Source organism: Paenibacillus gyeongsangnamensis (genome assembly GCF_027533625.1).
Taxonomy (GTDB): domain Bacteria; phylum Bacillota; class Bacilli; order Paenibacillales; family NBRC-103111; genus Paenibacillus_G; species Paenibacillus_G gyeongsangnamensis.
This window is the reverse complement of the sequence record NZ_JAQAGZ010000008.1, coordinates 1-115,343: the sequence shown is the minus strand read 5'-3', so window position 1 is coordinate 115,343 and position 115,343 is coordinate 1. Positions and strand designations below refer to the sequence as shown.

Below are 115,343 nucleotides of genomic sequence, written 5' to 3'. Positions count from 1 at the left end.
AAGTGTTTGGTGTTGAGACTGCAGGATAAAGTCATTCTCATTACCGGCTCCGGTTCCGGAATCGGCAAAGCCACTGCGCTGCTGTTCGCCCGTGAAGGCGCGACGGTGATCGTCAACGATCTGGCGGCGGACAAAGGCCTGGAGACGGTAAACGAAATTGCGAATGCGGGCGGCAAGGCCGCTTTCATACAAGCGGACGTGACGAATCCGGAATCGGTGAAGAGCATGGTGGACGAAATCATCGCCGCCCACGGCAGGATCGACGTCCTGTTCAACAACGCAGGGGTCAGCGGCGTCGGAGCGATCCACGAGGTGGAGCCGGATGCATGGGACCGCGTCATTAATATCAACATTCGCGGCGTCTTTTTGCCCTGCAAGTACGTGATTCCGCACATGATGGACCGCAAAGACGGCTCCGTCATCAACATGTCCTCCTGCATCGCCGAGATCGGGCTGGCGCGCAGAGCTTCCTATTCCGCGACGAAAGGCGCCGTCCTGGCGCTGACGAAATCGATGCAGGTCGATTACGCTCCGTCCGGCATTCGCGTCAACGCGCTGCTTCCGGGAACCGTACTCACGCCGTTCGTCGAGGATTACCTGCGCAATTCGTACGACGATATCGAGCAGGGCTACGAGTCTCTGAAGAAACGCCAGCTAAGCGGCGATCTGCTTCGTCCGGACGACGTAGCCAAGGCGGCGCTGTTCCTCGCGTCCGACGATTCGAAGTTTATGATGGGCTCCCCGCTGTACATCGACGGCGGCGTCGTATTCGGCAAAAGCGTTTAAACGGTTAATTCAAATATATTGGAGGGTATCCGAACTTATGAAGATCGTAACTTTTATAGAAAACGGCACGCAGCAGCTCGGCGTCAAAACGGAGCAGGGCATCGTACATATCGCCAAAGCGCTTGAGGCGGTGTCCTCGCAGCAGCAGCCAATTCCCCACAGCGTCCATGAGGTCATCGAAGGCGGAACGGCGGCGGTGGCTGCCCTGCAGTCTTTCGTCGACCGAGCGCTGGCTTCCGGCGGAAGAGACGCGTTCCTTTTGGACGAGGCGAAAGTGACCTATGCGCCTTGCGTAACCCATCCGAACAAAATCATTTGCGTCGGCCTCAATTACCGCAAGCATGCGGAAGAAACGAACGCGCCGATTCCGCAGTACCCGATTCTGTTCAACAAGTTCAACAACACGCTGACGGGCCACGGCCATGACGTTCCGCTGCCTGTGAAGGTTTCGAGCAAAGTCGATTATGAAGCCGAGCTTGTCATCGTCATCGGCAAGGAAGCGAAATATGTGTCCAAGGAGAATGCGCTGGACTATGTTTTCGGCTACTGCAACGTCAACGACCTGTCGGCGCGCGACCTGCAAATGAGGACGCAGCAATGGCTGCTCGGCAAATCCTGCGACGGCTTCAGCCCGCTGGGACCGTATCTCGTAACGGCCGACGAAGTAGGCAACCCGAACGATCTCGGCATTAAATGCATCGTGAACGGCGAAGTTCGCCAGAACTCGAACACGTCGGACATGATTTTCCATTGCGATGAAATCGTCAGCTACATTTCGCAGCATATGACGCTCGTTCCGGGGGACATCATTCTGACGGGTACGCCGGAAGGGGTTGTACTGGGCTATCCGGAGGATAAGCAGATGTATCTTAAGGACGGCGACGTTGTTACGATCGAGATCGAGAAGCTCGGCGCGCTGACGAACTGCATGGTGAACGAACAGGCTTAAACATATAGGGCATAAAGGGGAGGCTTACCAGCCATGGCAGGAACCATCGAAGCCGGCGCCAGCGCGCTCGTCATGGATGCGCGCGATCACGTCGCCACGGCGATCAAGGATTTGAAAGCGGGAGACACCATCTCCTACCGCAAGCAGGATCAAGTATTTGAGCTGACGCTCCTTGATCCGATCCCTTTCGGGCACAAGGTTGCGATCGAAGATATTCCTGCCGGAACGGATATCCGCAAGTACGGCGAGGTTATCGGTCGCACGACGGCAGCCGTTCAGGCGGGACAGCATGTACACGTTCACAACGTCGAAGGCATCCGCGGACGCGGCGACCAGGCGAAAGCCTAAGAGGAGGGCATACGAGCATGACACATATGATGGGATATAGAAGGCCGAACGGCGATGTGGGCATCCGCAATCATCTGCTTATCATTCCTACGGTCATTTGCGCAAATCAGGTATGTACCCGGATCAACCAAATGGTGCCGGATACGGTGGCCATTCCGCATCAGCACGGCTGCAGCCAGATCGGCGCGGACAAGGACCGCACCTTCGAGGTGCTGGCCGGTACGGGCCGCAATCCGAACGTCGGCGGCGTTATCATTATCAGCCTCGGCTGCGAGGTCGTAGACCCGCATGCGCTGGCGGAAGCGATTCGTCCGACCGGCAAGCCGGTCGAAGTATTCGATATTCAATCCGTCGGCGGATCGGTAAAGGCGATTCAGCACGGAGTGGAGCTGGCGAGAGCGATGCGCGCCAAGCTGGACGCCATGCAGCCTGAGCCTGTGCCTCTGAACGAGCTGATCATCGGGGTAAAATGCGGCGGCTCCGACGCGACATCCGGGCTCGCCTCGAATCCGGCGCTGGGTGCGGCAGCCGACTCGCTCATTCAACAAGGCGGCGGCGTCGTTATCGGCGAGACGACCGAGATCATCGGCGCCGAGCACGTGCTGGCCTCCCGTTGCGCGACGACCGAGACGGCGAATCAGTTGTACCATATCGTGGATCGCTTTGAGAAGGAAGTCGAGCGGATGGGCGCCGACATGCGCGGCGGCAATCCGAGCCCGGGCAATATTGCGGGGGGCTTGACGACGATCGAGGAGAAGTCGCTCGGCTGCATCAGCAAGTGCGGTACGGCTCCGATCCAGGGCGTGATCGAATATTCCGAGGCGATTCCGAAGCACGGGCTGTATTTCATGGATTCCCCGGGCAACGATATCGAATGCGTCTCGGGCATGGCTGCGGGCGGAGCGCATCTGGTTTGCTTCACAACCGGACGGGGTACCCCTACGGGCTCTGCGGTCGTGCCCGTTATCAAGATTACGGGCAATACCCGGATGTTCGAACGGATGTCCGACAACATGGACGTGAACGTAGGCGATATGCTCGAGGGCACGCTCAGTCTGGAGGAAGCGGGCAACCTCATCTGGCAGGAAATCCAGGAGGTCGCGAACGGCAAATTGACGAAAGCGGAAATTCTCGGACATACGGAATTCAGCATCAACCGGATCGGACCGAGCCTGTAAGCGGCTTTGGGATACGGGCTCCTAAACGAAAATGAAATTCTGAACTATTGAACTTGGAGGCTGCATTTCATGGGAAGATTGGCAAACCGGGTTGCGCTGGTTACCGGCGCAAGCCGCGGCATCGGCGAAGCGATCGCGCTTCGGCTGGCGGAGGAAGGCGCCCATGTGGCGATTAACTTCACTTCGGAGCGTTCGCGCCCGCTCGCGGAGAAGGTGAAGGAACAGTGCGAGGCCCACGGGGTGAAAGCGATCGTGGTGCAGGCGGACGTAGGCAGCAAGCCTCAGGTGGAAGCGATGTTCAAGCGGGTGGAGGAGCAGCTGGGCGACGTCGAGATCCTCGTGAACAACGCGGGCGTCGCCCCGTTCGAGCCGTTCATGAAAGTAACGGAGGAAACATGGGATCGCACGTACAACACGAACGTGAAATCGATCTTCATGGCTTCGCAGCTGGCGGCCAAATCGATGATCGAGAAGCGCTACGGCAAAATCGTCAACGTGCTCTCCACCGCCAGCCTCGTGGTCACGAGTCCGGTCATTCCACACTATCAATCGTCCAAAGCGGCGGCCAACATGCTGACCAAAGGCATGGCGATCGAGCTCGGACCTTACAACATTAACGTCAACGCCGTCGGACCGAGCACAGTCGATACCGATATGTGCACGGACTTCCTGACGGCCCCGGGCATGCGCGAGAAGGAAATCAATGCGAACCCGATGAAGCGTCTCGGCACCGCCCGCCAGATCGGCGATGCCGTCGTCTTCCTTGCTTCCGATGAAGCGATGCAGGTCAACGGCCATCTGCTGATGGTCGACGGCGGCCTCACCGTTAAGGCTGCCCAGCCTGAAGACCATATGGAACATTAATCATTCAAGGCCCTTTCCCGCGTCATCGGGAAAGGGCCTTTTCACTCTATATACGCGTTTTGGACGAAGGGGTCCGATAACGACAAGGGAGCGGGCCGGAGAACAAGGGTGCGGCCGTAGCGCAAAGCGGACCGCATTTGAGAACGAGGTACCGATTCTTGGGTAAGATGAGGATGGGAGATTCGTTTTCAAAAGCGTCTTGGAGCGGCTGGTTTATCCAGGAAATTTCGACACTTATCGACATCTTCTTCACACTTCGGCCACAAATTTCTACAATCTAATAATCTCCTAATATTTTACTGAAACTTTTTGAAAGTTTCATAGTTATATTATAAATATAACATGGGAGGTGAGTTAGCATGAAGGATATCCAAATGCTGCACAAAGGAAAAATAGTCAGGGGGCAAATTACGTACGATCAAACCGATTTGTTGGAGGTTAAGCTCGATAAGACGGATACGTTCCGTAACGGCGAGGAAGTAACAGTGTTGGGCTTCGAGCGTAAGCATCAAATGCGCGTGCTCCGGGTGACGCCGTTCAAGGTACTGTTCGCGCCGGCCGATTCCGAGGTGTTTCAGATCGATATTTCAAAGGACGAAGCCTATGAGGATTTGGTTTACGATGACAGCAAGAAATTTACAAGCTTCAGGCTGAATACCTATGCAACCATCAGCGAGGATTTCAGAACGTTCGCCGTTCGTGTCACCGATGTAAGCCGGCTCGGCTTCGGGTTCGAGATCAACGATTTCTCCGTAAAAATGAATCATGTGTACGATTCCATGATCATCTGCGACGAGGTAACGATTCATCCGAAGCTTGTCGTCCGATACGCCCACATTTTGGAAAAAACGATCCGCTATGGAGCGGAGATTCATCATATAACGCCGGGAGATTTAAGCCGCTTACGGTATTATATCGTGACGCGCCAGTTTGTTACCGTATAAGGCTGGCTGGATTGCCGCAAAAAAATAGGAGCAGGGAACACCGCGAGGCAAGCGGTTGTCCCTGCTCCTGATTCATTTTAGAGGCCTAGCTGCGGCTCGCGGCCGCGGATCCACACCCGTTCGAGCTCAAGCGCCGGCGTAAGCTGCAGCAGATCCGCCTGCTTGCCGGCTTCAATGCTGCCGGTCGTTTGTGCAAGGCCCAGCAGCTTCGCGGGATTCCAGCTCGCCATACGGCTTGCGGCAGCGAGGTCGATGCCGACCTTCTCCACCATGAAGCGCAGCGCGCCGAGCATCGTCAGCGTGCTCCCGGCCAGGTTGTCGCCGTCCCTCAGCCGGGCTACGCCATCCTTTACCATAACGTCGAGGCCGCCGAGCGAATATTCGCCGTCGCCGAGCCCCGCGGCCGAGATCGCGTCCGTGATCAGCAGCAGATTATCCTGCCGCTTCACGCGCGTCAGCAGCCGGATGGCGGCGGGATGCACATGATGGCCGTCGGCAATGATTTCCGCGCTGACGTCATCGTGGTCGAGCACGGCCCCGACGACGCCGGGCTTGCGGTGATGAAGCCCAGTCATGGCGTTGAACGTATGGACGGCATGACGCAGGCCGTGCTTCCGGGCAGCCGTGAGTTGCTCGTAGCTGGCGTCCGTATGCCCGCAGGAGGCGACGATGCCGCTGCGGGTCAGCCATTCGATCAGCTCCGGCGCTCCATCCCTTTCCGGAGCCAGCGTCAGCATCCGGATTAAGCCGGGATACTGCGTATGCCAAGCTTCAAGCCAATCTTTCCGGGGAGGCTCGATGAAGTTGGGGTTCTGGGCCCCGGGCCATTGCGGACTGATGAACGGACCCTCCAGATGCACCCCGGCAAGCGTAGCGAAAGGCATCACTTGCTGCCTGTAGGCGCTGACCCGGCTCAGTACGCCGGAAATCGCCGCCTGCGAAGCCGTGACGGTCGTCGCCAGCATGGTCGTGGTGCCGTGGGCGGCGTGGAAACGGGTGATGGCATCGAGCTCCGCGGCCCCCGCATCCATGAAGTCATGTCCGAAGCCGCCGTGCACGTGCACGTCAATGAAGCCCGGAAGAAGCCAGCCGCCGCAGGCATCGACGGATCGCTCCACGGACGGAAGGGAGCCCTGGCCTTCCATCGTGCCGACCGATGCCAGTCGGCCTTGTTCGTTGATAAGGGCATAGCCTTGGGGAATGATGCCGTCCGGCGTGACGACGGCGGCGTTACGGATCAGGGTTGGGTAAATCTCGCTTGCTCCGCTCATGCTAACCGGCCTCCCGCTTCCGAGTCCAGCAGGACGACCACGTGCGGATGGGTTTGCAGCAGCGAGGCCGGACACTCCGTCGTAATCGGCCCTTGCAGCGCCCTCGCCACAATCTCCGCCTTGTCACTTCCTCGAACGACAAGCAGAATCATTTTCGCCTTCAGAATCGTCCCCACACCCATCGTGATCGCATGCGTCGGCACCTGCTCCGGCTTGTCGAAAAAGCGCGCGTTCGCCTCCCGGGTCTGCTCCTGAAGCTTCACGACATGCGTGCCGCTTCGCAGTGCATGGTCCGGTTCGTTGAACCCGATATGACCGTTGTGACCGAGACCGAGCAGCTGCAGGTCGATTTGGCCGGCCTGCTCCAGCAGAGCGTCGTACCTGCGGCATTCCTCCTCCAGAGAGGAGGCCATGCCGTCAGGAATATGACAGCGCTCCGGTGCGGCGTTGACGTAACCGAACAGGTGCTCCTGCATAAAGCTGTAATAGCTGGCCGGATGGTTCCGGTCGAGGCCGACATATTCATCGAGATTGAACGTCGTCGCTTTGGCGAAGCTGACTAGCTGCTGGCGGTGAGCTTCCACCAGCTCCTCGTAAATGTCTACCGGCGTTCCCCCGGTAGCAAGCCCCAATACCGCTCGGGGATTCGTCTGCACGAGTCCCGTAATAATGCCGGCCCCGGCCTTGTTCAATTCTTCTTGCGAACGGAATGTTAGAATGTTCATCGCATTATCTCCCTTTATCCTTACGGTATTTGCGGACGGACTGGTATGTTTCCTCAAGCCGGGGCACGTACGTGTCAAAATCCTCGCTCACCAGAGCAGTGAACAAAATATCGACGACATGCAGCTGCGCAATCCTGGAGGCCATATCCCCGCGGCGCATGCCTTCTTCGAGCGAGGAAGCGTATAGCCGGATATCCGCCTCTTGGGAGACGGGACTCGCCCCGAATTTGGTGAGCGAGATCGTAACGGCCCCCCGTTCCTTAGCGCACAGCAGCGCATCGCGCGTTTCCGGCGTTTCGCCGGAATAGGAAACCGCGAAGGCGGCGTCCGCCGGCCCCAGAGAGGAGGCGGCGGTAATTTGCATGTGCGGGTCGGGCCAATACTGCGCGTGCTTGCCGATGCGGACCAGCTTCTGTTGAAAATCGAGCGCCACGATCCCCGATGTCGCCACGCCGAACAAATCGATGCGGAGAGCGGCTCTTAACGCATCGACCGCCCTCCGGACCTCCGTTAAATCGAGCTGACGCGTCGTGTCGGTGATGGAACGAAGATGATTGCTCTCGATCGCCTGCACGATGCTCTGAAGCGGATTACCCGCTAGGATGTCCTGATAGGAGGTCTGGGCGGGCATCTGGGCAAGCTCGGCCGCCAGCTTCATGCGGAAGTCGGCATAGCCCTTGAAGAGGAAGGCCCGGCAGAAGCGGGACACCGTCGCCGTGCTGGTACCCGAACGCGCCGCCAGCTCCGTAATGCCGAGATGCACCGCCTCTTGAGCATGATCCAGGATGAACTCGGCCAAAATCTGCTCCTTGCGGTGCAGGGAAGGGGCTTCACTACGGATCGCTTGCAAAATGTCGGACATGAAGCACCGCCTTATTTTGAAAATAATTTACTTGATATTAATATATTCACGAAAATAATTACCATCAATCACATCATACCTCAAATCGGCGTCAGGTACAATAAGGGCTGCAGGCAAATATTAAATTTTCTTAGGATATGAAATAGAATGAGATTCCCTTCCAATTATTTGATAGAATAGACATAACTATGTATGACTAAATAACCAGAAACTTGGGAGGGGAAATGAATGAAATTCGCTTTGACCGGCGGACTGTCTAAGGCGCCGGTCCCAATGCGTCGAATGATGGCGTTTTTTGTATTGGCCGCGGCGATCATGATGCTTTTGATGATGCCTGGGAGGACGCATGCAAACAGCGGGGTTACGATAACGAATATTCAGCTGACCCCGGCGGGGGGGCCGATTAAGCCGGGAGGCACGAACGGTTGGGAAATCAATTTTACTACGCCAAGCACCCTGGACCCCACGGATACCATCACCATCGATTTTGGCCCGCGGTTCAAATTGAACATTACGAATATGAACCTGGTTAGCGGTACCTTTGAGACTAGGGCCGTTTGGGTTAACGGCAGCTATTCGCCGAGTAACGTCTCCTCAGATGGCGGAAAGATCACTTTTCCCGTTACGACTTCGATCCGAGCAGGCGGCAATGTGAAAGTAACGCTTGAAACGGGTGCGATTACCAACGATTTTGAGGGCGGCGGCAAGGATATTCAGGTGTCTACGAGTATTGATCCGAATCCGTCGACCTATTCGATATCAATCGATAACAACGTCGTTCAGGTTACGTTGGATAATACGACTCAAGGAGCGGCGCGGGTGAAATATTCCGTACATTATGCTGCAGATCATCTCGTTTCCGGAGGGAACAACCTGGCTCTGCTCCCTAGCAGGGATATTACGTTTAGCCTGAACAAAAACGATTACAGCGTAAACGGCTTCACACCCGATTTTGTAGGCTACGACGGTTATTTATACATAAGTCTTCCGAATACACTCCAAGCGACGAATACGATCGATTTGGAGATGATCGTCGCCAGAAATCCGATGGAGCCGGGTGATTATCCTTTTGCCGTCAGCTCCAGCGGTTATGAGTCTCAGATGAATTTCGCGCCGGTAACGATCACGGGGGATACAACCCCTCCTATAGGCTCCATCGCGCTTGAATCGGGAGAGTCGTTCACGTACAGCAAGCTGGTTCGGCTGCGCCTGAACGCTTCCGATGGGAGCGGCTCCGGCGTATCGAGCTATGCGCTGTCGACAACCGGTGATTTCAGCGGCAATCCGCCCAAGAAACCGTTTGGCAGCGTCGTGCCGTTCCTAATCGCTGACAATACGAAAAACCAGCGGGTCTATGTCCAATATTATGACGGAGCAGGGAATGCCAGCGAGATTAGCTGGGTGGATTTCGAGTACAGAGGCGACGCGCTCAATCTCCTGAGCTTAACAACAAGCTCTGGCGCCGCGGAATTCCCTGTCAGTCCGAATATTGACGGCGATGAGCCGAGCTATCAAGTGAAAATTTCGAAAGAGACGACGACGGTTACGTTAACTCCGGTCTTGAAATATCCGTCCGGGAAGTCGGTCAGCGCAGCGCAAGGTACTTTAGCGCTCCCTGTGGTATCCGGCCAAATCACCGTTTCGGGATTAAAGCCGGGAGCGAATCCGGTTCGGCTTACCGTTACGCCGGATGATCATTCGGGGTACAAAACCTACAACCTGGTCCTATTCCGCGAAGCCCCGGCGCTGGACGCCGAACCGGGTCAAATTTTTTCTTTAGGCGGCGGCACCGAGTGGATGGTTGCGGATAAGGATCAGAGAACCTTGGTAAGCGTAGATGCCATCACGGCATGCCCATGGATGGAAGGCAGCAATTTCTTTGGGTGCAGCTGGGAAAAGAATCGAACAACCTGGAACGAGAACGAGCTGGGGTATCGTTTTCAAACGGATTTACCGGGAACCGTTCCTTATTATTTGAATCACGATTACACTGATTCTCTGGGTACGGAGAAGAGCCAGATTTCAGATTATCCTTACGATAATACCGTCTACGAGAATACCGTCGATGCACCGCAAAATTACGCTCCTTCCGTCACCCGGTCCGTCATGGCCAAGGTGGGGCTGCTGAGCCGGAAGGAATATACGGACCTGCAGAGTAACATCAATCTTCAAATCAGAGAACGTTACAACAACGCATGGCTAATCAATCCGCAGCATGATGTAACGGGATCCGGGCCTTCCTATCGTGTGCTTGCCACAGATTTCAGCGGCAGCCCGGTAGACGATTTCAATTCGAATTACGGCGAATATAAGCTAGTGCCGGTGATCCACTTGTTCGCGGGGGCGAAGGTGAAATCCGGATCGGGAACGTTCGGGGACCCTTATCTTTTGGATGTGAGCGATTCTACGATCGTGAATCTGACCTATGGCAACCAAACCTATACGCCGAATACGGAACGTACGTTTAATATTAATGTGGCCGCCGGCGTGGACCAAATCGCACTTCAGGCGAATTCTGCGCTATCCGGAACAACGATTTCCAGCGTTACCGGCGGCGCGCAGCTGATCGGAGAGGATACGATTCAATTTCCTCATTTGGAGCCGGGCAACAATACTGCGGTATTCCAGTCCCAGTCTCCGGACGGGACGCAAACCAGTACTTATACGATTATCGTCAATAAGAAATCGGTCCCAACGGTTTCAAGTGTTGTATACGGCAATAACAGCTATATGCCCGATGAGAATAAACGAATCAGCATCGGCGTAAACAGTGTTACGAGCAATGTCTACTTATACGTCAATACAACCGATAGCGGAGCACGAATTATGATCACGAACAGCACGGTATCCGGAGCCGTCTACGGCCTCGGTTCGGATGGGGTAAGCTGGATTAACCTCCCCGGACTTTCATTCGGTGACAACCAGATTCAATTCCAGTTGGTTTCATCGGACGGTTTGCAGGGTCAAAGCTACACGATTGTTGTGAACCGCGCGCCGGTCGGCAGCTCGGCCATTCAAAGCGTTATCGTCGGCGAACGGGCTTACGTGCCTGACGGCGGTCCGATACGGATCAATCTGGACGGCGGAGTAAGCTTGGTGCAGTTAAGCGTGATCACTTCCGACCCCAAAGCCACGATGACCGTTACAGGCAGCACGGTCACGGGATATACGTATTCGAGCCTGCCGGGCGGGGTTAACCTTATTAATCTTCCGAATCTTGTGTTGGGAGAAAACAGGGTTCAGGTCCAGGTGGCTTCGTACGACCAAACACAGACCTCGAATTATGAGATCGTCCTGATTCGGGGCGTCGCGGTGAGCAGTGTGGAAGCGGCGCTGAACAACATCAGGAACCGGGTCGATGCCAACGGAGACGGGAAATTTTACCGCGCCGACGTGGTGGAGTGGTTAAAACGGATTCCGCCTCGCAAAGTCACTCCGATCGGTACGATGCAGGCACTAATCGGATAACGACCGGCAATAGGCTGTTCAATTCAAAAAAAAGGAACCTCCAACTCCGCTTTTAAAGCGGTTTTGGAGGTTCCTTTTTTGGTTGACAAGAATTTATAAGTTTTCGTAGCTTATAGCTTCGCATCAACCTTGGTAAACGAGCTGGTCCTTGTAAGACAAGGACGGCGCAGCCGTTTATCCTGGTTAAGTCCCGGGAGCGGTTCGAAGTGTTGTATTTCTTTCGCATCCGCCCCCGTGTTGTACGATATGGCTCAGTTTTGGAACAGCTTCTTCAAGTTGGCTTCGTAAGGCGCGCGGATGATGCCTTTTTCCGTGATGATGGCCGTGACATATTCGCTTGGCGTTACGTCAAAGGCCGGGTTATATACCTTAACGCCCTGCGGCGCGGTCCGCTTGCCGAAGCCTTGTGTGATTTCATCCTCGTGACGTTCTTCGATCGGGATGTCCGCTCCGGTCGGCGTATTCAGATCGATCGTGGACAACGGGCAGGCTACATAGAAAGGAATGCCGTGCGCTTTGGCGAGAACAGCTACGCTGTAGGTGCCGATCTTGTTGGCTACGTCGCCGTTCGCGGCTACGCGGTCGGTTCCGACGATGACGGCTTGAATCCAGCCCTTCTGCATGACGGCCCCGGCCATGTTATCGCAGATGAGGGTCACGTCGACGCCCGCCTGTTGCAGCTCGAAGGCGGTCAGGCGCGCGCCCTGCAGCACCGGGCGCGTCTCGTCGGCATACACCTTCAGGCGTATGCCCTGCTCCTGCGCCAGGTACATCGGCGCAAGGGCCGTGCCGTAGCGGGCGGTGGCGAGACCGCCCGCATTGCAGTGCGTGAGGATGCCCATGCCGTCCTCGAACAAACCGAGCGCGTGCTCGCCGATGGCGCGGCACGTCGCTTCATCCTCGGCCTGGATTGCGCAGGCCTCGTCCAGCAGCGCCCGCTGGGCCGCCTCCACGGACGGAACGTCCGTGGCCCCTTCGCCCAGCAGCGCCTCAGCCCGCGCCCGCATCCGGTCGAGCGCCCAAAATAAATTGACCGCCGTCGGACGCGACGTCGCGAGATATTCGCACTGGCGGATCACTTCCGCCAGGAGCTCCTCACGGCTGGCGAAGGCGCCGCGCACGCCGAGGTACACCCCGAACGCCGCGGCGATTCCGATCGCCGGCGCCCCCCGGACCGCCAGCTGCTTGATGGCGTCCCAAACCTGCTCGGAGGTCGTCAGCTCCAGGTAGACGATCTCATCGGGCAGCAGCCGCTGGTCCAGCAGGTCCAGTTGATCCTTGAGCGAATTCCACCGGACGGATTGCAGCCAATCCGAGGCTGCCGCTTGTTCTGTATTGGTCATCATTGATGTCCTCCTTTATCTAATGTACGGGTTTATGTAGAGTCCGCTCGCACATTCACATGAATGAACCCAGGTTCGCTTGTAAGGAACCTGGGTTCACTAAATCTGCAATAGGCATCCCACAAATGCACGTAGTGAACTTACGTATACTTCTCGTGAATGCAGGTCCGTTAGCATCGAACTTACGTTCACTACAGCCATGATTTGCATAGATAACAGCTGAATAGTGATATAGATTCACTGCCAGTATACCAAAGTTCGCTAACTCGCAAAAGTATACCGAATTACGACCGTAAGTCCGGCAGAGTTTCTGACCGAAACTCTGTCCACAAGTCTGGCCGCAAGTCACCGGAAATCATGCCGGCACTTGCTTCTCAGCTCACGAGCAGGAACGGGCAAGGAGAGACCGGGAATGTGCGAGCTTACTTCATGGCCTTCCCGGCAATCTCCAGCAGCTGATCGATCGACTCCGCGCGGCGGTTGAACTTGATGAGCGACGTGCCGATGCCCAGGGCGATCCGCTGGGCGCGTTCCTTGGCCGCCTCGTCCTGCAGCTGGTTGATATCGGCAACCTGCGCCAGGCCGTGCACGCGGCGCACCATCTTGCAGCCGGAGTATCCGAACGTATCCTGCAGCAAGCGTTTCATGAACAAGTCCTGGTAGCCAGGGGTTTTGAAGACGCGGTCCACGCCGTATTGGTTCCACAGCGAGCGGAATTCCGCTTCAAACCGCTGCCATATGTCGCGAATGGTGCCCAGCAAGTAACCCCGGTAGTCCGCGCGCGAGGCTTCGTCCTTGCTCCAGCCTTCCTGGCCTGCATAATTGAGCAGCAGATTCGCAAAGACGGCGCCGATGTCAAAGCCCATCGGACCGTAATAGGCGAACTCCGGATCGATCACCTTGGTGGAATCGGGCTTGATGAAGATGCTGCCCGTATGCAGGTCGCCGTGCAGCAGCGCCTGCGCCCGCGTCATGAAGCCCTCCCGCAGCATCGCTACCTCGAGATGAAGCTCGCGATCGTTCCAGATCGCCTCCACGGCGTCGCGAATCGCCGGAGGCACATTGTTGTTCGGCGAATCCGTGTACGGGTCGTCGAAGATCAGGTCCTCAGTAATTTTGCACAAATCCGGGTTAATAAACTGCTTGACCCGATTCTTTTTTTCCTGCTGGTTCATGCCGAGGTCCGACGTATAGAAAAGGGTATGGGCCAAGAACCGGGCGATATGCTCGGCGAACAAGGGATAACGGCTACCCTCAATCAGCCCTTTGCGCATGATCACGTGGTCGCTCAAGTCCTGCATTACGGTCAAGGCGAGCTCCGGCTCGGCGGCATGCACGACCGGCACGAGGTCCGGGCACAGCTCCCCCTGAATGATCAGCGCCTCCGCCTCAATGCGGGCGCGGTCCAGCGACAGCGGCCAGGATTCCCCGACTACCTTGGCGTATGGCAGCGCTTGCTTCAGGATGATGCTTTTTCCGGTAGAAGGCTCCACGATGTGAAATACGAGATTCAAGTTGCCGTCGCCGATTTCCTGGCTGGTCAGCTCGCTGTCCGGCTGGAATAAATTCGGAAGTTTCCGGGCGTAAGCAACCGCCTCGGCTTCCGATAACGCTTGATATGTCGACATAACGGGGGAATGCCTCCTTTTTCCATATGAAAAATGCTATTCCTTAAGTATAAAACAAACCGTCCCGGTTGGGAATAGAGCGGTCTTGAGTTTGTCGGGCGCCAGCCTCCGGCGACCGATTTACAAAACCTTCACACTGCGATAATACAAGAATCACATTCATTCTTACAATTAGGAGTATAACCGTTCACTTGGAGGTTTTCCTTATGGATAAATTGCTGATGAGAGTTGCTTTTGTTCTGACGGCCGGAGCGGTGCTGCTTGTTCTGGGCGCGAACTCCGCGGAGCAGACGGCTTCCGTTTCCCCGAATCCGATGAAAGCAAACCCCGAACAGTATGCCCGGATTCAGAATCAGAGCATGTTAGTGCAAGTGCCTTAAGCATATCCATAGGATCATATAGGAAAAAGGGAAGGCTGGACACCAGCCTTCCCTTTTTCAGCTTGAGCGTGCCCAGAGGCACGCATCTTCTTGCCGGTGAAAGTCCGGCCACGGGAGGGTCAAGCCCCCGTGTAGCCGGGATACCTGCGTACGGGTTATGCCGGCCGCGAATTGCTTTAAACTGGCTGAAATCCTATAATACAAAGGGATGACTTGAATCGGGAGAAAGGAGCTAATGATGACAGTACATAACGATCAAGGGCAGGTTCCGGCTCTGAAGGAATGGGCGTCCGCGGTGGAGGCGCTCCGGCTCGGAAAGCAAATCCTGATCATGCGAAAAGGCGGGATCCGGGAGGAGACGAAGGATTTTCAGGTGGAAAGCGACAGCTTCTATTTGTACCCGACCTATGAGCACCAGCGGAAGGAGCTTGTCAAGCCCGAATTCGCGGATCAGGTGGAAGCGTCGGTTGCCGCATGGCGTGCGGATGCGGAAGAGGTCTCCGTCAGCGTATATGCAGAGCTTACCGAAGACATTCTTCTATCGTCTCAGGAGGAGTTGGACAAGCTAAGGGAACTGCATATGTGGACGGACCGGTTCGCCGAGGAACGGTTGAAATGGAAAAAGACGAAGCCGCTGCACGTCATGCTGCTTCGCGTCTATGAACTGGAGACTCCGGTTTCCTTACCTATCCTGGCGGAGTATAACGGATGTAAATCGTGGATCGGCTTGCCGGCGGACAAGCTGGACGGAATTCCGCGAAAGCCCGTACTTTCGGATGAAGCTTTCGGGGCGGCAGCAAACAAGGTAAAAGCTGCGCTTGTGTGAAAAATATTGAAAATGGACGGTATCCCCGGTTTATTCATTTCATTTAATGCGATATAATGATATATTAGCATTGAGAATCACTGAGAATCAGTTTAGAATGATTATTAGGAAAGAATAACTTAAAGCGGAGGCATGAGATCACATGGCAAACTCACCACATTTTATCATAGACGGTTTGAAAGCGACTGTCGAAGGAAAAGAAATTTTGAAGGGCCTCAGCTTGTCGATAAAAGGCGGCGAGGTTCATGCGATCATGGGACCGAACGGTACCGGTAAAAGTACGCTCGCTTCCACGCTCATGGGTCATCCGAAGTATGAAGTGACGGAAGGCTCCGTATCTTTGGACGGAGAAGACGTGCTGGAGATGGCTACGGACGAAAGAGCGCGCGCCGGCCTGTTCCTCGCGATGCAATATCCGAGCGAAATTACGGGCGTAACGAACGCGGACTTCCTGCGGAGCGCCCTGAATGCCCGCCGCGAAGAAGGCAACGAAATTTCCTTGATCAAATTCATCCGCCAAATGGAAAGCAAAATGAAAGAGCTCGAGATGAATCCTGAGTTCATGCACCGTTACTTGAACGAAGGCTTCTCCGGCGGCGAGAAGAAGCGGAACGAAATTTTGCAAATGCTGATGCTCGACCCGCGTATCGTCATTCTTGACGAAATCGACTCCGGTCTCGACATCGACGCCCTCCGTATCGTGGCAACCGGCGTGAACGCCATGCGTTCCGAAGACCGCGGCTTCCTGATCATTACGCACTATCAGCGTCTTCTCAACTACATCAAGCCGGACTTCGTCCACGTCATGATGCAGGGACGCATCGTGAAATCCGGCGGTCCCGAGCTGGCCGAGCGTCTGGAGAACGAAGGCTACGACTGGGTGAAGGAAGAGCTTGGCATCGTCGACGAAACGGTTGGCGGAGAAGAAGAATTCAAAATGCCAATGAACACCACGGCTCCGAAATATTAAGATCGAACTGGCCTAGCGAAGCGCCGTTGCTTCGTAAGGAATTATGAGGAGGAATACAGAAATGAGTACACAAACGGTTCTTCCCATCGATCACGCGGGTCTGGTGGAGCTGTCCAAAGCAAGACGCGAGCCGGAATGGATGACCGCACTCCGGGCCGAAGGCCTGCAGCTGGCGGGATCGTTGGAACTGCCTAAATTAGAGAAAACAAGAATCGACCGTTGGAACTTGCAATCCTTCGGACAATATAAAACAGCGGAAGCACTCAGCTCTCTGGAGCAGCTTCCGGAAGCTGCCAAGCTTCTCGTGACGGGCGAAGGCGAAGGCCACCCGTCCAACCTGCTCGTACAGCGCAACTCCGGCGTGGTTTACCACAGCATCTCGGAGGAGCTCAGCAAGCAAGGCGTCATCTTTACAAGCCTCGAGGACGCGCTGATTCATCATGAAGATCTGGTGCGTCAGCATTTCCTGAACGTGGTAAGCAAGGATGAGAACCGCTTGACCGCGCTGCACAGCGCGATCTGGAGCGGCGGCGTATTCCTGTATGTGCCGAAGAACGTCGAAGTGGCGGTTCCCGTGCAGGCGCTGTTCCTGTCGGATGACGCGGATGCCAGCTTCTCGCCGCACGTCCTGATCGTGGCCGAGCAGCATTCCAAAGTCACTTATGTCGACAATTATTTATCGGAAGGCGGAGCCGGGGAGCTGATTCAGAACGGCGTCGTGGAAGTCGTCGTAAAAGCCGGCGCGAAAGTAACCTTCGCTTCGGTTCACAATCTCGGCAGCTCCGTAACTGACTTGACTTACCGCCGGGCGCTGGTCGAGAACGACGGCGGCATCGAGTGGATCATCGGCGAAATGAACTACGGCAATGCGATGTCGGAGACGACCTCGATCTTGAAAGGCAACGGCTCGACCTCCGACGCCAAAGTCATCTGCATCGGCACGAACGATCAGAAGCTGAACGTGACGACGCGCGCCGTTCACTTCGGGAAGAGCTCGGACAGCCAAATGATTACCCGCGCCGTCATGCGCGATGAGGCTACGGCTATCATCAACGGCATTACGAAGATCGAGAAGGGCGCGACCAAAGCGAACGGCGAGCAAACGGAGAAGGTGCTCATGCTAAGCCCCAAATCGCGCGGCGACGCCAACCCGATTCTTCTGATCGACGAAGACGACGTTACGGCTGGACACGCAGCGAGCGTCGGACAGGTAAATCCGGAGCAGGTGTACTATCTGATGTCCCGCGGCATTTCCCGTGAGGAAGCGCAGCGGCTCATCATTTACGGCTTTCTGGCGCCGGTCGTATCCGAGATCCCGCTCGAAGCGATCCAATCGCAGCTGGGTCTCCTGGTAGAAAGGAAGCTGGGACAATGAATACGTCTGAAATACGTAAACAGTTTCCCATCCTGCACCAGGAAGTCAACGGCCATCCGTTAGTCTATCTCGATTCCGCGGCTACGTCGCAGAAGCCGGTATCGGTCATCGAGGCCGTCAAGCACTATTACGAATGGGATAATGCCAACGTGCACCGCGGCGTGCATACGCTTGGTTCCAGAGCCACGGACGCCTATGAAGGCGCGAGAGAGAAGGTTCGCGCGTTTATTAACGCGAAGTCTACGGAAGAAATTATTTTCACCCGCGGCACGACAACGGCTCTGAACCTCGTGGCAACAGGGTATGCGCGTGCCGTCTGCAAGGAAGGCGACGAGATCGTCATCACACCGATGGAGCATCACAGCAATCTCATTCCATGGCAGCAGGTAGCGAAAGCTACCGGCGCTGTCCTTAAATATATCCAGCTTCAGCCTGACGGCTCCATTAACCTGGAATCGGTAGAGAAGGCCGTTACGGAGCGGACAAAAATCGTTTCCGTCACGTATGTATCGAACGTTCTTGGCATCGTTAATCCGGTCAAGGAAATCGCCGAGATCGCCCACCGCAACGGCGCGAAGATAGTCGTGGACGGCGCGCAGAGCACCCCCCATCTCAAGGTTGACGTGCAGGCGCTGGATTGCGATTTCTACGCCTTATCCGGACACAAGATGTGCGGGCCTACGGGCATCGGCTCGCTGTACGGCAAGAAAGAGTTGCTGCAGGAGATGGAGCCCATCGAATTCGGCGGCGAAATGATCGACCATGTAGGATTGTACGATTCCACATGGAAGGACCTCCCGTGGAAGTTTGAAGGCGGAACGCCGATCATTGCGGGCGCGGTCGGACTCGGCGCGGCGATCGATTTTCTTGAAAGCATTGGTCTGGACCAAATCGAGCGTCACGAGCACGAGCTCACCGCATACGCTATCGAACGGATGCAAGAAATCGACGGCTTGTCGATCTACGGACCGCTGAAGAATCGTGCCGGACTCGTAACGTTCAATTTGGACGATGTTCATCCTCACGACGTGGCTACCGTGCTGGATGCGGAAGGCGTCGCCGTACGTGCGGGCCATCACTGCTGCCAGCCGCTGATGCGCTGGCTGAATGTGACCGCTACGGCGCGGGCCAGCTTTTATCTCTATAATACCGAAGAAGACGTTGACCGCCTGGTGGCTTCACTACGTAAAGCAAAGGAGTACTTCGGTTATGCAATTGGATGATTTGTACCGCAGGGTCATAATGGATCACTACAAGAATCCCCGCAACCGCGGCACCTTCGATAACCAGAACGTGACCATCGACCTGAACAACCCGACCTGCGGAGACAAGATTCAGCTCCAGATGCAGGTCGAGGACGGGAAGGTTCAAGCGGCGAAATTTACCGGGGAAGGCTGCTCTATCAGCATGTCCTCCGCTTCAATGATGACGGATGCCGTGAAGGGCAAGACGCTGGAGGAAGCGCTCGAGATGGCGGAGAAGTTCTCGGGGCTCATGAAGGGCGAGCCGGTGGAATTCGAGTACGAGGATATCGAAGCATTGTCCGGCGTGAACAAATTTCCCGCCCGAATCAAATGTGCAACGCTGGCCTGGAACGCCCTTCGCAAGGGAATCGACCAAGCTAAGCAGTCGGAATAAAACTAAGAATTAAAGGAGGATGAAGGCAAATGGCTAAGAAGATGCCCGAAATGGAAGATTATAAGTATGGGTTTCGCGACGAGCACAAAGCCGTGTTCCAATCCGGTAAAGGATTGACCCGCGAGATCGTAACCGAAATCTCCCGAATGAAGAACGAGCCGGAATGGATGCTGGAATTTCGTCTGAAATCGCTGGAGCAGTTTTTCAAAATGGATATGCCGCGTTGGGGCGGGGATCTGGACGATCTCGATTTCAACGACATTCAGTACTACGTGAAGCCTTCAGAGAAGCAAGGGAAGACGTGGGAAGAAGTACCGACGGAGATCAAGGAGACGTTCGACAAGCTGGGCATTCCGGAAGCAGAGCAAAAGTTCCTGGCGGGCGTATCCGCCCAGTACGAGTCCGAGGTCGTTTATCATAGCATGCAGAAGGATCTTGAAGAGCAAGGCGTGCTGTTCATGGATACCGATTCGGCGCTCCGCGAGCATCCGGAAATTTTCAAGAAATACTTCGGTACCGTTATTCCTCCAAGCGACAACAAATTCGCGGCACTGAACAGCGCGGTTTGGTCGGGCGGCAGCTTCATCTACGTACCGAAGGGCGTTAAAGTGGAAATTCCGCTTCAAGCATACTTCCGGATTAACTCCGAGAACATGGGTCAATTCGAGCGCACGCTGATCATCGCCGACGAAGGCAGCTTCGTCCACTACGTGGAAGGCTGTACGGCGCCGATCTACAGCACGAACTCCCTGCACAGCGCCGTGGTTGAGATTTTGTGCCTGAAGGATTCGCGCGTTCGCTACACGACGATCCAGAACTGGGCGCCGAACATTTACAACCTCGTTACGAAGCGTGCGGTTGCGGAAGAAAATGCGACGATGGAATGGGTGGACGGCAACATCGGCTCCAAGCTGACGATGAAGTACCCTGCAGTCGTACTGAAGGGCCGCGGCGCGAAAGGGATGGTTCTCTCCATCGCCGTAGCGGGCAAAGGCCAGCATCAGGACGCAGGCGCGAAAATGACGCACCTGGCGCCGGACACGACGTCTACGATCGTTTCCAAGTCCATCAGCAAGCACGGCGGCAAAGTGACGTATCGCGGTCTGGCTTCCTTCGGACGAAATTCCCAAGGCTCCAAAGCGAACATCAAATGCGATACGCTGATCATGGATAACCAGTCCACTTCGGACACGATTCCATACAACGAAATCATGAACGACAACATTACGCTGGAGCACGAAGCGACGGTTTCCAAAGTATCCGAGGACCAGCTCTTCTATCTGATGAGCCGCGGCCTGACCGAAGCGGAAGCGACGCAAATGATCGTCATGGGCTTCATCGAGCCGTTCACCAAAGAACTGCCGATGGAATATGCAGTGGAAATGAACCGTCTCATCAAATTCGAGATGGAAGGCAGTATCGGTTAACCCTTTATGAAATACGGGTTTCCGGGATAACATATAAAACCGTGTCCAAAGTGACCTTCACGCTTGTGTGTCCAGGTTGCTCGGACGCGGTTTTTCTTTTAGTTAGATAGGAACATATGTTTGGTTTACTGATATAAAAAAAGACCTTACGGCGTATTACTCTGTCAAAAAAAAGCTATGCATTTCATCCGGAATACCATTCCGTTTGCAGAGGTCGTACCATGATTCGCCTTCTTCCAGTTGATCCTTCCCGATTAACAGCCATACGGCAAATTGATTCGCTTGCCGTTCATATTTCCCCGCATGAAAGAAGGAATGCTCGTCCAGCCAGAAGCGGCTGAATCCCGGATGAAGCCGGTCATGCCCCAATTCATGGGCGCAAACAAATCGCTGCCAAGGCTCGTCCAGCTTGTCATGAATGAAAATACATCGGCGGCGCAGTTTATGAAAGTAGATGCCTCGGGTATCTTTCCCCAAATCCTCAAATCGAATATGGATGTTTAGACCCCGCGCAATAATAAAAGGATCGTTCGTGCCGAAACGGCGGATCAGCTTTTGAATGATTTTCTGCACGAAACCACCCCTATTTCTCGTTGTCCTCTGAGGAGTAATTCCTGCTGCTTTTCTTGCGTCCGTAGGTTTTTTTGTTCATTTCCTTGGATTCCCACAGAAAACCCGTTAGCAGATCCGTGATCCGTTGACGGTCTTCATCGCTTACGGGCTTGCCGTCGAACATGACCGGGAGGTCTTCCTCCAATATTTTCTTAATATCCCGTTGATCTTTCGATGTGGCCCAGGAGGGCGTAGAATGATCCCTGGTTTTGTTTAATCCCCGGAGCTCCTCGTTCCCTTCCACGTGAGAAGCGGCATGCGGTTGTTCAACATAACCTGCAGCCACCATCATGTCGTCATAAGAAGCTTTAAGGGCATTTGCGAGTTTACGAATGGTATCCGGCTTGGGAACCCCTCGAGTGCCGGTTTCAATTCTGGAAATTTGCGGAGCGCTTACCCCCGAATAAAAAGCCAACTGATTAATCGAAATATGTCTTTCTTCACGCAAATCTCTGAGATACTTGCCGAATCCATGCTCGCTCATTAGGCTCACCCTTCTCCTTATTTCCTGTTGGTAATAACTATACAATGGAAATACCAAAAGGTAAAGGTATCGAGAGAAAAAAGGTTTCCTTGTAAGAAATACGCTGGAAATCGCTTGAATTCAGACGAATACCAAGAGGCTCCAACCTTTACCAATTGGAAATAGTATAATACTATTAGTGCCATAAGGAAACGATCATATAAAAAGCGAAGGAGCGATCCATATGGAGCAAATCATATTTCCGTCTGAAATAAACAAAGCAGAAACCCGGAGAGCGGTGGAGGAGAGGCTGGAGTCGGCGCGCATCTACAAACAAATCGGATTCATCCGCCGTGAGACGAGGACGACTGCCTTTTACGAAGCCCGTGAGCACGGCACAACGAATATGCTGTCCAATCCGACCGAGAATATTGCTCTATGGAATGTAAAGAAAGAAGAGCGTTTGCGGGAAGAGCAGGAGCAGGTTGAGATGGCGATTTCCATGCTTGGGGAGGTGGAGAGGCAGATTATTGAGAAACGATACATGGTGGATGACGAGGTGTTTGACTACAATGTCATTATGGAAATGCATTTAAGCGAACGAAAATACTATCGGCTGAAATTGCGTGCGATCTTAAAGCTGGCCTTCGCCCTCAGACTGGAGGTGTATCTGGATCAGCATAAACCTCTCGGTAAATCTTTATTCAAGCAAATGGCAGAAAAATGAATGAGCATTGACAGGATTGCGGCATGATATCGGCAGAGCATTTTCTTTAATCCATGATATATTTGTAGCATAGACAAATGGAATAAAGGGACATCAAAGGAGCGCAGGTTATGCGTTCCTTTTTGTGTTCGCCCAAGGAGGGAAGCGGGGGAGTTAGGATGTCTGAACGCTGCAGGGCGGGTGGCGGCGCCAGGGGAAGGGAGGGAGATGGATGATGGACGAAATGAATAAAATTCCAGAGCAGCTGACGAACGTAAGGCTTGATCTGCGCGAGCTCTCTACAAAGATGGCCGCTCTTAAGGACGTCACCGAGAAGCTCGATCATGCGGAAGCAGTGGCTAATAAAGCGATGGATAGTGTGAAAGCCGCTCACCATCGGCTGAACAAGATCGACAAATTGATTTTTTGGCTGGCTACCACAGTGTTCGGAGCGATTATTTTTGCCGGAATAGGCTACACCCTTCGGGGCGGCTTGAACAAATAAAAGGAGATGATGCTTATGGACTGGACTACGGTAATGAACCTGATTGAACCTAAGCTTATGACGGTCGCAGCCGCCTGCTGGGTGCTCGGATCGATGTTGAAACAGACACCGATGGCACCGGATTGGTCGATCGTTTATATCGTATCGGCGTTCGCTTTGACTTGCTCCGTGTGGACGGCAGGCTTAACGCCGGAATCCTTGCTTCAGGGTATGCTGTGCGCCGCTGCGGCCGTTTATGGCAACCGGCTGCTGAAGCAGGGAAAGAAGGTCAACGGGGAATCGGGAGGCAGGCACGATGGCAAAGGGCTTTGATTGCGCCACGCCGTTGACGGCGGACAAGGTATCTATTTTTGCCGCACAGGGCTTTACCTTTGCCGTAAGGTATTTGGCGGACGTGAACTCCTGGAAGCGATTGTCATCATACGAAGCGCAGCGGATTACGGATGCCGGCCTATCCATCGTTTCGATCTTCGAGCGATACCCGGACCGCTGCCGCGAGGGAGATTGGGCGGGGGAGTTCGACGGCAAGCTGGCGCTACAGTACGCCCGCGGTGCCGCACAGCCTGTAGGCTCGGCGATCTATTTTGCCGTAGATTACAACGCACGGGAGAACGACTTCAATCGCATTGAGGCCTACATGCGATCGGCTGACCGAGCAATAGAAGGGTACGAGCTCGGCGTGTACGGCTCTTATGCCGTAGTAAAGGCTATGGCAGAACGCGGCGTAACAGCCAAACTGATGCAAACCAGGGCATGGAGCAAACAGCTTGTATTTGAAGGAAACAGCCTTTATCAACATGATCTCGGACAGGACGGGCTTGGGCTTATAACGAACGGGATCCGGATCAATTTATGTGAATCCGATGGGGACGCCGGAGGGTGGAGAGCGGTTGGTGAATGTTCAGCGAGCAGCAGCCGGGCTGCTAGAAGAATGAAAAAGCCGTGACCTTTCGTTTCCATTGCCAAGAATCACCTTGCATATCCCTTCCATCCGCATCTCATCCTATGATCAGAACTCGATCTCGATCGTTTCAGGGAAGGGGTAGAAAGACAAGTGAGAAGAGCACGCATAAGCCTCGCGGCCATGCTTGCCGTAGTCTGCATGTTGACGGCCTGCGGCCCGCAAATGTCGAAAGAACAGCAGGAGAGCGGTCAAGTAGGGAAAATCCCTAGTACGAACGGAAAGTCGGCCGACCGACAGATGAGCGAGCTGGAGAACGGCAAGCGCGATCCGGGGATGCTTCCGCAGGATCGGCAAACGAATCCAAGCAGCGGATGGGTGCAGCCTCAGTCCGCGGTAGTGCGCGAGCAGCTGACGATACCGCTTCTGACGCTGAACGGAAAGGACTACGTGATAGGCACCGAATTTGCTAACGCTTCAGGCTACCAGTATAGCTGGGACGCTGCTCGCAGCGTCTTCCAAATGGGAGAAAACGATCCGTCCTACGAGCTTACCATTGGCCAGAAGACGGCGCTGAAGGACGCCGACCGGATTAAGCTGGCGGACCCGCCGATCCTGAATAACTCGCAGCTGATGATTCCGGCTGCGGCTCTGCCGCTCTTATTTAACGACGACTTGTCCTATGAGGTGAAAGGGAAGTCGATCATCTTTCGCTTATTGGATCAAGCGGTCATTCAGCAGGCGGAAAGTCCGGATGAAGCGGAATCGGGAACCCATCTGGACTTTGCGGACGATCCGGCGGACCCAGCCAAGAGCAAGATGACGTCGGCAGCTTGGCCTGACCAGCCTGCCATAACGTCGTGGATGGAAGAGCCCGCCTTACCGGCGGCCAGAGGCAAAAGCTTGGATACCCAGGCTTTGACGGACCGGGCTCAAAGATACTTGGGCGTTCCATATGAGTTCGGTGCCGCCTCCTTCGCCAAATCAGGGAAATTCGATTGTTCTTCTTTTACTAAATATGTGTTCGATCGATATGGATGGAAGCTGGAACGAACGGCAAGGGCTCAAGCGGCTCAAGGAACAGCGGTGGACCGAAAATCGCTGCGCAAAGGCGACTTGATGTTTTTCTACGTTCCGGGTAAGTACCGTTCCAATCAAATTGTCGGCCATGTGGCGATTTATATGGGAGACCAGAAGATCATTCACGCGGCTCCTTCGCCGCAGAATGGTGTGCAGATAACAGAGATCAACACGGCATATTGGAAAAGAACATTCCTCAGAGCGGTAAGGCTGAGTTAAGTCCATGCACAAAGAAGACCGTCCAGCAAAGGATGGTCTTTATTCGTTTCATATTTACATGAACACCTGATCGATCTCCAGTTCGGGGTGCTCGGATAAGTCGGTGTCATTACATGCCGATATATCGGCTGTATAAGCTTTTGGCCGCTATCGGATCGTCAGTCCCTTGAACCATCATTCGTCCGTCGGGAAAGAGCACCAAGGTGATGTCGTCAGGCAAATGAAGCTTAAGCAGGAACGGATTCTGCTCCACTCTTCCGAGAGGACGGAGCTTCTCGGCCCACTCCTGCAAGGAGAGGGACGACGGACGAACCGGGGAAATTTGTACGGAGTTGCGTCCGCAGAGCGTCTGGATCGTTTCTTCCTCAAGAGCGGAATCCAAATATTCGAATTGCCGTTTCCCGCAGCAGGGGCAATCCGTTTTCCTGGATTTGCTGACATCTACGGCGGCGTACTGGTTGTACCAAAGATCCCAATGCACCATCTTACGGTTCAGCTGCGTATCCGCGCCAACGAGGAGCTTGAACGCTTCCGCCGCTTGATGCGAGGCTACGGTATGGATGATCGGTCCGATGACGCCGGCCGTATCGCATGTTTCGGTCGTGCCCCGCTCCGGAGGCTGTCCGAACAAACAGCGGAGACAAGGCGTCACGCCGGGAATCACGGTCAACGAGACGCCGCGGGAGCTGACGGCGCCGCCATAAATCCATGGAATGCCGTGCTTTTGACTGACATCGTTGATAAGAAAGCGTACGGTAAAGTTGTCGGTCCCGTCCAGGATCAAATCCGTATCCGCGAGCAGCTCCTCCGCGTTCGTCGTATTCAGATCGGCAATGACCGGCTCGATGACGACGCCGCCGTTTGCAGCGCGCAGCCTTGCGGCTGCCGCTTCCGCTTTCGGCGCCGATTGCCCAGCATCCGCCTCGTCGAAGAGCATTTGCCGCTGCAAATTGCTCTTCTCCACGAAGTCTCTGTCGATGACCCGGACGTAGCCGACCCCCGCGCGGACCATATGGTTTGCCAGCACGGTGCCGAGAGCGCCCATCCCCACTATGGCAACGCGCGAGGACAGCAGCTTGGCCTGCCCTTCGGGGCCGATGGGGGCGAACAGCATTTGCCGCGAATAACGCTCGGGGTCCGGAACGGACCGTTCTCCCTGATTCCCGTTGTTAGGCATCTCCGTCATCTTATTCATGGTTGTCTCCTCCCGGGTTGTTCGAAATGATTGAAGAACCGATCTTCTCGGGGGGCGCAACCGGATTCCAAGGGCCCAGCTGATGCCCTTTCCATTCGGAGCCGTCCTCCCATATCTCCTTCTTCCATATCGGAACGATGTGCTTAAGCCGTTCAATGGCATAGCGGCTCGCTTCATACGCCGAGTCCCTATGCGGCGAGGATACGGCAATCACGACGCTGATTTCGCCGATGGCCACCGGTCCGATCCGGTGCGTAATGGCGCTTAATGTACCCGGCCAGCGCTCGTCGATTTCACTGCAGATTTGCCGCATGGTCTTCAGCGCCATCGGCTCGTAAGCGTCGTATTCCAGCAGCGTCGTTCGTTGGCCGTGCGTGAATTCCCTTGTCGTTCCTATAAAAGTCAGCGCAGCCCCATGGTTCGGGTGAAGCACCTTGGCGGTTACTTCTTCGACCCGTACGGGTCCGCGGGTGATCTCGACGAGCGGAGCTTCGCCGCCCGATACGGGAGGGATCAAGGCTACTTCATCTCCCTCGCGGATCACCCCTTCCTCCTCCGCATATTCTTGATTCACCGCAACGAAACTTAAGGCGATAACGGAAGCCGCCTGTGGATGGATGTCGGTTAAGTAAGCCTTCAATTGTCCGGCTGTGATCGATTCTTCCGGCAGCGACACGTCGAGGACGGGGCCTCCGAACCGTTCGGCCAAGCCGGCGAACATGAGCAGCTTGAGCTGCATGAGGGTTCACTCCTTTCCCTGATCTGCCGGGGCGGCGGATCATCTGTTTTCCAATCAGCATACCATATTTTGACCGCTTAATGATATAATGTTTAGTATTGATTGGGATGGGGGAATGGGGATGGAAATTCATGTTTACGATGAAATGAACGGATCAGGGAAGTTCAGCGTGGAAGAGCTGTCGGCGCTGGCGCCGGTCCACTTGTCCGCTGGCGAGCGGGTGGAGGGAGTCGCAGGAAGAGCCTTCGACTGGCTGTCCTGGTACGGGGCATGGCGTCAGCAGCGCAAGGGTTCGGATGGCCCGGTGCCTACGCATTTGAGAGTGGTGGCGGCCGACGAGTTCCAAGCGACAATCCCTTGGACCGAGTTGGATCAGGCCCTCTTTCTGTATGCCCAGGAGGACGGTACGCCGCTCAAGAAGGGTTATCCGATCCGTCTGTATGTACCGGACGGGAACAGCGCATGCTTGAATGTGAAAAGCGTGGTGGCCATTCATCTGCTGTATAACGAGGAAGCCTCCGAATCGGAGTTCGGCTTCAAGAATAAGGTTTCGCCGGACGAGCTTCGGGAATTCCGGGGCCGCTTCTAAGCGAGCCTGCATGCATAGAGAAGGAAGGTGCCGTTCATGACACGGAATTGCTCCAGCTTGCGCATCCTCCATTCAAACGATATCCACAGCCATTTCGAGCGGATGCCTCGGATCGCATCGCTATTCAATAGACTGAGGGACGAAGCGGGAGCGGAACGGACGTTGACGCTGGATATCGGCGACCATATGGACCGAATGCGTCCGGAAACGGAAGGCACGCAGGGCGCCGCCAATATCGACGTGCTGGAGGCCACGGGATACGATGCGATCACGCTGGGCAACAATGAAGGCTTGACGTTTACGGCGGACGTGCTGCAGGAACGCTACGGCGAGGAGCATGGCTTCCGGGTCGTCCTCGCCAACATGTACGAAGCCGCTGCCGGCCGGCTGCCGGAGTGGGCTTCGCCGTCGTGCATCCTCACGCGGCAGGGTGTCCGCATCGGCTTGATCGGGGTAACGGCCGATTTTTCGGATTTCTACAGCTTGCTCGGCTGGCATATGCTGGATCCGATGGAGCAGGTGGAACGTTGGGTGAAGGAGCTGCGTCCCGAGGTGGACGTATTGATCGTGATGTCCCATCTCGGGCTTCGGAAGGACGAATGGATGGCGTCGCATATCGACGGGATTGACGTCATTCTGGGCGGCCATACGCACCATTTGTTGGAGGAGCCGCTTCGCATTGGCGGCGCGCTGGTGTGCGCAGCCGGTAAATTCGGCCAATACGTCGGGGTTGTCGATCTGGAGGTGGAGCCGGGCCGCGGCGTCGTTCACGCGGAAGGCCGCGTGCTGCCGGTCGACGGAGAATCGCCTGATCCGGGAATCGCGGACATCATTGAGCGCCGTGCGGCGGAGGCGAGCCGGGTGCTGGAGCGGGAAGTGGCGAAGCTGGCGAGTCCGCTGCCCTCCGAATGGGACAGGGAGTCGCCGCTCGGCAATGTGCTGGCTGCCGGACTCAGGCGCTGGGTCGGAGCCGATATCGGACTTGTCAATGCCGGTCAGCTGCTGGAAGGGCTTCCTGCGGGGACGGTAACCGCATCGGATCTGCTGCGTCTATGTCCCTCGCCGATTAATCCTTGCCGGATGCGACTGACCGGCGGTCAGCTGCTGCAGGCGCTGGAGGAGTCGCTCCTGCCCGAGTACACGGGCAAACCGATCTACGGCTTCGGGTTTCGAGGCAAGGTACTTGGAACGCTCTGCGTGGACGGGCTGACGGTTGAATATGATCCGGCCGGGCCGGAGCTGGGGAAAATACGCAGCGTGCTAGTAGGAGACCGGCCGCTCGAGCTTGAAGCAAGCTACAAGATCGGTACGATCGATATGTTTACATTCGGGATCGGGTACATGTCCATCAGCCAGGGAACCGAAGTGGAATATTATCTTCCGGAGTTTTTGAGGGATGTGCTGCTCCGGGAGCTGAATGACGCTCAAGGACTGAAGGACAGCACGAGAATGCGCTGGAAAAAGGTTAAGATTTGAAAAGGTTTTGTAAACTTTCCGTCTCACTCCGTGTTTAGGCATGTACAAAGTAAGCGGCACAGGCTAGAATAAAGAAGGCCCTGTGCCAATCCATGCACAGGGGCTGACGAAAATACATATTTTACCGTAACAATGTGGGAGGAACTTATGTACGATTTATGGGTAGCAGTAATTATCGGCATCGTGGAAGGTTTGACGGAGTTTCTGCCGGTCTCCTCGACGGGCCACATGATTCTGGCCGGATCGCTTCTCGGCATTCCGGATTCGGATGAAATGATGAAGACGTTCGAGATCGTCATTCAGCTCGGTGCGATTCTCGCGGTCGTCGTCGTGTATTGGAAACGCATCTTAAGGCTCTTCGGACTCAGCAAGGAAAAGCCGAGAAGAGGCCGCGGTCTCAATCTGATCCATATTCTGATTGCCATTATTCCGACAATGGCGGTTGCTTATTTATCAAGCCATTTCATTAAAGAAAAGCTGTTCTCGCCAACAACCGTTGTCATTGGACTTGTGCTGGGCGGCATTCTGCTGATCATCGGCGAGAAATTCCAGCCCCGCATTACGGCGAACGATGTGGACGAGCTGACATACAAGCAGGCTTTCTTCATCGGTTTGTGGCAAATCATTGCCCTGTGGCCAGGCTTCTCCCGTTCCGGATCGACCATCGCCGGCGGAATGCTGGCAGGTGCCAGCCGCGCTGCAGCCGCAGACTTCACGTTCATCATCGCCATTCCCGTCATGGTGGCGGCGACTGGATACGAAATGCTGAAGAGCATGCACGGCTTCTCTTCCGCAGACATCACTTTCTTTGCCACAGGCTTTATCGTGTCATTTGTCGTCGCGCTGCTGGCGGTAGTCACCTTTATCCGTTTTGTGCAGAACATGTCGCTGTCGTATTTTGCGTACTATCGGTTTATTATCGCCATACTCTTCTTCTTCTTTTTACTCCGGTAACATGCATTCGAAAAGGCCGCGGCGGACTTTGGGTTCACCGGCGGCCTTTTTTTGTGCTTTCAAAGAACTTCGGCTTATGAGTCGAATTTGGCGAATTATGTAAAAAAAATTAAAAAATTTGTTGCTCTTTTCGATATAATCTTATACGCTTAAATTAAACTAGGACTTTTCTAAATTTTTCTTTAGAAAGAAGACGTGGTCGCTTTTATGCGCTTGATGCCCCTCAGCATGGTGAAGCCCGGAATGAAACTGGGGAAAAGAATATATAACGAAGAAGGCATAACGCTGCTTGGCGAGAGGATGGAGCTCACAAGCCATCTGATCAAGCGTCTGGGCGATCACGGCATCGATTTCGTATACATCGACGATCCGAGAACCCGGGATTTGGTCATCCGGGAGAGCGTCACGGACGAGACGCGCGCCCGTGCCCTGTCGGAAATCCGTCAAACGTTTCGCGTGGTAATGGATGATCAAGTGAAGAAGAAGCTCGCGAACGGACGTCAGATGGGGAAGGTATTCCGGGGCATTATGGATTTGCTTCTGGATGATCTTAGCAGCAATAAAGACGCCATGATCATGCTGACCAACATCGGCGTCATGGACCAATATTTATATCAACATTCCTTGAACGTCTGTATCTATGCGACGATGCTGGGGATGTCTTACGGATACTCGCGCGACGAGCTTATGATCTTGGGGCTGGGGGCGCTGCTGCACGATATTGGCAAAACGCAAATCCCGCTCGAGCTGCTCCGCAAGAAGGAGAAGCTGACCGACGGCGAATTCGAGCGGATCAAGAAGCATACGACGTTCGGCTTTCAATTCCTTAAGGACGAGCCCAATATTCCCCTCCTGGCGGCTCATTGCGCGTTCCAGCATCATGAGCGCCTGGACGGAAGCGGTTATCCCCGAGGCCTGAAGGGCGATGAAATCCACGAATACGCCAGATGGATCGGCCTCGTTGATTCGTATGACGCCATGACGACGCATCGGGTTTACCGGAACGCCATGCTGCCGCATCAAGCGATGGAAATCCTGTTCACAGGTACGGGGACACTGTACGAGAAGCAGATGATCGAGCTGTTTCGCGACAAGATTGCGATTTATCCGATCGGGGTTTCGGTCACGCTGAACACGGGAGAAACCGGCGTTGTAGTCAACTTGAACTCGATCGTTCCCCAACGGCCGATCGTACGCATTTTGCTCGATTCGGAGGGGCAGGAGCTTGCCGCGCCGCATGAAGTCGATTTATCCGAGAAGCTGACGCTGATGATTACTGGCGTCCATGACGGCTCCGAATACAACGATGCGATGAAGGTTTAAATGCTATGGGAAGGCCCGGTTTCCGTCAGCTTGCGGATGACCGGGCTTTTCCCTTCGGTTTTCTTTTCAATCGAATTACGATACAATGGGTAATAATATGAAATAGACCTTTATTTTGAATAGTCAGGTGTGGAAAAACCAACATGAATCAAGCAAACATTTTATCATCAAGCCCTGTGGGGCTCTTGCCGATTACACCGGAGAACGATCCATGGGATCCGATCCGCTCCCTTCGCCGTTACGGCGAACACCGGTTGACCAGCGTCGAGCTGACGGTAACCCAGCTGTGCAACATGCGCTGCGAGCATTGCGCGGTAGGAGAAACGCTGGCGCTCACCGAAGGGCCCCGCATTCCGCTCGCCGCCATTCTTAGGCGGCTTGACGAGGTGGAAGGCCTGGAGACGATCAGCATCACGGGCGGGGAGCCGAGCTACCGCGAAGATACCGTTCGCGACTATATCGTGCCGATTCTGCGGTATGCCCGGGAACGCGGCGTACGTTCGCAGATCAACTCGAACGTCACGCTGGATCTTTCCCGCTACGAGAGCATGGCTCCTTATCTGGATGTCATGCACATTTCCTTCAACTATATGAACGCCGATGATTTCCATCAGGTGGGCTTCGTCCGCACCGACAGGAGCGTATCCCGGGATACCGCGGCGAAGCTTTACGAGCGGATGGTGGACAATACCAAGTCGCTCGCCAGGGGCGGCATGTTCGTCTCTGCGGAATCCATGATCAACTTCCGAACGCATAAGAAGCTGCCTGGCATCCATCGGCTGATCGATGAAATGGGCTGCCGCCGACACGAGGTGCACCCGATGTATCCAAGCGCCTTCGCCTCCAATCTGCCTGTGCTTTCCTTGGAGGAGACGAGGGAGGCGATGCACGGCCTGCTCGATCAGCGCAATCCGGACCTCTGGATGCTGTTCGGAACGCTCCCGTTCTATGCGTGCAGCGGGAACAAGGAGGATCAGGAGCTGGTTCTCCGGCTTCGTGACGAGCCCAATTTGACCGTGCGCAACGATCCGGACGGCCGCAACCGGCTGAATGTGAATTTGTTTACGGGAGACGTATATGTAACGGATTTTTCTGATGTTCCTTCATTGGGTAATATACATCATGACACCTTAGAGCAGGTATTCGCCCGTTGGAAGCAGCATCCGCTGAACGGCACCGTTCAGTGCCACTGTCCGGCGGCAGGCTGCTGCGGCCCGAACTTGCTCGTCGCGGATACTTATTATAAAGGCGTCGACTTCCTGAAACGCGCCGCAGTGGTGTAAGCATCCAAGCAACAATATACAAGCAAAGGAGTTTGACGTTCTTGCCTACGGATCATGGTACCGGCTTTGAATGGGGTTCCATCGCACTCAATCTTGTCCTGATTATATTCCTGGTTTGCCTGAACGGATTTTTCGTAGCGGCCGAGTTCGCGCTGGTGAAGGTACGGCAAACAAGGCTGCAGCAATTGGCAGCCGAGGGCAGCGGCAAGGCCAAATATGCGCTTGCGGTTACGCATAAGCTCGATACTTACCTGTCCTCCACGCAGTTGGGGATTACGCTGGCTTCCCTGGGGCTTGGGTGGGTAGGGGAGCCGGCGATCTCTCACCTCATCGTCGATCCGTTCTTTGCCTTGATTGGTATGGAGCACGCCTGGTACGCAGATGCGCTGTCCGTGTTTATCGGCTTCTGCATCATTACCTTCCTGCATATCGTATTAGGGGAGCTCGCGCCGAAGTCGATAGCGATTCAAAAATCTGAAGGCGCCTCCTTATGGCTGTCCGCTCCGCTCATGCTATTCTACAAAATTTTTAAACCGGCGATCTGGCTGCTCAACGGCGCCGCGAATCGCGTGATCAGGCTGCTCGGGGTTCAACCGGCAACCGAGCATGAGGCGGCCCATACGGAAGAAGAAATCCGCATCCTGATGAATCAGAGCGCCCGCAGCGGAATCATCGACAAGGACGAGCTGCTGCTGTTCGATAACATCTTCGAGTTCTCCGATCGGGTGGCCAGAGAAATCATGCTCCCCCGGACCGATATGGACTGTTTGTTCACCGAGATATCGTTTGCCGATAATTTAAAGATCGTTTATGAGTCGAAGCATACGCGTTACCCGGTGGCGACCAGCGACAAGGATGAAATTATCGGTTTTATACATATTACAGATATCTTGACGGCGGATCCGGACACCGAGCACAGCCTTCGAGAATTTTTGCGTCCGGTGCTCATGGTCCCGGAATCGATGGAAATCAGCCATGTGCTCAAGCTGATGCAGAAGAAGCGTTCCCAGCTGGCCGTCGTTATCGACGAATATGGGGGAACCGCGGGACTGATTACATCGGAAGACATCCTGGAAGAAATCGTCGGCGAGCTGCACGATGAGTTCGACGTGAGCGAGCGGCCCGAAATTGAAAAGATCGGCGAAATATATTCCGTGGACGGCCGGGTGCTCCTCGAAGATCTCGATGACCTGCTCGGACTCGGGATTACGGACGAGGAGGTGGACTCCATCGGCGGCTGGCTGTTCAAGCAGCTGGAGGGCGTTGTAGCGAAGGGCAAGAAGCTGGAGTATGAGGGCTTCTCCTACGAGATTACGGAGCTGGAACGTTTGCGCGTGCTGAGGGTTTCCATCCGGCGCTTGCCGAAGGAAGTAAAGGAAGATACGCTGGTTCACCAGCATAACGAATAGGGAGGCTGGCCGGCATGTCGCTCCGGACGATCGTTTTTTGCGCCCTCGGCTTGGTGCTGCTGTATGGATTGTTTACTACGGGTTTTCCTTTCCTGCTGGCCATGCTGGTCGCCATCCTGCTGGAGGGTCTGGTATTGCTTGTGATGAGATTGACACGGGCCGGAAGAGGCGTTGCCTCCGCCTTGGTATGCACGCTGTTCACAGCTCTTCTCTTCGGCTTTGTTTATTTGATCGGCTTCAAGATGATCGTGGAGTTGATTCAATTCTGGAAGAACGCGCCCGATTACCTGAATGAAGCGAGGCTGTTCTTTGAGGATGCGACGGCGAAGACGCGCGTATTCTACGAAACGCTTCCTTATAGCCTGGCAGTGCAAATTCAAGGCTGGGTCGAGACCGGCCTTAACATGCTGACCGAAAATGCGAAGGTCATCGTCGGGGCGGTTTCCGGCTATTTCGTGAGCGTCGCGAAGACGATCCCAAGCATGTTCGTGTTTTTCTTCGTATTTATTATCGGTTTGTACTTGATTTCGCTCAGTCTTCCTTCATTGCACCGTTCTTTCCTGAATTTGTTCGACAAAGCCTCGCAGTCAAAAGTCAACCAAGTCTTGATCGACCTGCGCCGTGCTACGCTCGGATTTATTTTTGCCCAGCTTATGATCAGCCTGCTCACTTATGTCGTGACCTTGATCGGATTGCTGGTGCTGCGGGTGGACTACCCCCTCGCGGTGGCGCTGCTTATCGTCATTGTAGACGTTTTGCCCGTGTTCGGCACCAGCGCGGTTTTGATTCCTTGGGCCGCTTATTGCATGTTATCCGGCAACCTTCATCTGGGCATAGGCCTTTTAATCCTTTTAATTGTTATCATGGTGTTCCGCCGTTTGATCGAGCCGAAAATTATAGGCAATGCCGTCGGGATCAACGCCTTGGCTACGCTTGTCAGCATGTATGTCGGCTTTCAGCTCATCGGGGTGCTGGGACTGCTCCTCGGCCCTGTCGTCATTATCGTCTATCAAGCGCTGCGCCGGGTAGGGCTGCTGAAGATTAACATTCATCTGGATAGTTAAACCTGCCTAAGGGGGAATGGTATGGAGCACGGTTTCCCGCAAATTAGACAGCATCCGAGGATCACCAGGGCCAAGCTGCTTCGAAGAGCTGTTCTGATGTTTTTAGGAGCGGCACTCGTCTCGGTTGGGCTCGAAATTTTTCTTGTGCCGAACAACATTATTGATGGGGGCATCGTCGGCATTTCCATCATTACCTCCCATCTGACGGGTCTTCCGATCGGGCTGTTCCTGCTGCTGTTTAACCTGCCGTTTTTGTTTCTCGGTTACAAGCAAATCGGGAAGACCTTTGCCTTCTCCACTTTGTTTGCGGTTATGATCATGTCGGCCGGCACAAGCCTCCTGCACCCGGTTCAACCGTTTACCATCGATCCCCTGCTCGCGGCCGTATTCGGCGGCGTCATTCTCGGCATCGGCGTCGGGATGGTCATCCGTTCGGGAGGGTCGCTCGACGGCACGGAGATCGTGGCCATCCTGCTCAACAAATCGACCCCCTTTTCCGTGGGCGAAGTGGTCATGTTCTTCAACCTCTTCATTCTGGGCAGCGCCGGCTTCATCTTCGGCTGGGATCACGCCATGTACTCGCTGATCGCGTATTATATTGCGTTCAAAATGATCGATGTCACGATCGAAGGCTTCGACGAGTCCAAATCGGTATGGATCATCAGCGAAAACAGCCGCGACATCGGGGAAGCGATCATGCAGCGTCTGGGCCGCGGCGTAACGTATTTGCAAGGCGAGGGCGGCTTCTCCGGCGGCAGCAAGCGAGTGATCTTTTGCGTCATCACGCGGCTGGAGGAAGCGAAGCTGAAGTCGATCGTCGAGGAGCTGGATCCTACCGCTTTCCTGGCCGTTGGCAACATTCACGATGTGAAGGGCGGACGCTTCAAGAAAAAAGATATTCACTAAGAAAAATCGCCCGGCGATCTTTTCGCCTGGCGGTGAGGCTGTAGAGAAACCCATGAAATTGAGAAATCTGCCTTGGTACTCCGGTGGGGTATTCCCCTCCGGCCGCTGTTGTTACCCGTAAAATGTTCAATTTATTCGCTGTGCAGCGGTAATTTTCCGATAACAAAGGCGGGCGCTAACGCTCCTGCAGGGGATACCCCACCTATTACCTTTTGTATTTTTCTGCATATCCGGGTTTCTCGTCAATCTGACCGCCCGGCGATCCTTCGCCGGGCTTTTTTTTTGTAAATGGAAATGAGGTTATAAAATGACGTGCTTCAATAATAGCGTCTAGCTCCCCGATAGTGGGAGGACCAATACGGCGTGTCCATGCTCTGGGTATAGATGCCCTTGGAGCGGGTAGCCGAAATGAACTGGCCGCCGCCTACGTAAATGCCGACGTGGGATACGATCCCCTGATCGGTCGTTTCGAAGAACACGAGGTCCCCGGGCATTAAACTGGACCGGTCGACATGCGCTCCCCAGCCTGCCATAACGGCTGAGCCGTCCCGCTGCATGGCGATGCCGTGCGTGGTAAACATATAGTAGACGAAGCCCGAGCAGTCGAACCCGCTTGGAGAAGAGCCTCCCCACACATAAGGAGTATACATATACTTCCTTGTGTCGGCCAGCAGCTGTTTTTTCACCAAGGCATGCGCGATGGCGGTTCGGGTGACGGAATCGGCCGTGCCGGATACCGGCAGACTGTAAGCCTGTTGAAAGTCGCTTATGGCTTGGGCCGTAATGGAGCCGAAATAACCCGTTATTTTGGGTATGTAAAATAGCCGAGCGTCTTGAGATCGCTCTGGAGGCCGGAGACATTGCTTCCCGACATGCCTTGAGCCAGCACGGCAGCCGATGAGGCTGCAGCCGCATGAGCCGTCGGCTGATTCAGTGGAGCGGCCGCGAGCAGGATTGCAGTGAGGAGAGAGGCGGAAAGTACTTTTGAAAGCGGTTGCTTCTTGTGCAAGGAAATTCACGTCTCCTTTTCCATGTATGTCTGATGAACCAAGTTATTCCCATCATATAAGCATAATGGACAGCCGGGCAATGTATAAATATTGGTAGAACTTCTTCGCGCGACCAAGAAAACAACAGGAGAGGAGCAATCTTCCATGGATCAAGTGAAAGTATGGCACCCGTTCGTCGGTCCGTGCGACCCTTGTCCGCCGCTGTATACGAAGACCTACTCAACCCCGCCGAATCTATATATCCCATATCAGCCGATGGGCTTGCCGCAGCATTCCCCGCTGCAAGCTTTAAAATGCGGAACGCTGTGGCCTGCCTTGTACAGTCCGTATATATCCAAGCAATCCGAGTTGAACTGGAGGGAGGCACAGAGCCGTGAATAAAGAGTTTCCCGGGCATTATTACACGCTGCTGGAGGAGCTGCAGGCGCTTGATTTCGTTCTGGTTGAGCTGACGCTTTATCTCGATACGCACCCGAACGACGGGCATGCGATTCAGCAGTACAATCAATTCGCGCAAAAGCGAATGCAGGTAGCTCATCAATATCAATTGGAGTTCGGTCCTTTGATGCACTTCGGCCATAGCTATTCCAAGTATCCATGGCAGTGGGTCGAGACGCCCTGGCCTTGGCAGGTATAACGACGAAGCTTGCGGCTAACCGCAGAGAGGAGCGGCGGCATGTGGATTTATGAAAAGAAGCTGCAGTATCCGGTCAGAGTGAACAAATGCGATCCGAGAATGGCGAAGCTCTTGCTGGAACAGTACGGGGGAGCCGACGGAGAGCTGGCGGCAGCACTGCGCTACATTAACCAGCGCTACTCGATTCCGGATAAGGTCATCGGGCTGCTGACCGATATCGGCACGGAGGAATTTGCCCATCTCGAAATGATAGCGACGATGGTCTATAAGCTGACCAAGGATGCTACGGTCGAGCAGCTGAAGGCCGCAGGGCTGGACGATCATTACGTTCAGCATGACCGGGCGCTGTTCTATGAGAACTCGGGCGGAGTGCCTTGGACGGCGGCCTATATCCAGGCAAAGGGGGATCCGATTGCGGATTTGTATGAGGATATCGCTGCGGAGGAGAAGGCGAGAGCAACGTATCAATGGCTGATCGATATGACCGACGATGTGGATTTGCAGGACGGTCTTAAATTTTTGCGGGAGCGGGAGATCATCCACTCCTTGCGCTTCCGGGAAGCGGTAGAGATGCTGAAGAGCGATCAGGAGAATAAGAAAGTATTCTAGCTTTGATAGCTGTCAGCAGGCGTTCGTGAACGGACGAAACGCACCCCCAGCGCCGGCAATCTGCTCCGGCGCTGGACAGGAATCGGGCAGCTATGCCGGTCAGCGCGTCACAGCGAAGCTGCGCTTCGGCAGCTAATAATCCGGTTCTGCGAATTTCTTCTCCTATAGATTAACTTACAGAAATTTGGAAAAAATAACGATAGGGATGATTTACATGAAAAGGGGAGAGCCTCATTCACGCTGCCGTCGCACTCATTGCGCTGTATTGCACTTGGCGTTCTAAAGCTTGGTCGGCTTGGGAACGGTGCCACAGCACCATGCTGTACATGGTTTCGGGCAATCTGCTCTATTTCGTGCTAACCTCAAGGTACGAGCTATGGGCGTTTGAGCCGGACTTTCCGATTTATCCGGTGCTGAACGAAATGTTCTATACACTGATCGTTTTCCCCTGCACTGCACTGCTCTTTTTACATCATTTTCCTGAACGTCGTATGGGCCGTACGAAACGATATGTTAAGTGGATCGCCATTTATGCCGCGGTGGAGCTGCTGTTCGCAATGACGGGCAGGATCGTGTATGACCACGGCTGGAACTGGTATTGGTCCTTTGCCTTTGATTGCATGATGTTCCCGATGCTTCGGCTTCACTATATACGGGCGGGCTATGCATATGCCGTTTCCGCAGTCATTATTGTCATTCTGCTCCTTTGGTTTAAGGTTCCGCTGCAAAACGTAATGACAATGGACTTCCAGAGTTAAAGTTTGACAATCGTTCCGAATCGTGATTCTATAGAACGTGATATGGATAAATGGAGGGGAACGGATTTGAAGCAAAAGCATACACAGCCGGAAGCGATGATCTTCGATCTGGACGGCACGCTGTTCCAGACCGAAACACTGCTGCTTCCAGCCTATCATTCAACCTTTGACAAGCTCCGTGAAGAAGGATTGTATCAGGGAGAAACACCCCCGGAGCAAGCGATTCTGAGCGGGCTGGGAATGCTGCTCGAGCACATCTGGCGTCAGGTTATGCCGCACGCCGAGGAATCGGTTCACCGCCGGGCGGACGAGCTGCTTCTGGCTTACCAGGTGGAAGGAATGGCCGGGGGACAAGGGGTACTCTATGAAGGAGTCGCGGATGCGCTCCGGGAGCTTCGCGCACGTGGCATCAAGCTCTTCATTGCCAGCAACGGACTGGAGGATTACGTCAAAGGCGTTATCCGGTACCAGGGGCTGGAGCCGCTCTTCGAAGCGGGAGGCTTGTACAGTGCAGGCGAGTACGGCACCCGTTCCAAGGTCGATCTGGTGCGGCAGCTGCTGGACAAGCATGGCATCCGATCGGCTTGGATGGTGGGGGACCGCTCCTCTGATGTGGAGGCCGGTCACGCCAACGGTCTGTTCGTGGTCGGCTGCGATTATGCAGGCTTCCGCAAAGAGGGCGAGCTTGACGGTGCGGACGCGACCATTCAACGATTCAGCGAGCTTGCGGAATTGCTTGAGGCATAATACAAGCCGTAATTAAAGAGGCGTACTCCGGCATGAGACGCCTCTATTCATCCATGCCGGAAGTCTCCTCTTCCGGCTTCCGGCGTTTCAGCTTCCATAGCGCGTACTCCAGCGGACGAAGGTGGGCTTTGCGATAATTGGCGGTTTCGCCGATCCGTCGGAACACTTCGCGCGACGGCTTCGGATTCACTTCAAGCAGCCAAATGTCGCCTTTAGGGTCGATCGCCAAATCGATGCCTGCCTCGCACAACGCTCCGAACTTGCTCTCAAGCTGCTTCACGACCCGCAGTCCAAGCGCATACGCATCCTTCTTGATTTCACGGACCTTCTCTTCCGTGCCGAAGCGGTTTCTCAGCAGAATTTCCATCGGGACTGCGGTGCCGCCGCCATGCAGGTTGGAGGTGACGGACAGCCTGGGCCCGATTCGCCCGGCGCAGCCGGTGACCTGCCACTCTCCGCTGCCGTCCTTTTGCACCAGCATGCGGAAATCGTGAACGCGGCCGTCTTTTAACGCTAGCGGAATCCCCTGCTGCACGAGATACAGCTCCTCCAGCTTCCAACTGCTCAATTTTGCCGGAATTTGCCGGATATGGATCTTCTGCTGCGGAAGAATGCGGCGGCTCGGATCCCGGCCCTCCATCCATACGATTTGGCTGCTGCCCAAGCGCTGAAGCCGGACAATGCCCCTTCCGCCTGTGCCGTTTTTCGGCTTCATGTAGACGATAGGGTATTTCTTCAGCATTTGAGACAGGTCTTTCAGGCTTTGATAACGAACGGTGAAGGGCAAATAAGGGCGGATGCCTTCCTGCTCGGACAACACCTCATAGACGGTCCACTTATTCGCCAAGGGCCGGCTAAGGTAATCCACGTTCTTATACTTATTGCGAAAGCTGGTGATTTTACGGTAATTGTCCGCTCCGCGATAACGGCAGCGGTCATAAATGAGGGGAGGAAGTGCGGACCACTTCCTGATCCATTTGCCATCCGAATGACTGTAAGTTAGGGCATGAATGCTTTCCTTCGAATCATCGACGTCGTCGGGAGTGAAGACAAGCACCTCCAGCCCCAGCTTCCGCCCATAGATGCATAACCTGCGGAAGAAGGAAAGCTCCTCCAGCTTTCCTTCCGCCCAGTACATGGCCAAGATGCCTAGTTGACGGCCCACGGACGTCACCTGCCTGTTATGGATTGATTCGCAATCGAATCTTGGCCGCTCTTGTTGCTGCTCGAGGTGTGGGGAGAAGCGGCTGTCCTGACGGCTGCGGATTTGCTCAGATGCAGACTGTACCTGATCAGATTCTCCAATGATTTTTTGCGGATAGGCGGCTCGTCGAATTTCATCGGCTTCGAATTGGCTTCAAAAAACCAAAGCTCCCCGTCGGTATCCACCCCCACGTCCATCGACATTTCGCCCAGTGTTTGGCCGCTTGCTTTCTCGATTTGCCTTGCGAGCAGGATTGCGGTTTTCTTGGCTTTGGCAATCATTTTCTTGCTTCCGTCTTGGCCGAAAGATGCGGTGAGCAGCTTGGAGGGATCGTCGATCGATCCGCCTCGGGGCACATGGGTCGTGATGCTGAGCTTGCCGGCCAATCTCGCGCCGATGCCGGCCACGCTCCATGCACCTTTCTGATTCTTTTGCACGAGCACCCGCAAATCGAACGGCCGCTGCTTGTAAGTCGACAGGGTGATGCCCTGCTGGATGATGTATTCCTTCGAGCCGATAATCTCCTGTAGGTGGGACCATAGTTTATTGACGTTCGGATAGCGGGAGATATGGCTCTTCGTTTTGTCCTGAATGCTGAGCTCGTAGCCATTATACGGGGCTTTGCCGACGAGGCGGCTCACCTTCATGATGCCTTTCCCCGCCTTGCCGCGAATCGGCTTCAGGTACAGGAACGGGTGCGACCGGAACAGCTTCTCCAGATCGTCGCCGGAATGCAGCCGCCGCGTCGCCGGAATGAACGGCCGGGATTCCTTGGATTTGTTCAGCCACTCGAACAGCGCCCATTTATTGAAGAAGGAAGGGTTGAAAAAATGGATCTGTCCGTGGCGGATGCAGGTCTGAATGACCTGCTGCACCTCCGGCAGCAGCTCGAACTTACGGTAAGGTATGCGGTTATAGACAACGTCGGGCAGTGGAAGCAGCCGCTTTTTCCAGGTCCGGCTGGGGGCATGATACTTATAGCCAATGGCATGAGTGCCGTTTAATTTGAAATCGGACGTCGTCATGACGTAGACCCTGACGCCCCACTGCTCTCCGGTTTCGATCAGGTCGATAAAATTTTTTTGATTCCCGCGAAAAATCCTCTTTTCATCCGCGTAAGTGAGAATGGCCAGCGTCGGGCGCTTGCGCTTCCGGTGTAGGTTAATGGCAGTTGCGTCCACTCAGGAATCCCTCCTTGCCCGAAATCGGGCCAAGTACATACAGTAATCATAAATGTACTGGAGCGATGCCCGGCCTTGCTCCTTTAGCGCCGGATGCTTAAAGATCGAACGGCCCGGCTTGGAATTGGCTTCGAACATCCAGATCCGTTCGCTCTGATCGATGCCGATGTCGAAGCCCAGTTCGCCTAGGGTATGGCGGTAATTGCGCTCGATGTCCTCCGCGAGCCGGATGGCCGCCTCCTTCGCGCTGCTCAGCACGGTATCGGCTCGGCTGCCGAAAATTTCCTTCATCACCTGCTCCGGCGTCATGAGCATCCCGCCTGTACGCACATGCGTCGTTACGCTGCCTTTGCCGGCTTTCTTCGCGCCGATCGCCGCTACGACCCATTGGTTATCTCTGTTCTTGGTCATATGGAAGCGAAAATCGATCGGGCAGCCGTCGATTTCAATGAGCCGGATACCCTGCTGGGCAACATAATTATTAAGCCGTCCGATTTGGCGGTTAATGTACGACATCAGCGTATCGAAATTGCTGAAGCGGAGCAGTACATTACGTCCTGCTTGCCGATAGCGGGCGTAATAACCGCGCTTCGGATTGTAGGTGAGACGGAAGATGCCGATTCCGAGACTGCCGCCGGTCGGTTTGAGATAGATGAATTTGTGTCTATCGAGCATCTCCTTGATCTGGGAGGCCGTCGGGTTGATGCGGGATTCCGGCACGTGCTTGTAGGCGTCTGTGCCCTCAAGCAGATTGTAGACGTCCCATTTGTCAAAGAAGCTCCAGTTGAAGAGCGGGATGCCGCGCTTGATGAATTTTTGCTTGAACGCGTTCATGGAAGCGAGCTTCTCCGCGGTTCGGCTCGGGAGCCGGTTGTACACGACATCGGGCAGCGGGATAACCTTGCGCGTCCAGCCGCCTTCGCTGCGCGGAATCGTAGCTACCACGGTCTGATCGTTCCAGTTGACGTCGGAGGGCGAAAAGCCGAAATAGAATGCGCGGTCTGACTCGACGCGCATGAATTGGCGAATGAACTCCGTCCTGGAGCCGAACGGAGCCGAGCTGCCGCGGATAACCGAGGTCAGGATGCCGATCATGGGGCCGATCCGCAGCTCGTTGCCGTTGTCATTGTGCACCATGGCGCCGCCCAGACGGGGAAGGCGCAGCTGGGAGTAAACCGAGGACGGCAAGAAGACGTGCTTGCCGGTTTTCTTGAGAAGCTTGATGCCAAGCGGAATGCTTTTGCTGCCGAGCTTCAAAGTCACGTTCCGTGTTTTGGCCAGCTTGAGCGCCCTCGCGAGCTCTACCGACAGGTAGACCGCCCGTTCCTGCCGCTGGGTGATATGAATCGTGCAAGTTGTCAAACTCATGGTGTACCTCCTCAGAACTTTGCGTAAGCAAAGTTTCTTCGTAAGCATAGGCTGAGTTTCGCCATTGGCGAAACTTACTTCGTAAGGAATACAGAACTTTGCATAAGCTAAGTTTCTTCGTAAGCATAGGCTGAGTTTCGCCATTGGCGAACTTCGTAAGGGCTGCTGACTCTGCCTATTGGCATAGTTTCTCCGTATTGAAAATCACGTTTCAATCCTAGGGCTGGCGGAGGAGGCGGCAGATTCGGCATCAGGAGCGACTTTAGCTGCAGGCGTGATGGATCCATGATGTGCAAGCAGGATAACGTTCGCTAGTCATTGCCCTGTAACCGTACGTCCTGAAGCCGTTTTTTCGTTGCCGCCGATACGCTCAAACAGCGCCTTCATCCCGTATTGTGTAACCTCCGCTATAGTATGCAGGCTGCCGTCTCTTGGTCATTGCACATAAGCCTAGAGCTTGCGCCGATACGGAAAAAGTGGCATGAGCAGGCTGCCGTGCGCGTACAATGGAAGAGCCCGCACAGGAAGCCGCTTCTTCCTGCAATGCCGAATCAACGCATTGCTTCCTATGCTAGCTTCATTGGGCAGAAAGGGAGTGCTGCCTGGGGATTGCGGCTAAAATTGCCCTTGCCGGCGGTCCGGCCGGCTTACATCCGCTGCTGAAGCAGATAGCCCGCGTACCGGACGGGATTGTCGACGGAAGCCCGCTGGGCCTTGACATCCCGCAAATAAGTAAAGATGGAGCGGCCGGGTTTGGAATTCACTTCAAGGATCCAAATATTGCCGCCGGTATCGACACCGAAATCGATGCCGAGCTCGGCGAGCCGCCCGTGATTCGATTCGAGCGCCTCGGGAAGGAGCTCAGACAACCGCATTAGCTCCCGGAGGAGCTCTGCGGCCTTGGCTTGCCCGAACTCGCGGGCAAGGAAATCGGCGGCGGGCTCTGCCGTACCGCCGCCATGCACGTTCGAGGTCAGGCTGCCGCCCTGACCCCGCCGGACGGCCATGCCGGTCAGCTGCCAGCGGCCGGCGCCGTCCTTTTGCACCAGCGCGCGCACGTCGTACGCGTCGCCTTCCCGGCTCTGCAGCAGCAGATACTGCTGCAGCAAATACGGGCGCTGCGCCACGAAGCGGCGCAGCCACCGGAGCAGCGCGCCCGCGTCCGCGAAGGCGCGCTCCACGCGGCGGTTGCGCGCATCGCGCCCGCGCACGGTGAATGCCGCACCTGCGGCATTCACCGTGCCGGGCGCCGGCGCGCTTGCGCCGCCGGGGCCGGCGCCGCGCTGCACGAGCAGCACGCCGCGGCCCTGCGAGCCGCCTTGCGGCTTGAGCACCGCCTCCCGGCGGTGCTCAAGCCACAGGGCGAGCGTGCGCATGCTGCGCAGCGCTTCCGTGTGCGGCAGCAGCGCAGCGAAGCGGCTGTCGCGCTCAAGCAGGCGCTGCACCTCCAGCTTGCCTCTCAGCCCATGGCTGAGCAGGCGGACGGACCCGTGCTCCTTCAGCCGCTTCAGCGCATGGCGATAGTCCGCGTATTGGCGCCGCGTAGTAAAGAAGCAGCGGTCATACACGACCGCAGGCAGCGGAAAGGTTCGCAGGATCCACTCTTCGCCAGACGGATCGAATGTATAGCCGCTCACCTGGAGCCGGGTCCAATCGATGGCAGGCGGAGTAAAGACGAACACCGTTAATCCGGCGCGCTGCCCGCTGAGGCACAAGCGGCGATAGAAGCCGCGATTGGCAAAGGGCGGATGGTCATCGGTTTGCGTCGTCATGATTCCCACTGCGCGCGAGCCGGGCGGCACTTGCAGCGACGATATCATCATGCGCGTCACCTCTTATCCTAAAGGATGGATCACCGGAAGCTTAGAACTTGGCGGCATAACGGACATACTGAACGATCCGCCGGACGGAAGGCCGCGTCTTTTTACCGCCCTGCAGGGGCGTATTATCGTCCTTTGAAGGCTTGGAATTGACCTCGATCAGCCAGACGCGGCCCTGGGAATCGATTGCAAGATCGATGCCGAGCTCGGCAAAATGCCCCTGTACCTGCGTTTCGATTCCTTTGGCGATCTGGAGGGCGGCGCGCCGCAGCTTAGCCAGTCCGCCTGCCGCCGCTCCCGTCCCAGACCGGGCCAAGGCGTCGTTCACCGTCGTGAGCGTCCCGCCGCGGGCCAGGTTGGAGACGAAATGATGCGTTCCCGCGATCCGCGCGACGATGGATGTGATGTTCCACTGTCCGTCCTCCCCGCGCTGCACCAACGCCCGGAAGTCGACCGGTCGCCCCTCTACGCTGAGCAGCTGAAGCCCTTGCTGGATTTGGTACCGCTGGGTCTTGACCTTACCCGAGAATGAGGCGAACAACTGGGTCAGCGAGGGAAACGATTGTTTACGGGCGCCGCCCAGGTTGGTAAAATGGCATTGGTAAGAGCCGTCTTCCATCCGTTTAATGCGGATAATGCCTTTGCCGAGACTCCCCGTGATCGGCTTCAGAAAGACGGTCGGATACTTGGCGCACATCGATTTCAGCTGCGCGAAGCTGCGGAGCAGATAAGACTCCGGCAGGTATACCAACAGGTCGGTTTCTTTACGCAGCGCGTCGAAGACCTCCGTCTTGTTCAAGTATTTTTCATTGAACAGCTGCGCATTGTGCCGGATTTTAGCCTGCTCAATGAACTTCTGCACGTTGTCCCGGTTTTCCAGCTTGCGCGAGGTCAGACGATTATAAAGCACATGCGGCACGGGAAAATCGGCCTTTACCCATCGGCCGGCGTAACGCCAGCCCCGGATCGTATCGCTTTGAGCATCCAGATCGTCCGGCGTGCAGAAAAAGACCCCGGCCCCGTACGTGCTGCAGGCGTCGGTCAGTTCCCTGCAAAAGGCGGTACTGGCGCCAAACGGCTTATCCGGCGAGCCGGGATAAACGCGGCTGACCATGACGCCGAGCAGCGGACCGATCTGAATGGTGCGGGCGCTTGGTTTGTATTGAAGGCACAGCTGGTCTCCGTGCGAGAGCCCCAAGCGGGAAGCTAACGCATCGCTGAGCCGAAGGGCGCTGGATGAGGAGAGCGGAGCGACTCTCACTTCTTGGCGGGCGGAACCGAAACGGAGCTGAAGCGACTGGTGAAACGGGATTTTCCACTTTTTGGCTATGGAATTGCTGAGTGAGATATAGGAGCCGTCGTTAGAAATGCTGGCGCTCTGGATTTGGATCTTGACCTTTGTTCTTATCACTCAAGGAACTCCTTCCCAGCCCGGACTGGCCGACAACACAGGCATGGAACTTCAAGAAACGAACTACTTCATCATATGAGGGCGTTTACCCCTTGGTGAACATTTCCTCGTATTAACGATTCCAAGGAGATGAGGAGAAATGAATATTTTTGACAAGGCGCATGAGCTGTCCCGGGCAATAAGAGACAGCGCCGAGCTTCGGGAGTACAGGGAGCTCCGCGCGCAGATCGACAGGGATGCGGACAGCAAGCGTATGCTGGACGATTTCCGCACGCGCCAGCAGGAGCTGCAGCAGAAGATGATGGCAGGCGAGATGCCGCCGAAGGAAGAGATGGAGAAGATGGAGAAGCTGTTCGGGGTGATCAGCCTGAACCCGCGGGTGCACCGGCTGTTTGAGGCGGAACGCCGTCTTGGCGTCATCATGGAAGACATTCAGCGCATCATAGCCGAGCCGCTCGACGAGCTGATGAAATAACAAGGTTTACGGAAAGAAAGATCGGGTCCCCTTTAAGCGGCCGGGAATGACATCATCTGCTGCCGGCAGCCTGAAGGGGAAGCCGTCCGATCCCGATATCGACTTGGCTAAGAACGGGTGACGGGAAGGGCCCCGTCAATACAACCTCGCGTATTTAAAATCCCTTGCCGCCCGAAGAAAAAAGAGGACCATACAGACGGAGCAGCTTCGGTCAGAAATACCGCTCCAAAGTGCGGTACTTATGTCTGTCCAAGGAGAAGTGGAGAGCGATTTTTCCGGTAGCGCAGTTCCGGCGACGATCCCGGTCCGTATCCTGCGAACCGGCGAATCAGGCTAAACGGTTTGGCCGAGCACCCAAGCCACTGCGTCCGAGACGTAACGGACCGTGCGGGAGGTTTGCCGCCGCACGTCCGGATTGGCGGATGCCATGGCAAAGCTGTGCGGAGTCATTTTGAACATGGAAATGTCGTTGAAAGCGTCCCCGATGCACATCGTTTCCTCCGGCTTCAGCTGCAAGTAATCGAGCAGGGCGGCCAGTCCCGTTCCTTTGGATGAAATCCGGGGCATAACGTCGAGGCAGTCGACGTCCGAGATATACACGTCGATGGCGTCCCCGTACGTTTGCAGCAAATCTTCGCCCAGCTTGCGGAGCTCTTCCGCGTCTCCCATATATGAAATTTTACCGCAGATCAGCTCGCGGCCGAGCCGTTCATGAAGATCGGAAAGCTCGACGAGTGGGGCAAGCAGCCGTTTTTTCAGTCGGGAAGCCCGCTCATCCATCTCTTGGACAATATAATGATCCGGTCCGGCCAGTACGGTGACAAACGGCAGGCCTGCCGCCGCCTCCGTCAGCGGTACGATCAGCTCGCGTTCAAATGCGTTGTGCCTGATGAGTTCGCCGTCCGACGTATGCACGTAGGCGCCGTTCTGGGAGATGGTATGGAGCTGCAGTCCCATCTCGTTCATCACCTGCTTGATTTCCGGCAGCATGCGGCCGGAAGCGAAAGCGACCTTGATGCCTTGCCGCTGCGCCTCATGGAGCGCCTCCCGGTCTTCGGGGCGGATGGATTGATGCTTATGCAGCAGAGTGCCGTCCAAATCACTGACAATGAGCTTAATCATGCGGTTGTCTCTCCTTCGGCAATAATGATTTCGATATCGTTCTTCTGAAGGGCGGCCTTGAGGCCTTCCGGCGGCTCCCGGTCGGTAACGAGCTTATCGATCCGCTCAAGCCCCGCTATCCGGAAAAACTGGTGCAGTCCGAACTTCGTATGATCCGCCAGCAGAATGACCTGATCGGCCCGCCGGATCATTTCGCGCATCACATAGCCCTCTTCCTCAAACGGGTTCGTCATGCCGTTCTCCGTTAATCCTCCCGTGCCGATGAGCAGCTTATCCGCTTGATAATCCGAGAGCATATCCACCGTCCGGGCCCCGTAAATGAATCGATGCACCGGGTGCACGCTTCCGCCCAGCAGATGAAGCTGAAAGCCTTCACGGGGCGACAGCAAGCCGGCGATATCCATGGAATTCGTAACGACGACATGCCCTTCCGTCCGGATTTGCTCGGCCGCATGTCTTACGGTAGTGGACGCATCCATGAACAGGTAGTCTCCGCTTCTCAGCAGCCCGGCTGCCGCTTTCCCGATGGCCCCTTTTCCCGCAGATTCGGTCATCAGCCGTTCACCGTAGGCCGATACCTCCTTGGTTAACGTAGGCAAAATGGCCCCTCCGCGCGTCCGCACGATGCGGCCCTGTTCCTCGAGCTTCACGATATCCCGGCGGGCGGTATCGCGAGAGACGTCGAACAGCTCGCAGATGTCCTCGATGGCAATGCGTTGATGGCGCTGCATGTGCTGCAAAATCCCGATCAGGCGTTCCTCCTGATACATCGTTCAGCCTCCTTGCAGGTATTTCATGGAGCTATTATACGCACAAATACTTAAATGGCGCAAGTGATATTAAGTAATTATAAGTTAAATATTGCATAAAGACGCATCCCCGCCCAATAGTTTCCGCTTATCGGTTTCTGTGTTACAATGACGGAAAACGCTTGGCGCATTCAGCCTAAGGAGGCTTAACCCCGCATTGCCGACAGAAAAGAAAAAGTCCAAATCGAAGCTGCTCGAGCTGGATATCGTTAGAGCGATTGCGATTGTGGCTGTCGTTACGATTCACGCCACGGCCGATGCGACCGTGGATCCGCTGCTTGTGAGCGAATCGTCCAAAACCTTCTACATAGCTGTAAACAAGCTCAGCAATTTTGCCGTGCCGGTGTTTATATTCATCAGCGGATTGGTGCTGTTCTACCGCTATTTGGATGACTGGAACGGACGGCAAACGGTGCAATTTTACGTGAAGCGGGTTCGGCAGGCCCTTGTCCCATATTTGATATGGTCGCTGTTCTATTACCTTTACAATCAATGGATTTACGAGCACGATACGCTGCACATGGATTGGAGGGAATTTGCGGAGAAGCTGCCTTGGGCGGACACGTCGTACCATCTGTATTTTATGGTGATCATCGTGCAGTTTTATCTCGTATTTCCATTGCTGATGAGCCTGTGCCAAGCCTTGCCATGGTTCAGGAAGGCTCTCTTTCCCTTGGGAATCCTCATTCAAGCGGCATTCTACGCTTACAACCATTGGGCTCAGCCGGTCCAGCAATCCGCGTCGATATGCTTCAATTACTTCAGCATCTTCGCGTTCGGCGGAGCGCTCGGCCTGCATTATGACGCCTTCTTCCGGTGGCTGCGCAAGAATATCCCGTGGGTGCTTCCCGTTACGGCCGTGCTGGGCTTTACTTTCATGGCGCTGTTCGCTTTTGAGGACCGCCTGCATATCGTGCTCGACAACACTTGGTTCGAGCTGCTCTTCTTCGGATATGCGATGTTTGCCGGGATGAGCTTCATTTGGCTCGGCAGGCTGCTGCTGGACAAGCTTCCTTCGGCGGCCAAGGCGCTCAATGCTCTGGGGGCGGCGTCGTTCGGCATTTATTTCGTACATCCTGCGGTGCTGTCCTATTTCAAAACGCATGTAACGAACGATACGGGCAGCACGCTGCACTATTTCGGTTATGTGGCGGCCGGCTTCCTGATCACGCTGTTCGTTTCCTGGGCGCTTGCGTACGCGTACGGCCGCTTCATGAGGCTGTTCGTCAAGCGCAGGCCGAAGCCTGCAACCCGCACCGCTTGATCTTCTGACCGTCCTCCCCGGATCGGTGCTATTTCTTAACTCTCCTTCATACAATGAATAGTACAAGTTGGCAGAAGGAGGGGCGAACGGATGAGAGGAGCAAAACCTGTTCTGTTCATGGCGCTTACGCTGGGCATGCTGATTTATGCGGTACCGCGGCTCGATATCGGACAAGGGTGGACGGCGGCCAACGTCTTCGGCATCGGTTGGATCGCCTTCGCGCTGCTCGTCGTCGCGGCTCATTTGCACGAGCTGCTCGGCGTGGAGGAAGAAACGAAACGCCAGCTGCTTAAGGTGAAACGGCTGAAGCGCTGGCAGCAGGAGCAATCGGCGCTCGGACGCCGAAAGCTGCTGCAGCTGAAGAAATAACGGTAAAGAGTCCGTCTCCTGCCCCGGGTGGGCCAGAGACGGACTCTTTGCCGTTATGATCGGATTCGGCCGGCGGCTTATTTTCCGACGCCGGTTCGTCTTGCAGGCTTAGACGATCAAGGCAATGGTCAGCAGATCGAACAAGACAAGAGGAAGGATGACATTGCTAGAGTACGGACTGTAGCCGTATCCGTAGCCGTAGGGCATAAGCGCACGGCTGTAACCCGGCATCATCTGCAAATAAATATGATAGCTGTCGATATGTACGAGAATTCCGTCATGAGTTTGGCCGTGAACGGTCTGTATACGGACACGCTTGTGCAAATGCTCTATGCAGACGGTGTGAATCCTCTCCCTGCATTTGTGGAACAAGTCGGCATGCTCGGATTCCAGCTGGTAAATCATTTGCGGCTGCCCGCTGTAAGGGGTGGACGACATGGCGATGATTGACCTCCTATCGGGTGAGTGGGTTTGGACTTCTAGTTCATCCTATGCCGGCCGAACGCATTTCTTGTACGAGAAGTAGTATTTTGGCTTAAAAAGTTTATAATTATAGTACAGATAAGTACAGATGTGATCGGGAGGGTGGTACAGTATGGACCAAGAGGAAGACCAAGTCGCGCTGCCTGAAGCGGCGACCAAGCATGAGCAAATTATTAAATATATTGAAAGTCTGAAGATCGGCAGCAAAATCTCCGTCCGCAAACTCGCCGAGAAGCTTGAAGTCAGCGAAGGCACAGCCTATCGGGCGATGAAGGAAGCGGATACGCTTGGGCTTGTCGCCACCAAGGAGCGGGTCGGAACGGTGCGTGTCGAGAAGAAGCTCCGGGACCAGCTGGACAAGCTGACGTTCGCGGAGGTCGTCAACATGGTGGACGGAGATGTGCTCGGGGGACGCACGGGGCTGGATAAGACGCTGCACAAATTCGTGATCGGCGCGATGCAGCAGGATGCGATGATGCGCTATATCGATCCCGGCAGCCTGCTCATTGTGGGCAACCGCAGCAAGGCGCACTTATGCGCCATCGAGCAGGGAGCCGGGGTGCTCATCACTGGCGGGTTCGGCACGAGTGAGGACGTTAAGGAACTGGCGGACCGGCTGGAGCTGCCGATCATCTCGAGCAGCTACGACACGTTCACGGTGGCGTCCATGATCAACCGGGCCATCTATGACCGGCTGATCAAGAAGAAGATTCTGCTGATCGGGGATATCGTGCCGAAGCCGATGCAGGTATATGTCCTGAAGGCGAGCCATACGATGAAGGATTGGCAGCGGCTGCACGACGAGACGGGGCACAGCCGCTTCCCGGTGGTGGACGAGTGGAACCGGGTGATCGGCATGATCACCTCGAAGGATCTGATCGGTGCGGGGCCCGACCAGACGATCGACAAGATCATGACCCGGGGGCCCGTAACCGCGTCGCTCAGCACCTCGATCGCCTCTGCCGCCCATTTGATGGTATGGGAGGGCATCGAGCTTCTGCCGATTATCGACAACAACCGCAAGGTGACGGCCGTCATCAGCCGCAAGGACGTCCTTAAGGCGATGCAGCAAATTCAGCGCCAGCCGCAGCACGGCGAAACGTTCGAGGATTTGATCTGGTCGGGCTTCAGCGAGGCGCGGGATGCTTCTTCCGGGCAGCTCGTGTTCAAAGGAGCCGTGACGCCGCAGATGACGAACCGTTTCGGTACCGTATCCGAGGGCGTGCTCACCGTGCTCATGAGGCAGGCCGCTTATCAGGCGGTAGAGGATGTGAAGAAAGGGGATCTGGTGCTCGACAACATGTCCTCCTATTTCGTTAAGCCCGTTCAGATCGACAGCACGATCGAAATCCGTCCGAAGCTCATCGAGGTGAGCCGCAAATTCGGGAAAATCGACGTCGAGGTGTTCCACGGGACTGCGCTGGTTGCGAAAGCGATGCTTACGGCGCAGGTGATCGAACAGGCTTAAGCGGGAGGAGCCGGTTACCGGCTGTAATGGCTGTGGCTGCGGATGCCGGCGAACAGGTTCCACAAGCCGAGCAGCAGGCACACCGTGCCGAAGATTCGCCGCAGCACCGAATCGGTGAAGAAGAACAGCTGCGTCACCGCGATGAAGATAAGCATTACGCCCATGGCGATATTCATTCGGGACGCATACAGGCCCCGGAGCTTGGGATCGCTCTCTCGGCGGTAGCGGAAGCTGTAATAGACGGAGAACAGCAGCGCAATGACGATCAGCACGCTGAACACCGCTTGGGTCGTCGTAAGCATGGTGCACAAGCACATCCTTTTTTAAAAGGGCGGGATTCGCTTCGGGTCTCAATGATACGAAGAGGAGACGGGAGGCGTACGCCGGTTCTCCATTCACTTTAGCGATTTTTGGCAAGGAAATCAACAGCGGGCAAAGGAGTGCGCTTGCGCTTTTCAGAACGATTCCGCCCGCTCCGCTGCTTATTCACCGGACTTCTAACCGTCATGGCGTGGTTATCCGTTTCCATTCCTTGACGACGACCCATATTTTGAGCTCCGTCTGGGTGATGAACATCCATTTGACGTTCTGGACCATGTAATCCTTGTCCAAGACGCCGAGATACGGCTTATCGACCAGTATTTTCTCGTACGGCTCGGGCGACTCGGCGAAATCGGAAATTTTGCGACCGATGATGACCCGCTTGAGATCGTTATAGATGCGTTTCATGAGCTCCGTCTCCGTGACTTTGTCGAGCGGCGCATGATCCGCCATTTCCACGTACACGTTCAGCAGGTTGATCGTGTTGCGCTGATTTTTCGATTTCTTTAAATCGGAGATCTCGCCCTCCAGCTTGGTGTTTTCCAGCTGAAGCACGTGATTCTGCTCGATCATCCGGTTTAAATTCAGCTTGTATATGCTCATAAATAGGGCTGCGCCGATCACTCCGCCGGCAACGAGCAGACCGGTGTAACGCAGCATGCCGTTCATTTGCCCAGAGGAAGGCACCTTCAAGGATTGTTTCCTCCTTTGCAGATCCACTGAATGATGGTGGAGCCCATATGCGCACCGGCGAACGCGCAGACGATGTACAGGATTTGCTTGATGGCGGGGGACACGTGGCCTTCGATAAAATGGGTCTCGATCGCCCGAATCGGGTCGATCGTGCCTCCGATGGCGGCGACCATCGCCCAAATCTTAATTTGCTCGGCGACGCTCGTCATGCGGTAAATCGGCGGCTCCAGCGTCAATACGGCGCAGATCCCCGCGAGCATCGTCCCCCCTAGCACGACGCCGAATGCGACGAAGAAGTCCAGCAAGCATCTTGATAAAAATCCACCCATGTCCTCATCCCTTTCCGCTCCCATTGGCGGCTTTCGCATGCGGGTTGTCCGATTTGTTCGCATGGCTCCCCGGCTTGGCCGCCTCTTCTTGTCTAATCTATGGCACACTTGTTCGCATTATGCTAAAATAAAAACATAAAATTTTGTTCGTGAAGGAGGCGGCGCGGATGAACGATTTCGTCCATTTGCATGTGCACAGCGAATACAGTCTTCTGGACGGCGCCGCGCGCATCGACGATTTGGTGGGGCAGGCGGCGAAGCTCGGAATGAAGTCGCTTGCGCTGACCGACCATGGGGTCATGTACGGAGCGATTCCTTTCTATAAAGCCTGCAAGGAGCGGGGCATCAAGCCGATCATCGGCTGCGAGGTATATTATACGGCGGGTTCCCTTCGGCATAAGGGGACAAGGCAGGAGCAGCCGATCTACCATCTCATACTGCTGGCGAAGAATCAAACGGGCTACCGGAATTTAATGAAGCTGGTATCGATCGGCCATTTGGAGGGCTATCATTACAAGCCGCGCATCGACCATGAGCATTTGGCCCGCTATGCGGAAGGACTCGTATGCACGAGCTCGTGCCTCGGCAGCGAAGTCTCCCAGCATTTGCTCCATGGAAGGTTTGACGAAGCAAGGGAAGCGGCGCTGCGGTACCGCGGCATCTTCGGCGACGACTTCTTCCTGGAGATACAGGATCACGGGCTGGCGGAGCAGAAGAAGGTCATGCAGGAGATGATCCGGCTGAGCCGCGATACCGGCATTCCGCTCATCGCTACCAACGATGTGCATTACGTGCGCGAGCCGGACCATGCGGTGCAGGATATCCTCATCTGCATAGGAACGGGCAAGACGGTGGAGGACAAGGAGCGCCTGCAGTTCCACACCAGCCAGCTGTATTTGAAGAGCGCGGAGGAGATGGAGCGCCTCTTCCCGCATGTGCCGGAGGCGCTGGCGAATACTCTTGCCGTTGCGGAGCGCTGCAACCTGGAGCTCGAATTCGGCAGGTCGATTCTGCCCCGGTTCGAGCCGATTCCGGACGGACAGACCGCGGGAGCGTATTTGGCGGAGCTGTGCCGGAGCGGGCTGGAGCGGCGATATGCTCCATCGGAGGAGTGGCGGCGGCCGGAATGGCGCAGCCGGGCGGAGGAGCGTCTCGCTTACGAGCTGTCCGTCATCGAACGGATGGGCTTCTCCGACTATTTCCTGATCGTGTGGGACTTCATCCGCTTCGCTCATGAGAAGGGCATTGCCACCGGACCTGGGCGGGGGTCTTCGGCGGGCAGCCTGGTGGCTTACGTGCTGAGGATTACGGATGTCGATCCGATCCGCTTCAACCTGCTGTTCGAACGTTTCCTCAATCCGGAGCGGGTATCGATGCCGGATATCGATATCGATTTCAGCGATTTGCGGCGCGACGAGGTCATTGATTATGTCGTGGGCAAATACGGCTCCGACCGGGTCGCCCAGATCATCACGTTCGGAACGATGGCGGCCAAAGGGGCAGTTCGCGATGTGGGCCGTGTGCTGGGGCTGCCTTTTAATGATGTGGACCGGGCGGCGAAGCTTCTGTCGAGCCATTTGACCTTGTCCGAGGCGCTGGCGGCTGCGCCCGAGCTGAAGGCGCTCGCCGCCAAGCAGCCCAAGACGGCGGAGCTGCTCGAGATCGCGATGAAGGTCGAGGGGATGCCCCGTCACGCTTCAACCCATGCGGCTGGCGTCGTCATTTCCCGGGAGCCGCTCACGCAGTACGTTCCTCTGCAGGAGGGAACGGAGCAGACGCCCTTGACGCAGTATCCGATGGAGCATCTGGAGGCTATCGGCCTGCTGAAGATGGATTTTCTCGGCTTACGGACGCTGTCGATCATTGAGCGCACCTTGCTATGGATCCGGGAACAGACAGGGACGGCGATCGATTGGACGAAGGTGCCGATGAACGACGCCGCGACCTATAAGCTGCTGTCACAAGGCGATACGACCGGCATTTTCCAGCTGGAATCCCCGGGCATGCGCCGGGTGCTGAAGGATTTGCGTCCTTCCGAATTTGAGGATATTATTTCGGTTCTGGCCTTATACCGGCCGGGCCCGATGGAATTCATTCCCAAATATATCGCCTGCAAGCACGGAGAGCAGGAGACGGAGTACCCTCATCCGCTGCTGGAGCCGATTCTCCGGGATACGTACGGCATTATCGTGTACCAGGAGCAGATCATGCAGATCGCTTCCGTCATGGCCGGCTTCAGCCTGGGCGAAGCGGACCTGCTCCGGCGCGCCGTCAGCAAGAAGAAGCGGGAGGTGCTGGACGAGCAGCGCGCCCATTTCGTTCAGGGCAGCCGCAGCCAGGGCTACGGCGAAGCAGAGGCGAACCGCGTTTACGACATGATCGTCCGGTTCGCGGATTACGGATTCCCGCGGGCGCATGCAACCGCCTACGGCGTGCTTGCGTATCAGACGGCCTATTTGAAGGCGCATTATCCCGTTCAGTTCATGGCGTCGATGCTGACCGCGGTGATGGGCAGCCATAACAAGGTGGCGGAATACGTGGACGAGTGCCGCCGGATGGGCATTCCGGTGCTGCCGCCGGACGTAAATGAAAGCGGGGTAGTTTTTACCCCGCTGGAAAGGCCGGAGGAACGGGAAGGCGAGCCGGTCAGGGCGATACGCTTCGGGCTGGCGGCGATCAAGAACGTCGGCACGCACGCGATTGAATCGCTGATCGGCGAGCGCCGCACCGGGCCGTATGCGAGTCTGATCGACCTGTGCCGCCGCGTCGATCTGCGGGTGTGCAACAAACGCGTGATGGAATCGCTCATTCAAGGCGGGGCGCTGGATTCGCTGCCGGGGCACCGCGCCCAGCAGCTGGCGATGCTTGAGGATGCGGTGGAAGCGGCCGTCAAGTGGCGCAAGAACCGGGAGGATCTGCAGCTCGTGCTGGAAGGCTTCGTAGAGGAGGCGAACTGGGAGGTGGAGTACCCTCCGATTTCTCCGTTCACGATGACCCATCAGCTGGAGCTCGAACGGGAGCTGCTCGGGCTGTACATTTCCGGCAGTCCCTTGGACGATTACGATGACGTCCTGCGGAAGCTGGAGCCCGATCCGCTCCATCTGCTCGGGGAATACCCGGATTTCAGCGAGGTCATGGCTGCAGGTCTTGTGCTCTCGAACAAAACGATCGTCACGAAGAAAGGCCAGCCGATGGCGTTCATGGAGCTGGAGGACCGCGTAGGCAAGGCGGAGGTCGTGCTCTTCCCCGAGACATGGAAGAAATATGCGCCCCTCGTGCAGAAGGGCAAGCCGGTGCTGGTCATCGCGAAGCTCCAGCTGGGCGACGAGGACTACAAGCTGCTGGCCGATCAGCTGATCGCCCTGAATGATCCGCACCTGGAGATGAAGGCGGTGCGCACACCCGCGGGCCGTCAGCCTGCAGCGCGATCCGGAGGAACCCTGGATCGCGGGGGCGCTAAGCCGCGCCCTGACGGCGGTGCGGAGCGCCGTGCGGCGTCCGGCACCCCTAAGCCGACAGGGCCGCCGGTCCAGGCCAAGGCGGCGTTCGCTAAGCCTGCGACCGCATCCGGACAGCGGGTGTATATCCGGATTTCCCCGCTGCATGAGCAGCCCGAGGTGCTGGAGCGGCTGAAGAGGCTGATTGCAGAGCATGCCGGTCCGCTTCCGGTCGTGCTGTACTACGAGAAAGCCCAAAAATCGCTCGGTCTCAGCGATAAATTCAATGTGAAGCCTTCGCCTGCGCTGTTCGAATCGATCGGGAGCCTGCTTGGTAAAGACAGCGTAAAGGTGAAATAAATCCCGCCTTCTCCGCATACATTTAGTTACCCGTACGGAATCGGCCGCACGAAGTGGCCGGTCCCGAGCCAAGCGAGTGACTAAATCCAGGAGGAGGCTTGTTTCTATGTCCCACAACGACATTGCAGCATGCTTGGAGAGCCGCGGCGTCACGATCAAGCGGATCGCCGACATTGTGTACAAGCTGCAGTCCCCGTATAACCCTGAGCTTACGATGGCCGCCTGCATCGAGAGCGTGCAGACCGTTCTGAAGAAGCGAGAGGTTCAATACGTCTTATATACCGGCATCGCGCTGGATGAGCTGGCGGAGAAGAAGCTGCTGCCGGAGCCGCTGCAATCCATTATGGAAGCGGACGCCCCCCTGTACGGCGTGGACGAGACGCTGGCGCTCGGCATCGTACATGTGTATGGGATGATCGGGCTGACGAGCTTCGGCTATTTGGATAAGAAAAAAATGGGCATCATCCGCGAGCTCAACGATCACGAAACGCGCATCCACGTGTTCCTGGACGATCTGGTTGCAGGACTTGCGGCGGCGGCTTCCGCCCGGATCGCGCACAAGCACCAGGATGAGCTCGACGGGCAGGCCCCTTCGGCATAAATCTCGCATTTTCTCAATATATCGCGATATACCGCGTAATTTCTAGCCTCCCGGCCTCCCGCCGCGCCGCCGAATCTCGGTTGCGGGAAAAAGTGGACTTGTGATATCATTATTCCATTATGTTCGGGAGGTCTTTTTCATGTGGACGGTCATTTACATCGCTCCGACTTCGAGAATCGCGGATCGAATCAAGCACAGGCTGACGGAAGAGGGCTTTCTTGTACAAGTACGTGCAATCAACATGACGAAAAACCAATTTGAAATATTGGTTCCCGAAGGCGAATTGGAAGAGGTTCAAGAGGTCTTGAACTCGATTCTGCATAGATCATAGATCAGGTTCGATCGGACTTGGAAAGGTCAACAACAAGCGAGGTGTAGTCGTGCAATTCAAAGACTTGTTCCAAAAAAAGAGAAAATATGCCACGGTTCCGTCGGACAGGCCCGTAGTGGGCCGTCCGCTGGACGGAGCCGACATCCCCGAAGAGCGTCCGAAGCGGGAAATCCCCGAAGGGCTGATGAACAAATGCCCTAGATGCGGGACGATCCAGTATAACAAGGAACTGGATAAGAATCTGAAGGTATGTACCGCATGCGATTACCACTTCAAGCTGAGCGCGGTCGAGCGTATCCAGATGACGATGGATGACGGGCAGTTTGAAGAGTATGACAGCGAGATGATGTCGGAGGATCCGCTCGGGTTTCCGGATTATGCTGCCAAATATAATAAAGCGGTCGAAGCGACGGGCATGTCCGATGCGGTCATTACGGGCGAAGGAACAATCGGGGGCCATCAGGTCGTTGTAGCCGTCATGAGCTTTGACTTTATGGGGGGCTCCCTCGGTTCGGTTGTGGGTGAAAAAGTAACGGCGGCCATTGAACAGGCTATCGCCAAGAAGCTGCCGGTCCTTATTTTCTCTACATCAGGCGGCGCGCGGATGCAGGAGAGCATTCTCAGCTTAATGCAAATGGCCAAAACAAGCGCGGCTCTGGCCAAGCTGAGCGAGCAAGGCGGCCTTTATATCTCGATCATTACCGACCCGACGTTCGGCGGCGTTACTGCGAGCTTCGCTACATTGGGGGATTATATCATAGCCGAGCCGGGCGCAGCCTTCGGCTTTACGGGACGAAGAGTCATTGAGCAGACGATCCGGCAGAAGCTTCCGGATAATTTCCAGACGGCGGAATTTAACCTGAAGCACGGGCAGCTGGATTTGGTGTCTCACCGGAAGGAATTGCGCGGCACATTGGCGCGTCTGCTTGCCATGCACTCGACTAAGGAGGAGGTGTCGTCCATTGGCAGGTGAATTGCCGTTTGAAAAGCCGCTCATTGAGCTGCGCGGAAAAATTGAAGAGCTGAAGCAGTTCAGCTTGGACAAACAAATTGATTTTACCGATGAGATCGCACGTTTGGAGCAGCGTTACGAGCAGCTGGAAACAGAGCTGTACAGCACGATGAACACATCGCAAAAGATGCAGCTGGCCCGGCATCCGCAGCGTCCTACGACGCTGGAGTACATCCAGCATGTATTTACCGATTTCATCGAGCTGCACGGGGATCGCGTGTACAGCGACGACTTGGCCATCGTAGGAGGTCTTGCCCGGCTGAACGGCGTGCCCGTTACCGTGGTGGGCCATCAGAAAGGCAAAGATACGAAAGATAATATCGCCCGTCATTTCGGCAGTCCGCATCCGGAAGGCTTCCGCAAAGCGCTGAGGCTGATGCAGCAGGCGAATAAGTTTAGGCGTCCCATCATTACCTTTATCGATACGAAGGGAGCTTACCCCGGCAGCGCCGCCGAAGAGCGGAACCAGGGGGAAGCCATTGCGCGGAATTTGCTGGAGATGGCTTCTATGCGAGTTCCGATTCTGTGCGTAGTGATCGGGGAAGGCGGCAGCGGAGGCGCGCTGGCTCTCGGCGTAGGGAATCGGGTGTTCATGCTGGAGAATGCGATCTATTCGGCGATCACGCCGGAAGGCGCGGCATCGATTATTTATAGAGACGCATCCAAGGCGATGGAAGCTGCGGAAGCGATGAAAATTACGGCGGATGAAATCCTGAAGCTGGGTGTCATCGACGCTATTATTCCGGAACCGAAGGGCGGCGCCCATCGGGATGTTGCCGTGCAAGCCGAATCGATTAAGAAAGTATTATGGTCGAACTTGCAGGAATTGTCGAAGCTGTCGGAGAATGAAATAGTAGAAGACCGTTATAGAAAATTCAGAGGGATAGGAAGCTTCACAACCATTCAGGAGGGTAACCATAACCATGCGTAAAACGAAGATTGTTTGTACTATCGGTCCGGTGAGCGAATCGCTCGAGATGTTCAAGAAGCTGATTGAAGCCGGCATGAACGTAGTGCGGTTGAACTTTTCCCACGGCGATTTCGAGGAACACGGCAACCGGATCAAGAACGTTCGTCAAGCCTGTCAGGAGTTGAACCGCAATGTGGCGATTCTGCTGGATACGAAAGGACCCGAGATCCGCACAGGCAAGCTGAAGGACGACCAGAAGGTTGAGCTCGTGCAGGACAACCTGATCACGCTGACCACCGAGGAAATCTTGGGCGACGCGGACCGGGTATCCATCACATATAGAGATTTGTACAAGGACGTTCGGGTAGGCTCCACCATTCTGATCGACGACGGTCTGATCGGCTTAACCGTGGAGGACATCCGCGGTACGGACATCGTGTGCCGAATTAAGAACGGCGGCCTCCTCGGCGGCAAGAAGGGCGTCAATGTACCGGGCGTACGCATCAACCTTCCAGGCATCACGGAGAAAGACGCTAACGACATCATCTTCGGGATCGAGCAGGGAGTGGATTTCATCGCTGCTTCTTTCGTGCGCAAAGCGAGCGACGTCATGGAAATCCGAGAAATTCTCGAGCGTCATAACGCGTCCCACATTCAAATCATTTCCAAGATCGAGAACCAGGAGGGCGTGGACAACCTGGATGAAATCCTGGAGGTATCCGACGGTCTGATGGTTGCGCGCGGCGACCTGGGCGTCGAGATTCCTGCCGAAGACGTGCCGATCGTGCAGAAGGCCATGATCAAGAAGTGTAACCTCGCAGGCAAGCCGGTTATTACAGCAACGATGATGCTGGATTCGATGCAGCGCAACCCGCGTCCGACCCGTGCGGAAGCGAGCGACGTGGCGAATGCGATCTTCGACGGCACGGATGCGGTCATGCTGTCCGGCGAAACCGCGGCAGGGAAATATCCGGTCGAATCCGTAATGACGATGGCACGGATCGCCGAGCGTGCGGAAGCGGCGCTGGAGCACCGCGAAATTTTCGCTCGCCAAAGCAAAGCGCAGCAAACGACGGTAACCGAAGCGATCTCGCAAGCGGTGGCCAACTCCGCTCTGGAGCTGGATGCGAAAGCGATTCTGACCGCTACGGAGAGCGGCTATACCGCACGGATGGTGTCCAAATACCGTCCGAAAGCGCCGATTGTCGCCGTTACGCCGAACGAACAAGTGCTTCGCCGCTTGTCGCTCGTATGGGGCGTCGTGCCGGTGAAGGGCGAGATGTGCGAATCGACCGACCAGCTGTTCGAGCATGCTGTGGACGCCAGCCTTAAGAAAGGTCTCGTTAGCCTGGGAGACCTCGTTATCATTACGGCCGGCGTGCCAGTAGGACGCTCCGGAACGACCAACCTGATCAAGGTGCACCAAATCGGCGAGATGATCGCCAAGGGACAAGGGATCGGCACGCAAGCGGCGACAGGTAAGGTCGTCATCGCGCGCAGCGCCGAGGAAGCGAATGCCAAAGCAACGGAAGGCTGCATTCTCGTCTCCTTGACGACGGATAAAGAATATATGCCGGCATTCGAGAAGGCGGCGGCCGTCATTACCGAAACGGGCGGCATTACATCCCACGCCGCCGTTGTCGGCATCAGCTTGAGCAAGCCGGTCATTGTAGGCGTTGACCGGGCGCTGAATATTCTGAAGGACGGCGCCGAGGTATCGATTTACCCTGAAGTTGGCGTCATTTATTCGGGCCGCGCGCGCGTTCTGTAAAGATTAGCTGAAGAGAGAGCGAAATCGAATACCGGTTTCGCTCTTTTCTTCGTTGATAAGATTTTATAAGTATTCGTAACTTATAGCTTCGCATCAACCTTGGTAAACGCGCTGGTCCTTGTAAGACAAGGAAGGCGTAGCCGTTTATCCTGGGTTGATAAGAAATTATAAGTTTTCGTAACTTACAGCTTCGCATCAACCTTGATAAACGTGCTGCTCTTTGTAAGAAAAGGACGGCGTAGCCGTTTATCTTGAGTTCATTTCGGCAAAGACGCAAGGTATTCCAATAAGCGCCGCTGGGCAAGCTAAAGCAAATTGGGAGGGCTTAAAAGCATGTGGTTTCAGCATGAACTCCGTGTCCGCTATCAAGAAACGGATCAGATGGGCGTAGTATACCACGCCAACTATTTGAACTGGTTTGAAATCGGACGAACCGAGCTGATCCGCCGTCTCGGGATGTCTTACCAATCGCTGGAGCGTCAGGGACTTCTTCTTCCGGTTACCCACGCGGAGCTGGATTTTCACCGGCCGGCCCGGTATGATGATCTTGTGACGGTCTGTACGAAAATAACCCATTATACGAATCTTCGTCTGGAGTTCGCCAGCGAGATCCGTCGCGGGGAGGAGCTGCTGGTCAGCGGAGGAACGAAGCACGTATGGCTGAACCGGGACTGGAAGCCGGCCCGTATTGACCGGGAGGCGCCTGGATTATATGCTTTACTTATAAAAACGCAACCCTTTACATAAAATTAACAAAACTTATATCTTCCGTTGACAATGTCGAATTACGATGAAATAAGTAAAGAAACTGTGAAAATGCGGAAACCATGGAGGTTTGGTGGCAGGATGAAGGATACGCTCCCCCGAGAAACGGCGAATAATTATTTAAACCGCGATTTAAGCTGGGTTGAATTCAACTGGCGGGTGCTGGAAGAGGCACAGGATCCGAATACGCCCCTGTTGGAACGGGTGAAGTTTCTTTCCATCGTTTCATCCAATCTGGATGAATTCATGAGTGTCCGCGTAGCCGGAGTAAAGGACCAGCTCAAGGCGGGTCATACGAAGAAGGATTTCACCAGCTATACGCCGGCCGGACTTTTCAAACGCATCATGAAGCGTTCCTCGAAAATGGTCGCCGAGCAGTATAAGACATACCGCGAAATTCTAAGGCAGCTAACGAAGGAAGGCATCATATTTACCAGCTACGAAGATTTGAATACGACGCAGCGCCATGCCATGGACGTGTATTATCACGATATCGTATTCCCGGTGCTGACTCCGATGGCGGTCGACCAATCGCGGCCGTTTCCGCTCGTACATACGCAGGCGTTATATTTGGCCGTCGTGCTGATGAAGGACGGAGACGATCCGGACGATGAGCCTTATTTTGCCATCCTGCAGGTGCCCTCGAACTTGTCACGCTACATTACGGTCCCCGGCCGGACCAACAGCAAGAAGCAGGAGTTCATCCTCATGGAGGAGCTGATAGAGCAGCATATCCATACCATGTTCAGCGGCTACACGCCGATCTCGGTGTCGGCGTTCCGGCTGACGCGCAATGCGGACCTGACGCTGAATGAAGAAGGAGCCGAAGACTTGCTGGAGGAGATCGAGAAGGAGCTTCACCGCCGCCGCTGGGGCGCGCCGGTCCGCCTCGAGGTGCAGAAGGGGATCCATCCTTACGCGCTGGAGCAGCTGAAGGAAGAATTCGAGATCACCGATAACATCTTCGAGATCGACGGACCGCTTGATCTGAGCTTCTTCATGAAACTGGCGGGTTCCCTGCAAGGTCACGATCATTTGCGCTATAAGCCGATACGTCCGGTTTATCCGCAGGAGTTCATGGATACGGAGGATTTGTTCACGACGCTGCGGCACCGGGAAGTGCTCGTCTATCATCCTTACGAGTCGTTCGATGCGGTGACGGATTTCATCTGCCAGGCCGCCTACGATCCCCATGTGCTCGCGATTAAGATGACGCTGTACCGGGTCAGCGGGAACTCCCCGCTCATACAAGGGCTGGCGAGGGCGGCCGAATCCGGCAAACAAGTAACGGTTGTCGTCGAATTGAAGGCCCGTTTCGATGAAGAACGGAACATTGCTTGGGCGAGGAAGCTGGAGAAGTCGGGATGCCACGTCGTATACGGCCTCGTCGGTCTGAAGACGCATGCCAAAATTACGCTCGTCGTCCGTCAAGAGCCGGACGGCCTGAGACGTTACGTGCATGTGGGAACCGGGAACTATAACGACAATACGGCAAAATTGTACACCGATGTCGGCTTTTTCACATCGAACAAAGTGATTGGCGAAGACGCCTCGGCCTTATTCAACGAAGTGACGGGCTATTCCGCACCGCACAACTGGAAGGCCTTCGGCGTTGCGCCTACGGATCTGATGGATAAGCTGTTCGATAAAATCCGCAGAGAAGCGAGGAATGCGGCGGAAGGCAAGCCGGCGCGCATCGTAGCCAAATTCAATTCGTTATCGAATCAGCAGATGGTCGACGAGCTGTATGCGGCTTCCCAAGCCGGTGTGAAGATTGATTTGATCGTGCGCGGGGTATGCTGCTTGAAACCCGGCGTGCCCGGACTTAGCGAGAATATTACGGTACGGAGCATTGTGGACCGGTTTCTCGAGCATTCGCGTATCTTTTATTTCGAGAATGCGGGGGATACCGAAATTTACATCGCCAGTGCCGACTGGATGACGAGGAACCTGACGCGCCGCGTCGAGCTGATGTGTCCGGTTTTCGATAAAGACATCAAAAATTCGCTGATCAATATTCTTGACCTGTATTTAAAAGATAACGTCAAGGCGCGCTCGCTTCAGCCCAACGGGTTGTACGAGCATGTGCGCAGCGACGGCGAACCGCCGCTGCGCAGTCAATTCGAAGCGATGCGGATCAGCTCTTGGAAAACGACGGTTCGTGAATCCTGATCTGAACGCCCCACGCTTTCTTGAATTCCTTATGTATGCCCTCGACCTCTCTGTATTCTGCAGAGGGGTCGTATTTCGTTCGGAGCTTCAGGTGCAGCATGCTGCCTTCGAATTCGGCCGAGGTTAGCTCCAGGGTTTGAATCTCGCTGATATCAAGCGCTATGGCGAGCTGCAGCAGGTAGCCGAGCTTCACGATCAGCTCGAGATCCGCATCCTGCAAAATATCCTTGTACGGCGTCGCCTGCTGAACCGTCTTGTTCTTTGCTTTGAATGTCGCAATCAATGCGCAAAGCAATATTTCACGGTGGCTGAAGCCGTCGATCCGCGTTTGCGAAATCAGATGAAACGAATGCTTCGCAAATTGATAGTAATAAAGGGACGCTCCGATCCGGTACAGCTTGGCCGCCGTCCGGAAGCAAAGGCGCAGTCTCGGATCGTCCGGAAGCAGCTTGGCCTTCGAAGCGGCATCATACAGGGCCAATGCGATGGACCCGACCTGGCGGATATGCGCCTCGGGCGCTGTCGAATGCAGCTTCAGCAGATTGTCGGCGCTGTGCTCGGCAACGCTTACAGCCGTTTCCCCGTCGGACTGGAAGGTTTCATAGTACAATCCGTCCCGCAGACCGGCGCCGCTGACTACGTAATGGGAGCAGCCGGCCGTCTGGAATATCGTTTGAAGAATGACCATGCCGGGTACGATAATGTCGTAGCGGTCCTTCGCGAGACCGTCCACTTTCTTCCGCTTCTCGGCGGGAAGGATCGGCAGCCAGTTGACCAGCTCGTCGAAATCGGTCCGGGTCATGGGGTAATTGTGGGTCGTCTGCAGCGGGTATTTGCGCTTGCGCTGGTTGATTTTACAAACCGTCCTAATCGTGCCTCCGAGGCCGACAAGCGGCAGACCGGGCGCTTCGTGAATCCAGGACTCTTGTGCTACGGATTCCTCCACCATTTGGCGGATGCTCCTGATATGGTCTCCGCTGAAATTGCCCGTCATGGAGAAGCGGCGGGTCGTATTCACCGCCCCGAACGGGAAGGAGACGCTCCTCACCAGCTTGCGGGCGCGGAACAGGGAGATCTCCGTGCTGCCTCCGCCGATGTCGACGAGAAAGCCGCTCTCGATTTCCATCGTACGGATCATGCCGAGAAATCCGAGGCGCGCCTCGGCCTCGCCGGACAGAAGCTCCACCTCAAAGCCGCTGTCCCGGTTCAATGTATCTATAATTTCACGGGAATTGGTCGCGTTGCGAATCGCCGCCGTAGCCGCTACCCGGAAATCCTGTACCTGATGAGCGCCGCATATCCGGCGGAAGTGCTCCAAAATGCGGACGAGGGACTCAATTTCGGCAGGAGGCAATGACCCGTCAGGTTCGATGCGCTGGCTAAGTCGTGCGGATTTCTTGAATTCGCTGATGACCCGGTACGCTCCGTTCGCCCGCTGCTCATAAATCACCAGACGAATGGAGTTCGAGCCGATATCGATGATGCCGATTCTGCGGCTGCTGTTCATGGCAGTTCCTCCTGTAAATAGCAATTAACACTATAATATCACTCAATTTCCGTCTCGCAAAACATTTGAAGAATAAATTTATAGGGGTTATGAAAAGCTTCTAAAGAATCTCTAAAGACGGGCGTTTCCGGCCGGCAGCATTTTTCCGATACCCTTTGAAAATCTACATGATGGCCATCAATCCCTGAATTCTCAAAGTTCAATACAGTTTAATTTTAACAATAAATGTAAATATTTATATTACAACAACAAATAAGCCGGGTGACTTCTTTTGTATTTAAGCGTTTCGATTGCTGCGTTGATCATGGCTATAATCTGGGGCGATTGGAAAAATATAAATAAGTATTACCCTCATTACTTTATATGGCAGCAGGGAATTTATTGTATTTGTTTTTATACGGTGACGATACCCTGTGGAATGAGATACCGGATGTTGGACTCAATAACAAACAAACGATTCTTTTATATTCCTTCACTGCGTTGCCTTGCGGGGCATTGCTTTTTTTATCGACTTATCCGAATAGCGGTATGAAGAAAATTGTTCATACGTTAGCGTGGATTGCGATATTTTCAGGTGTGGAGTATATTCTACATTTATTCGGAAAGCTGGAATATAACGGGGGGTGGAATGCATGGTTGTCAACCGTCTTCAATTGTTTGATGTTCCCAATGCTTCGGCTGCATTATAAAAAGCCGATAATTGCACTTTGTTTATCGATCCCTATCGTCTTCGTATTAACTTTGATTTTTACCCCGCGATGGGACAGCTAATTATAAAAAATAAAGTGAATGCATCTATTCAGCTAGATCGGTATGTTCGATTTGACCCATGTCCCCCTCCTAAAATCGCCTCAGCCCATCCCCACAATTTCCCCGCAAAGGTATTGATTCAACGTGATTTTTTATGAGTTGTTGTGAGAATACTGGAATTAGAAAATCACGTTGCGGGAAGAGGTTTGAGTCAGTCCGAACTCGTGATAACTCGAGGGATAGCATATGTTTATTGTGCTGATAATGAACTTTTATGTCTAAATTTGTTCACTTCGCTTGGTAAATCCTTTATAGTAGACTTATGAATTAAACGCAAAAGGAGAGATTACCTTGACTGCTACCAAAGGTTTGGAAGGAATTGTAGCCACAACGTCGTCCATCAGCTCCATTATCGACGGTGTGTTGACTTATCGCGGTATCAACATCGACGACCTTGCCGAAAACGCAACATTCGAAGAGGTTGTGTATTTATTATGGTACGGCAAGCTGCCTAATCGCTCCGAGCTCGACCAGCTGACCAAAGAACTTAACGCAGCTGCAAACGTTCCAGGCGAAATCATCAATTTGATCAAATTGTTCCCGAAAGACGTAAACTCCATGGCAGCCCTTCGTACCGCCGTTTCCTCCCTGGCTCTTTACGATGCGGAAGCTAACGATATGTCGCCGGAAGCGAACCTGCGCAAGGCGATCAGGCTTCAAGCGCAGCTGCCGACGATCATTGCGGCATTCGCCCGTATCCGCGAAGGCAAAGAGGCTATCGCTCCGAAGGCCGGCGCATCCCTTGCCGAGAATTTTCTGTACATGCTGACAGGCAAACAGCCTGAGAAAATCGCGATCGAAGCGCTTGATAAAGCTTTGGTGCTGCACGCAGACCACGAGCTCAACGCTTCGACTTTTGCTGCGCGCGTAACGGTGGCTACGTTGTCCGATATTTATTCCGGCATCGTATCCGCTATCGGCGCTTTGAAAGGCCCGCTGCACGGTGGCGCGAACGAAGCCGTTATGGCGATGCTCGAAGAAATCGGCACGGCCGACAAAGCGAACAGCTACATCACCGAGAAGCTGGCGAACAAAGAGAAGATCATGGGCTTCGGTCACCGCGTCTACAAGAACGGCGACCCTCGTGCGAAGCATCTTCAGAAGATGTCCGAAGAGCTCGGCAAGATTACAGGCAACATGAACTGGTACAACATGTCCATCCAGATCGAAGAGCTGGTTACCGGTCAGAAGGGTCTGAAGCCGAACGTGGACTTCTACTCCGCTTCCGTGTATACTTCGCTCGAAATTCCGCGCGACTTGTTCACGCCGATCTTCGCGTTCAGCCGTACATCGGGATGGACCGCACACATTCTCGAGCAGTATTCGGACAATCGTCTGATTCGTCCGCGCGCCGAGTATACCGGTCCTTCGCATCAAGCTTACACTCCGATCGAACAGCGCTAATCGCACGTTCCTCGGAACATACACGCTGTGAATTAACGGGCTGCTGCGGCATGCCGGCCCTCCCCTTACGGGCTGAGGGCGGCACCGCAGCTCCCGTTCAATTTTGCCTTTGGAGCTGCATCGCCCAACGCGGCCCGCTGCTCTCATTCACGCCGGTTACCGGCAATATACTAGAGGAGGCTTATTTTATCCATGGCACAATTCGAACAATTCGCTCAGCCGACAGAAGGCGAACGCATTACAATTACGAACGGCAAGCTGAACGTCCCTAATCATCCGATTATTCCTTTCATCGAAGGCGACGGTACGGGTCCGGACATCTGGGCCGCTTCCAAGCGCGTCCTCGACGCAGCGGTGGAGAAAGCTTACAACGGCGAGAAGAAAATCGCTTGGTATGAAGTGTTCGCCGGCGAGAAAGCTTTCAATAAATATAACAACTGGCTGCCAGCCGACACGTTGACTGCGATCCGCGAGTACATCGTAGCGATCAAAGGACCTTTGACTACACCGATCGGCGGCGGTATCCGTTCCCTGAACGTGGCCCTTCGCCAAGAGCTGGATCTGTATGTGTGCTCCCGTCCGGTTCGCTATTTCAAAGGCGTGCCTTCCCCGGTAAAACGCCCTGAGCTCGTAGACATGGTTATTTTCCGCGAGAACACGGAAGACATCTATGCCGGCATCGAGTGGGCTTCCGGCTCCGAAGAAGTGAAGAAAGTACTGGCTTTCCTGCAGAACGAGATGGGCGTGAAGAAGATCCGCTTCCCGGAAACCTCCGGTATTGGCATCAAGCCGGTTTCCTCCGAGGGCTCCAAGCGTCTGATCCGCGCGGCCATCGAATATGCGATCCAGCATAACCGCAAGAGCGTAACGCTCGTTCACAAAGGCAACATCATGAAGTTCACCGAAGGCGCGTTCAAAAACTGGGGTTACGAGCTGGCTGAGCAGGAGTTCGGCGACAAAACCTTCACTTGGGCGCAATACGATAAAATCAAAGAAGAGCAAGGCACCGACGCGGCTAACGCAGCTCAAAAAGCAGCCGAAGCCGAAGGCAAAATCATCGTGAAAGATGCGATCGCTGATATCGCACTGCAGCAAGTATTGACTCGTCCAACCGATTTCGAAGTCATCGCTACGCTCAACCTGAACGGCGACTACTTGTCCGACGCCCTGGCTGCGCAAGTCGGCGGTATCGGTATCGCTCCTGGCGCGAATATCAACTATGTAACCGGACACGCTATCTTTGAAGCGACTCACGGTACGGCTCCGAAGTATGCAGGTCTGGACGTCGTTAACCCGGGTTCCGTCATCCTGTCCGGCGTTATGATGCTTGAGCACCTGGGCTGGCTAGAAGCGGCTGAGCTGATCTACAAAGGCATGGAAACGGCAATCAACAACAAAACCGTTACTTACGACTTCGCCCGCCTGATGGAAGGCGCGACTGAAGTGAAGTGCTCGGAGTTTGCTAATCAGATTATTGCGAATTTCTAAGGAGAGCAACCCTCCAAACCTCCCTTAATAAGGGAGGCCCCAGGGGTTTCGCCCCCTGGACCACGACGGTTGGAGTACGGCGTGACGTTGATGCTCCCATGTGTGGCTAGGCGGTGGGATCGCGTTCGTCTGCGAGCGCATGAGCTGACGCCATGCGGCCCGCAGACACGCTTTCATGCGTGCGAGGGCTGTTGAGCAGTAGGCTGGTGCGGGGAACGCGTCGGTCTGTGAGCGAACGGCTGGCGCCGCTCGGCTCTCAGACACGCTCTCATGCGTAAAGGCACGGGGGCCCTCCTACGGGGCTTCGCCCATGTACGGAGCAAAGACCCAAAGGCAAGGGCAAAGGCGAAGAGCACGGGCCCTCCTACGGGGCTTCGCCCATGTACGGAGCAAAGACCCAAAGGCAAGGGCAAAGGCGAAGAGTACGAGGCCCTCCTATAGGGCTTCGCCCATGTACGGAGCAAAGATCAAAGGTACAGAGCGTGGGCCCTCCAACAGGGCTCGCCCGAGTACGGAGTGAACCTAATACAAACAAACGAATCAGGAGGCTGTTCCCATGGCAATCCAACGCAAAAAGATTACGGTTGTAGGTGCAGGCTTCACAGGTGCAACAACAGCTCTTATGCTGGCTCAAAAAGAACTCGGCGATGTGGTTCTTCTCGATATCCCTCAGCTGGAGAACCCTACAAAAGGTAAAGCGCTCGACATGCTCGAGGCTTCTCCGGTTCAAGGCTTCGATGCGAACATCATCGGTACGGCGAACTATGACGATTCCGCAAATTCCGATATCGTCATCATCACCGCAGGTATCGCCCGCAAGCCGGGTATGAGCCGCGACGACCTCGTTAACACGAACGCAGGTATCGTGAAATCGGTTTGCGAAAACGTGAAGAGAACAAGCCCTGATTCGATCGTCATCATCCTGTCCAACCCGGTGGACGCGATGACTTATGTAGCATTCCAAACGCTCGGCTTCCCGAAAAACCGCGTAATCGGCCAATCCGGCGTACTGGATACGGCTCGCTACTGTACGTTCATCGCTCAAGAGCTGAACGTATCGGTTGAAGACGTTCGCGGCTTCGTGCTCGGCGGCCACGGCGACGACATGGTTCCGCTCGTTCGTTACTCCAACGTTGGCGGGATTCCGATCGAGAAGCTGATCCCGGCTGACCGCATCGAAGCGATCGTAAAGCGTACCCGTACGGGCGGCGGCGAGATCGTAAACCTGCTCGGCAACGGTTCCGCCTACTACGCGCCTGCGGCATCGCTCGTTCAAATGACCGAAGCGATTCTGAAGGACAAGAAGCGGATCATTCCAGCCATCGCTCTGCTTCAAGGCGAGTATGGTTACGACAACCTGTTCATGGGCGTACCTACCCTCCTCGGCGGCAACGGTATCGAGAAAATATTCGAGCTCGAACTGCTTCCGGAAGAGAAAGCGGCACTTGATAAGTCGGCTGACTCGGTACGCAACGTAATCAAAGTAGTGACAGGCTAATAAAGCCTTGATAAAGAACCAGCTTTCGGATATGCCGGAAGCTGGTTTTTTTGTACGCTCTTTTTCTAAAGAATAATTTAGAGAGGAAAGCCGTTTCATGGCCAATCGGCCGGTTGTTAAGAGCCAGGGGCTATGCTATGATCAAAAATGACTGACAAGTCAGTCATATGAAATCTGTTTTATTTTGACAAAGGGGCGAGCGGACGATGGGGGACGATAAAAGAGAAAGTATTATCGCATCGGCATTGGAATTGTTTCGAAACATAGGTTATCACAATACGAAGGTATCCGATATCGTCAAAGCGGCTGGCATTGCGCAGGGCACGTTTTATTTATATTTCAAGAGCAAAGAGGATTTGTTCCGCCAAGTGGTCGAGGCCTGCATGGACGAGATTGTCGGGGCGCTCGATCGGACGCCTTCGGGTTCGGAGGAACTGGACGGGGAGACGGTGATGTACCGGATGATCCGGCAGTCGCTTTTGGAGTATTACAAGAACCGTAACGTGCTCTACTTGATCAATCGTCACGGCGCGGATTCTCCCGAGCTGAGCGAGGTTTGCAAAGCGTATTACGGCAAGCTGGCACAGCTCATTATTCGTACTCTGAAGCATTATTGCGTCTTCCCCGGCTATACGGAGGAGCAGCTGGAGATCGAAGCTTACGCCAAGATCGGGATGGTGGAGAAAGCGGCGTACCATTGTTTTATCGATAAAGGGTACGGCCTGGAGCAGGTGGAGCTCGTTACGGAGGTGCTGGTCGGTATCGATTGCGGTCCCTGCAAACCTCCCGGAGCGGATGGAGGTCTCTCATGATCACCAAGCTGTTACAATACCGGAAGGTCACGCTTCTATTTTTTGTGATGGCGGTAGTGCTCGGGGTGGTGAACATTACTACGCTGAGGCAGCGGGAGAATCCCGAGGTGGACCTGACGATGGCGATCGTCAAAACGATTTATCCCGGCGCATCCCCGGAGAAGGTGGAGCAGTTCGTGACGCGGCCGCTGGAGGATAAGATCAAAGAGATGAGCGACCTGTCCGTTGTGAGCTCGACCTCCTCCGCCAACGTTTCGGTCATCCAGGTGGAAGTGAAATCGGATACGGACATTAAACGGGCCTGGGATACACTAAGGCAAAAGGTCCAGTCCGCCGTAAGCGATCTGCCGAGCGACTCCCACCAGCCTGAGGTGAACGACGACTTAAGCAAGATTGCGGAGCAAATCCTGCACTTCGTGGTGGAGAATCCGGAGGAGCTGGAGCCTCTGCGCCCTACGATGGAGATCTGGAAAAAGCAGCTCGGCACCGTCGCGGGCGTCAGCAGCGTCGAGATCGTCGGCCTGCCGGACCAGGAGGTTGCGGTTACGCTGGATACAGATAAGCTGGATTCGTTCCGGCTGCCTTGGGGGATCGTTGCCCAGGCGCTGCAAAACAAGAACAACCGAGTACCCCTCGGCACCGTCGATAAAGGGACGAAGCAGTATTACGTCAATATGAGCGGCGAGTGGAAGTCGGCCGAGGATATTGCGGGTACGGAAATTTACGGACTCCCTAACGGCAAAACGCTGACCGTCAAAGATGTGGCCGAAGTGAAGCTTCGTCCGAAGAAGAGTGAAGTCAGCATTTTACATAACGGTAAGCCGGCGCTGGATCTTGTCATTAACGCCGAGAAGGGGACAGATATCCCGGCTCTGCAGAAGCGCATCGACCAGAAGGTGCAGGAGCTTGAGCCGAAACTTCCGGCCAATGTCCGGATGGTGTCTCTCTTTACGCAAAAAGAAAGTCTGGATCATCTGTTCAAGGATCTGACTCGGGAGCTCCTGATCGGCATTGCCGTGGTCATCGTCGTTTGCTCGCTCGGACTAACCTTCGGTACCTCGCTGATCGTAGCGCTGGCAATCCCGATCTCGATTACCGTCGGCCTCATTCCGGTTGAGACGATGGGCATCGACTTGAACCAAATCACCGTGGTCGCCATCGTTATCGTCCTCGGTATTCTTGTCGACGATGCGATTGTCGTGAACGATAACATTCAGCGGCGGTTGCAGCTTGGGGACGATCCACGGAAGGCCGCGCTGGAAGGCAGCCGCGATGTAGCTGTGTCCATCCTGACCGCAACGATTGCTACGGCTGCCGCATTCCTGCCGCTATTCTTCTTAAAAGGGAACATCGGGAGCTTCATTCGGCCGCTTCCCGTCGTCATTTCGCTTACACTGGCCGCTTCCATGGCCATGTCGCTGATGATCATCCCGATCTTCCGCCAATGGGTCGGCGAGCGCAGGGCGGCGCGTCGTTTTATGGCAAGTCCTGCGGTCAAAGAGGCCGCTGCATCCGCAGAGGACGGCGGAGCCGAACCGGCGCCGGGCCTGCTGGGCAAGCCGATTCAGCGTCTCAGCGCCTTTTATGGCAGGCAGATACACCGCTTCCTCAAAAGGCCAATGCTGACTGGGTTAGTGGCGCTTCTGATCGGCACGAGCGCCTTCGGCTTGCTGCCGCTGCTGGGGCTGCAATATTTCCCACCGGCGGAGAAGGACGAGATGCTGATCGATTTCAAGCTGCCGACGGGGCGGCTTTTCGCCGAAACGGAATTTTCGGTGGAGAAGGCGGCGGAATGGCTCCGCGGGCAGCCCGGCGTGGTATTCGTCACCTCGTACTCCGGCCGGTCGGCGCCGAAATTTTATTACTCGGAAAGCGAATCGACCGGAATCAATCTTGGACAGCTGTTCGTAAAGATCGATCCGAAGGCCATCAAGACGAAGGAGGTCGTCGGCGTGTGGCGCGAGCAGCTTCAGGGCATGTTCCCTTCCGAAGTGGAGATTACTCCCCGGGAGCTCGAGCAGGGACCGCCGGTCGGCGCCCCGGTCGCCGTCCGCATCAGCGGCAGTGATCTGGAGCAGCTGAGGCAAATTTCAAACGACGTGCAAGAAACGCTGAAGCGCATTCCCGGCACGGTCAGCGTATCGGACGATGTCGGCAAGGATATGACAACGTACGAGGTGCAGGCCGATCCCGCCAAGCTGAGAATTTACGGAGTGAATGAGAAGGACCTTTCTACGACGCTGCGCATCGCAACGGAAGGTCTGAACGTGACGCAAATGCAGCAGGGCGAGAAGCTGGTGGACGTAACATTATACGCGAAAAGCCCGAAGGCCGATCCGGTCGATACGATGAATAAAATGTTCGTGCCGACGCAAAAGGGCGGCACCGTTCAGGTGCGCGAGCTCGGTGACATTCGCAGCAACACGATGATCAAGTCGATTCACCACCGCAATCAGACGCGGACGATCATCGTCCGCAGCTTCACGGATAACCGGCTGGCCGACGACGTGGTCAAGGATTTGAAGGCGGAGATGGGCAAATATCCGCTTCCGCCAGGATATTCGCTCGAATACGGCGGGGAGAACGAGGAACGCAATGATGCCTTTGCTTCTATCGGCAAGCTGTCGATTGTGGTCATTTTGCTGATCTATATTATCATGGTCATGCAGTTTTATTCCCTGACGATCCCGCTGCTGATCCTCTCCACCGTCTATCTGGCGGCCGGCGGGGCGGTCATCGGGCTGTTCCTGACGCATTCGCCGATCGGCTTCATGGCGCTGATGGGGATGGTCAGCCTGGCGGGCATCGTCGTCCGGAACGGGATTATACTGATCGAATTCATCGAGCAGGCGCTGGAGCGCGGACTCCCGCAGTACGAAGCGGTAGCGGAGGCGGGAAAAGCACGTTTGCGCCCGATCCTGCTCACGATGGCGACGGCTATCGGAGGGCTGCTGCCGATGACGATCATGGGCGGCAATCTATGGCGCCCGATGGGCATTACCATTATTTCGGGCTTAATCTATTCCACACTGCTGACGCTGATCGTCGTTCCGTCGCTGTTTGTCATTTTGCAGACATGGAGAACTAAAAGGTCGGCAAAGGCGGGGGCCGCGCTTCATCCGTGAAAGGACACATTTCCGTAATTTGCCTAGGGGTGTCCGCATCCGGTATACTTAGGGTGTTTGGACTTGTGTACGATAAAAAGGGAGGCACTCCGATTATGGTTCAGGTTTTTGTGTATTTACATGTGCTCGCCGCCATTATGATGGGCATCTATTTGATGATACCGTTCCTGGCGTCACGTGTGCAGGCTCTGCAGAACGGCTCGGCGCAGTTCGGATTTCTGAATGTTCTTTTCTCGATGAACCGGGCAGGGCAGCTGGCACTTGTCATTTCGTTCTTATCCGGCGGTTACCTGGTAAGTAAGAGCGGCTATTCCGTCCTGTGGATGATTCTCGCAGTGGTTCTGTTTCTTGCGATCGGCGCGCTCACAGGCGTGCTGGGCAGCAAAATGCGGAAGGCCCTGAACGACCCGGCCGGAGCGAACATTCGCGAGCATATCGGTGCGATTAAAACCATCAGCGTAGTGACGGGTATTCTGTTCTTCTTGACGGTTACCTTGATGAAGTTTCCGAATATGTTTTAATTGTCGTTGATTTTGGTTTTGGACCGGAAGCGCTCCTGCGGCCCCCTTGCGGGCGAGGGCGCTTTTTTGGTTAAAGGTTTAGGAGAAAAGAAAGGAGCCGAGAAGCCATGGCATTGAAACTGATTTTACCGTTCGGGGACCCGATTCTGCGCAAGAAAGCGAAGCCGGTGACGGAATTTAACGAGAAGCTGAGCAAGCTGCTGGACGATATGGCCGAGACGCTGTACGTTGAAGAAGGCCGGGCCGGACTGGCCGCCCCTCAAGTGGGCATGCTGCGCCGCGTGATCGTGATGGACTGCGGGGACGGCCTGATCGAGCTCGTCAACCCGGAGATCGTCTCGATGGATGGGGAGCAGACGGGTCCGGAGGGCTGCTTGTCCTTTCCAGGGTATACCGGGATCGTGAAGCGGGCACTGAAGGTGAAGATCCACAGCCTGAACCGAAAAGGGGAACCCTTTGAGTTGGAAGGGGAAGGCTACCTTGCCCGCTGCATCCAGCATGAGATCGATCATTTGAACGGGATATTATATATCGATCATGTGCAGAACGGCGCTTTTTATAACGATGAAACCGAGCGGCGGGCCGATCTGCTGGAGGTACTGCGTTTATCCAATCGCACGCTGTGATGCTGGAGAGGCTGAAGAGTCGGTGGCGGCGGACCTATTGCGCTTTATTGACGGCTCGGATATAATAACAGGAAACTGCAGATCGTGATCCTGCCTGTGAAGAGCATCCAACTCGGAGGCGTTCTCGTCAAGAGCATCGTGCGATTCATTCTCGCCGCTGCGTCCTAAGTTAACCGGCACCGCCCGTTATCGCGGAACCAAGTGGACTGAACGTAACCGTTCGGTCAAATTGGGTGGCACCGCGAGCACAGCGCTCCTCGTCCCAATCGGATGAGGGCGCTTTTTGTGTTTTTTCGGGCATGGAATACACTTTTGGGAAGGACGTGGGAAGGATGGATTACAGAGCACACAATTTTTTCCCGGGACCGGCGGCACTGCCTCTTGAGGTTCTGGAGCAAGCGAGGGAGGAACTGGTCGGCTACCGCGGACACGGCATGTCGCTGATGGAGATGTCCCATCGGACGGAGGCTTACGAACGATTGAACGAGGAGACGCAGGAGCTGCTTCTGTCGATTCTCGGTTTGCCTAAGGGGTATCGGGCGCTGTTCATGGGCGGCGGAGCAAGCACGCAGTTTGCGCTCGTGCCGTTGAATTTGCTCGGACCCGGACGGAAGGGCTGGTATGCAATTACGGGGCAGTTTGCGGAGAAAGCCTATGAGGAAGCCCGTACGGTCGGCGATGCGGCCGTGGTGGCGAGCTCGAAGGCGATGGGCTGGAGCGTCGTGCCTTCCGCGGAGGAGCTTAAGGTTCCGGAGTCTGAATCGGGGCAAGTAGCTTATTTGCACATCACGGTGAATAACACGATCGAAGGCTCCAGGTATCCGGTGCTCCCGGAAGTGGGGGAAGTGCCGTTGATCGGGGATGTGACCAGCGAAGTCTTGAGCCGGACGATGGATTATTCAAGGTTCGGGTTGTTTTATGCCGGAGCGCAGAAAAATTTGGGCCCTGCCGGCGTAACGGTCGTTGTGCTTCGTGAAGAGCTCCTGAAGCAGGCTTCGACTTCGATTCCGACGATTTTTCGGTACGAAACATACGTCAAGCACCGCTCCTTGTACAATACGCCGCCGGTGCATTCCGTCTATATGCTCCGCCTGGTACTGGAATGGGTGCAGCGTCAGGGAGGGGTAGCCGCGCTGGAACGAAGGAACGTCGAGAAAGCCAGGTTGCTCTACGACGTGATGGACGCGAGCCGCGGATTTTACCGGGGAGTGGTTGCGCAGCCTTATCGCTCGGTCATGAACATCACCTGGCGCATGGCGGATGAGGCGCTGGAGCGGATGTTCGTGGAGGCTTCGGAGCGGGAAGGCTTTGCCGGCCTTGCCGGGCACCGCAGCGTCGGAGGGCTTCGGGCCTCGGCCTACAACGCGGTGCCGGTGGAGGCTTGCCGTGCGCTGGCCGAGTTCATGACGGAGTTTCAGCGTCGGCATGGATGAACCTGCGGAGTGGGCGCGGGATGGAGCTGTAGTGAACATTCGGGTACAATAAGCGCCCTAGTTCAATAGTAGAGTCCCAAGGTTCACTATCGACTGATGCCTGTAGTGGGAGCGGACGCATAGTGAACCTGGATCACTAGAAGTGAACCTTGGGTCACTAAATCTGTGCAGAGGGTACGGAAAGATGCTGTAGTGAACAATCGGGTACAATTAGCGCCCTCAGGTTCTTTCGTAGGGTCCCGGGGTTCACTATCGCCTGACGCAGGTAGTGGGGACGAGCGCATTATGAACCTGGAGTCACTAGAAGTGAACCTTGGGTAACTAAATCTGTGCAGAGGGTACGGAAAGATACTGTAATGAACTATCGGGTACAATTACTCATAAGCTCCCAGGTTCATTTGTAGGGACCTGGGGTTCACTATCGCCTGACGTGGGTAGTGGGGGCGAACGCATACTGAACCTGGGCTCAATAGAAGTGAACCTAAGATCACTAAATCTGCTCAACGGGCGCGGGAAGGAGCTATAGTGAACAATCGAGTGTAGCTAACTATTAGGTACCATTGGAGCGTGCGTCAGACTATCAACGAACTGTATAGGTTTTGATGGGTACTTCACGACAGGCGCCAGACTATCAGCGAGCCGTACAGGTTTTTGATGGAGGTCAGCACGGTACAAGGTTCGATGAGGTGCATCACGGCGGGTGGGCGGGCAGACGGAACGTTCAGCCAGCCGTACGATACTTTTCTTCATCGATTAACGACCAAGAATCACCTTACGCCTGACGGCGAGGCCGTTTGAAGAAGGCGACCATCGTCCCGCAGGACGGCACAACGGATACGAGATCCCAGCCGTAACGACCCCAGTGGGATAAGGCTTCGTCCAGGGTCCAGCTGGATCGTTGCCCGTCGCTAGCCGGGTGAAGGCAGTCCCCGATGGAGACGTCGGTCGCATAGTCCCAGCCCGTTTCCCCGCCTGCCCCATTGTCCGGAAGAGGCATGCGCTCTTCTTTACGATCCCATCTGACCCGGGTGGAAGCATAAGAAAGGGTCTTTACAATTTGTTCTCTCTCCGTAGCTTCCATAGCGAATAGATGGGGGGCTCGAGGGACGTGGAAGGTCAAGTGGGAATGGTACACCTGCAGAACCATGGTGCCGACCGGGATGCCGTCCCCATCATATACGACATACCAAATGCAGCGTTCCCGTTCCTCGGGAGGTCCCCAGTTTTCCACGGAATCCGTCCGGTTGAAGCTTCCTTTCACGCTATAGCCATCAGCGGACAAATATTCTAGCACAGGTCCCATAAATTCTTGAATCCAGACGCCGTAGGCGCGGTCTCCGTGCTCGGAGAACATGCGATCGAAATCTGCTTTCTTGTCTTGATAAACGGCCCTCCATGATGCGGACAGCACTTTGTCGGCATTCCGGATCCGGGCGGCGAATGAAGCGTCGGTCATCCAGTAAATTCCTCCTCAAAATAATAATTTAACGATGTTAAAATAAAATTTAACACCGTTAGAATAATACGGTATGATATACTTGTCAAGAAAAAAATGGGAGGTTGATTATGGCCAGAAGGAGAATTCACCAACAAGCAGCCGATAAACCGGATGGCCCATCGGAATCGGAGCAACTGCATACCCCTCTTGACCGTGCTCGGATCTTGGAGGCGGTGCTCACGATCCTGGAGGCCGAAGGGCTGGCTGGAATCAGCATGCGAAAAATTGCGGATACCCTGGGCGTGAAGGCCGCAGCTCTTTATTATCACGTGAAGGACAAGGAGCAGCTGCTGCACTGGCTGGCGGAGCGGATTAGCTCGGAGGTTGAATTTCCCGGTAAGGAGCTGACCTGGCAAGAGCAGCTTCGGGAATGGGCGCTCCGGTTTCGACGGGCGCTTCTCCGTTACAGGGACGCTGTTCCCATCATGGGAGCGACATTCGCGGCGACACCCACCCGGTTGGCGCATATTGAATACTTGTTCCGCATACTGGCAGAGTCGGGGTTCAAGGACAAGCATATTCCATGGCTTTCTTCCATGCTGAAAAATTATGTGTTCGGGTTTGTGGAAGAGGAGAGCCGCTTAACCGAACGGGCCAAGCGGGAGCATTTGAACGTGGATGACATGGACAAGGTTTATAAGGAGCAGTTTCAGTCCCTTTCCCGGGAGCTTTATCCTCATATGGCCCGGTTGGCATCCCACACCACTGCCACCGACTTGGACGATGAGTTCCTATTCGGAATTCAAGTCCTGTTGAACGGTTTTGAGGCGAAGCTCGCGAATTCCCATCTGCCCGGTTGAAAGTAGTAGCCGGAAAAAAGAAGGGCAGCGCCTCAGCGGCGCAGCCCTATCTTACAAAACCTTATTCCAGCTCATCAAGCGTCTTCTCGAGGCTGGGAGCCATATATTGAAGGAAGTACTTCAGCTCCGGCATGTTTAGCTGTTCGATCGATTCTTCGATTTGCTTCTTGGCGGTGGCAAATTCGCGGTTGCCGGCGGACAGCTCGGTGACGCACTTGAGGTAAGCGTCAAGCAGGTCGGCTCCCTTGACATACTTTTTCAGCTCGGCGTGGTCCGGCTGCTTCGTATCGATAAGTGAGTCATAAACCGGACGAAGCGGGTCCGGAACCATATCAAGCAGCCGCTCGGCGGCCAAATGCTCGATTTCCCGGAAGTTGGAGAGAATCTTCGGGTTATGATGCTTTACCGGTGTCGGAATATCGCCGGTGAATACTTCGGTGGCATCGTGGAATAAGGCCATGCTGACGATCCGGTCGGTCGGGACCTGGCGGCCGTAAACTTCATTGGCGATCGTGCACAGCACGTGCGTAAGGATCGCCACATGAAAAGAGTGCTCCGCCACGTTCTCCTTCACGACGTTGCGCATGAGGCTCCAGCGTTCAATGTAACGCAATCGGTACATATAAGCGAAAAAATGACTTTCCATCCGTTCATCATCCCATCTGCTGCATCGTTCTCGCTTCGTCGCGTCAGGTTCCGCTAAAGGGCTACCTTCGTACCGAAGGCGTCTGCTGCACCGAGAAGCTTTGTACAGATGGATTATACACGATTCCGAAGCCGATTGCCTGCTCCAAATCCTGAAGCGCGATCAAGATTTGCTTGCCCTTGCCGCTCAGCGGCTTCGACAGCGTAAGCGTACGGCCGTCCGCCGCCGTGAGCTTGGAGCTTCCGGAGGCGCCTATCCAGCTGAGCTGCTGGTATTGGATCGTCACCTTCCCGTCGGCGGAGATCACAGCATTCCCGCCCAGCTGGATCATTGTCTCCGCCAAGGGAACATCGCCGGCAGGAGGCGCGAGCGAGACAATCCGGCGTTGAATGGCATTGTGGAGCCCTTCGGGAGTAATGAAGCTGCTCCCGGCATTAATGCGCGGAAGCTGCATCGGATCCAGCTGGCGCGTGGTCATTTCCGGCACGACGGTGAAAGCGAACTTGATGCCTTCCTGTTGAATGTAGCCGACGGCATTTTTATCAAATATCCCATAAGGGTAAGCGTAAGAGTCGATGTCTTCCGGGTAAAGCTCGCTCAGCTTCGAGATGCAGGCCTTCGTATCCGAGGCAACGCGCCGTTTGTATTCCTCGTCGGTCTCCTTGCGTCCGTCCGTTGTCATGCGTCCGATAAGCGCCGCATTGCCGTCCGCCAGCTTGTAATGAAAGCTGTTCGTATGGCATTGGGCGTCAATGAAGTTGGTGTCGCTCGTCATCTCGATGATTTCGTCACGGGACATGGAAGGGATGTAGCTGGCCAGCGGATTGTCCAGATCTCCCGTAATGATGAAGTTCACGGCAGGAATCCGCATACTCTTTAGAACGGGATAGGCATTCGTATAAAAGCTCTCGTAACCGTCATCGAACGTTACGAGTACGGCATTATTCGGAACCATGGAACCGTTCATAAACGCCTTGAATTGCTTCAGGGTAATGAATTGATACCCTTTGCCCTTTAAATATTGGAGCTGGTCCTTGAACAGCTTCGTCGTAATGGTGCCGCCGCTCTTGGCATCATCGTCGATATGATGGTATACGATAACGGCAACCTGATCCTTGTACATGACGGCAGTTTTGGCGGCTTGAAGGGAAGGGAGCAGCAGACAGAGACCGAGCAGCGTAAGGGCGGAGGCCTTGGCTAGAAGCTTGTTCATGCGGTTCTTTTCTCCTTGCTTTATAGGTGAGGTGACCTAGAGGTAATGATTTATATTCGAGGCTCCGGATCAAAATTCCTGCTTCATGCGGGAGCGCTTTACGGAGATTTTTTGTAACGGCGGAGAGAGCAGGTTTCACGTTTTCTTCCTATTTTATTGCGGTCTCCCGGTTTTGGTCCCGGTCGGATTGTGCTATGATAGATGATATGTTCACTTTCATATTCCATCATTCCTATTTTCAATGCCGGAAGGAGTCCTTACTTCATTATGAATCGTTTTCAGGAGAGCATCTATAAACTGATCGTCGAAACTTCCACGAACCTGCCGGGCGACGTCCGCCAGGCGATTCAAGCCGCCCGCGAGCGGGAGGATGCCGGAACGCGTTCCGCGCTGTCCCTCTCCACGATCGCGGATAACATTCAGATGGCGGAATGCAACGTCTCCCCAATCTGTCAAGACACCGGCATGCCGACCTTTATCGTGCATACCCCGGTGGGAGCGAACCAGATCTTGATGCGTAAGCAAATCATCGAAGCCGTGGCGCAAGCGACGAAGGACAGCAAGCTGCGCACGAACTCCGTGGATTCCCTAACGGGCGCGAACAGCGGCGACAACGTGGGCCCGGGTACGCCCGTGATCCACTTCGAACAGTGGGAACGCGACGAGATCGAAGCGAAGCTGATCCTGAAGGGCGGCGGCTGCGAGAACAAGAACATTCAGTACAGCCTTCCTACCGAGCTGGAAGGTCTAGGCAAAGCGGGCCGCGATCTCGACGGCATCCGCAAGTGCATTATGCACGCGGTCTACCAGGCGCAGGGCCAGGGCTGCAGCGCGGGCTTCATCGGCGTAGGCATCGGCGGCGACCGCACGACGGGCTACGAGCTGGCGAAGCATCAATTGTTCCGCCGCGCGGACGACGTGAATCCGAACGAAGAGCTGCGCAAGCTCGAGGATTACGTAATGGACAACGCCAATAAGCTCGGCATCGGCACGATGGGCTTCGGCGGCCAAGTGACGCTGCTCGGCTGTAAGGTCGGCGTCATGAACCGGCTGCCGGCGAGCTTTTTCGTATCGGTTGCCTACAACTGCTGGGCGTTCCGTCGTCAAGGCGTGCTGATCAATCCGGAGAACGGCGAAATTACGGAGTGGGTGTATCCGAAGGGCGAGCTGGTCGATATGAAGAAAGACGAGCCGGCTGCAGCGGCTTCCGAAACGGCAGAGCGCCGCGAAGTCGTGCTGCAAACGCCGATCTCGGAGGAGCAAATCCGCCAGCTGCGCGTAGGCGACGTTGTCATCATCAACGGTCTGATGCATACCGGCCGCGATGCGCTGCACAAATATTTGATGGATCACGAGTCCCCGGTCGATCTGAACGGTGCGGCGATTTACCACTGCGGTCCGGTCATGGCGAAGGATGCGGACGGCAGCTGGGTCGTGAAGGCGGCGGGACCTACGACGAGCATCCGCGAGGAGCCGTACCAAGGCGAGATCATCAAGAAATTCGGCATCCGCGCGGTGATCGGCAAAGGCGGCATGGGACCGAAAACGCTCAAGGCTCTGCAGGAGCATGGCGCGGTATACCTCAACGCGATCGGCGGCGCGGCGCAATATTATGCCCAATGCTTCAAGAAGGTGGAAGGCGTCGATAAGATGGAGTTCGGCATCCCGGAAGCGATGTGGCATCTGCAAACGGAAGGCTTCGCGGCGATCGTCACGATGGACTCTCATGGAAACAGCCTGCATGCGGAAGTGGAGCAAAGCTCGCTCGACAAGCTGTCCCAATTTAAAGATCCGGTCTTTGCTTAATGGGAGCTTACGGCCTCCGGCTTAACGCCTTTATAGAAAAATATTTATCTCTCTTCGTCCCGGTATCCTTGATACTCGGGTTTCTTTTTTCCGTGCAGCTGAAGGGGCTGACGGCCTCCGCGCCGTAGTTGTTCGTTGATAAGAATTTATAAGTTTTCGTAACTTATAGCTTCGCATCCACCTTGGTAAACGCGCTGGTCCTTGTAAGACAAGGACGGCGTAGCCGTTTATCCTGGGCCTACCTCACGTTCGTCATGGCGGTAGGCTGCAGCTGTTGACCTTAAATCATTGGTGCATGAACAAGTATACGCAGCGGCCCCTTTACAAAAAAAAAACTGGAGTTCCCACCGATTAGCGGGTAGGATAAGGAGTAAAACGTCTGTTAAATGTAAGATCCGCATGGAGGGAATCTGCCCAATGAAGAAGTTTCGCGCCCGTTTAACCTTGCTATTCGTTCTGCTGATCGGCGTGTCCGTTGGGGTGACCGGGATTTTCGTCGCCCGCATGCTGCAGTATTCTCATATTGAAGCGCTTATCACGAATATGAAGAGGGAGCTCGGCATCCTGCAGGTAACGACGGATTGGAACCACGGAGGCAGTCTGCAGGAGCAGATGCGGTATTATACGGATGAGGCCGTCAAGCTGAAAAAAACCGCGGACGCGCGGCTCACCTACGTCCGCAGCGACGGAAAGGTGCTTGGCGATTCCGATCACGATCCCGCGGATATGGAGAACCATGCAACTCGCCCGGAGATTGTCGAAGCGGCCAAAACGGGGCAATCCGGCTCCTCCATCCGCTACAGCGATACGATCGGACGCAATCTGCTCTATGTCGCCGTACCGGTGAAGGACAAGAACCAAACGATCGGCTATTTGCGGCTGGCTATGGAGCTTACCGAGGTGGAGCAATCGATCCGGCAGGTGTGGTTCGGGCTGTTTGTCGGCTTGCTGGTCGTGTTTGGCGTAGCAGGGCTTATCAGCTACCGGGTTGCCTACGGGATTACGCGTCCGATCGAGCTGATCACCCACGCCGCGCAGCAGATTACGGATATGAATTATAAATATCGGGTAACTGTTGACAAAAAGGATGAGGTCGGGCAGCTGGGGACGGCCATTAACCGGATGGCGGATAGTCTGCAGCTGCAGATGAAGCGGATCTCGGAGAACGAGACCCGGCTCAAGAGCGTGCTTGAGAATATGATCAGCGGGGTCGTCATGATCGATAAGGATGGGCGGATCGGGCTGATGAACCGATCTGCGGAAGAGATTCTCGGCTTCTCCGCCCAGGAGCTGCTGGGGAAGAAATTCGACGAAGCGAAGCAGCAGTATGAGTTCACGCAGATGATCCAGGAATGCATTGACGCCCGGGAGCATATCCGGGACGAAATGATTTTCTACTATCCGGAGGAACGGATTCTGGAGATCAACTTAAGCCCAATTTCGGAGACGGAAGAGGATTGGGCAGGCGTGCTGATCGTGCTGCACGACATTACGGCGATGCGGAGACTGGAGCGGATGCGCAGCGAGTTCGTCGCGAACGTGTCCCACGAGCTGAAGACGCCGATTGCAGCGGTAAAAGGGTTTGCCGAGACGCTGCTGGCCGGCGCTTTGAACGATAAGGAAACGGCGAAGTCGTTTCTGCAAATTATTTTCGACGAGAGTGAACGCCTGAACCGGTTGATCGGAGACATTCTGGAGCTGTCGAAGGTCGAGTCCAAGCGCATCCCGCTGCAGTTCTCGCCGGTGCTTCTGAACACGCTTCTTGCCAACTGCCTGAACGTGATGAAGACGGAAGCGAAGAAAAAATTGATCGAGCTGGAGCTCATCGCGCCGGAAGATTTGTATATGGAAGCCGACGAAGACCGGCTGCGGCAAATTATGATCAACCTGCTGTCGAACGGCATCAACTATACGCCGGAAGGCGGTAAGGTAAAGCTCAAGGTAGAGCCCGTCGCGAGCGGCTCCGAAGGAAAGGAAGCGGACCGGATCCGGTTCACCATCTCGGATACGGGGATCGGCATACCGAAGAAGGATCTGCCGCGCATCTTCGAGCGCTTCTACCGGGTGGACAAGGCGCGCTCCCGCAGCTCCGGCGGCACCGGTCTCGGGCTGTCGATCGTGAAGCATCTGGTGGAGCTGCACCAGGGGACGATCCGGGTGGAAAGCGAGGTCGGCATCGGCTCCAAATTCATTATCGAGCTGCCGATTCTTCATTAACTGTTTGTCAGAGCATGGCTGCTGTGATAAGCTAGGATAAAAGAATTCATGTCGGGGGATTGACATGCCGCAAAAAATTTTGGTTGTCGAAGACGAACCAACGCTGGCCCGTCTGCTCTCCTACAACTTGTCTCAGGAAGGTTATGAGACGAAGGTTGCGGACCATGGGGGCGACGGTTTGCAGGCTGCGCTGCAGCAGCCGTTCGATTTGATCATATTAGATATTATGCTTCCCGGAATGAACGGCTTTGAGATCTTGTCCAAGCTCAGGCAGAAGGGGAACAAGACGCCCGTCATTATTCTGACTGCGCGCAATGCGGAGGAAGAAGTGGTGCAGGGGCTTAAGTTCGGCGCCGACGATTACATTACGAAGCCGTTCGGCGTGGCGGAGCTGCTGGCGCGGGTATCGGCCGTGCTGCGGCGGACCATGTCCGAAGAGCAGGTGCAGGAGAAATCCTCCGGCGGCGAGAAGGTCATTACCGCAGGAGACCTCTATATTTATCCGGAAAAGTACGAGGTGCTGCTGAACGGCGAGTCGATTCCGCTTCGTCCGAAGGAATTCGAGGTGCTGCTCTATCTTGTGCAGCGGCCGGGCATCGTAGTAACCAGGGATGACCTGATGAATATCGTATGGGGCTTCGATTATATCGGGGGCCAGCGAACGGTGGACGTTCACGTAAGCTCCCTGCGCAAGAAGCTGGAGATGAATCAGGAATCGGTTCAGATTGAATCGATCCGGGGCGTTGGCTACAAGCTGGTGACCTCTGCAGGCAAAAAAGCATAACATCATGAGTAGAAGGCTGACAGCGTTTTTTGCTGTCGGCTTTTTTTCGGTAAACGCAACGATCCTTGTAAGACAAAGATTGCGTGGCCGTTTTATCCTAGCATCTATGGATTGAGTGTAGTGCGTAGATTTCCCGGGAAATCGTACACGCATTTATGAAGGGAGAGGAGAGGGAGCATGGAGCGCAAGCTGCGATGGGGCGTCCTGGGAACGGGGCGGATTCTGGGCAAAGCCGGGGCGGCGTTAAAGACTGTGGAGAATGGGGAATGGCTGGGCGTAGCAGGGCGATCGCCGGGCCGAAGCGCGGAGGCAGCCGAACGTTTCGGTGTGCCCCGGGCCTATGATTCTTATGAGGAGCTGCTACAGGACCCGGACATCGATGCCGTCTACATTGCCCTCCTGAATCATTTGCATGCGGAATGGGCGGTCCGGGCATGCCGTGCGGGGAAGCATGTACTGCTGGAGAAGCCGTTCGCCCCGGATGCCGATGAAGCGGAAAGGATTGTGGAGGCGGCCCGGAGCTGCGGGGTCGTCGTGGAGGAGGCGTTCGTTTGGCGGCATCATCCCGCCTTCACGGCTCTTCGGGAGCTGATTGCGGAAGGAATCGTCGGCGATTGGGTTTGCTTCCGCGGCCACTACTCCTTCCCGGCGGGGGAAGACAGCACGCGCTGGGTTCGGGAATGGGGCGGCGGGGCGCTGCTCGATATCGGCTGCTATCCGGTAGCCTGGGCGAGATTCATCACGGGGGAGGAGCCTTCCTCGGTGGATGCCGCGGAGCTGATCGACGATAAGCACGGCGTGGACCGAAGGTTTGCGGGGACGCTATATTTCTCCGGCGGCCGTACCGCTCACTTCGATGCGGCGCTGGACATGGCGCACGGCGCCGATTTTGAGCTGATCGGTACGAAGGGACGCATCTCGGTCGAGCTGCGGGTGGATGCGGAATCGTGGACGATTGCTTCGCGCCAGGGCCTTGACGAACGTGTCTGGACGATGGACCGCATTACGCCGTTTCGGCGGGAAGCGGAAGCGTTCGCGGCCCGTGCGATGGGGGCTTCGTCAGAGGAAGCGCAGGCGCTGGCGCGGGATGCGGTGAACCAGGCACGCGTGCTGGGGGCGCTGCGGCAATCTGCGGAGCGTGGGGAGCGAGTATGGCTATAAACGATAGCACAATCGCATAATTTTATCGCCAGATCCGAAATATCTTTTTTTCCTGAAGTTTACTATACTAAGCGGTAGTTGCTTATTTGAACCTAGGGAGGGCATGTCAACATGTCGAGAACGTTCAGAATCGGAATCATCGGCTGCGGGGGAATTGCGAACGGCAAGCATATGCCGGCGTTGAAAAATCAGCCGAATGCCGAAATGGTGGCATTTTGCGATATTGTAGAGGAACGCGCGCGCGAAGCGGCAGCCAAATTCGGCGCCGAAGATGCGAAAGTATATACGGATTACCGGGAGCTGCTCCAGGATTCCAGTCTGGATGTCGTTCATGTGTGCACGCCGAACGATTCCCATGCGGACATTACGATCGCCGCGCTGGAGTCGGACAAGCATGTTATGTGCGAGAAGCCGATGGCCAAAACGGCCGTTGATGCCCGCCGAATGGTGGATGCAGCGAAGCGGACAGACAAGAAGCTGACAATCGGGTACCAGAACCGTTTCCGTTCGGACAGCCAGTTCCTGAAGCAGGTCTGCTCCGACGGCGAGCTTGGCGACATCTACTTCGCTAAGGCCCATGCGATCCGCCGCCGCGCGGTACCTACCTGGGGCGTATTCCTTGATGAAGAGAAGCAGGGCGGCGGTCCGCTGATCGATATCGGAACGCATGCGCTGGATTTGACGCTGTGGATGATGGACAACTACAAGCCGAAAGCGGTGCTCGGCACAGCGTTCCATAAGCTGTCCGGACGCGAGAACGCGGCCAATGCCTGGGGCTCCTGGGATCCGTCGAAGTTCACGGTCGAAGATTCGGCTTTCGGCATGATCACGATGCAGAACGGCGCGACCATCATGTTGGAATCCAGCTGGGCGATCAATCTGCTCCAGACGGGCGAAGCCAAGACGACGCTCTGCGGTACGGAAGGCGGCGCGGACATGCAGGACGGGCTGCGCATTAACGGCGAGAAGCACAGCCGCTTGTTCATGAATCAGATTCAGCTGGATGCCAAGGGCGTCGATTTCTACGACGGGAAGCAGGAAAGCCCGGCCGATCTGGAAGCGCGTCTGTGGCTTGAAGCCATCGAGAAGGGGACCGATCCGGTCGTCACGCCGGAGCAGGCCTGCGTCGTTTCGGAGATTCTCGAAGCGATCTACGAATCGTCCAAGACCGGCAAAGCCGTCTATTTTGACTGATAAGACTTTATAAGTTTTCGCAACTTATAGCTTCGCATCAACCTAGATAAACGCGCTTGTCCTTGTAAGACAAGGACGGCGTAGCCGTTCATCCTGGACTAAAAGAAGAAGCCCTGGAGCATTCGCGCTGGTTAAGCGGAGCCCCGGGGCTTTTTTGCTTTGAAAAGAGAGCTGCAAGCTACTTGCCCCTCTTGCCTTCGACATACGCCGCATCGAATAGAAAGAGCCGCATCAGCAGGAGCAAGGAAGGAATGAGCAAGCAAAGCCCTGCAATGAAGGCAATGATGAGGGCGATCCCCATAGCCGGATTCGTTATGCTCTCGTGAATCGATACGAGCGGGTAGACGATATAGGGCAGATGCGACGCCCCGTACCCGAAGAAGGCGAAGGCGAACTGCAGCATGACGAAGACGAAAGACCAGCCGAGCCATTTGCGCCGCCAGATCAGCCAGGTAGCGATCAGGAAGCACAGGAACGAGAGCACGAACATCCAGGAGAGGCTCAGCATACGGTCAAAGTGCTCCGGATTGTGCATATGGATCGAGAAGAAGACGAGCAGGCTGCATAGAATCGTCGGCGCGCTCCAGCCGATCGCGTAGGTGCGGAGCAGCTCCATGGCGGGGCGGTCGCCGGCTTTTGACGCGTAATAGGTCAAGAAGGCGGCGGAGATGAACAGCACGCTGACCAGCGCAAGGAGTACGACGGACCATGCATATGGACTGGTGAGCAGCTTATGGTATAGCAGTTCGACGCGGCCGTTTGTTTCGGCAATGAAGCCGCCCTCGGACATCGTCAGTACGATGGAGAGGGAGGCGGGGATGAACAGGCCGCTTCCGCCGTACAGCAGCTTATAGATTCGGCTGTCCCGGGCTCCGTACGTATTAAATGCATAATAGGAGCCGCGGATCGCGAGCAGTACGATGGCGATGCTCCCGGGAATCAGCAGCGCCGTGCCGAGATAATACGCCGTATCCGGGAAAAAGCCGACCATGCCGACCATGAAGAAGATCAGGAACACGTTCGTGACTTCCCAGACGGGAGACAAATACCGGTTGATGATGGCGTGCACAACGTTACGGTTGCCTGTGAGGTCGCTGTAATAGCTGAAGAAGCCTGCGCCGAAATCAATGGATGCTACGATCAAATATCCGTACAGGAATATCCACAGCACCGTAATGCCGATCAGCTCGATGCTCATGGCTTGTTCCCTCCTTCGATCCCGCGTTTCGCCATTTCCTGCTCGGCCGTATTGCGGTCAAATAAGCGGCGCAGGATGATCCACGATGTACAGCCAAGCAGCGCATACAGCAGCGAGAAGAGCAGCAGCATCCAATCGACGTGCGCGGCGGTTGTCGCTCCTTGAGCGGTCTTCATGTAGCCTCGGAGAATCCACGGCTGACGGCCGATCTCGGCGAACAGCCAGCCGCATTCAATCGCGAGCATGGCAAGCGGGCCGGACCAGAGGATGCCGCGAAGCAGGAACCGAGGTATCGGTTTATCAAGGCCGTTCCTTTTACTGCGCCACAGATTGGCCGCATAAACGAGGCCCAGCACAATAAGCAGGGTGCCGATGCCGACCATCACATCGAAGAAATAGTGGACGACAAGCGGCGGCGTGTCTTCCTTCGGAAATTCGTTCAGCCCTTGCACAACCGCATCGGGACGGCCGAAGGCGAGTATGCTGAGCAGATAAGGGATTTTCAAGCTGTATCGGATTTCGTTGTTCTCCGTCAATACGCCCCCTACGATCAGGGAAGCTTCATTCGTCGTTTCAAAATGCCACTCGGCGGCTGCCAGCTTCTCCGGCTGGTACTCCGCCAGGAATTTGCCCGACAAGTCGCCGATGAAGGCTGTGGCGAGCGAGAACAGCAGCGCCGCAGTCATGGTCGTTTTTAGAGCTTTCGTGTAATAATCGTGCTGTTTTCCCTTAAGCAAGGACAAGGCCGCTACCCCGGCCAGCACGAATGCGCTGGTCATATAAGCGGAAGAAAGCACATGAGCCGTCTTGGTGGGTGTTGCCGGATTGAACATGGCCATCAACGGATCGATGTCGACGATCGTGCGCCCGACCAACGTAAAGCCCTGCGGCGTGTTCATGAATGCGTTGACTGCCGTGATAAAGAAAGCGGAAGCGGAAGAGCCGAGCACCACCGGAATGACGAAGGCAAAATGAATCCAAGGATTGCGGAACCGATCCCAGGTGTACAGATAGATGCCCAGAAAGATCGCTTCGAAGAAGAAAGCGAACGTCTCCATGAACAGCGGCAGCGCAATGGCCTGTCCCGCAATCTGCATGAAGCTCGGCCACAGCAAATTCAGCTGCAGGCCGATTGAGGTTCCGGTCACAACGCCGACGGCAACCGTAATGGTGAAGCCCCGTGCCCAGCGCCGCGCCAGCAATAGATAGTGCGGATCCTTGCGGCGGATGCCGAGCCATTCGGCGATCGCGATCATGACGGGAACCCCGACCCCGATCGTGGCGAAAATAATGTGAAACCCTAATGTAAGTCCGGTTAATATTCGGGCATACAGCGTCGGATCATATGGCGGCATGCTCTTCCACTCCCTTTGTATATGATTTCTATGAGAGGCAATTGCTGCTTAACACCTCTTTACGATTATTATAGTCTTTGATTGTGATATTTTTCACATAAACTTTGGAGAAGTGGTGAAGAATTGGTTACGGAATGGTGGATGGTATCTTGGTGTGTGGTGTCATAATTGCTGAGAAAATTTTTAGAATTACTGAGAAAATATTTTCATAATCTATGAAAAATGCATAATTATACATGTTATGCAATTGCTTCAGACAACTCCTGGTGTTCTCAACGCGAAAAACAGGAGTTTGTCTATTTTTGGGGCTAAAAGGACAGCAATTTTTTAGAGGCGAACCACCAGTTTACCAGAGCTAAGGTGGCCAACTTCTTCAGGTTCATGGCAGTAAGATAATAATTTTCCTGTACGGACACCTTCTTTGAAGAATCACTTTTGAAATTTCCCACTTTACCATAGATTAAATAGAAAATTCTAAGTGAATACTGTTGAAAAAAAGTGAAGGGTGTTCCCGTTGTATCAAAACCAACTTTTAATAACTCCCAAACCTAATTTAGACGAGAGCCTAAGAGGGTTTGTCCGAAGAACTACCGAGGAGAATCACTATAAAGAACCAATGTGGATTTATAAACTTGCAGGATGGAAGTTATATAATAAAACATTGAATTTGATATTTCCGAGTCAAGTTATTGATTTTGATATTCCTAAGGAAGTGTTTCGACTTGAGGGCGAGGAAATAAAAAAAATGATACTCGGATTTAGGATTTCTGAAAATTATTTTGAATTACCACATAACATGCAGTTCTTGTTTAGGCAATTTGGGTCGTGTTTAACGAGACCTCGGATTTGTCCATTATGTCTGGGTGACAGAAATATTCATAGTTTATTGTGGGAGCTTTCTTTGTTTGTTGCATGTCCGATTCATAAGTGTTTATTAATTGAGGAATGTGAAAAGTGCGAAAAATTGATTAATCCAGTAAAATTTGATTTTTTTAGGTGTGAGTGTGGTTTTGATTTCAAAAATTCAAATGTAATTAAAGTACACGGAGAACTGTCGAACTATTTAATGGAACGGTTATTGGGAAGCAGCAAATCTGAATCAAATGAAGTTTTAGGCCAATTATCTTTGGAGAATTTATACTATCTATTGATATTCTCAGTAAGATGGGTCAATGGTGGGAATGGGAAAAAGCACAGCCATGCATCTCAACCTTTAAAAAATGGGAACTTATATACAGCTTGCGAGAGAGCATTTCAAATATATGAAAATTGGCCAATTAGCTTCTATAAATTAATAGATGAGAGTAGATTACTAGCACTTAGTGGTATTGCCAAGAGAAATTTAAAGCATATGATTAAATCCAGTTACTTTGATAATTTTTTGGGATTAACTGGTTTTGATTTTATAGAACTTGTGCTAGAAGAGTATTTACAAACATACTGGACATCGGGGTTTATTAATAAAGATAATAATAAAATTAAACTTATCGATATACCAAGAAAGAAAAGTAAGAAAGGAATATCTGGAAAAGAGGCTGTGCGTTTGTTGGGGCTTAGCCAAGAACAAGTTAGAAGAATTATTGAGAAAGAAATACTTACACCAATTGTTGACTGTAAAATTGAAGGGAAGGCTGAATATAGCTTTAATGAGGAGGATATTATTGATTTTATCAGACAAATCGAAGGTCGTTGTAGTTCAATTCATTCAGACTCCTTAATATCATTCAGAGATGCAACAAAGCTTTGTTTTACGTATGATCTTGATCTTACTGATTTTTTGGTAATGCTTCAACTAGGGATAATTAATCCTTCCCAAATAGATAGTTTTGCTTTAGGATTAAATAAGTTTTACTTTGATGTAAATGAACTCAGTAATATATTATTGGGCGATTTTCTCAGGTGCGAAGATATATCCAAAGATCTAGGAGTTAAACATAGTAGTGTATTGAGGTGGGTAAATAATGGTTTCATAAAAGTCTCAAAAGTTAATAAAAAAAACAGACAACTGATAAATATGAAAGATTATTTTGAGTTTAAGAATAATTATATTCCTGCAGTCGAGATTGTGAAAACAGGAATTACAAAATATAAATCAACAGAGAAGTTACTACGTGAGTTGAAAAAGAGTGGCATAACTCCTGTAAATGAGAAGATTGTTTCAGATGATTTATATTTATTGAAAAGAACATCTAATCTTGAACAATTTATTTTGGAAAACAAAGCTTAAATGATTAAATAATCATAAGACAGTAACTCTAGGGTAACTCTAGTTACTGTCTTTTTTGTTTTTAATTAAGGAATACCGTACTCAAGATATCGGTTGAAGTTTGAAAGATATGTTTGTCAGACCTCAATAATGTCAATACTTTTATCATAAATTATGAAATCAACAGAGGTGATTAAAATTGCCGTACAAACCAGCTCGAGAAATTAAACCCAAAAGGAAAGGTTACCGCGGTAAGGAACCATTTCTTAAAACTGGTGATATGATTCACTGGGAAAGTTTCCTTGAGAGAAACTTTATAAGATTGGCTGACTTTGATATACGAGTTGTAGAAATTTTTTATCAACCAGAATGTATCGATTATTTAGTGAACGGGAAAAAGCATAAATACTATCCCGATTTTAAATTAATTTTAGAAGATAACCGTGTCTTCATTATCGAGGTTAAAGCTCTTCGGTTTAAAAATAGCCCTAAAAATGTTATTAAATATGAGGCTGGACGAAAATTTTGTGAAGCTCGCGGCTGGCATTACGAAATATTCACAGAGAATGAGATAAATACAAAATACTTGCAAGCCAATCTTTCATTGCTACGTCACTTAGGGACCCAAGTAGTATCAGACGAAATCATGGATCAAATTATGCAGCAACTAGAGTTAAAAACGGAAATGTTTTTATATGAATTAAGGGAATCTTGTGAAGAAATTGATGAGGAGAACTTTTATAGAGCTGTTTATCAGCTGATTTACCTACAAGAGATATCAACAGAATTAGTTAATGTAAAGCTGTCAGATGACTCCATATTACGAGTCAGTGCAGGAGAGGAGAGAAGCTAATGTTAGTCGATTTAAAATATGGTACTCATTTTCGTATTGGAAGTAACGAATACGAAGTTTTTCGACTTAGAGAACATGAAGTTGAAGTATTAAATTTATCATACAACTTGAAAGAATTGCTCTCTCTTAATGATATCTTGACGGCTTATAATGAGAAAAGCTTGTTCTTTAAGCAAGAAGGGCGAGAAAGAACTGAAATTGAATACGATATAAAGGATTACAGTGAAGAACAAATTGGCGTTATGGAAAAACGGTACAAGGTAATTGAGCCAATAATTCAAGGCAAATTAAGGCCGTCACAGTTAAAAGCTTATATCGATAGCTATCCTGAAGAGTTGAAGCCTGATGGTTCACTTTCTTCCGCTTCGATTTACAGATGGCTACAATTATGGTACAAACGTGAGAATAAATTAGACTTAATTCCCAAAAAGACGGGTCCCAAAAATCATAGAATCTCTGAGGATGTTATGAAAGAGGTTTCTACGATAGTTTTTAAATATGGAAATAAGGTCGAATACTTATCTGTAAGAGACGAATTTAATGTGCTGGAAGCCGAAATAAACAAAATAAATCTAACCCGGGAGGCACGGCAGAAATTAAACATAATTTCTGAATCAACATATAGAAGGATACGTAAGAGAACGGTGGATACTTACGAACGAGATAAAGAAATCATGGGAGTAAATCAAGCAGATTTAAAACATAATGGCGTACGTTCAAATTCAAGAGCAACTCGACCTCTTGAAGTAATGGAATGTGATTGGACTCCAATCGATTGCTTAATTGTCGACTTTGAATTAGAAGAAGTATACAGACCAGTTTTGTTGTATGGAATCGATCAAGCAACAGGTGAACCAATGGGTTTTCATATTATTTTCAAAAAAGAACCTGATGCTGCTGCTTGGAAACAATTAATCTTACATTGCATACTACCCAAGACTGGCTTCAAAGTGTTATACCCGAGAGTCGAGAAGAATTGGACTGCATACGGGGTTCCTCAATCAATACTTTTGGATAATGCAAAAGTAAATGATGCAAAAGAGGTAGAGGAGGTTTGTTCGGCTCTACACATTGGGCTTAGATATGCCGAGGTAGCTTCTGGTCATCAAAAGGGATCCGTTGAACAAGCATTAGGGAATCTAAATCATAAAGCTTTCCAAGGATTAGTCGGCTCACTTTTTTCAAATCCAGAAGAAAAAGGGGAATATGATGCAAAAGCAAAAGCAGTAGTCGATATTAAAGGTTTGTATCATATCGCATATATAGCTATTGTTGACTTGGTTGCTAATAACTTTAACAGAGGTCAGAACATTCAAGGAGTACCAGAACATGTTTGGTCATTAGCACTTAAAGAAATGAAAGTCCACCCTAGACTACCGTATAACCGTCAGTATTTGGAACTCGTTTTTTCAACAACTAGTGATACCCGTACAATTGTTCCTCGGGGAATAGAGCTTATGGGCCACTTCTTTTTTAGCGACGAGTTAAACGAATTAAGAAAGCGACTGGAACGCGAAGGAAAGAGTCGGCAAGTATTGATTCGCTATGGTTCAGATATGAGAGTTATTTATGTAAAAGATGAATTTAATAAACGCTACATTGAAGCCTTTATCAAAAATGGAGGGTTGGAAAGAAAAAAGATAGACAAGAATTTTCCGATCCACGAAGAATTATTAGCTTATCTTACAAACAAGGATGGCAGTGCTTTTAATGAATATGATTCCTCTCTGCAGGGCAGGGCAAGACTCAATATTGAAGAAATTCAACAAGAGTGCAAATTAGAATACCAAGGGGTTAAACGTAGGAAAAGAAAAGAAGGGGCAGCCAAGGAGAGTATAGGAAGTGCAATTAACGGTGTGCCTATTGAACAGATCCCTGGTATTGCAGAATCTTTAAATATCTCAATTATTACCCCTTCCGAAAGCAAAGGAGGAATACAACCCTCAAAATCTGTCAATAATCAGGATGAAACTATAATTGAGAAACCTAAACCCGGTGCTCTGCATGTAGCCAACGTAGATTTAGATGAAATTGCAGACAGTTGGGGAAGTGGTGAAAAGGAGATTATTTAAATGGATGTTGAACGACTAAATGGAAATGCACCAGATCAAAAAGAATTGAAACGACGTGTTGAGCAAGTCAAAAAGATAATTGTGCATCATCCAAAGTATGAAAATCTGCTTGAGGAAATGGAAATGATCCTGGACTTGTCGGAAGACTCTGTTAGCCCGGATGGATTATTTATTTTTGGTCCAACTGGTGCGGGGAAAAGTACTGTAACCAAAGAATTTACGGCTAGATATCCAAGAGAAATTAAAGTTACTGATGATCGAGAATATACGCACATCCCTGTATTACGAGTGATTGTTCCACCAAAGGCAACTCCGAGGATGCTGGCATCAAAAATTCTTGAAGATATGGGGGATCCCTTTAGCCATAAAGGATCTGAGACTGAGCTAACAAGTCGCATTCATTACTATGTTAAGGAACTTGGTATTAAAGTAATAATTTTTGACGAGTTCCAACATTTAATTGATGCAGATACCGAATATGTACTTGCTACAGCATCGAATTGGGTCAAGACTTTTACTGAAGAAATTAGCATTGCTGTTATTCTTTGCGGGATGCCTGAGTCAGTAAAAATATTTATTAGTAATCCGCAACTGGACAGAAGATTTTGTAATAAAGTTGCTCTAGAGGTCTTCGCATATGGTACCGTTGATGAAGTCCTTACTTTTAGAGTTTTCCTACAAAAAGTTGACAAACTGCTTCCATTCGCTGATTTAGCAAATCTGGCTGATCCGAGGATGGCAGATAAACTGTATTTTATCTCGAATGGGATACCTTTTTATGTAATGAAGCTTCTTGAGTATGCGACCTACATTGCTGTTAAAGCAGGTGCTGATAGTATTACTGAATCACATCTGGCTAGAGCACTTCTGAAAATAAAGCAAGTTGCCAGACCTTTCGTTACAAATCCTTTTTCTGACCCTAATTTTGATTTAGAGGCGGCGCTTGGAACTGAGAATAACGCGATGAATAAGTATAAAGAGCAATTGATGATTAAAAGGAAAAAGAAAAGAAACACACAGAAAGCACAAGGACCTGCACTAAGTGTATAAACATAGAAATAAAAATGATTTAGAAATCAAACGGCGGCCTCTTAGGGCCGCCGTTAATTTTTATCGAAAACTTCCATTAAAATGTTTCTTGCTTTTTTCACTTCTCTTGGACTTATCGATAGGAGAAGGTCTATTATCTGATCCATTTCATTTGACTTGCCTTTTGTTTGATTGCTTAGCCTTGTATAAGAAAATAATTCATAAACCCCGACATTCAAGGCCTGTGCAATTTTTGAAAGATTAAGGACAGATATATTGGTCTCCGCTCGTTCGACTCCCCCAATATAGGTATAGTTTAGATTAGCTAACTCACCTAATTGCTCCTGAGACAGACCTCTTTCTTTTCGCAAATCCCGTATCCGTTTACCTATTAATTTCAACACTGAATCAGACATAAACTACACCTCTAATTAAGAGTGTAGTCAACCAATACTCAGATAAACACGGTAGAAAAATAGTATTTAATTATAAATACTATATATATGTATGTATACTCTAGCGATTGGTCATAATAGAGATAATAGATTACTAGGAGGTGTAGTATCGTGGAAAAATTATATGATCAATTTCCATTAGAGCAAGCCGAGGTAACGGAAAAGGGGATTCTTTTTAAGGGATTTATTTATTCTTGCAGCATTGCTATTCGTGAGCAGTGGTATGGTAAAGATTTAAGAAATATTTCAATATACTTTGATAACTATGACGATGATTACATTCTTGTATTGTTGAATGATGGAAGTTTAACAATAGCATACCGTATTTCTAATAATGGAGTCGCGGACCAAGAAAATACTGAAAATTATCAAGTGATGATACATATACTTAAAGATCAGTTAAAAAATCGTAAGAGAAGAAGTTGGAAAAAATGAGCAATGAAAACTCTAGAAGTCTATTAATTCGCCCTTTTATCCAATGTCATGAAAGTATATCAGGTTATCTTTATCACGTATCGTAAAAATGATAGTAAGAAATTAAAATAGGAGGTTAATAGAATGAGCAAGATTCTAATCGCTGATACAGCATTGATAACAATTAATGGTATTTTATTTCAAGATTCGTATTACACCTGTGCAATTGCTGTTAGGGAAAAATGGTTTATGCAAGAGGTAAAAGATACGAAGCAAATTAATGTTTATTATGATCCATCGTGCTTGGATTCCATTTTTATTGTGTATGAAGACATTGGTATGATACCGGCGTATAAAGTTACTTTTGACGACTTTCAAAGTCTGGATTCTCAACAATTAAACCTTTATTATCAGACTATTTGGAGATTGTTGGAAAGACGAAAACGGAAAACTCGCATCAAACGTCTATCACAAAAGGTTATATGAAACATGAAGTAAAAGGTGGAATTGAAATTGGCATTATTAATACAACCGTATACACTTTCAGGTGAGAGTTTATTAGGATATTTATATCGATCAGCATTTGTGAATCATTACAAACATATGGGGGTCCTCTTCAAATTGTTTGGGATTCCGCGTGGTCTAGACATTAGTTTATTGTCTCATCAAGTTATCGAAAGAATCTCTTCTTATACCGGTTTAGACTGTGAAACTCTGACTTCTCTAAGTTTGAATACACTGGAAAGAGAGATTCATGATAAAGCGATTTTCCATAAGATTCTATACAAAAGAGGCCTAAAGTATTGTCCGGCTTGTCTTAGAAATACACCACATCATAGATTGGCATGGAACTTTGAAGTAATCGACATCTGCTTAGAACATCGGATTCAATTATTAAATAGTTGCTTTTGTGGAAAAAAGGTGAATTATAAAGACTTAATAAAAAGCACATGTGAATGTGGGCATGACCTGTGCGATGTTCCAATATGTAATGTAAGGAATAACACTGTAATTGAAAGCCAAAGAAAACTACTCGAGTTGATTATGAATCCATCACAAACTACGTCATTTTCCAATTTGTCGTTGAGTAATGGCATACAATTAATTTTTGCAAGTTTATATCTAGTCGATGGAATGAAGAGTCATTTAATAAATGTCAAACAAGTAGTGGAGAGAACTAAGAAAGAGTCACTATCAAGTGGGGCTCTTTTGATAGAGAAGATTGCTATGGTGAATTGGATGTATACAAACTTTCCAATTAACTTTAAATCTGTTCTAGAAGATTTCATTTCCCGCGAAAAGGGTACACAAAAATTTTGGAAAAAAACACAATTTGAACAACTTCTCATGCAGAATGATTTTTCTGAAATTAATGAAGCCTACCAGCAATTTTGGATAGAACAATTGACAAAAGGTAATCGACGCAGAGTATTGAGAGTAATTTCGTCAAGACATATTGAAGTAGATGAAGAAGTAAGCAACTCGCCAATAATAAGGCAGCAATCTTTTAATGAAACTAAACATAAAAACAACCGCATCACTCTTATTGAAGCATCGTTGATGTTGGGATTGGATCGCTTATATGTTCGAAAGCTTGTAAATGTTGGCTATTTAGAGCCAATGATTCATCAAGGGAAAAGATATGTAAAGATCGAATCTTTGCTTGATCTTATTGTGAGATGCCGGGGTGCAATTATCGTTGAACATACGCAAAGAATCACAATTCGGGAAATTCTTATGAGATATCCAGGACTTGGCCTAAGTGTAATCTCATTGATTGGATTGATATTGGAGGGAAAATTGACACCTGCGAGTAGAAGACCTAATTCTTCATTTAACGATATCACTTTTGATATCCAGGAGGTAGCTGAATTAATTGATAATAGAAAAAAAGATTGCATGAATAATCAGTTTTCCATACCTCTTAACTATTAACGCTGCTTTTTCAAATTCTGTTAATAAGGATGGTGTTATTATGGACGAGCTAATTCGAGTGGTTGAGAATAAGATAAATATTCTGAGAGCATCAATTGAGTATAATAAGAAATACTTTGACTTTCCGTTTACTAATAATTGCAATCATTATTATAAGCTAATGCTTTTACATAATAGGTTAGAAAACTGGGAGCTATTCTTAGAGACTCTTCTGTCGTTTAGAAACTCTCGTTGTAAAATTATAAGTAAGAAAAGTACTTTTTTCGAAAAGGTATTGAATATGGAGAATGAAGGGGTACTGGGATATATTACAAAGAAGACTCAGTCCCAAATATTGGAATATATAAAGCAGTTAGAATGGAAAGTTGAAGAATTGGGAGGTATATGGCTGAGCTAACTGGATAAAAGTTTCGTTAAACTTACCTAATTCGTAATAGCAGGCGGGCAAAAGGTAGTCGTTATTATTTGGCTTTCTGCTTTGGCCTGGTAATCGCTAGGGTGAACATCAGACTAGAGTGTTACGAAGATAAAGTTTAATTTGAGGAAAATAATGAAATCATTTAGATCGTTAAGTTATAATTCAAATGTGAGTATTATATTAGGTAGGGGATAACTTGAGAAAAATAATCAAAAATGTCATTCGCTGCTTATCGTGTAATGACACTATAGAATCAAAGTCAACCCACGATTACCAAAAATGCAGTTGTGGGGAAGTTTCTGTAGATGGCGGTAAAGATTATCTAAAAAGAACTTATCCTCATGGTAATCCAGCAAGATGGTACGAAGAGCTATCAGAATGGAAATCAGAATAAATAAAATCCAGTACTTCACATTTGGTTTGTGGTAACGAGATAAGTAGAGGTCCCTATCTTCTTTTTAGGTATACTGCAAGGTGAGAACTTATCAATTCATGTGGAAAACCTTTTTATGTTTTCTTTCTAGAGGCACATTTTTAAATCCTGTTAAGGAAATCAGGAAGATACCGGAATTTTACCTTAAGGTGATCACGAACCTATGTTTTCAAATGTTATAATTGGTTCAAATCAAGGAAACTTGTTAGGAGGGCTCTAACAATGATTGAAAGATACGTGTTGGTTAACGAACCAGATAAGACCATGTTTGTATTTGGAAAAAACGGCCAATATTACGGCCATATCATTAAAAATAAAACTGAAAAGGCTCCAGCCAAGCTCGTATTCGAAACCGAAAAGTTTGGATCCATTGTTGAGTTAAAAGAAGCGTACCCCGAGTTTCGAAACAAAGAGGAATGACATTTAGGAAGAAGCCCTTCTAGGCTTTTTTCGTTTGACATCTAACATGATAAAATCAAATCATTGGGTTGTATGGCCTGTGCCTGATCGGTTAATGAAGCCAGATGCAAGAGAAAATAAATATTCCCCTTATGAGAAGTGTATGGAGTATATGGATAAGTTCTCTATTGGTTTTTGTTCCAGACTATTATGAGGGGGAGCTTGGGTTGGTTTGGCTAAACAGTCCTGTTAGTCCTAAGAAACGGGCTTTGTAAAAAAAGGAGCGCCTCGGTATGATGGGTTTGTCGACGGGTTTGAGAACCAACACCATCAAGGAGGTGCTCTTACTATGAAGTTTAATCCATCACATGGACAAAATCAACGGATTGAACGAATTACCACCTCTCATCTTGTTGTCGGTCGACATGGCCAAGGAGACGCATGACACGTCAATGGCCGGGAAAAAATTTTGTGTGCCCGCGGGACTGTCCATAACCTTCATGGGCGCAGTCAATGTCACTCCTTCGTCCAAGGATCTGGACATAAAATATCCGCTAGCCAAGCCGGTTGTCTTGCCATACAGCGTAAACCGTCCCATTGGTTGCTGTAGCCGACCTTACGACATTCGGGAAGGTCAGGACGCGAAAAGCATAATTCGGTATGGGCAGGGGAGATGGCACGACCGTAAAGCTCGAGACAACAACCTCCGGTTGGAATGTCGCTCCCCCGTCAAGTGAACGGCGCAACTTAAATGCAGACACCGGGTCCAGCGTAATCCACCCTACATACACAATCCCGGCGAAAGAACGAGATTCCGTTGTCGACGGACCGCTGAATGAAAGAAACTGATCCCCGGTGGTTGTAGGTGAGATAAGCATTTCCCAAAAACGGATTGGCTTTCGAGTTGTCTATGGCAATCAGCGTTTCATAGGCAGATGCTGCAAACAGATGATGAATAAGATAGGTATCAGTAGTGACGGTTATGGTGCAAAGCTCTAATACATGATAACATGATTGAAAATGAATTCATGGGATGGAGCAATTACGTTGGAAACGGAATTAGATTTGTTTAAATGGAAGCAGTACGAATCAGAGGTTATCTTGCTAACAGTAAGATGGTATTTAAAATATAGCCTAAGTTATCGTGATCTAGTGGAGATGATGGAAGAACGAGGACTACATATGGCTCATACAACCATCATGCGATGGGTTCATGAATTTGGGCCGGAATTAGACAAGCGAATTCGTCCCTATTTGAAGCCGACCAATGATTCCTATAGGACGGATGAGACCTATATTAAAATCAAAGGACAATGGAAATATCTTTATAGAGCAGTGGATTCAAAGGGAAATACGATTGATTTCATGTTGTCTGAAAACCGAGATGCTCCCGCAGCCAAACGATTTTTCAAGAAAGCGTTGAATTCACCACACAATCAATCGCCGCGCGTGATCACCGTCGATAAAAACCCAGCTTACCCTATCGCAGTCCAACATTTGAAAGACGAGAAAGCTATGAATCAAGAAACAGTACTACGACAACAAAAATATTTAAACAATATTATTGAACAAGACCATCGATTCCTAAAGAAAGTCATTAAACCAATGCTGGGATTCAAGACTTTCGGTACTGCAGAGAAAACAATTGCCGGGATAGAAGTCATGCATATGATAAAAAAAGGGCAGGTCGAATGCCATCATTCGTCTGTCCTTTCTGCAGTTGAATTAATCAATAAAATGTTTGGTTTGATAGCATAGTCAAACAACAATATGGTGACTATCTTTGAACAGTTTTAATCGTTGCACCAAAACCAATTCTATAAGGAAAAAGTATTTGATTATTCCATCTATAAGGAATATACGAGCTTGAAAACGGATGAAGAAGAATTTTATAGTTTATCGCTCATGAATGCCGTTGGCACTAATGCACTAGATACATATCCCGCACTATGGATGTATGGATTACCGTTCAGGTTTCCGACACATTATAAATTACATGCAATTGCTATGTTTGGGGTTAAAACGGATATAAGTACTAAATCATCATTCGACCAAAATGAAGACGGTACTAAAACAGGAAAGCAAAGCTATGATGACCTAACTTGGTTTAATAATCCGAGTGTACAGAAATTATATGAATCATTGGTTATAGCTGACTTCTCGCAGATCATTCATCGCATGAACATTAGAAACCTGAATCAGAATAATAAATGTTACATTATCATCTATACTCACAAAAAAGGATGGGTCGAACGTCTTGCTTCACACTTTGGAATTGATAAAGTTTATTATGAAAAAGTTTTTGATGTTCAGAGCTTCACTAATAAAGCAAGAAAATATCTCGAAGAGGCCGCACAATTTATAAAAAATGGCGAGAAAGAGAAGTATACCGCAAGTGAAATTGTTGCTGGTAAAAGCAAGACAGGTTTTAGAGATTGGATAAACAAAATTATTCAAGAGAACAACAATTCTGATGAAGATATTAAGACAGTGGGGAAAAATAAAGTTAGAATTATTCACCAATTGTGCAAGGAAATTGGAATAAGGATAAATGAAGAAGTTAACCCTGTCAACGGTCAAAAGAATAACTTTTACTCTTTAGCACCCCTCGAAGAAATTGGAGACGTAGAAATTTTAGCCTAATTGAAATTCTTCGAGTATCAAAATCTTTGATTTATAAGGGTTTTAGTGGGGGGTCGAAGAAAATTTACTCTATATATATAAGAAAAAATTCTTCGAGGTATCAATTTAAACTATCTACCTTTCACTGGGTTGGAAGCCAAGCACTAGCCAAGTTCGCAGCACGACACGCCGCTGTAGGCGGGTGTGTGCACTTTAGAGCTTTGGCAGTGCAAGGAGGTAAGGCGTTCTTCCAACCCCAAAAAGTGGGATATGTATGATTGGATTATCTAATATTAGTATAAGAAGGAATGAGAACATGAACTATATAGAAATTAAACGAAAAATCTATGAAGACGGTAAAATTAAACAATTGCTCGAATTACTTGGATGCCATAATGTCAGAGTGAGAGGGAAAAATGTGGTGGCCGCATTGCCAGATGGAGACAATACGTCAAGTGTTCAAGTATCCAACGATGAAAGACTACTCTTAAATGTACAGACCCGAAATATTAGCGGTGACATTTACAATCTTATAGCATACCTCAAATATGGCGCTATAACAAAGCAAGAAGCTAAAAAGGTTATCGGTGCATGTGTATATATTGTCCGCAAACATTTATTCAATGATGATGCTTGGTTTGACAATGTTTCTATGAGCCATCAAATTATCACACTAACCAAACAGAAGCAGGAAATTGAACTCAAGCCTAATAAGGTATTGGATGAACGAATACTTAATCAATATGTGATGTATCCGCATATCGATTTTATCAAGGAAGGTATTGATTACAATACTCAACAGTTGTTCGAGATTGGCTTTGACATTCAAACAGAACGAATCACAATCCCTATACGTAACTGTTATGGTGAACTTGTAGGGGTTAAGGGTAGAATCGCTAAAGATGCCGAGCAGAACAGTGTATCCAAATATACGTTCCTATACCCTTGCAACAAATCAATTGAACTATTCGGTTTGGATAAAGCCATTAACCATATTCATGAAATGAATCACGTAATTGTGTTCGAAAGTGAGAAATCGGTCATGCTTGCCCACCAGTGGAACTATAGGAATGCAGTCGCAACGATGGGCAAGGATATTTCTGACGCTCAAATTGAGATGCTGAAATGTTTACTGAATGACGAGATCGAGATTGTAATAGCCTTCGATAAAGATACGCAAAACAAAGAGTCGGCTATTAACCTAATGAAACGATTCGACTATAACAATATTTCATTTATTTATGATGTAGACAAGATTCAGAGCGAACATGCTTCACCCGTTGATAATGGAAAGGAATATTGGGACAGGATTTACTTTCAAAGATTTAGCAGGTATCCTGAAAAAATTAAGAAGCATGAACATCAATTCTAAGCTCCAAATTCATTCTAATTTAAATAGATTTCACACATAACCTGTATCCAGTGTGGGATAGGTCAAAATAGAGAGATAATAAAGAGAGAAGAAGAGGAGAAATCGAAAAATGAAGATGAACATTAAATCTAATCTTAACAAGCGAATCAGAATCCTGTCCGTTGGTACATCGGCATTCTATACAGATCAGGAACATGTTTTCAAGAAAGAGTTAAATGGATTGTATCTGCAAAGAAAATTTTTGAGAGAAGAAAAGAAGAAGGATATCAAGCGTAAGAAACCTATTGAAAACTTGTTTGAGCAATTAAATCAGCAGTTAAAAGATACACAAAGCCTAATTGATAAAATTAAACAAGAAAAATTGTATCCATTGTTTAACGAGGGTGGGAAAGAGACTATCCGAAGACAACAAGGGAGCCGGTTGGTGCGGCGTTAGTAGGCAGAAACAAATTTGTTGGAACTAGGATGAAATGATGGTGATTGTTTTTGAATGAAGTGGTAAGAGAGACCAGTTCATCCGGAATTATATTCGAGACGAAACAAATCATCGTTACATTAGGTGTTTATTACTGACCAATAAATGACATCCCCCGTACTTTAGTACGAAGGGGGTGATGAACATGGCGCAACCAATAACCATCGGAGCGAACAGTATCGCAAAGATTCGCAACCGTTTTTTTCTGATTGTCGAGGTCGAAGCGAAAACAACTGGAGTTGAAATTGATCCAGTATTTGGCGTGCGGACGACCGCGCAACAAGCGGCAGCGCTTCTTCGTGCAGGAGTAATGCGTACCATTTTTGCTACTTCTGATCCGAAGCCTTCTCCGAAAAAGAAAGTTGAATTAAAAGGTGTATTATTCGCAAATGGTCGGATTTTCAAGGTATTCGACGTGGAAAACTCGACTGATGTTTCGGTATTGGTCAGAATTAATTTAGTAACGGCACAAAAACTTATCCGAAGTGGCGTGCGGATCATTAAAGTTTATCGGAAACCGTTCTAATTGATTCGTTTACAAGCCGACCGTCATTTAGATGGTCGGTTTATTACATGTATTCTATATATTAACATGTGATTCACAAAGAATGACTAACTTTTCATAAAGGATTCTAGTCAATTAATGGAGAGGGATGTGTATACGAGGCTAATCAGTATTGAGTATTAATTTGAGTTCAGTTCTTTGCGGATGTGGACTTTGATTCTCCGTTTATTTAAGTCTCTTATGTACTTTCTTTTCACTGTAGGAATATTTAACTTTTCCATCATTTCTTCCATGTACTTAGATTCCTGAATCTCTCTTAAGTAATTTTTCTTAGCTCGGTAAGCAATAAGGATGAGGGTAAGCATAGCAATTAATAAAACGATGAACATAATAATCCACTCCTCTAAAAAGAATTTTTTAAACCGGTAACGTATCAACGTCCACTGATTCCTTCATTTTCGCTTAAATAAATAATTACTCATAACCGAGAACGTATTATCAAGCCATATTGAATGACATATTTCTGTTGTTAACGACATAATAACATTTTATGATTAAAAATATTGTCGAAATACGTTTAATATTCGTTAAAATTAGTCATAAATACCTACTAAAATGTGCAAGGTATCTGACGGTGTATTATTAAAGGCCTACAGGATTCCTTCCGACAAAAAGTATTTTATTATGGTTATTCTATTTGACTTTTCTTTGAAACAAAAAAACCTCCAGCAGAAGCTAGGGAGGTAAGATTGTTACTTATTAGATTATTTAAATAAAAAGGCCCCATTCAGGTGGAATTCAGCTACTTGAAAAGTTTTTTTCGACTTTTTGACCTGAATTTAATCTTCTTGCTTGCCGTACCAATTTAGTCACTCCCTCGAAAGGGTAGACCGAATAGACAAAAAAATTTCTCAATTTACCTTCTCAGCACAAACCTAAGACCACACCATCATAAAGAAATGGTGTGGTCTTTTTTTGTTAAATTAACTTATTGAAAATCATATTGTACAGTTACGTTTGTAGTGATCTTCAGCTGTCCAGGCGAAATAGACGTTGTTGCGTTAGAAACATCAGCTTGTTCCATAGCAATGGCTCCCACGTTATCAATACGAACAGGAACGCTTGAATTCCCTAATTGGCTTACATTAATTACGCCCTTTAACTCCTTACCGGCATCTTTGGCAATCGCTTTAGCTTTACTTTCAGCGTTACTCATAGCTTTGTCGATCGCTTGAATTTCATAGTCCTGACGTTTCTCCGTATCAAACTGTACCCCACTGATTTGATTTACTCCCGCACCGGAAGCCGCATCCAATAATTCACCTATTTTATCCAAACTCCTATAAGTCACTTGAACAGTTTGAGTTGCTCTATACCCCGTGATTTTGGGTTCTTTATCTGCGTATGAATAGACAGGTTGAACTTGAAATCCGATTGTCTTCACATCTTGTTTTTCCAGCTTATAATTGTCGTAAAGTACTTTTTCAAGATTAGCGAAGTTTTGAGCATTTTGGGTTTGAGCACTATTGGCACTATCCGCCTTAGTGACGATTCCCATAGTTACATAAGCAACATCTGGAGTTACCATGAGTTCACCCACGCCATTAACCGTTATAGCATGTTTTTCGGCAGCGCTAGTTTGATTAGCCGCGTATACCGCACTTGGTTTGGAGGCATTGGGAAATGTGTAAGCCGAGATTGTCACTAATGCTACGGCGGTTAATCCTCCTAAAAGCCAATTCTTTGCACTAAGCTTCATAAACAAATCCTCTCCTTTGCTTATATTTACCTCTAGAGACGTAATGAAGAATTGAAATGTTGCAATGTTGAATGAAAATGGGGCTGTGACTACAAAATGTTATGTTTATCAAATGTTAAACTGAAAATCATTGAGGAACATGGAGTGGGGCTACCGGAAAATTAGGTAGCTTTTCCTCTTTACATTTGATGGTATAATAATCGAAATGGGATTATAAGGAAAGTGGTGAGTGTGTTGGAGACTCTAGCAATATTTTTAGTGCTTATTGGATTGTTCAACTTGTTTGCTCCTCGGGCAGCATGGTTTGCTAGTATTGGCTGGAAGATTCGTAATGCTGAACCATCTGATGCATATTTGATTATGCATCGTTTTGGAGGGGGAATTGCCTGTATAGTTGCCATTGCAATTATTATTGCAGGAACGGGACATAAGGAAATTTCGACAAAAGAAATTAACAACGGTTTCTCGAAAAATTTGAGCCAACTTCAAGCAGAACAAGGAATCACTTTAACTGGATTTGCTAGTGACCCTCAAAATGGTTTATTTAAAATAGGGATTGGAATAGATAGCAGCAAAATGACTGCTGTACATCTTAAAGAGGTCGTTGAGTCTTATCTAAAAAGTGTTGCTGCCATGACTTCCGAACACGACTGGAAGAAATTATTAAAACCTTACCATGTCCAAATCGAAGAGATTGGGAACAACAGCTCTAACGGAAAATTATTAGCCGATAAGCCAGTAGGAGGTATTGAATTAATCTGGAAAGAGTAGAAGGGTCTTTGGGATTGGGCAAAGGAGAATCAAACAAGGCTTTTGCAAGAAGGAACAGAAAGCTGAAGAACAAAGCAAATTGCCTTAAAAGAGCAATTTTATTGAATTAGAAGGGGGTTATGCTTTGGCTATATTTAAGTGTGATTGTGGCAAAATTCTTTCTAATTCAATTTGTCCCAATGACATACAGCTAATTGTATTTACAGATAGAGAATGGGAAGATATACAGGAGAAGGTTAAAGATGGTTTTGACATTTACGATGCAGAGCCACAATTTGATGTTGGCGATGCACTAATTGTGAGAGAATCTATCTTTTTAAGGGTAATGAAATGGTTCTGAGTTATGTAATAGAGCAGGACAATAGGGGAATTTAGAAATGTTCTTTGGGAAATGAAAGACTAGAAATCGTGACTAAAGACACATGTTTAGAAATATTTATCATTCATATTTGTGACTTTTGATGCATATCTTGGATCGTTATGATATACTTGTTTTGTGTTTATTATAGCGTGGAAAATTTTAGAAAGGGGAAATTTGTTTGAAAAAAGCTGTTTCATCTTCCATTATCGCTCTTACACTTGCTCTAACACCTATGACTGTTTTTGCGGCTCCAAATTCTTCAAGCAGTACCGTCTCACAGGCGCAACACCAGCTTCCAGTAGTGAGTACTCCATCAACAGATGTGAAAGTAGATGCGCCATTTACAATCACTTTAGATTCAAACTCACCCACATTTAATCGTTTTCGCCAACAGTTTGTAAATGGTTCTTATCAAGTCACGCTTACCGATAGCGATGGTCAAACGGTAAGAAATATACAAACCAGCTTTGACACAAATACAATTACAGTGTCTCATGATAAGCTGAATCCATCGACAATTTACACAGTCAATTTAGTGACAAAAGCAGATTTGAATAATGTAAATAACAATTCTGGAAATGCTTCTTATTCATTCTCGTTTACCACTGTTGCAGATAATCCTGCGGTGACCAATATTACTAGCTCTACTGATTCAAGAATGCAAGTCGGCACCGTCATTACGATTACCGGATCTAATTTACCAACGCTTACTCCCGTTGAGAATCCAAGTGGATTGTACCAGAACTTTCAATGGTCAAAGATAAGTGATCCTTATCTGCCCTTGCCCATTTTTATGGGTTCAGTAGGCTTTGGATTCTCTGAATCTCCTTCGGATCAGGAGCAGGGAATTACATTATTGGAGAACACCTCATCAAAAATAAGTTTTAAAATAAACTCAATACCAGGGTCTTGGTCATCATCATGGATGGACGGTACTTGGAATCTTTTCTTGGCACCGACTGGACAAACAATTCCTCGGAACGCCTTGACTGTTGGAATTTTAACACCCTACGGGTTTGTACCTATTACTCAATAAATTTGTTAATTGTGTATGCCCTGACCTCGTTGTCGGGGTTTTTTGTTTTAATTAGAAGAAATTGAAAAATACGGCATAATCAAGCTGTTGGGTTATTATTGCTCAACGGGTGTTATAGCACCATAAACCTTTATATAAGAGAAGTTTCATGCAAATCGCCACAAAAAAAACGAAAAGCGATCAGTGATTTTCCAACTGACCGCTTTTGATTAGCTAATTATTCTGATAGTTGATGACCTTTAACAAATCCGAAATGGTGGTTGTATGCATCATTTCGTGTACAATGGCAAAGCCGATCACATCGCCAACCGTTTCAAGCTTAAAGTCACGAATTTGGAATGGATTTTCTAACTTTTCTTCTGCTCTATTGGCAAAGGTTTCGTTTAAGTCGTTAGATTGCTGCTTCAACAGAGTTATAAGTTCATCTTTTGAAGGAGGAGTAGTCGTCCAATCAGAAGGCTTTGTACCGCCTTTAAAAAGGTCTACAAATCCTTCAGGAAGCTTTGACGATTGACTAATGCGTTTGAACACTAGTGAATCCATAACTGCGATTAGATGACCTAAATTCCATCTAATGGTGTTATTGAACTGCGGGGGTTGTACATCAAAAAATTCTTCGCTGACGGATTCAACTTTTCCAATTGTCATAAGACGTGCAACATTAACTGTGTTGATTATGGCGTGAGAGCTCAATGGTATGAACCTCCAAATTAGATTTTTTGCTTACTTCTAAATTGTAACTAAAGAAGCTGCTGGTATGCAAATTTTCCACTTCCATGAAATAGAACTGTTCCGCTGAAAGATAACACATTGTCAGAACTTTGGGAAACGATGGATAAGATTAGAGACAAAATCAACAGCATCGAGCAACTACAACGGATCTGATAAAATTCTCAAATAAACAACTCCATAGATAAGATCCTGCTAAAGTATCTAGTCAAAAGGAGTGATTTATTTAGTAATAAGAGTTAAGCTTCGTTGTTAGTCATACCTCTGCTTGCGAACTAAATTGATTCATATTAAATCCTTCAACATTTTCAATAAATAATTTTATTGAGCTTGCTTCATCCACAATACCTTTTGCGTAATGAAATTCATTGCTGTCCTCTGGCCACTCTTCCATCTGCTGAAGAAAAGTTTCAATTTTGACAACACATGAATTGTAAATCATCTCTAGCTCATCGCTCATTAATTTTCCCTCCAGTTTTTTTGTTATGGATTCCAAATAGACGTAGCAGCCAACGAATGAATCGTTTCTTGCGTGACTGTTTCATTATGTCCTCCTTGGACAACTAAAATTGATCCTAACGAACCGCTTAGCGAATTGCAAAAGGAAATAAACCGTGAATAAATTTTAAATTATTATTTCTGTGCTTCATTAGCACATGATTTACACACGAGTTTATTATGAAATGTAATGAGTGCTTCAAGTGAACCACAGAAAATACAACCGGGGGCGTATTTTTTTACCGCGATTTTCTCCCCATCTATATACATTTCGACCGGATCATTATTTTCAATGCTAAAGTTATGTCGTATTTCTTTAGGAATAACTACTCTACCTAAAGCATCTAAATTTCTAACAACACCTGTTGAATTCTGTACCATAATGTCACTCCTTACCAATTTAAATTATACATTTCAAACGTTTTGGAGTAGTTGTCCATTCCTCTTCGATGGCATTGAAATAGGAATATACGTTCGGTATAATTGATGATAAATATATTCCATGGGTGAGAACAATGTTATCTGATATCGAAAAAGAAGTAAAGAAAGCCCGATATATTATCGGACTTTAAATTGAAATTTTTGTTTTATGAAACAACCACCATTTATATAGACACATTCCTCGTTATGCTTTTCAATAGGCCCACCATAATCTATCATCCGATTTCCATCATACACAGGGTTTTGGTGCAACGATTAAAACTGATCAAAGATAGTCACCTATTGTTGTTTGACTATGCTATCAAACCAAACATTTTATTGATTAATTCAACTGCAGAAAGGACAGACGAATGATGGCATTCGACCTGCCCTTTCTTTATCATATGCATGACTTCTATCCCGGCAATTGTTTTCTCTGCAGTACCGAAAGTCTTGAATCCCAGCATTGGTTTAATGACTTTCTTTAGGAATCGATGGTCTTGTTCAATAATATTGTTTAGATATTTTTGTTGTCGTAGTACTGTTTCTTGATTCATAGCTTTCTCGTCTTTCAAATGTTGGACTGCGATAGGGTAAGCGGGGTTTTTATCGACGGTGATCACGCGCGGCGATTGATTGTGTGGTGAATTCAACGCTTTCTTGAAAAATCGTTTGGCTGCGGGAGCATCTCGGTTTTCAGACAACATGAAATCAATCGTATTTCCCTTTGAATCCACTGCTCTATAAAGATATTCCATTGTCTTTTGATTTTAATATAGGTCTCATCTGTCCTATAGGAATCATTGGTCGGCTTCAAATAGGGACGAATTCGCTTGTCTAATTCCGGCCCAAATTCATGAACCCATCGCATGATGGTTGTATGAGCCATATGTAGTCCTCGTTCTTCCATCATCTCCACTAGATCACGATAACTTAGGCTATATTTTAAATACCATCTTACTGTTAGCAAGATAACCTCTGATTCGTACTGCTTCCATTTAAACAAATCTAATTCCGTTTCCAACGTGATTGCTCCATCCCATGAATTCATTTTCAATCATGTTATCATGTATTAGAGCTTTGCACCATAACCAGTTGAACTATAGGATGACTCATGACTCGTTAACGCGTGTACATAATCGAGATTTTTTTGAAGATTGCATAAAAAATACAATAAGGATGTTGATGTACCTGTATCAATTTTGATCTGCGACTTAGACAAATTGAAGTACATTGGACTTCTGTCAAGACAGTAGACACAGATTTATATATTAAGCCGCCTGAATCAGGTACATATGTTCGTAATCAGATGGCGTATTGTAATCAATAGAAGAATGGATGCGCTGATTATTATAGAACACCTCGATGTACTCAAAGATGCTCTTCTTCGCTTCTTCTCGCGTCTCATACTTATTAAGGTAAATCAATTCCTTCTTCAGGACACTGTGAAACGACTCAATACAGGCGTTATCGTAGCAGTTCCCTTTACGGCTCATGCTGCCAATCATCTCGTAAATTTGGAGCTGCTTTTGATAATCTAAGGAGGCGTATTGGCTACCGCGGTCCGAGTGATGTATCAACCCCTGTTCTGGATGCTGTCGTCCGTATGCCTGCTTTAAAGCCTGTAGAACAAGCTCTTTCG

At 51.6% G+C, this 115,343-nt stretch carries 110 protein-coding genes and 2 pseudogenes; 77 read left to right on the top strand and 35 right to left on the bottom strand.

The features are described from left to right. Nucleotides 1-12: 12 nt before the first annotated feature. From O9H85_RS13805 to O9H85_RS13780, 6 genes are all read left to right on the top strand, one after another. Nucleotides 13-786 (top strand): SDR family NAD(P)-dependent oxidoreductase, encoded by a 774-nt coding sequence (locus O9H85_RS13805; RefSeq protein ID WP_269882008.1) that lies wholly within the window; start codon nt 13-15, stop codon nt 784-786. 37 nt (nt 787-823) lie between these two features. Then, on the top strand, nt 824-1,735 hold the full coding sequence (locus O9H85_RS13800) for a fumarylacetoacetate hydrolase family protein (RefSeq protein ID WP_269882007.1): 912 nt from the start codon (nt 824-826) through the stop codon (nt 1,733-1,735). A gap of 33 nt (nt 1,736-1,768) precedes the next feature. Continuing rightward, entirely contained in the window at nt 1,769-2,083 is a 315-nt protein-coding gene (locus O9H85_RS13795) for a UxaA family hydrolase (RefSeq protein WP_269882006.1), read from the top strand. Between the two features lie 17 nt (nt 2,084-2,100). Further along, a complete protein-coding gene (locus O9H85_RS13790; protein ID WP_269882005.1) occupies nt 2,101-3,261 on the top strand; it encodes a UxaA family hydrolase in 1,161 nt (386 codons plus the stop codon). A gap of 69 nt (nt 3,262-3,330) precedes the next feature. Continuing rightward, complete coding sequence (locus O9H85_RS13785) at nt 3,331-4,125, top strand: SDR family NAD(P)-dependent oxidoreductase (protein WP_269882004.1); 795 nt, start codon at nt 3,331-3,333, stop codon at nt 4,123-4,125. 359 nt (nt 4,126-4,484) lie between these two features. Beyond that, nucleotides 4,485-5,069, top strand: a complete 585-nt coding sequence (locus O9H85_RS13780) for a hypothetical protein (protein ID WP_269882003.1) — start codon at nt 4,485-4,487, stop codon at nt 5,067-5,069. Nucleotides 5,070-5,146: 77 nt separating this feature from the next. Here the strand turns inward: O9H85_RS13780 and nagA are convergent, their stop codons facing one another. Genes nagA through O9H85_RS13765 form a run of 3 tightly spaced genes read right to left on the bottom strand, consistent with a single transcriptional unit; the run spans nt 5,147 to nt 7,927 of the window. After that, nucleotides 5,147-6,340: an N-acetylglucosamine-6-phosphate deacetylase gene (gene nagA, locus O9H85_RS13775; RefSeq protein ID WP_269882002.1), complete on the bottom strand. Its 1,194-nt coding sequence runs from the start codon at nt 6,338-6,340 to the stop codon at nt 5,147-5,149. After that, entirely contained in the window at nt 6,337-7,065 is a 729-nt protein-coding gene (gene nagB, locus O9H85_RS13770; protein WP_269882001.1) for a glucosamine-6-phosphate deaminase, read from the bottom strand. Before nagB ends, nagA begins: the two co-directional genes overlap by 4 nt. A 4-nt stretch (nt 7,066-7,069) precedes the next feature. Further along, nucleotides 7,070-7,927 (bottom strand): MurR/RpiR family transcriptional regulator, encoded by an 858-nt coding sequence (locus tag O9H85_RS13765; RefSeq protein ID WP_269882000.1) that lies wholly within the window; start codon nt 7,925-7,927, stop codon nt 7,070-7,072. A 228-nt stretch (nt 7,928-8,155) separates the two neighbouring features. Here O9H85_RS13765 and O9H85_RS13760 point away from each other — a divergent pair, with 228 nt between their 5' ends. Further along, on the top strand, nt 8,156-11,395 hold the full coding sequence (locus O9H85_RS13760) for a hypothetical protein (protein ID WP_269881999.1): 3,240 nt from the start codon (nt 8,156-8,158) through the stop codon (nt 11,393-11,395). A 251-nt stretch (nt 11,396-11,646) separates the two neighbouring features. On the opposite strand, the gene mtnA is transcribed toward O9H85_RS13760, so the two are convergent. Continuing rightward, entirely contained in the window at nt 11,647-12,738 is a 1,092-nt protein-coding gene (gene mtnA / locus O9H85_RS13755; protein ID WP_269882151.1) for an S-methyl-5-thioribose-1-phosphate isomerase, read from the bottom strand. A gap of 422 nt (nt 12,739-13,160) precedes the next feature. Beyond that, the gene (gene mtnK / locus O9H85_RS13750) at nt 13,161-14,366 is read right to left on the bottom strand and encodes an S-methyl-5-thioribose kinase (RefSeq protein ID WP_269881998.1); all 1,206 of its coding nucleotides are present in this window, start codon (nt 14,364-14,366) and stop codon (nt 13,161-13,163) included. A gap of 206 nt (nt 14,367-14,572) precedes the next feature. On the opposite strand from mtnK, the gene O9H85_RS13745 reads away from it, so the two are divergent. The 7 genes from O9H85_RS13745 to sufB all read left to right on the top strand — a co-directional run bounded on the left by O9H85_RS13745 (nt 14,573) and on the right by sufB (nt 20,982). Continuing rightward, nucleotides 14,573-14,746 carry a hypothetical protein gene (locus O9H85_RS13745; protein ID WP_269881997.1) on the top strand — a complete coding sequence of 58 codons (174 nt, stop codon included), beginning with the start codon at nt 14,573-14,575 and terminating at the stop codon, nt 14,744-14,746. Between the two features lie 235 nt (nt 14,747-14,981). Next, nucleotides 14,982-15,572 (top strand): DUF1802 family protein, encoded by a 591-nt coding sequence (locus tag O9H85_RS13740; protein WP_269881996.1) that lies wholly within the window; start codon nt 14,982-14,984, stop codon nt 15,570-15,572. A 142-nt stretch (nt 15,573-15,714) separates the two neighbouring features. Further along, complete coding sequence (sufC, locus tag O9H85_RS13735) at nt 15,715-16,542, top strand: Fe-S cluster assembly ATPase SufC (protein WP_269881995.1); 828 nt, start codon at nt 15,715-15,717, stop codon at nt 16,540-16,542. 61 nt (nt 16,543-16,603) lie between these two features. Then, nucleotides 16,604-17,917, top strand: coding sequence for a Fe-S cluster assembly protein SufD (gene sufD, locus O9H85_RS13730; protein ID WP_269881994.1), 1,314 nt, complete (start codon nt 16,604-16,606; stop codon nt 17,915-17,917). Continuing rightward, a complete protein-coding gene (locus O9H85_RS13725) occupies nt 17,914-19,140 on the top strand; it encodes a cysteine desulfurase (RefSeq protein WP_269881993.1) in 1,227 nt (408 codons plus the stop codon). The genes sufD and O9H85_RS13725 overlap by 4 nt, the downstream gene beginning before the upstream one ends. Next, entirely contained in the window at nt 19,127-19,555 is a 429-nt protein-coding gene (sufU, locus tag O9H85_RS13720; RefSeq protein WP_269881992.1) for a Fe-S cluster assembly sulfur transfer protein SufU, read from the top strand. Before O9H85_RS13725 ends, sufU begins: the two co-directional genes overlap by 14 nt. A gap of 29 nt (nt 19,556-19,584) precedes the next feature. Beyond that, on the top strand, nt 19,585-20,982 hold the full coding sequence (sufB, locus tag O9H85_RS13715; RefSeq protein WP_269881991.1) for a Fe-S cluster assembly protein SufB: 1,398 nt from the start codon (nt 19,585-19,587) through the stop codon (nt 20,980-20,982). 156 nt (nt 20,983-21,138) lie between these two features. On the opposite strand, the gene O9H85_RS13710 is transcribed toward sufB, so the two are convergent. Next, nucleotides 21,139-21,555: an ImmA/IrrE family metallo-endopeptidase gene (locus O9H85_RS13710; protein ID WP_269881990.1), complete on the bottom strand. Its 417-nt coding sequence runs from the start codon at nt 21,553-21,555 to the stop codon at nt 21,139-21,141. Nucleotides 21,556-21,565: 10 nt separating this feature from the next. Continuing rightward, on the bottom strand, nt 21,566-22,078 hold the full coding sequence (locus O9H85_RS13705) for a helix-turn-helix domain-containing protein (RefSeq protein ID WP_269881989.1): 513 nt from the start codon (nt 22,076-22,078) through the stop codon (nt 21,566-21,568). A 223-nt stretch (nt 22,079-22,301) separates the two neighbouring features. On the opposite strand from O9H85_RS13705, the gene O9H85_RS13700 reads away from it, so the two are divergent. From O9H85_RS13700 to O9H85_RS13680, 5 genes are all read left to right on the top strand, one after another. Further along, nucleotides 22,302-22,784, top strand: coding sequence for an ArpU family phage packaging/lysis transcriptional regulator (locus O9H85_RS13700; protein WP_269881988.1), 483 nt, complete (start codon nt 22,302-22,304; stop codon nt 22,782-22,784). Nucleotides 22,785-22,995: 211 nt separating this feature from the next. Then, nucleotides 22,996-23,268 (top strand): hemolysin XhlA family protein, encoded by a 273-nt coding sequence (locus tag O9H85_RS13695; protein WP_269881987.1) that lies wholly within the window; start codon nt 22,996-22,998, stop codon nt 23,266-23,268. 15 nt (nt 23,269-23,283) lie between these two features. Continuing rightward, nucleotides 23,284-23,580 carry a phage holin family protein gene (locus O9H85_RS13690; RefSeq protein WP_269881986.1) on the top strand — a complete coding sequence of 99 codons (297 nt, stop codon included), beginning with the start codon at nt 23,284-23,286 and terminating at the stop codon, nt 23,578-23,580. Then, entirely contained in the window at nt 23,564-24,214 is a 651-nt protein-coding gene (locus tag O9H85_RS13685) for a glycoside hydrolase domain-containing protein (RefSeq protein WP_269881985.1), read from the top strand. The genes O9H85_RS13690 and O9H85_RS13685 overlap by 17 nt, the downstream gene beginning before the upstream one ends. Nucleotides 24,215-24,322: 108 nt before the next feature. Beyond that, on the top strand, nt 24,323-25,468 hold the full coding sequence (locus tag O9H85_RS13680; RefSeq protein WP_269881984.1) for a C40 family peptidase: 1,146 nt from the start codon (nt 24,323-24,325) through the stop codon (nt 25,466-25,468). Between the two features lie 109 nt (nt 25,469-25,577). Here O9H85_RS13680 and O9H85_RS13675 read toward each other — a convergent pair whose 3' ends face one another. Then, nucleotides 25,578-26,654 (bottom strand): ThiF family adenylyltransferase, encoded by a 1,077-nt coding sequence (locus tag O9H85_RS13675; protein ID WP_269882150.1) that lies wholly within the window; start codon nt 26,652-26,654, stop codon nt 25,578-25,580. A 1-nt stretch (nt 26,655) separates the two neighbouring features. Beyond that, nucleotides 26,656-27,402 carry a molybdopterin converting factor subunit 1 gene (gene moaD, locus O9H85_RS13670; RefSeq protein WP_269881983.1) on the bottom strand — a complete coding sequence of 249 codons (747 nt, stop codon included), beginning with the start codon at nt 27,400-27,402 and terminating at the stop codon, nt 26,656-26,658. Nucleotides 27,403-27,523: 121 nt separating this feature from the next. On the opposite strand from moaD, the gene O9H85_RS13665 reads away from it, so the two are divergent. The 8 genes from O9H85_RS13665 to O9H85_RS13630 all read left to right on the top strand — a co-directional run bounded on the left by O9H85_RS13665 (nt 27,524) and on the right by O9H85_RS13630 (nt 36,406). Then, nucleotides 27,524-27,991, top strand: coding sequence for a molybdopterin-binding protein (locus O9H85_RS13665; protein ID WP_269881982.1), 468 nt, complete (start codon nt 27,524-27,526; stop codon nt 27,989-27,991). A 36-nt stretch (nt 27,992-28,027) separates the two neighbouring features. Beyond that, entirely contained in the window at nt 28,028-29,467 is a 1,440-nt protein-coding gene (locus tag O9H85_RS13660; RefSeq protein WP_269881981.1) for a bifunctional metallophosphatase/5'-nucleotidase, read from the top strand. A 147-nt stretch (nt 29,468-29,614) separates the two neighbouring features. After that, nucleotides 29,615-30,421 carry an undecaprenyl-diphosphate phosphatase gene (locus O9H85_RS13655; protein ID WP_269881980.1) on the top strand — a complete coding sequence of 269 codons (807 nt, stop codon included), beginning with the start codon at nt 29,615-29,617 and terminating at the stop codon, nt 30,419-30,421. Between the two features lie 207 nt (nt 30,422-30,628). After that, a complete protein-coding gene (locus O9H85_RS13650; protein WP_269881979.1) occupies nt 30,629-31,744 on the top strand; it encodes an HD-GYP domain-containing protein in 1,116 nt (371 codons plus the stop codon). A gap of 143 nt (nt 31,745-31,887) precedes the next feature. Further along, on the top strand, nt 31,888-33,027 hold the full coding sequence (gene yfkAB, locus O9H85_RS13645; protein ID WP_269881978.1) for a radical SAM/CxCxxxxC motif protein YfkAB: 1,140 nt from the start codon (nt 31,888-31,890) through the stop codon (nt 33,025-33,027). Between the two features lie 41 nt (nt 33,028-33,068). Then, complete coding sequence (locus O9H85_RS13640; RefSeq protein ID WP_269881977.1) at nt 33,069-34,436, top strand: hemolysin family protein; 1,368 nt, start codon at nt 33,069-33,071, stop codon at nt 34,434-34,436. Nucleotides 34,437-34,450: 14 nt separating this feature from the next. Next, nucleotides 34,451-35,500, top strand: coding sequence for a sporulation integral membrane protein YtvI (ytvI, locus tag O9H85_RS13635; protein ID WP_269881976.1), 1,050 nt, complete (start codon nt 34,451-34,453; stop codon nt 35,498-35,500). A 21-nt stretch (nt 35,501-35,521) separates the two neighbouring features. Beyond that, nucleotides 35,522-36,406, top strand: a complete 885-nt coding sequence (locus O9H85_RS13630; protein WP_269881975.1) for a YitT family protein — start codon at nt 35,522-35,524, stop codon at nt 36,404-36,406. Nucleotides 36,407-36,723: 317 nt separating this feature from the next. Here the strand turns inward: O9H85_RS13630 and O9H85_RS13625 are convergent, their stop codons facing one another. Together O9H85_RS13625 and O9H85_RS13620 are read right to left on the bottom strand one after the other, a co-directional pair. Beyond that, nucleotides 36,724-37,092 carry a C40 family peptidase gene (locus O9H85_RS13625; protein ID WP_269881974.1) on the bottom strand — a complete coding sequence of 123 codons (369 nt, stop codon included), beginning with the start codon at nt 37,090-37,092 and terminating at the stop codon, nt 36,724-36,726. Between the two features lie 116 nt (nt 37,093-37,208). Continuing rightward, nucleotides 37,209-37,415 carry a hypothetical protein gene (locus tag O9H85_RS13620; RefSeq protein WP_269881973.1) on the bottom strand — a complete coding sequence of 69 codons (207 nt, stop codon included), beginning with the start codon at nt 37,413-37,415 and terminating at the stop codon, nt 37,209-37,211. A gap of 145 nt (nt 37,416-37,560) precedes the next feature. On the opposite strand from O9H85_RS13620, the gene O9H85_RS13615 reads away from it, so the two are divergent. The 5 genes from O9H85_RS13615 (at nt 37,561) to O9H85_RS13595 (ending at nt 40,167) form a co-directional block, all read left to right on the top strand. Beyond that, a complete protein-coding gene (locus tag O9H85_RS13615) occupies nt 37,561-37,797 on the top strand; it encodes a spore coat associated protein CotJA (RefSeq protein WP_269881972.1) in 237 nt (78 codons plus the stop codon). Beyond that, the gene (locus O9H85_RS13610; protein WP_269881971.1) at nt 37,790-38,053 is read left to right on the top strand and encodes a spore coat protein CotJB; all 264 of its coding nucleotides are present in this window, start codon (nt 37,790-37,792) and stop codon (nt 38,051-38,053) included. The genes O9H85_RS13615 and O9H85_RS13610 overlap by 8 nt, the downstream gene beginning before the upstream one ends. 39 nt (nt 38,054-38,092) lie before the next feature. Beyond that, nucleotides 38,093-38,662 carry a manganese catalase family protein gene (locus O9H85_RS13605; RefSeq protein ID WP_269881970.1) on the top strand — a complete coding sequence of 190 codons (570 nt, stop codon included), beginning with the start codon at nt 38,093-38,095 and terminating at the stop codon, nt 38,660-38,662. Between the two features lie 233 nt (nt 38,663-38,895). After that, nucleotides 38,896-39,420 (top strand): CBO0543 family protein, encoded by a 525-nt coding sequence (locus O9H85_RS13600; protein ID WP_333474205.1) that lies wholly within the window; start codon nt 38,896-38,898, stop codon nt 39,418-39,420. 96 nt (nt 39,421-39,516) lie between these two features. Then, nucleotides 39,517-40,167: an HAD family hydrolase gene (locus O9H85_RS13595; RefSeq protein ID WP_269882149.1), complete on the top strand. Its 651-nt coding sequence runs from the start codon at nt 39,517-39,519 to the stop codon at nt 40,165-40,167. Between the two features lie 43 nt (nt 40,168-40,210). On the opposite strand, the gene O9H85_RS13590 is transcribed toward O9H85_RS13595, so the two are convergent. The 5 genes from O9H85_RS13590 to O9H85_RS13570 form a co-directional block, all read right to left on the bottom strand. Beyond that, nucleotides 40,211-41,332: a YheC/YheD family endospore coat-associated protein gene (locus O9H85_RS13590; protein WP_269881968.1), complete on the bottom strand. Its 1,122-nt coding sequence runs from the start codon at nt 41,330-41,332 to the stop codon at nt 40,211-40,213. A 5-nt stretch (nt 41,333-41,337) separates the two neighbouring features. After that, nucleotides 41,338-42,552, bottom strand: coding sequence for a YheC/YheD family endospore coat-associated protein (locus O9H85_RS13585; protein ID WP_269881967.1), 1,215 nt, complete (start codon nt 42,550-42,552; stop codon nt 41,338-41,340). Next, nucleotides 42,553-43,920, bottom strand: a complete 1,368-nt coding sequence (locus O9H85_RS13580; protein ID WP_269881966.1) for a YheC/YheD family endospore coat-associated protein — start codon at nt 43,918-43,920, stop codon at nt 42,553-42,555. Nucleotides 43,921-44,567: 647 nt separating this feature from the next. Continuing rightward, a complete protein-coding gene (locus tag O9H85_RS13575) occupies nt 44,568-45,743 on the bottom strand; it encodes a YheC/YheD family endospore coat-associated protein (RefSeq protein ID WP_269881965.1) in 1,176 nt (391 codons plus the stop codon). Between the two features lie 40 nt (nt 45,744-45,783). Next, nucleotides 45,784-47,151 carry a YheC/YheD family endospore coat-associated protein gene (locus O9H85_RS13570; protein ID WP_269881964.1) on the bottom strand — a complete coding sequence of 456 codons (1,368 nt, stop codon included), beginning with the start codon at nt 47,149-47,151 and terminating at the stop codon, nt 45,784-45,786. Between the two features lie 139 nt (nt 47,152-47,290). Here O9H85_RS13570 and O9H85_RS13565 point away from each other — a divergent pair, with 139 nt between their 5' ends. After that, nucleotides 47,291-47,626: a YlbF family regulator gene (locus tag O9H85_RS13565; protein ID WP_269881962.1), complete on the top strand. Its 336-nt coding sequence runs from the start codon at nt 47,291-47,293 to the stop codon at nt 47,624-47,626. 333 nt (nt 47,627-47,959) lie between these two features. On the opposite strand, the gene O9H85_RS13560 is transcribed toward O9H85_RS13565, so the two are convergent. Continuing rightward, entirely contained in the window at nt 47,960-48,748 is a 789-nt protein-coding gene (locus O9H85_RS13560; protein ID WP_269881961.1) for an HAD family hydrolase, read from the bottom strand. Then, nucleotides 48,745-49,518 carry a DeoR/GlpR family DNA-binding transcription regulator gene (locus O9H85_RS13555; RefSeq protein ID WP_269881959.1) on the bottom strand — a complete coding sequence of 258 codons (774 nt, stop codon included), beginning with the start codon at nt 49,516-49,518 and terminating at the stop codon, nt 48,745-48,747. Before O9H85_RS13555 ends, O9H85_RS13560 begins: the two co-directional genes overlap by 4 nt. Nucleotides 49,519-49,714: 196 nt before the next feature. On the opposite strand from O9H85_RS13555, the gene O9H85_RS13550 reads away from it, so the two are divergent. Further along, complete coding sequence (locus O9H85_RS13550; protein WP_269881958.1) at nt 49,715-50,821, top strand: acyltransferase; 1,107 nt, start codon at nt 49,715-49,717, stop codon at nt 50,819-50,821. A 90-nt stretch (nt 50,822-50,911) separates the two neighbouring features. Next, nucleotides 50,912-51,190 (top strand): hypothetical protein, encoded by a 279-nt coding sequence (locus O9H85_RS13545; protein ID WP_269881956.1) that lies wholly within the window; start codon nt 50,912-50,914, stop codon nt 51,188-51,190. 108 nt (nt 51,191-51,298) lie between these two features. Here the strand turns inward: O9H85_RS13545 and O9H85_RS13540 are convergent, their stop codons facing one another. Further along, on the bottom strand, nt 51,299-51,628 hold the full coding sequence (locus O9H85_RS13540; protein ID WP_269881955.1) for a hypothetical protein: 330 nt from the start codon (nt 51,626-51,628) through the stop codon (nt 51,299-51,301). A 157-nt stretch (nt 51,629-51,785) separates the two neighbouring features. On the opposite strand from O9H85_RS13540, the gene O9H85_RS13535 reads away from it, so the two are divergent. After that, the gene (locus tag O9H85_RS13535) at nt 51,786-53,141 is read left to right on the top strand and encodes a DRTGG domain-containing protein (RefSeq protein WP_269881954.1); all 1,356 of its coding nucleotides are present in this window, start codon (nt 51,786-51,788) and stop codon (nt 53,139-53,141) included. Between the two features lie 14 nt (nt 53,142-53,155). Here O9H85_RS13535 and O9H85_RS13530 read toward each other — a convergent pair whose 3' ends face one another. The 3 genes from O9H85_RS13530 to O9H85_RS13520 form a co-directional block, all read right to left on the bottom strand. After that, complete coding sequence (locus tag O9H85_RS13530) at nt 53,156-53,443, bottom strand: YtpI family protein (RefSeq protein ID WP_269881952.1); 288 nt, start codon at nt 53,441-53,443, stop codon at nt 53,156-53,158. A gap of 202 nt (nt 53,444-53,645) precedes the next feature. Further along, the gene (locus O9H85_RS13525) at nt 53,646-54,149 is read right to left on the bottom strand and encodes a hypothetical protein (RefSeq protein ID WP_269882148.1); all 504 of its coding nucleotides are present in this window, start codon (nt 54,147-54,149) and stop codon (nt 53,646-53,648) included. 2 nt (nt 54,150-54,151) lie between these two features. After that, on the bottom strand, nt 54,152-54,484 hold the full coding sequence (locus O9H85_RS13520; protein ID WP_269881950.1) for a YtrH family sporulation protein: 333 nt from the start codon (nt 54,482-54,484) through the stop codon (nt 54,152-54,154). A 167-nt stretch (nt 54,485-54,651) separates the two neighbouring features. On the opposite strand from O9H85_RS13520, the gene O9H85_RS13515 reads away from it, so the two are divergent. From O9H85_RS13515 to O9H85_RS13480, 8 genes are all read left to right on the top strand, one after another. Further along, nucleotides 54,652-58,281 (top strand): DNA polymerase III subunit alpha, encoded by a 3,630-nt coding sequence (locus O9H85_RS13515; protein ID WP_269881949.1) that lies wholly within the window; start codon nt 54,652-54,654, stop codon nt 58,279-58,281. A 106-nt stretch (nt 58,282-58,387) separates the two neighbouring features. Beyond that, nucleotides 58,388-58,882: a phosphatidylglycerophosphatase A family protein gene (locus O9H85_RS13510; RefSeq protein ID WP_269881948.1), complete on the top strand. Its 495-nt coding sequence runs from the start codon at nt 58,388-58,390 to the stop codon at nt 58,880-58,882. A 139-nt stretch (nt 58,883-59,021) separates the two neighbouring features. Further along, the gene (locus O9H85_RS13505) at nt 59,022-59,213 is read left to right on the top strand and encodes a glutamate decarboxylase (RefSeq protein WP_269881947.1); all 192 of its coding nucleotides are present in this window, start codon (nt 59,022-59,024) and stop codon (nt 59,211-59,213) included. Between the two features lie 49 nt (nt 59,214-59,262). Next, nucleotides 59,263-60,186, top strand: a complete 924-nt coding sequence (accD, locus tag O9H85_RS13500; protein WP_269881946.1) for an acetyl-CoA carboxylase, carboxyltransferase subunit beta — start codon at nt 59,263-59,265, stop codon at nt 60,184-60,186. Continuing rightward, on the top strand, nt 60,176-61,156 hold the full coding sequence (accA, locus tag O9H85_RS13495; RefSeq protein WP_269881945.1) for an acetyl-CoA carboxylase carboxyl transferase subunit alpha: 981 nt from the start codon (nt 60,176-60,178) through the stop codon (nt 61,154-61,156). Before accD ends, accA begins: the two co-directional genes overlap by 11 nt. Further along, the gene (pyk, locus tag O9H85_RS13490; protein ID WP_269881944.1) at nt 61,149-62,906 is read left to right on the top strand and encodes a pyruvate kinase; all 1,758 of its coding nucleotides are present in this window, start codon (nt 61,149-61,151) and stop codon (nt 62,904-62,906) included. The genes accA and pyk overlap by 8 nt, the downstream gene beginning before the upstream one ends. A 333-nt stretch (nt 62,907-63,239) precedes the next feature. Further along, nucleotides 63,240-63,653, top strand: a complete 414-nt coding sequence (locus O9H85_RS13485) for an acyl-CoA thioesterase (protein WP_269881943.1) — start codon at nt 63,240-63,242, stop codon at nt 63,651-63,653. A 99-nt stretch (nt 63,654-63,752) separates the two neighbouring features. Beyond that, nucleotides 63,753-65,843, top strand: coding sequence for an RNA degradosome polyphosphate kinase (locus tag O9H85_RS13480; RefSeq protein ID WP_269881941.1), 2,091 nt, complete (start codon nt 63,753-63,755; stop codon nt 65,841-65,843). Here O9H85_RS13480 and O9H85_RS13475 read toward each other — a convergent pair. Next, entirely contained in the window at nt 65,809-67,350 is a 1,542-nt protein-coding gene (locus tag O9H85_RS13475; RefSeq protein WP_269881940.1) for a Ppx/GppA phosphatase family protein, read from the bottom strand. The two genes, O9H85_RS13480 and O9H85_RS13475, sit on opposite strands and share 35 nt — an antisense overlap. Before the next feature lie 360 nt (nt 67,351-67,710). Between O9H85_RS13475 and O9H85_RS37735 the strand changes: the two are divergent. The 9 genes and pseudogenes from O9H85_RS37735 to serC form a co-directional block, all read left to right on the top strand. Further along, nucleotides 67,711-68,121, top strand: a pseudogene (locus O9H85_RS37735) (CBO0543 family protein); the annotation flags it as partial. A gap of 330 nt (nt 68,122-68,451) precedes the next feature. Continuing rightward, complete coding sequence (citZ, locus tag O9H85_RS13470) at nt 68,452-69,564, top strand: citrate synthase (protein ID WP_269881939.1); 1,113 nt, start codon at nt 68,452-68,454, stop codon at nt 69,562-69,564. Nucleotides 69,565-69,756: 192 nt separating this feature from the next. Continuing rightward, on the top strand, nt 69,757-71,052 hold the full coding sequence (gene icd, locus O9H85_RS13465) for an NADP-dependent isocitrate dehydrogenase (protein ID WP_269881938.1): 1,296 nt from the start codon (nt 69,757-69,759) through the stop codon (nt 71,050-71,052). Nucleotides 71,053-71,608: 556 nt separating this feature from the next. Continuing rightward, complete coding sequence (mdh, locus tag O9H85_RS13460) at nt 71,609-72,550, top strand: malate dehydrogenase (RefSeq protein WP_269881937.1); 942 nt, start codon at nt 71,609-71,611, stop codon at nt 72,548-72,550. Between the two features lie 206 nt (nt 72,551-72,756). After that, complete coding sequence (locus O9H85_RS13455) at nt 72,757-73,362, top strand: TetR/AcrR family transcriptional regulator (protein ID WP_269881936.1); 606 nt, start codon at nt 72,757-72,759, stop codon at nt 73,360-73,362. Beyond that, nucleotides 73,359-76,487, top strand: coding sequence for an efflux RND transporter permease subunit (locus O9H85_RS13450; protein ID WP_269881935.1), 3,129 nt, complete (start codon nt 73,359-73,361; stop codon nt 76,485-76,487). The genes O9H85_RS13455 and O9H85_RS13450 overlap by 4 nt, the downstream gene beginning before the upstream one ends. Nucleotides 76,488-76,582: 95 nt before the next feature. After that, nucleotides 76,583-77,008: a hypothetical protein gene (locus tag O9H85_RS13445; protein ID WP_269881934.1), complete on the top strand. Its 426-nt coding sequence runs from the start codon at nt 76,583-76,585 to the stop codon at nt 77,006-77,008. A gap of 107 nt (nt 77,009-77,115) precedes the next feature. Continuing rightward, nucleotides 77,116-77,634 (top strand): peptide deformylase, encoded by a 519-nt coding sequence (gene def, locus O9H85_RS13440; protein ID WP_269881933.1) that lies wholly within the window; start codon nt 77,116-77,118, stop codon nt 77,632-77,634. 332 nt (nt 77,635-77,966) lie between these two features. Next, nucleotides 77,967-79,067 carry a 3-phosphoserine/phosphohydroxythreonine transaminase gene (serC, locus tag O9H85_RS13435; RefSeq protein WP_269881932.1) on the top strand — a complete coding sequence of 367 codons (1,101 nt, stop codon included), beginning with the start codon at nt 77,967-77,969 and terminating at the stop codon, nt 79,065-79,067. Nucleotides 79,068-79,839: 772 nt separating this feature from the next. On the opposite strand, the gene O9H85_RS13430 is transcribed toward serC, so the two are convergent. Then, nucleotides 79,840-80,523 carry a DUF6022 family protein gene (locus O9H85_RS13430; protein WP_269881931.1) on the bottom strand — a complete coding sequence of 228 codons (684 nt, stop codon included), beginning with the start codon at nt 80,521-80,523 and terminating at the stop codon, nt 79,840-79,842. Between the two features lie 110 nt (nt 80,524-80,633). Between O9H85_RS13430 and O9H85_RS13425 the strand changes: the two genes are divergently transcribed. After that, the gene (locus tag O9H85_RS13425; protein ID WP_269881930.1) at nt 80,634-81,365 is read left to right on the top strand and encodes a TetR/AcrR family transcriptional regulator C-terminal domain-containing protein; all 732 of its coding nucleotides are present in this window, start codon (nt 80,634-80,636) and stop codon (nt 81,363-81,365) included. A 61-nt stretch (nt 81,366-81,426) separates the two neighbouring features. Here the strand turns inward: O9H85_RS13425 and yfbR are convergent, their stop codons facing one another. Together yfbR and O9H85_RS13415 are read right to left on the bottom strand one after the other, a co-directional pair. Then, a complete protein-coding gene (gene yfbR, locus O9H85_RS13420) occupies nt 81,427-82,011 on the bottom strand; it encodes a 5'-deoxynucleotidase (RefSeq protein WP_269881929.1) in 585 nt (194 codons plus the stop codon). A gap of 61 nt (nt 82,012-82,072) precedes the next feature. After that, complete coding sequence (locus tag O9H85_RS13415) at nt 82,073-83,224, bottom strand: polysaccharide deacetylase family protein (protein ID WP_269881927.1); 1,152 nt, start codon at nt 83,222-83,224, stop codon at nt 82,073-82,075. A 267-nt stretch (nt 83,225-83,491) separates the two neighbouring features. On the opposite strand from O9H85_RS13415, the gene O9H85_RS13410 reads away from it, so the two are divergent. From O9H85_RS13410 to O9H85_RS13390, 5 genes are all read left to right on the top strand, one after another. Then, nucleotides 83,492-85,030: a fumarate hydratase gene (locus O9H85_RS13410; RefSeq protein WP_269881926.1), complete on the top strand. Its 1,539-nt coding sequence runs from the start codon at nt 83,492-83,494 to the stop codon at nt 85,028-85,030. A 417-nt stretch (nt 85,031-85,447) separates the two neighbouring features. Next, on the top strand, nt 85,448-87,247 hold the full coding sequence (gene pnpS / locus O9H85_RS13405) for a two-component system histidine kinase PnpS (protein WP_269881925.1): 1,800 nt from the start codon (nt 85,448-85,450) through the stop codon (nt 87,245-87,247). Between the two features lie 64 nt (nt 87,248-87,311). Next, nucleotides 87,312-88,031 carry a response regulator transcription factor gene (locus tag O9H85_RS13400; RefSeq protein ID WP_269881924.1) on the top strand — a complete coding sequence of 240 codons (720 nt, stop codon included), beginning with the start codon at nt 87,312-87,314 and terminating at the stop codon, nt 88,029-88,031. Between the two features lie 177 nt (nt 88,032-88,208). Next, nucleotides 88,209-89,192 (top strand): Gfo/Idh/MocA family protein, encoded by a 984-nt coding sequence (locus tag O9H85_RS13395; protein WP_269881922.1) that lies wholly within the window; start codon nt 88,209-88,211, stop codon nt 89,190-89,192. Nucleotides 89,193-89,303: 111 nt separating this feature from the next. Then, nucleotides 89,304-90,386 (top strand): Gfo/Idh/MocA family protein, encoded by a 1,083-nt coding sequence (locus tag O9H85_RS13390; protein WP_269881921.1) that lies wholly within the window; start codon nt 89,304-89,306, stop codon nt 90,384-90,386. 178 nt (nt 90,387-90,564) lie between these two features. On the opposite strand, the gene O9H85_RS13385 is transcribed toward O9H85_RS13390, so the two are convergent. Both O9H85_RS13385 and O9H85_RS13380 read right to left on the bottom strand, forming a co-directional pair. Beyond that, a complete protein-coding gene (locus O9H85_RS13385; protein ID WP_269881920.1) occupies nt 90,565-91,584 on the bottom strand; it encodes a cytochrome d ubiquinol oxidase subunit II in 1,020 nt (339 codons plus the stop codon). Continuing rightward, nucleotides 91,581-92,939 (bottom strand): cytochrome ubiquinol oxidase subunit I, encoded by a 1,359-nt coding sequence (locus O9H85_RS13380; RefSeq protein ID WP_269881919.1) that lies wholly within the window; start codon nt 92,937-92,939, stop codon nt 91,581-91,583. The genes O9H85_RS13385 and O9H85_RS13380 overlap by 4 nt, the downstream gene beginning before the upstream one ends. A 514-nt stretch (nt 92,940-93,453) precedes the next feature. On the opposite strand from O9H85_RS13380, the gene O9H85_RS13375 reads away from it, so the two are divergent. The 4 genes from O9H85_RS13375 (at nt 93,454) to O9H85_RS13360 (ending at nt 99,120) form a co-directional block, all read left to right on the top strand. Further along, nucleotides 93,454-95,166, top strand: coding sequence for a TniQ family protein (locus O9H85_RS13375; RefSeq protein WP_269881918.1), 1,713 nt, complete (start codon nt 93,454-93,456; stop codon nt 95,164-95,166). A 178-nt stretch (nt 95,167-95,344) separates the two neighbouring features. After that, nucleotides 95,345-95,998, top strand: coding sequence for a TnsA endonuclease N-terminal domain-containing protein (locus O9H85_RS13370; RefSeq protein ID WP_269881916.1), 654 nt, complete (start codon nt 95,345-95,347; stop codon nt 95,996-95,998). After that, the gene (locus O9H85_RS13365; RefSeq protein ID WP_269881915.1) at nt 95,998-98,070 is read left to right on the top strand and encodes a hypothetical protein; all 2,073 of its coding nucleotides are present in this window, start codon (nt 95,998-96,000) and stop codon (nt 98,068-98,070) included. Before O9H85_RS13370 ends, O9H85_RS13365 begins: the two co-directional genes overlap by 1 nt. Further along, the gene (locus tag O9H85_RS13360) at nt 98,071-99,120 is read left to right on the top strand and encodes a TniB family NTP-binding protein (RefSeq protein ID WP_269881914.1); all 1,050 of its coding nucleotides are present in this window, start codon (nt 98,071-98,073) and stop codon (nt 99,118-99,120) included. A 53-nt stretch (nt 99,121-99,173) separates the two neighbouring features. Here the strand turns inward: O9H85_RS13360 and O9H85_RS13355 are convergent, their stop codons facing one another. Further along, nucleotides 99,174-99,515: a helix-turn-helix domain-containing protein gene (locus O9H85_RS13355; protein WP_269881913.1), complete on the bottom strand. Its 342-nt coding sequence runs from the start codon at nt 99,513-99,515 to the stop codon at nt 99,174-99,176. A gap of 150 nt (nt 99,516-99,665) precedes the next feature. Here O9H85_RS13355 and O9H85_RS13350 point away from each other — a divergent pair, with 150 nt between their 5' ends. From O9H85_RS13350 to O9H85_RS13305, 11 genes are all read left to right on the top strand, one after another. Then, complete coding sequence (locus tag O9H85_RS13350; protein WP_269881912.1) at nt 99,666-99,989, top strand: Mu transposase C-terminal domain-containing protein; 324 nt, start codon at nt 99,666-99,668, stop codon at nt 99,987-99,989. Between the two features lie 123 nt (nt 99,990-100,112). Then, nucleotides 100,113-100,454 carry a hypothetical protein gene (locus O9H85_RS13345; protein ID WP_269881911.1) on the top strand — a complete coding sequence of 114 codons (342 nt, stop codon included), beginning with the start codon at nt 100,113-100,115 and terminating at the stop codon, nt 100,452-100,454. A 27-nt stretch (nt 100,455-100,481) separates the two neighbouring features. Beyond that, nucleotides 100,482-101,903, top strand: coding sequence for a TniQ family protein (locus O9H85_RS13340; protein ID WP_269881910.1), 1,422 nt, complete (start codon nt 100,482-100,484; stop codon nt 101,901-101,903). A 40-nt stretch (nt 101,904-101,943) separates the two neighbouring features. Beyond that, entirely contained in the window at nt 101,944-102,300 is a 357-nt protein-coding gene (locus tag O9H85_RS13335; protein ID WP_269881909.1) for a hypothetical protein, read from the top strand. A gap of 217 nt (nt 102,301-102,517) precedes the next feature. Beyond that, nucleotides 102,518-102,715 carry a DUF7695 domain-containing protein gene (locus O9H85_RS38215; RefSeq protein ID WP_457920780.1) on the top strand — a complete coding sequence of 66 codons (198 nt, stop codon included), beginning with the start codon at nt 102,518-102,520 and terminating at the stop codon, nt 102,713-102,715. A 261-nt stretch (nt 102,716-102,976) separates the two neighbouring features. Next, complete coding sequence (locus O9H85_RS13330; protein ID WP_269881908.1) at nt 102,977-103,174, top strand: hypothetical protein; 198 nt, start codon at nt 102,977-102,979, stop codon at nt 103,172-103,174. A gap of 1,026 nt (nt 103,175-104,200) precedes the next feature. After that, nucleotides 104,201-104,911 (top strand): IS6 family transposase, encoded by a 711-nt coding sequence (locus O9H85_RS13325; RefSeq protein WP_269881907.1) that lies wholly within the window; start codon nt 104,201-104,203, stop codon nt 104,909-104,911. Nucleotides 104,912-105,019: 108 nt separating this feature from the next. Further along, on the top strand, nt 105,020-105,796 hold the full coding sequence (locus tag O9H85_RS13320) for a hypothetical protein (protein WP_269881906.1): 777 nt from the start codon (nt 105,020-105,022) through the stop codon (nt 105,794-105,796). A 295-nt stretch (nt 105,797-106,091) separates the two neighbouring features. After that, on the top strand, nt 106,092-107,147 hold the full coding sequence (locus O9H85_RS13315; RefSeq protein WP_269881905.1) for a toprim domain-containing protein: 1,056 nt from the start codon (nt 106,092-106,094) through the stop codon (nt 107,145-107,147). A 109-nt stretch (nt 107,148-107,256) separates the two neighbouring features. Then, nucleotides 107,257-107,583 (top strand): hypothetical protein, encoded by a 327-nt coding sequence (locus tag O9H85_RS13310; RefSeq protein ID WP_269881904.1) that lies wholly within the window; start codon nt 107,257-107,259, stop codon nt 107,581-107,583. Nucleotides 107,584-107,767: 184 nt separating this feature from the next. Then, entirely contained in the window at nt 107,768-108,148 is a 381-nt protein-coding gene (locus tag O9H85_RS13305; RefSeq protein ID WP_269881903.1) for a hypothetical protein, read from the top strand. A 967-nt stretch (nt 108,149-109,115) separates the two neighbouring features. Here O9H85_RS13305 and O9H85_RS13300 read toward each other — a convergent pair. Then, on the bottom strand, nt 109,116-109,886 hold the full coding sequence (locus O9H85_RS13300; protein WP_269881902.1) for an SIMPL domain-containing protein: 771 nt from the start codon (nt 109,884-109,886) through the stop codon (nt 109,116-109,118). A gap of 234 nt (nt 109,887-110,120) precedes the next feature. On the opposite strand from O9H85_RS13300, the gene O9H85_RS13295 reads away from it, so the two are divergent. From O9H85_RS13295 to O9H85_RS13285, 3 genes are all read left to right on the top strand, one after another. Further along, the gene (locus tag O9H85_RS13295; RefSeq protein WP_269881901.1) at nt 110,121-110,657 is read left to right on the top strand and encodes a DUF6199 family natural product biosynthesis protein; all 537 of its coding nucleotides are present in this window, start codon (nt 110,121-110,123) and stop codon (nt 110,655-110,657) included. 124 nt (nt 110,658-110,781) lie between these two features. Then, the gene (locus O9H85_RS13290; protein WP_269881899.1) at nt 110,782-110,997 is read left to right on the top strand and encodes a hypothetical protein; all 216 of its coding nucleotides are present in this window, start codon (nt 110,782-110,784) and stop codon (nt 110,995-110,997) included. A gap of 199 nt (nt 110,998-111,196) precedes the next feature. Further along, on the top strand, nt 111,197-112,054 hold the full coding sequence (locus tag O9H85_RS13285) for a hypothetical protein (protein ID WP_269881898.1): 858 nt from the start codon (nt 111,197-111,199) through the stop codon (nt 112,052-112,054). A gap of 213 nt (nt 112,055-112,267) precedes the next feature. Here the strand turns inward: O9H85_RS13285 and O9H85_RS13280 are convergent, their stop codons facing one another. From O9H85_RS13280 to O9H85_RS13260, 5 genes and pseudogenes are all read right to left on the bottom strand, one after another. Further along, complete coding sequence (locus O9H85_RS13280; protein ID WP_269881897.1) at nt 112,268-112,747, bottom strand: DinB family protein; 480 nt, start codon at nt 112,745-112,747, stop codon at nt 112,268-112,270. A 292-nt stretch (nt 112,748-113,039) separates the two neighbouring features. Beyond that, nucleotides 113,040-113,243, bottom strand: a complete 204-nt coding sequence (locus O9H85_RS13275; protein ID WP_269881896.1) for a hypothetical protein — start codon at nt 113,241-113,243, stop codon at nt 113,040-113,042. 173 nt (nt 113,244-113,416) lie between these two features. After that, entirely contained in the window at nt 113,417-113,662 is a 246-nt protein-coding gene (locus O9H85_RS13270; RefSeq protein WP_269881894.1) for an AbrB/MazE/SpoVT family DNA-binding domain-containing protein, read from the bottom strand. A 353-nt stretch (nt 113,663-114,015) separates the two neighbouring features. Next, nucleotides 114,016-114,725: pseudogene (locus O9H85_RS13265) on the bottom strand (IS6 family transposase). Between the two features lie 247 nt (nt 114,726-114,972). Continuing rightward, nucleotides 114,973-115,343 (bottom strand): IS3 family transposase (locus tag O9H85_RS13260; protein WP_269881892.1); only part of this gene is annotated, 371 nt, incomplete at its 5' end.

Excerpts from the sequence above, each read along its gene's own strand:
- O9H85_RS13800 (WP_269882007.1), top strand. The coding sequence starts at position 824 with ATGAAGATCGTAACTTTTATAGAAAACGGCACGCAGCAGCTCGGCGTC.
- O9H85_RS13795 (WP_269882006.1), top strand. The coding sequence starts at position 1,769 with ATGGCAGGAACCATCGAAGCCGGCGCCAGCGCGCTCGTCATGGATGCG.
- O9H85_RS13790 (WP_269882005.1), top strand. The coding sequence starts at position 2,101 with ATGACACATATGATGGGATATAGAAGGCCGAACGGCGATGTGGGCATC.
- O9H85_RS13785 (WP_269882004.1), top strand. The coding sequence starts at position 3,331 with ATGGGAAGATTGGCAAACCGGGTTGCGCTGGTTACCGGCGCAAGCCGC.
- O9H85_RS13780 (WP_269882003.1), top strand. The coding sequence starts at position 4,485 with ATGAAGGATATCCAAATGCTGCACAAAGGAAAAATAGTCAGGGGGCAA.
- nagA (WP_269882002.1), bottom strand. The coding sequence starts at position 6,340 with ATGAGCGGAGCAAGCGAGATTTACCCAACCCTGATCCGTAACGCCGCC.
- nagB (WP_269882001.1), bottom strand. The coding sequence starts at position 7,065 with ATGAACATTCTAACATTCCGTTCGCAAGAAGAATTGAACAAGGCCGGG.
- O9H85_RS13765 (WP_269882000.1), bottom strand. The coding sequence starts at position 7,927 with ATGTCCGACATTTTGCAAGCGATCCGTAGTGAAGCCCCTTCCCTGCAC.
- O9H85_RS13760 (WP_269881999.1), top strand. The coding sequence starts at position 8,156 with ATGAAATTCGCTTTGACCGGCGGACTGTCTAAGGCGCCGGTCCCAATG.
- mtnA (WP_269882151.1), bottom strand. The coding sequence starts at position 12,738 with ATGACCAATACAGAACAAGCGGCAGCCTCGGATTGGCTGCAATCCGTC.
- mtnK (WP_269881998.1), bottom strand. The coding sequence starts at position 14,366 with ATGTCGACATATCAAGCGTTATCGGAAGCCGAGGCGGTTGCTTACGCC.
- O9H85_RS13745 (WP_269881997.1), top strand. The coding sequence starts at position 14,573 with ATGGATAAATTGCTGATGAGAGTTGCTTTTGTTCTGACGGCCGGAGCG.
- O9H85_RS13740 (WP_269881996.1), top strand. The coding sequence starts at position 14,982 with ATGATGACAGTACATAACGATCAAGGGCAGGTTCCGGCTCTGAAGGAA.
- sufC (WP_269881995.1), top strand. The coding sequence starts at position 15,715 with ATGGCAAACTCACCACATTTTATCATAGACGGTTTGAAAGCGACTGTC.
- sufD (WP_269881994.1), top strand. The coding sequence starts at position 16,604 with ATGAGTACACAAACGGTTCTTCCCATCGATCACGCGGGTCTGGTGGAG.
- O9H85_RS13725 (WP_269881993.1), top strand. The coding sequence starts at position 17,914 with ATGAATACGTCTGAAATACGTAAACAGTTTCCCATCCTGCACCAGGAA.
- sufU (WP_269881992.1), top strand. The coding sequence starts at position 19,127 with ATGCAATTGGATGATTTGTACCGCAGGGTCATAATGGATCACTACAAG.
- sufB (WP_269881991.1), top strand. The coding sequence starts at position 19,585 with ATGGCTAAGAAGATGCCCGAAATGGAAGATTATAAGTATGGGTTTCGC.
- O9H85_RS13705 (WP_269881989.1), bottom strand. The coding sequence starts at position 22,078 with ATGAGCGAGCATGGATTCGGCAAGTATCTCAGAGATTTGCGTGAAGAA.
- O9H85_RS13700 (WP_269881988.1), top strand. The coding sequence starts at position 22,302 with ATGGAGCAAATCATATTTCCGTCTGAAATAAACAAAGCAGAAACCCGG.
- O9H85_RS13695 (WP_269881987.1), top strand. The coding sequence starts at position 22,996 with ATGATGGACGAAATGAATAAAATTCCAGAGCAGCTGACGAACGTAAGG.
- O9H85_RS13690 (WP_269881986.1), top strand. The coding sequence starts at position 23,284 with ATGGACTGGACTACGGTAATGAACCTGATTGAACCTAAGCTTATGACG.
- O9H85_RS13685 (WP_269881985.1), top strand. The coding sequence starts at position 23,564 with ATGGCAAAGGGCTTTGATTGCGCCACGCCGTTGACGGCGGACAAGGTA.
- O9H85_RS13675 (WP_269882150.1), bottom strand. The coding sequence starts at position 26,654 with ATGACGGAGATGCCTAACAACGGGAATCAGGGAGAACGGTCCGTTCCG.
- moaD (WP_269881983.1), bottom strand. The coding sequence starts at position 27,402 with ATGCAGCTCAAGCTGCTCATGTTCGCCGGCTTGGCCGAACGGTTCGGA.
- O9H85_RS13665 (WP_269881982.1), top strand. The coding sequence starts at position 27,524 with ATGGAAATTCATGTTTACGATGAAATGAACGGATCAGGGAAGTTCAGC.
- O9H85_RS13660 (WP_269881981.1), top strand. The coding sequence starts at position 28,028 with ATGACACGGAATTGCTCCAGCTTGCGCATCCTCCATTCAAACGATATC.
- O9H85_RS13655 (WP_269881980.1), top strand. The coding sequence starts at position 29,615 with ATGTACGATTTATGGGTAGCAGTAATTATCGGCATCGTGGAAGGTTTG.
- O9H85_RS13650 (WP_269881979.1), top strand. The coding sequence starts at position 30,629 with ATGCGCTTGATGCCCCTCAGCATGGTGAAGCCCGGAATGAAACTGGGG.
- yfkAB (WP_269881978.1), top strand. The coding sequence starts at position 31,888 with ATGAATCAAGCAAACATTTTATCATCAAGCCCTGTGGGGCTCTTGCCG.
- ytvI (WP_269881976.1), top strand. The coding sequence starts at position 34,451 with ATGTCGCTCCGGACGATCGTTTTTTGCGCCCTCGGCTTGGTGCTGCTG.
- O9H85_RS13630 (WP_269881975.1), top strand. The coding sequence starts at position 35,522 with ATGGAGCACGGTTTCCCGCAAATTAGACAGCATCCGAGGATCACCAGG.
- O9H85_RS13615 (WP_269881972.1), top strand. The coding sequence starts at position 37,561 with ATGGATCAAGTGAAAGTATGGCACCCGTTCGTCGGTCCGTGCGACCCT.
- O9H85_RS13605 (WP_269881970.1), top strand. The coding sequence starts at position 38,093 with ATGTGGATTTATGAAAAGAAGCTGCAGTATCCGGTCAGAGTGAACAAA.
- O9H85_RS13595 (WP_269882149.1), top strand. The coding sequence starts at position 39,517 with ATGATCTTCGATCTGGACGGCACGCTGTTCCAGACCGAAACACTGCTG.
- O9H85_RS13580 (WP_269881966.1), bottom strand. The coding sequence starts at position 43,920 with ATGAGTTTGACAACTTGCACGATTCATATCACCCAGCGGCAGGAACGG.
- O9H85_RS13575 (WP_269881965.1), bottom strand. The coding sequence starts at position 45,743 with ATGATGATATCGTCGCTGCAAGTGCCGCCCGGCTCGCGCGCAGTGGGA.
- O9H85_RS13565 (WP_269881962.1), top strand. The coding sequence starts at position 47,291 with ATGAATATTTTTGACAAGGCGCATGAGCTGTCCCGGGCAATAAGAGAC.
- O9H85_RS13560 (WP_269881961.1), bottom strand. The coding sequence starts at position 48,748 with ATGATTAAGCTCATTGTCAGTGATTTGGACGGCACTCTGCTGCATAAG.
- O9H85_RS13555 (WP_269881959.1), bottom strand. The coding sequence starts at position 49,518 with ATGTATCAGGAGGAACGCCTGATCGGGATTTTGCAGCACATGCAGCGC.
- O9H85_RS13545 (WP_269881956.1), top strand. The coding sequence starts at position 50,912 with ATGAGAGGAGCAAAACCTGTTCTGTTCATGGCGCTTACGCTGGGCATG.
- O9H85_RS13540 (WP_269881955.1), bottom strand. The coding sequence starts at position 51,628 with ATGTCGTCCACCCCTTACAGCGGGCAGCCGCAAATGATTTACCAGCTG.
- O9H85_RS13535 (WP_269881954.1), top strand. The coding sequence starts at position 51,786 with ATGGACCAAGAGGAAGACCAAGTCGCGCTGCCTGAAGCGGCGACCAAG.
- O9H85_RS13530 (WP_269881952.1), bottom strand. The coding sequence starts at position 53,443 with ATGCTTACGACGACCCAAGCGGTGTTCAGCGTGCTGATCGTCATTGCG.
- O9H85_RS13520 (WP_269881950.1), bottom strand. The coding sequence starts at position 54,484 with ATGGGTGGATTTTTATCAAGATGCTTGCTGGACTTCTTCGTCGCATTC.
- O9H85_RS13515 (WP_269881949.1), top strand. The coding sequence starts at position 54,652 with ATGAACGATTTCGTCCATTTGCATGTGCACAGCGAATACAGTCTTCTG.
- O9H85_RS13510 (WP_269881948.1), top strand. The coding sequence starts at position 58,388 with ATGTCCCACAACGACATTGCAGCATGCTTGGAGAGCCGCGGCGTCACG.
- O9H85_RS13505 (WP_269881947.1), top strand. The coding sequence starts at position 59,022 with ATGTGGACGGTCATTTACATCGCTCCGACTTCGAGAATCGCGGATCGA.
- pyk (WP_269881944.1), top strand. The coding sequence starts at position 61,149 with ATGCGTAAAACGAAGATTGTTTGTACTATCGGTCCGGTGAGCGAATCG.
- O9H85_RS13485 (WP_269881943.1), top strand. The coding sequence starts at position 63,240 with ATGTGGTTTCAGCATGAACTCCGTGTCCGCTATCAAGAAACGGATCAG.
- O9H85_RS13480 (WP_269881941.1), top strand. The coding sequence starts at position 63,753 with ATGAAGGATACGCTCCCCCGAGAAACGGCGAATAATTATTTAAACCGC.
- O9H85_RS13475 (WP_269881940.1), bottom strand. The coding sequence starts at position 67,350 with ATGAACAGCAGCCGCAGAATCGGCATCATCGATATCGGCTCGAACTCC.
- icd (WP_269881938.1), top strand. The coding sequence starts at position 69,757 with ATGGCACAATTCGAACAATTCGCTCAGCCGACAGAAGGCGAACGCATT.
- mdh (WP_269881937.1), top strand. The coding sequence starts at position 71,609 with ATGGCAATCCAACGCAAAAAGATTACGGTTGTAGGTGCAGGCTTCACA.
- O9H85_RS13455 (WP_269881936.1), top strand. The coding sequence starts at position 72,757 with ATGGGGGACGATAAAAGAGAAAGTATTATCGCATCGGCATTGGAATTG.
- O9H85_RS13450 (WP_269881935.1), top strand. The coding sequence starts at position 73,359 with ATGATCACCAAGCTGTTACAATACCGGAAGGTCACGCTTCTATTTTTT.
- O9H85_RS13445 (WP_269881934.1), top strand. The coding sequence starts at position 76,583 with ATGGTTCAGGTTTTTGTGTATTTACATGTGCTCGCCGCCATTATGATG.
- def (WP_269881933.1), top strand. The coding sequence starts at position 77,116 with ATGGCATTGAAACTGATTTTACCGTTCGGGGACCCGATTCTGCGCAAG.
- serC (WP_269881932.1), top strand. The coding sequence starts at position 77,967 with ATGGATTACAGAGCACACAATTTTTTCCCGGGACCGGCGGCACTGCCT.
- O9H85_RS13430 (WP_269881931.1), bottom strand. The coding sequence starts at position 80,523 with ATGACCGACGCTTCATTCGCCGCCCGGATCCGGAATGCCGACAAAGTG.
- O9H85_RS13425 (WP_269881930.1), top strand. The coding sequence starts at position 80,634 with ATGGCCAGAAGGAGAATTCACCAACAAGCAGCCGATAAACCGGATGGC.
- yfbR (WP_269881929.1), bottom strand. The coding sequence starts at position 82,011 with ATGGAAAGTCATTTTTTCGCTTATATGTACCGATTGCGTTACATTGAA.
- O9H85_RS13415 (WP_269881927.1), bottom strand. The coding sequence starts at position 83,224 with ATGAACAAGCTTCTAGCCAAGGCCTCCGCCCTTACGCTGCTCGGTCTC.
- O9H85_RS13410 (WP_269881926.1), top strand. The coding sequence starts at position 83,492 with ATGAATCGTTTTCAGGAGAGCATCTATAAACTGATCGTCGAAACTTCC.
- pnpS (WP_269881925.1), top strand. The coding sequence starts at position 85,448 with ATGAAGAAGTTTCGCGCCCGTTTAACCTTGCTATTCGTTCTGCTGATC.
- O9H85_RS13400 (WP_269881924.1), top strand. The coding sequence starts at position 87,312 with ATGCCGCAAAAAATTTTGGTTGTCGAAGACGAACCAACGCTGGCCCGT.
- O9H85_RS13395 (WP_269881922.1), top strand. The coding sequence starts at position 88,209 with ATGGAGCGCAAGCTGCGATGGGGCGTCCTGGGAACGGGGCGGATTCTG.
- O9H85_RS13390 (WP_269881921.1), top strand. The coding sequence starts at position 89,304 with ATGTCGAGAACGTTCAGAATCGGAATCATCGGCTGCGGGGGAATTGCG.
- O9H85_RS13385 (WP_269881920.1), bottom strand. The coding sequence starts at position 91,584 with ATGAGCATCGAGCTGATCGGCATTACGGTGCTGTGGATATTCCTGTAC.
- O9H85_RS13380 (WP_269881919.1), bottom strand. The coding sequence starts at position 92,939 with ATGCCGCCATATGATCCGACGCTGTATGCCCGAATATTAACCGGACTT.
- O9H85_RS13365 (WP_269881915.1), top strand. The coding sequence starts at position 95,998 with ATGTTAGTCGATTTAAAATATGGTACTCATTTTCGTATTGGAAGTAAC.
- O9H85_RS13360 (WP_269881914.1), top strand. The coding sequence starts at position 98,071 with ATGGATGTTGAACGACTAAATGGAAATGCACCAGATCAAAAAGAATTG.
- O9H85_RS13355 (WP_269881913.1), bottom strand. The coding sequence starts at position 99,515 with ATGTCTGATTCAGTGTTGAAATTAATAGGTAAACGGATACGGGATTTG.
- O9H85_RS13345 (WP_269881911.1), top strand. The coding sequence starts at position 100,113 with ATGAGCAAGATTCTAATCGCTGATACAGCATTGATAACAATTAATGGT.
- O9H85_RS13335 (WP_269881909.1), top strand. The coding sequence starts at position 101,944 with ATGGACGAGCTAATTCGAGTGGTTGAGAATAAGATAAATATTCTGAGA.
- O9H85_RS13330 (WP_269881908.1), top strand. The coding sequence starts at position 102,977 with ATGATTGAAAGATACGTGTTGGTTAACGAACCAGATAAGACCATGTTT.
- O9H85_RS13315 (WP_269881905.1), top strand. The coding sequence starts at position 106,092 with ATGAACTATATAGAAATTAAACGAAAAATCTATGAAGACGGTAAAATT.
- O9H85_RS13310 (WP_269881904.1), top strand. The coding sequence starts at position 107,257 with ATGAAGATGAACATTAAATCTAATCTTAACAAGCGAATCAGAATCCTG.
- O9H85_RS13305 (WP_269881903.1), top strand. The coding sequence starts at position 107,768 with ATGGCGCAACCAATAACCATCGGAGCGAACAGTATCGCAAAGATTCGC.
- O9H85_RS13300 (WP_269881902.1), bottom strand. The coding sequence starts at position 109,886 with ATGAAGCTTAGTGCAAAGAATTGGCTTTTAGGAGGATTAACCGCCGTA.
- O9H85_RS13275 (WP_269881896.1), bottom strand. The coding sequence starts at position 113,243 with ATGAGCGATGAGCTAGAGATGATTTACAATTCATGTGTTGTCAAAATT.
- O9H85_RS13270 (WP_269881894.1), bottom strand. The coding sequence starts at position 113,662 with ATGGTACAGAATTCAACAGGTGTTGTTAGAAATTTAGATGCTTTAGGT.